This is a genomic window from Rahnella sp. PAMC25617 (assembly GCF_050606005.1).
In the GTDB taxonomy this organism is placed as follows: domain Bacteria; phylum Pseudomonadota; class Gammaproteobacteria; order Enterobacterales; family Enterobacteriaceae; genus Rahnella; species Rahnella variigena.
On record NZ_JBOCUM010000017.1, the window covers coordinates 1 to 115,343 of the forward strand.

General features: G+C 51.0%; 92 protein-coding genes, 3 tRNA genes and 1 other annotated feature (1 of these 96 running past the window's edge). Of the genes, 60 read left to right on the forward strand and 35 right to left on the reverse strand.

The window, feature by feature from the left end:
• Positions 1-35 precede the first annotated feature (35 nt).
• Complete coding sequence (locus ACM615_RS19230; protein WP_113876277.1) at positions 36-371, reverse strand: hypothetical protein; 336 nt, start codon at positions 369-371, stop codon at positions 36-38.
• A gap of 629 nt (positions 372-1,000) precedes the next feature.
• Between ACM615_RS19230 and ACM615_RS19235 the strand changes: the two genes are divergently transcribed.
• Positions 1,001-2,137: a porin gene (locus tag ACM615_RS19235; RefSeq protein ID WP_159281382.1), complete on the forward strand. Its 1,137-nt coding sequence runs from the start codon at positions 1,001-1,003 to the stop codon at positions 2,135-2,137.
• 66 nt (positions 2,138-2,203) lie between these two features.
• Here the strand turns inward: ACM615_RS19235 and ACM615_RS19240 are convergent, their stop codons facing one another.
• On the reverse strand, positions 2,204-2,425 hold the full coding sequence (locus ACM615_RS19240) for a hypothetical protein (RefSeq protein ID WP_120161995.1): 222 nt from the start codon (positions 2,423-2,425) through the stop codon (positions 2,204-2,206).
• Between the two features lie 522 nt (positions 2,426-2,947).
• Here ACM615_RS19240 and ACM615_RS19245 point away from each other — a divergent pair.
• The gene (locus ACM615_RS19245; RefSeq protein WP_207914769.1) at positions 2,948-3,781 is read left to right on the forward strand and encodes an HNH endonuclease; all 834 of its coding nucleotides are present in this window, start codon (positions 2,948-2,950) and stop codon (positions 3,779-3,781) included.
• Between the two features lie 32 nt (positions 3,782-3,813).
• Here the strand turns inward: ACM615_RS19245 and alsS are convergent, their stop codons facing one another.
• Both alsS and budA read right to left on the reverse strand, forming a co-directional pair.
• Positions 3,814-5,490 carry an acetolactate synthase AlsS gene (alsS, locus tag ACM615_RS19250; protein WP_431012359.1) on the reverse strand — a complete coding sequence of 559 codons (1,677 nt, stop codon included), beginning with the start codon at positions 5,488-5,490 and terminating at the stop codon, positions 3,814-3,816.
• Between the two features lie 27 nt (positions 5,491-5,517).
• On the reverse strand, positions 5,518-6,300 hold the full coding sequence (budA, locus tag ACM615_RS19255; protein WP_129639670.1) for an acetolactate decarboxylase: 783 nt from the start codon (positions 6,298-6,300) through the stop codon (positions 5,518-5,520).
• A 103-nt stretch (positions 6,301-6,403) separates the two neighbouring features.
• On the opposite strand from budA, the gene ACM615_RS19260 reads away from it, so the two are divergent.
• On the forward strand, positions 6,404-7,291 hold the full coding sequence (locus tag ACM615_RS19260) for a LysR family transcriptional regulator (protein ID WP_112289474.1): 888 nt from the start codon (positions 6,404-6,406) through the stop codon (positions 7,289-7,291).
• Here the strand turns inward: ACM615_RS19260 and ACM615_RS19265 are convergent.
• The 3 genes from ACM615_RS19265 to ACM615_RS19275 are packed head-to-tail and all read right to left on the reverse strand — an operon-like array spanning position 7,278 to position 9,661.
• The gene (locus ACM615_RS19265) at positions 7,278-7,775 is read right to left on the reverse strand and encodes an OmpA family protein (RefSeq protein ID WP_431012360.1); all 498 of its coding nucleotides are present in this window, start codon (positions 7,773-7,775) and stop codon (positions 7,278-7,280) included. The genes ACM615_RS19260 and ACM615_RS19265 overlap by 14 nt on opposite strands.
• A gap of 15 nt (positions 7,776-7,790) precedes the next feature.
• Positions 7,791-9,071, reverse strand: coding sequence for a diguanylate cyclase domain-containing protein (locus ACM615_RS19270; RefSeq protein ID WP_112289476.1), 1,281 nt, complete (start codon positions 9,069-9,071; stop codon positions 7,791-7,793).
• A gap of 2 nt (positions 9,072-9,073) precedes the next feature.
• A complete protein-coding gene (locus ACM615_RS19275; RefSeq protein WP_113876405.1) occupies positions 9,074-9,661 on the reverse strand; it encodes a YfiR family protein in 588 nt (195 codons plus the stop codon).
• A gap of 597 nt (positions 9,662-10,258) precedes the next feature.
• Between ACM615_RS19275 and ACM615_RS19280 the strand changes: the two genes are divergently transcribed.
• The 3 genes from ACM615_RS19280 to ACM615_RS19290 all read left to right on the forward strand — a co-directional run bounded on the left by ACM615_RS19280 (position 10,259) and on the right by ACM615_RS19290 (position 14,828).
• Positions 10,259-11,542, forward strand: coding sequence for an HAAAP family serine/threonine permease (locus ACM615_RS19280; RefSeq protein ID WP_113876283.1), 1,284 nt, complete (start codon positions 10,259-10,261; stop codon positions 11,540-11,542).
• Between the two features lie 106 nt (positions 11,543-11,648).
• Positions 11,649-13,016, forward strand: coding sequence for an L-serine ammonia-lyase (locus ACM615_RS19285; RefSeq protein WP_431012361.1), 1,368 nt, complete (start codon positions 11,649-11,651; stop codon positions 13,014-13,016).
• Between the two features lie 159 nt (positions 13,017-13,175).
• Positions 13,176-14,828 (forward strand): dihydroxyacetone kinase subunit DhaK, encoded by a 1,653-nt coding sequence (locus tag ACM615_RS19290; protein ID WP_112289479.1) that lies wholly within the window; start codon positions 13,176-13,178, stop codon positions 14,826-14,828.
• An 83-nt stretch (positions 14,829-14,911) separates the two neighbouring features.
• Here the strand turns inward: ACM615_RS19290 and ACM615_RS19295 are convergent, their stop codons facing one another.
• Positions 14,912-15,643, reverse strand: coding sequence for a hypothetical protein (locus ACM615_RS19295; RefSeq protein WP_112289480.1), 732 nt, complete (start codon positions 15,641-15,643; stop codon positions 14,912-14,914).
• Between the two features lie 249 nt (positions 15,644-15,892).
• Here ACM615_RS19295 and ACM615_RS19300 point away from each other — a divergent pair, with 249 nt between their 5' ends.
• Positions 15,893-18,067 (forward strand): YgiQ family radical SAM protein, encoded by a 2,175-nt coding sequence (locus ACM615_RS19300; RefSeq protein WP_132966418.1) that lies wholly within the window; start codon positions 15,893-15,895, stop codon positions 18,065-18,067.
• On the opposite strand, the gene rhaM is transcribed toward ACM615_RS19300, so the two are convergent.
• From rhaM to rhaB, 5 genes are all read right to left on the reverse strand, one after another.
• Positions 18,042-18,356, reverse strand: coding sequence for an L-rhamnose mutarotase (gene rhaM / locus ACM615_RS19305; protein WP_112289482.1), 315 nt, complete (start codon positions 18,354-18,356; stop codon positions 18,042-18,044). The genes ACM615_RS19300 and rhaM overlap by 26 nt on opposite strands.
• Before the next feature lie 179 nt (positions 18,357-18,535).
• Positions 18,536-19,684 carry a lactaldehyde reductase gene (fucO, locus tag ACM615_RS19310; protein WP_129639674.1) on the reverse strand — a complete coding sequence of 383 codons (1,149 nt, stop codon included), beginning with the start codon at positions 19,682-19,684 and terminating at the stop codon, positions 18,536-18,538.
• Positions 19,685-19,930: 246 nt separating this feature from the next.
• Positions 19,931-20,755 (reverse strand): rhamnulose-1-phosphate aldolase, encoded by an 825-nt coding sequence (rhaD, locus tag ACM615_RS19315; RefSeq protein ID WP_129639675.1) that lies wholly within the window; start codon positions 20,753-20,755, stop codon positions 19,931-19,933.
• Between the two features lie 71 nt (positions 20,756-20,826).
• Entirely contained in the window at positions 20,827-22,083 is a 1,257-nt protein-coding gene (locus ACM615_RS19320; protein WP_112289046.1) for an L-rhamnose isomerase, read from the reverse strand.
• Positions 22,080-23,564, reverse strand: coding sequence for a rhamnulokinase (gene rhaB, locus ACM615_RS19325; RefSeq protein WP_431012362.1), 1,485 nt, complete (start codon positions 23,562-23,564; stop codon positions 22,080-22,082). The genes ACM615_RS19320 and rhaB overlap by 4 nt, the downstream gene beginning before the upstream one ends.
• 340 nt (positions 23,565-23,904) lie before the next feature.
• On the opposite strand from rhaB, the gene rhaS reads away from it, so the two are divergent.
• A complete protein-coding gene (gene rhaS / locus ACM615_RS19330) occupies positions 23,905-24,732 on the forward strand; it encodes an HTH-type transcriptional activator RhaS (protein ID WP_113876289.1) in 828 nt (275 codons plus the stop codon).
• An 81-nt stretch (positions 24,733-24,813) separates the two neighbouring features.
• Complete coding sequence (rhaR, locus tag ACM615_RS19335) at positions 24,814-25,686, forward strand: HTH-type transcriptional activator RhaR (protein WP_113876290.1); 873 nt, start codon at positions 24,814-24,816, stop codon at positions 25,684-25,686.
• A gap of 46 nt (positions 25,687-25,732) precedes the next feature.
• Here the strand turns inward: rhaR and rhaT are convergent, their stop codons facing one another.
• Both rhaT and ACM615_RS19345 read right to left on the reverse strand, forming a co-directional pair.
• Positions 25,733-26,767: an L-rhamnose/proton symporter RhaT gene (rhaT, locus tag ACM615_RS19340; protein WP_112289043.1), complete on the reverse strand. Its 1,035-nt coding sequence runs from the start codon at positions 26,765-26,767 to the stop codon at positions 25,733-25,735.
• A 599-nt stretch (positions 26,768-27,366) separates the two neighbouring features.
• Positions 27,367-28,458: a GGDEF domain-containing protein gene (locus ACM615_RS19345; RefSeq protein WP_113876291.1), complete on the reverse strand. Its 1,092-nt coding sequence runs from the start codon at positions 28,456-28,458 to the stop codon at positions 27,367-27,369.
• A 302-nt stretch (positions 28,459-28,760) separates the two neighbouring features.
• Between ACM615_RS19345 and ACM615_RS19350 the strand changes: the two genes are divergently transcribed.
• Complete coding sequence (locus ACM615_RS19350) at positions 28,761-29,042, forward strand: DUF1435 domain-containing protein (RefSeq protein WP_112289049.1); 282 nt, start codon at positions 28,761-28,763, stop codon at positions 29,040-29,042.
• A 133-nt stretch (positions 29,043-29,175) separates the two neighbouring features.
• On the opposite strand, the gene ACM615_RS19355 is transcribed toward ACM615_RS19350, so the two are convergent.
• The 4 genes from ACM615_RS19355 to ACM615_RS19370 all read right to left on the reverse strand — a co-directional run bounded on the left by ACM615_RS19355 (position 29,176) and on the right by ACM615_RS19370 (position 30,647).
• Positions 29,176-29,262, reverse strand: a tRNA-Leu gene (locus ACM615_RS19355).
• 45 nt (positions 29,263-29,307) lie between these two features.
• Positions 29,308-29,393: transfer RNA gene (locus ACM615_RS19360), tRNA-Leu, on the reverse strand.
• A gap of 36 nt (positions 29,394-29,429) precedes the next feature.
• A tRNA-Leu gene (locus ACM615_RS19365) sits at positions 29,430-29,515 on the reverse strand.
• Positions 29,516-29,708: 193 nt separating this feature from the next.
• Complete coding sequence (locus tag ACM615_RS19370) at positions 29,709-30,647, reverse strand: LysR family transcriptional regulator (protein WP_129639678.1); 939 nt, start codon at positions 30,645-30,647, stop codon at positions 29,709-29,711.
• Positions 30,648-30,772: 125 nt separating this feature from the next.
• Here ACM615_RS19370 and ACM615_RS19375 point away from each other — a divergent pair, with 125 nt between their 5' ends.
• Positions 30,773-31,765, forward strand: a complete 993-nt coding sequence (locus tag ACM615_RS19375) for an aldo/keto reductase (RefSeq protein ID WP_113876292.1) — start codon at positions 30,773-30,775, stop codon at positions 31,763-31,765.
• A gap of 4 nt (positions 31,766-31,769) precedes the next feature.
• Here the strand turns inward: ACM615_RS19375 and rsmC are convergent, their stop codons facing one another.
• Positions 31,770-32,816 (reverse strand): 16S rRNA (guanine(1207)-N(2))-methyltransferase RsmC, encoded by a 1,047-nt coding sequence (gene rsmC, locus ACM615_RS19380; RefSeq protein ID WP_112289039.1) that lies wholly within the window; start codon positions 32,814-32,816, stop codon positions 31,770-31,772.
• 139 nt (positions 32,817-32,955) lie between these two features.
• Here rsmC and ACM615_RS19385 point away from each other — a divergent pair, with 139 nt between their 5' ends.
• From ACM615_RS19385 to yjjJ, 15 genes are all read left to right on the forward strand, one after another.
• Positions 32,956-33,369, forward strand: a complete 414-nt coding sequence (locus tag ACM615_RS19385) for a DNA polymerase III subunit psi (protein WP_112289038.1) — start codon at positions 32,956-32,958, stop codon at positions 33,367-33,369.
• Positions 33,338-33,781 (forward strand): ribosomal protein S18-alanine N-acetyltransferase, encoded by a 444-nt coding sequence (rimI, locus tag ACM615_RS19390; RefSeq protein WP_129639680.1) that lies wholly within the window; start codon positions 33,338-33,340, stop codon positions 33,779-33,781. Before ACM615_RS19385 ends, rimI begins: the two co-directional genes overlap by 32 nt.
• 103 nt (positions 33,782-33,884) lie before the next feature.
• Entirely contained in the window at positions 33,885-34,190 is a 306-nt protein-coding gene (locus ACM615_RS19395) for a helix-turn-helix domain-containing protein (protein ID WP_120161979.1), read from the forward strand.
• Between the two features lie 2 nt (positions 34,191-34,192).
• Entirely contained in the window at positions 34,193-35,452 is a 1,260-nt protein-coding gene (locus ACM615_RS19400) for a type II toxin-antitoxin system HipA family toxin (RefSeq protein WP_132966633.1), read from the forward strand.
• Between the two features lie 163 nt (positions 35,453-35,615).
• Positions 35,616-37,205, forward strand: coding sequence for a peptide chain release factor 3 (gene prfC, locus ACM615_RS19405; protein ID WP_112289034.1), 1,590 nt, complete (start codon positions 35,616-35,618; stop codon positions 37,203-37,205).
• Between the two features lie 414 nt (positions 37,206-37,619).
• Positions 37,620-40,175 carry a PKD domain-containing protein gene (locus tag ACM615_RS19410; protein WP_431012363.1) on the forward strand — a complete coding sequence of 852 codons (2,556 nt, stop codon included), beginning with the start codon at positions 37,620-37,622 and terminating at the stop codon, positions 40,173-40,175.
• Between the two features lie 435 nt (positions 40,176-40,610).
• Positions 40,611-41,201 (forward strand): molecular chaperone OsmY, encoded by a 591-nt coding sequence (osmY, locus tag ACM615_RS19415; protein ID WP_112289032.1) that lies wholly within the window; start codon positions 40,611-40,613, stop codon positions 41,199-41,201.
• Between the two features lie 346 nt (positions 41,202-41,547).
• Positions 41,548-41,709 carry a DUF1328 domain-containing protein gene (locus ACM615_RS19420; RefSeq protein ID WP_013577105.1) on the forward strand — a complete coding sequence of 54 codons (162 nt, stop codon included), beginning with the start codon at positions 41,548-41,550 and terminating at the stop codon, positions 41,707-41,709.
• A 211-nt stretch (positions 41,710-41,920) separates the two neighbouring features.
• Entirely contained in the window at positions 41,921-43,150 is a 1,230-nt protein-coding gene (locus ACM615_RS19425; protein ID WP_129639683.1) for a patatin-like phospholipase family protein, read from the forward strand.
• The gene (locus tag ACM615_RS19430) at positions 43,147-43,932 is read left to right on the forward strand and encodes a TatD family hydrolase (RefSeq protein WP_431012364.1); all 786 of its coding nucleotides are present in this window, start codon (positions 43,147-43,149) and stop codon (positions 43,930-43,932) included. The genes ACM615_RS19425 and ACM615_RS19430 overlap by 4 nt, the downstream gene beginning before the upstream one ends.
• A 548-nt stretch (positions 43,933-44,480) precedes the next feature.
• Positions 44,481-45,260 carry a deoxyribose-phosphate aldolase gene (gene deoC / locus ACM615_RS19435; protein WP_112289029.1) on the forward strand — a complete coding sequence of 260 codons (780 nt, stop codon included), beginning with the start codon at positions 44,481-44,483 and terminating at the stop codon, positions 45,258-45,260.
• Between the two features lie 90 nt (positions 45,261-45,350).
• The gene (gene deoA, locus ACM615_RS19440; protein ID WP_112289028.1) at positions 45,351-46,679 is read left to right on the forward strand and encodes a thymidine phosphorylase; all 1,329 of its coding nucleotides are present in this window, start codon (positions 45,351-45,353) and stop codon (positions 46,677-46,679) included.
• 88 nt (positions 46,680-46,767) lie between these two features.
• Positions 46,768-47,991: a phosphopentomutase gene (gene deoB, locus ACM615_RS19445; RefSeq protein ID WP_112289027.1), complete on the forward strand. Its 1,224-nt coding sequence runs from the start codon at positions 46,768-46,770 to the stop codon at positions 47,989-47,991.
• Positions 47,992-48,074: 83 nt separating this feature from the next.
• The gene (gene deoD / locus ACM615_RS19450; RefSeq protein WP_013577098.1) at positions 48,075-48,794 is read left to right on the forward strand and encodes a purine-nucleoside phosphorylase; all 720 of its coding nucleotides are present in this window, start codon (positions 48,075-48,077) and stop codon (positions 48,792-48,794) included.
• A gap of 196 nt (positions 48,795-48,990) precedes the next feature.
• The gene (yjjJ, locus tag ACM615_RS19455; protein ID WP_113876298.1) at positions 48,991-50,337 is read left to right on the forward strand and encodes a type II toxin-antitoxin system HipA family toxin YjjJ; all 1,347 of its coding nucleotides are present in this window, start codon (positions 48,991-48,993) and stop codon (positions 50,335-50,337) included.
• A gap of 1 nt (position 50,338) precedes the next feature.
• On the opposite strand, the gene ACM615_RS19460 is transcribed toward yjjJ, so the two are convergent.
• A complete protein-coding gene (locus ACM615_RS19460; RefSeq protein WP_112289025.1) occupies positions 50,339-51,127 on the reverse strand; it encodes a YtjB family periplasmic protein in 789 nt (262 codons plus the stop codon).
• A gap of 246 nt (positions 51,128-51,373) precedes the next feature.
• Here ACM615_RS19460 and serB point away from each other — a divergent pair, with 246 nt between their 5' ends.
• The 5 genes from serB (at position 51,374) to ACM615_RS19485 (ending at position 57,920) form a co-directional block, all read left to right on the forward strand.
• Complete coding sequence (serB, locus tag ACM615_RS19465; protein ID WP_113876299.1) at positions 51,374-52,342, forward strand: phosphoserine phosphatase; 969 nt, start codon at positions 51,374-51,376, stop codon at positions 52,340-52,342.
• 29 nt (positions 52,343-52,371) lie between these two features.
• A complete protein-coding gene (radA, locus tag ACM615_RS19470; RefSeq protein ID WP_113876300.1) occupies positions 52,372-53,754 on the forward strand; it encodes a DNA repair protein RadA in 1,383 nt (460 codons plus the stop codon).
• A 101-nt stretch (positions 53,755-53,855) separates the two neighbouring features.
• On the forward strand, positions 53,856-55,115 hold the full coding sequence (gene nadR, locus ACM615_RS19475) for a multifunctional transcriptional regulator/nicotinamide-nucleotide adenylyltransferase/ribosylnicotinamide kinase NadR (protein ID WP_112289022.1): 1,260 nt from the start codon (positions 53,856-53,858) through the stop codon (positions 55,113-55,115).
• A gap of 346 nt (positions 55,116-55,461) precedes the next feature.
• Entirely contained in the window at positions 55,462-57,045 is a 1,584-nt protein-coding gene (locus tag ACM615_RS19480) for a DUF3300 domain-containing protein (protein ID WP_431012365.1), read from the forward strand.
• 17 nt (positions 57,046-57,062) lie between these two features.
• Positions 57,063-57,920, forward strand: a complete 858-nt coding sequence (locus tag ACM615_RS19485; protein ID WP_129639687.1) for a DUF2950 domain-containing protein — start codon at positions 57,063-57,065, stop codon at positions 57,918-57,920.
• Between the two features lie 67 nt (positions 57,921-57,987).
• Here the strand turns inward: ACM615_RS19485 and ACM615_RS19490 are convergent, their stop codons facing one another.
• Complete coding sequence (locus ACM615_RS19490) at positions 57,988-58,989, reverse strand: zinc-binding alcohol dehydrogenase family protein (RefSeq protein ID WP_431012366.1); 1,002 nt, start codon at positions 58,987-58,989, stop codon at positions 57,988-57,990.
• A gap of 100 nt (positions 58,990-59,089) precedes the next feature.
• On the opposite strand from ACM615_RS19490, the gene ACM615_RS19495 reads away from it, so the two are divergent.
• Complete coding sequence (locus tag ACM615_RS19495) at positions 59,090-59,998, forward strand: LysR family transcriptional regulator (RefSeq protein WP_112288879.1); 909 nt, start codon at positions 59,090-59,092, stop codon at positions 59,996-59,998.
• 64 nt (positions 59,999-60,062) lie between these two features.
• Here the strand turns inward: ACM615_RS19495 and ettA are convergent, their stop codons facing one another.
• The 3 genes from ettA to ACM615_RS19510 all read right to left on the reverse strand — a co-directional run bounded on the left by ettA (position 60,063) and on the right by ACM615_RS19510 (position 65,667).
• Positions 60,063-61,730 carry an energy-dependent translational throttle protein EttA gene (gene ettA / locus ACM615_RS19500; RefSeq protein WP_112288878.1) on the reverse strand — a complete coding sequence of 556 codons (1,668 nt, stop codon included), beginning with the start codon at positions 61,728-61,730 and terminating at the stop codon, positions 60,063-60,065.
• Between the two features lie 199 nt (positions 61,731-61,929).
• Positions 61,930-62,610, reverse strand: coding sequence for a transcriptional regulator RcsA (rcsA, locus tag ACM615_RS19505; RefSeq protein WP_431012367.1), 681 nt, complete (start codon positions 62,608-62,610; stop codon positions 61,930-61,932).
• A 318-nt stretch (positions 62,611-62,928) separates the two neighbouring features.
• The gene (locus tag ACM615_RS19510) at positions 62,929-65,667 is read right to left on the reverse strand and encodes a cation-transporting P-type ATPase (RefSeq protein ID WP_431012368.1); all 2,739 of its coding nucleotides are present in this window, start codon (positions 65,665-65,667) and stop codon (positions 62,929-62,931) included.
• Between the two features lie 594 nt (positions 65,668-66,261).
• Here ACM615_RS19510 and sltY point away from each other — a divergent pair.
• Together sltY and trpR are read left to right on the forward strand one after the other, a co-directional pair.
• Positions 66,262-68,181: a murein transglycosylase gene (gene sltY, locus ACM615_RS19515; protein WP_431012469.1), complete on the forward strand. Its 1,920-nt coding sequence runs from the start codon at positions 66,262-66,264 to the stop codon at positions 68,179-68,181.
• 54 nt (positions 68,182-68,235) lie between these two features.
• Positions 68,236-68,571: a trp operon repressor gene (gene trpR / locus ACM615_RS19520; RefSeq protein ID WP_112288875.1), complete on the forward strand. Its 336-nt coding sequence runs from the start codon at positions 68,236-68,238 to the stop codon at positions 68,569-68,571.
• 23 nt (positions 68,572-68,594) lie between these two features.
• Here trpR and yjjX read toward each other — a convergent pair whose 3' ends face one another.
• On the reverse strand, positions 68,595-69,128 hold the full coding sequence (gene yjjX / locus ACM615_RS19525) for an inosine/xanthosine triphosphatase (protein WP_112288874.1): 534 nt from the start codon (positions 69,126-69,128) through the stop codon (positions 68,595-68,597).
• Positions 69,129-69,179: 51 nt separating this feature from the next.
• Here yjjX and gpmB point away from each other — a divergent pair, with 51 nt between their 5' ends.
• Entirely contained in the window at positions 69,180-69,827 is a 648-nt protein-coding gene (gpmB, locus tag ACM615_RS19530) for a 2,3-diphosphoglycerate-dependent phosphoglycerate mutase GpmB (RefSeq protein WP_113876304.1), read from the forward strand.
• Between the two features lie 12 nt (positions 69,828-69,839).
• Here gpmB and robA read toward each other — a convergent pair whose 3' ends face one another.
• Positions 69,840-70,703: an MDR efflux pump AcrAB transcriptional activator RobA gene (gene robA / locus ACM615_RS19535; RefSeq protein WP_095924588.1), complete on the reverse strand. Its 864-nt coding sequence runs from the start codon at positions 70,701-70,703 to the stop codon at positions 69,840-69,842.
• A 208-nt stretch (positions 70,704-70,911) separates the two neighbouring features.
• Here robA and creA point away from each other — a divergent pair, with 208 nt between their 5' ends.
• Complete coding sequence (gene creA / locus ACM615_RS19540) at positions 70,912-71,394, forward strand: protein CreA (RefSeq protein WP_113876305.1); 483 nt, start codon at positions 70,912-70,914, stop codon at positions 71,392-71,394.
• 103 nt (positions 71,395-71,497) lie between these two features.
• Here the strand turns inward: creA and arcA are convergent, their stop codons facing one another.
• Complete coding sequence (arcA, locus tag ACM615_RS19545; RefSeq protein WP_112168192.1) at positions 71,498-72,214, reverse strand: two-component system response regulator ArcA; 717 nt, start codon at positions 72,212-72,214, stop codon at positions 71,498-71,500.
• 663 nt (positions 72,215-72,877) lie between these two features.
• Here arcA and ACM615_RS19550 point away from each other — a divergent pair.
• The 5 genes from ACM615_RS19550 to thrC all read left to right on the forward strand — a co-directional run bounded on the left by ACM615_RS19550 (position 72,878) and on the right by thrC (position 78,643).
• Positions 72,878-73,564 (forward strand): tRNA/rRNA methyltransferase, encoded by a 687-nt coding sequence (locus tag ACM615_RS19550; protein ID WP_113876306.1) that lies wholly within the window; start codon positions 72,878-72,880, stop codon positions 73,562-73,564.
• A 216-nt stretch (positions 73,565-73,780) separates the two neighbouring features.
• Positions 73,781-73,849, forward strand: a complete 69-nt coding sequence (gene thrL / locus ACM615_RS19555; protein WP_071823645.1) for a thr operon leader peptide — start codon at positions 73,781-73,783, stop codon at positions 73,847-73,849.
• Positions 73,788-73,904: a sequence feature (Thr leader region), on the forward strand. Its footprint overlaps the gene before it by 62 nt.
• A 34-nt stretch (positions 73,905-73,938) precedes the next feature.
• Positions 73,939-76,398, forward strand: coding sequence for a bifunctional aspartate kinase/homoserine dehydrogenase I (gene thrA, locus ACM615_RS19560; RefSeq protein ID WP_431012369.1), 2,460 nt, complete (start codon positions 73,939-73,941; stop codon positions 76,396-76,398).
• Between the two features lies 1 nt (position 76,399).
• Positions 76,400-77,329 (forward strand): homoserine kinase, encoded by a 930-nt coding sequence (gene thrB, locus ACM615_RS19565; RefSeq protein WP_112288869.1) that lies wholly within the window; start codon positions 76,400-76,402, stop codon positions 77,327-77,329.
• Positions 77,330-77,353: 24 nt separating this feature from the next.
• Entirely contained in the window at positions 77,354-78,643 is a 1,290-nt protein-coding gene (gene thrC / locus ACM615_RS19570) for a threonine synthase (protein ID WP_113876307.1), read from the forward strand.
• Positions 78,644-78,710: 67 nt separating this feature from the next.
• Here the strand turns inward: thrC and yaaA are convergent, their stop codons facing one another.
• Positions 78,711-79,484 carry a peroxide stress protein YaaA gene (gene yaaA, locus ACM615_RS19575; protein WP_431012370.1) on the reverse strand — a complete coding sequence of 258 codons (774 nt, stop codon included), beginning with the start codon at positions 79,482-79,484 and terminating at the stop codon, positions 78,711-78,713.
• 112 nt (positions 79,485-79,596) lie between these two features.
• The gene (locus tag ACM615_RS19580; RefSeq protein ID WP_129639691.1) at positions 79,597-81,024 is read right to left on the reverse strand and encodes an alanine/glycine:cation symporter family protein; all 1,428 of its coding nucleotides are present in this window, start codon (positions 81,022-81,024) and stop codon (positions 79,597-79,599) included.
• A 275-nt stretch (positions 81,025-81,299) separates the two neighbouring features.
• Here ACM615_RS19580 and tal point away from each other — a divergent pair, with 275 nt between their 5' ends.
• The 3 genes from tal to ACM615_RS19595 all read left to right on the forward strand — a co-directional run bounded on the left by tal (position 81,300) and on the right by ACM615_RS19595 (position 84,430).
• Positions 81,300-82,253 (forward strand): transaldolase, encoded by a 954-nt coding sequence (gene tal / locus ACM615_RS19585; protein ID WP_112291902.1) that lies wholly within the window; start codon positions 81,300-81,302, stop codon positions 82,251-82,253.
• Positions 82,254-82,377: 124 nt separating this feature from the next.
• Complete coding sequence (gene mog, locus ACM615_RS19590; protein ID WP_112291897.1) at positions 82,378-82,965, forward strand: molybdopterin adenylyltransferase; 588 nt, start codon at positions 82,378-82,380, stop codon at positions 82,963-82,965.
• A gap of 142 nt (positions 82,966-83,107) precedes the next feature.
• On the forward strand, positions 83,108-84,430 hold the full coding sequence (locus tag ACM615_RS19595; RefSeq protein WP_431012371.1) for an MFS transporter: 1,323 nt from the start codon (positions 83,108-83,110) through the stop codon (positions 84,428-84,430).
• Between the two features lie 60 nt (positions 84,431-84,490).
• Here the strand turns inward: ACM615_RS19595 and satP are convergent, their stop codons facing one another.
• Positions 84,491-85,090, reverse strand: a complete 600-nt coding sequence (satP, locus tag ACM615_RS19600; protein WP_431012372.1) for an acetate uptake transporter — start codon at positions 85,088-85,090, stop codon at positions 84,491-84,493.
• Positions 85,091-85,407: 317 nt separating this feature from the next.
• Here satP and dnaK point away from each other — a divergent pair, with 317 nt between their 5' ends.
• The 4 genes from dnaK to nhaR all read left to right on the forward strand — a co-directional run bounded on the left by dnaK (position 85,408) and on the right by nhaR (position 90,901).
• Positions 85,408-87,309, forward strand: a complete 1,902-nt coding sequence (gene dnaK / locus ACM615_RS19605) for a molecular chaperone DnaK (protein WP_112287001.1) — start codon at positions 85,408-85,410, stop codon at positions 87,307-87,309.
• Positions 87,310-87,408: 99 nt separating this feature from the next.
• Entirely contained in the window at positions 87,409-88,542 is a 1,134-nt protein-coding gene (dnaJ, locus tag ACM615_RS19610; RefSeq protein ID WP_112287000.1) for a molecular chaperone DnaJ, read from the forward strand.
• Between the two features lie 230 nt (positions 88,543-88,772).
• Entirely contained in the window at positions 88,773-89,948 is a 1,176-nt protein-coding gene (nhaA, locus tag ACM615_RS19615; RefSeq protein WP_129639695.1) for a Na+/H+ antiporter NhaA, read from the forward strand.
• 65 nt (positions 89,949-90,013) lie between these two features.
• Complete coding sequence (nhaR, locus tag ACM615_RS19620) at positions 90,014-90,901, forward strand: transcriptional activator NhaR (RefSeq protein WP_129639696.1); 888 nt, start codon at positions 90,014-90,016, stop codon at positions 90,899-90,901.
• A gap of 82 nt (positions 90,902-90,983) precedes the next feature.
• Here nhaR and rpsT read toward each other — a convergent pair whose 3' ends face one another.
• Positions 90,984-91,247: a 30S ribosomal protein S20 gene (gene rpsT / locus ACM615_RS19625; protein WP_013577064.1), complete on the reverse strand. Its 264-nt coding sequence runs from the start codon at positions 91,245-91,247 to the stop codon at positions 90,984-90,986.
• A gap of 439 nt (positions 91,248-91,686) precedes the next feature.
• Between rpsT and ribF the strand changes: the two genes are divergently transcribed.
• The 5 genes from ribF to ispH all read left to right on the forward strand — a co-directional run bounded on the left by ribF (position 91,687) and on the right by ispH (position 97,419).
• Entirely contained in the window at positions 91,687-92,625 is a 939-nt protein-coding gene (gene ribF / locus ACM615_RS19630) for a bifunctional riboflavin kinase/FAD synthetase (RefSeq protein WP_013577063.1), read from the forward strand.
• Between the two features lie 61 nt (positions 92,626-92,686).
• Positions 92,687-95,503 carry an isoleucine--tRNA ligase gene (gene ileS, locus ACM615_RS19635; RefSeq protein WP_431012373.1) on the forward strand — a complete coding sequence of 939 codons (2,817 nt, stop codon included), beginning with the start codon at positions 92,687-92,689 and terminating at the stop codon, positions 95,501-95,503.
• Positions 95,503-96,009 (forward strand): signal peptidase II, encoded by a 507-nt coding sequence (lspA, locus tag ACM615_RS19640; RefSeq protein ID WP_112286995.1) that lies wholly within the window; start codon positions 95,503-95,505, stop codon positions 96,007-96,009. Before ileS ends, lspA begins: the two co-directional genes overlap by 1 nt.
• A 5-nt stretch (positions 96,010-96,014) precedes the next feature.
• Positions 96,015-96,485, forward strand: coding sequence for an FKBP-type peptidyl-prolyl cis-trans isomerase (fkpB, locus tag ACM615_RS19645; protein ID WP_112286994.1), 471 nt, complete (start codon positions 96,015-96,017; stop codon positions 96,483-96,485).
• Positions 96,466-97,419 carry a 4-hydroxy-3-methylbut-2-enyl diphosphate reductase gene (ispH, locus tag ACM615_RS19650; protein ID WP_112286993.1) on the forward strand — a complete coding sequence of 318 codons (954 nt, stop codon included), beginning with the start codon at positions 96,466-96,468 and terminating at the stop codon, positions 97,417-97,419. The genes fkpB and ispH overlap by 20 nt, the downstream gene beginning before the upstream one ends.
• Positions 97,420-97,487: 68 nt before the next feature.
• On the opposite strand, the gene ACM615_RS19655 is transcribed toward ispH, so the two are convergent.
• From ACM615_RS19655 to ACM615_RS19665, 3 genes are all read right to left on the reverse strand, one after another.
• Positions 97,488-98,363: an SMP-30/gluconolactonase/LRE family protein gene (locus ACM615_RS19655; protein ID WP_159281356.1), complete on the reverse strand. Its 876-nt coding sequence runs from the start codon at positions 98,361-98,363 to the stop codon at positions 97,488-97,490.
• 160 nt (positions 98,364-98,523) lie between these two features.
• The gene (locus tag ACM615_RS19660; protein WP_120161952.1) at positions 98,524-99,669 is read right to left on the reverse strand and encodes a porin; all 1,146 of its coding nucleotides are present in this window, start codon (positions 99,667-99,669) and stop codon (positions 98,524-98,526) included.
• Positions 99,670-100,064: 395 nt separating this feature from the next.
• The gene (locus ACM615_RS19665; protein WP_431012374.1) at positions 100,065-103,628 is read right to left on the reverse strand and encodes a calcium-binding protein; all 3,564 of its coding nucleotides are present in this window, start codon (positions 103,626-103,628) and stop codon (positions 100,065-100,067) included.
• A 269-nt stretch (positions 103,629-103,897) separates the two neighbouring features.
• On the opposite strand from ACM615_RS19665, the gene ACM615_RS19670 reads away from it, so the two are divergent.
• The 7 genes from ACM615_RS19670 to ACM615_RS19700 form a co-directional block, all read left to right on the forward strand.
• Entirely contained in the window at positions 103,898-106,051 is a 2,154-nt protein-coding gene (locus tag ACM615_RS19670) for a type I secretion system permease/ATPase (RefSeq protein WP_165353200.1), read from the forward strand.
• Entirely contained in the window at positions 106,011-107,522 is a 1,512-nt protein-coding gene (locus tag ACM615_RS19675; protein WP_240783386.1) for an HlyD family type I secretion periplasmic adaptor subunit, read from the forward strand. The genes ACM615_RS19670 and ACM615_RS19675 overlap by 41 nt, the downstream gene beginning before the upstream one ends.
• Positions 107,523-107,793: 271 nt before the next feature.
• The gene (gene dapB, locus ACM615_RS19680; protein WP_132966656.1) at positions 107,794-108,615 is read left to right on the forward strand and encodes a 4-hydroxy-tetrahydrodipicolinate reductase; all 822 of its coding nucleotides are present in this window, start codon (positions 107,794-107,796) and stop codon (positions 108,613-108,615) included.
• Positions 108,616-109,092: 477 nt separating this feature from the next.
• On the forward strand, positions 109,093-110,265 hold the full coding sequence (carA, locus tag ACM615_RS19685) for a glutamine-hydrolyzing carbamoyl-phosphate synthase small subunit (RefSeq protein WP_113876320.1): 1,173 nt from the start codon (positions 109,093-109,095) through the stop codon (positions 110,263-110,265).
• A 17-nt stretch (positions 110,266-110,282) separates the two neighbouring features.
• Positions 110,283-113,507 (forward strand): carbamoyl-phosphate synthase large subunit, encoded by a 3,225-nt coding sequence (gene carB, locus ACM615_RS19690; protein ID WP_159281353.1) that lies wholly within the window; start codon positions 110,283-110,285, stop codon positions 113,505-113,507.
• Between the two features lie 360 nt (positions 113,508-113,867).
• On the forward strand, positions 113,868-114,920 hold the full coding sequence (locus ACM615_RS19695; protein ID WP_129639704.1) for a peptidase inhibitor family I36 protein: 1,053 nt from the start codon (positions 113,868-113,870) through the stop codon (positions 114,918-114,920).
• A 414-nt stretch (positions 114,921-115,334) separates the two neighbouring features.
• Positions 115,335-115,343: the 5' portion of a glycosyl hydrolase family 18 protein gene (locus tag ACM615_RS19700; RefSeq protein WP_431012375.1), read on the forward strand. The gene runs 2,583 nt beyond the window's last position; the window shows 9 of its 2,592 coding nt (coding positions 1-9); the start codon lies at positions 115,335-115,337; its stop codon lies off the right edge, out of view.

Sequence of the window (115,343 nt, forward strand, 5' to 3'; positions counted from 1 at the left end):
AGCGCGAAATGTCATGCGGGATATTGCCGCGCACGTCAGTTCATCGGATAAGCCGTAATTTTTTTCATACGCATCAGGCTGCTGTTGGCCTGTTCGCATAATTCAAAGAGCACAGGGATCAGATGCGCTGATGCTTTCAGGTAGCCGCTGACCTGTGCAATCCCCTCCGGTGGAATTACCTCGCAGTTCTCCAGTCCTTCGCTCAAACACAACAACCCCTGGCATAGTCCGCCGGCGGACTCCGATGCCAGCGCGCTGAGATCATAAAGCTGCGCTTCCCCGAAGTGGCTGAGATCCAACCCTTCAATCAGTGAACGAAAAACGGTGACAGAGTTTGCGGTGAAGGCCGTGCTGTTTTCAGTATTAGTCATGAAGATCATTCCATTGTCAGTGAGTCGAGGCCCCCTTTACTGGCGGGGTGATTGCCGCTGCCAGAGAACTGTATGCCTGTTCATGCTGCAAAGAAATAACCTGTTTATATTTACAGTGGTTTGTTGTCAGAACTGGAAGATGTCTCGCAAAATTCGCACAGAGAATCGGGGATATTCACCACCAGAATGATATCCATGAGATAAAAATTGAAATTGGTTAATTAATAACAGTCTTTTCCGGATATTATTCTGGCGATTTTGAATTAACTCAAATTCAATGTAATAATATTAAGTGGTTGTCACGTAATGTCATTATCACGCTGGCATGATTTACTTATTGATGCTATTTTTAGGATGTAATTGTTATTAAATATTTCAATTTTGAGTTGCCGTAAGTTTACAATTGCTCGTATTTTTATCATGTTGTTCTGTATTTAATCACTAAAACATAAAAATTTTCTTATAGTTACATATCACAATATTATTGTTTACTAATTACTCCCTATATATAATTTCCTTATAAGGAACTTTCTGAATTTTCACTTTGTCCCCCGTCATACCTATGTTAATTATTTATACGCGGCGCAAGACCGCACACACATCACATAAATAATAAAGACAGGGTAATAATGAGCAATTTAAAAGCGTCAATCTTAATTGGCGGCGTCGTGCTGTCGGCATTATCTGCCAGCGCCCGGGCCGAAATTACTGTTTTAGATAAAAATCCTCAGAGTAATGCTTTGCTGGCGCCATTAAGCTTGCAGGTCGGCGGCAGCATCCGTCCTGAGTGGATTTTCAATAACGGTCCGGAGCCTGGCTATTATAAAAATGGTCACGATGGGGGCACCCGTTTCCGCTTCCGTGGTGATTATAAACTGACACAAGATACCTCAGTCATCGCCTACTACGAGCTGGGTGTGGACATGGCGAACCTGCTGGGCATGAATGGTCACTATCCGGAAGGTGGTCAGCGTGATACTCAGCGTCAGTTATATGCAGGCTTTAAAGATGATCGCTACGGGACATTAACCTACGGCCACCAGTACGGTATTTATTATTCTGTCGTCGGGATTAAAAGTGACGTATGGGATAACGATGGTCATGCGGGCGGTACCGGTATTGGCATTAACGGCAGCTACGATGGTGCGAATAAGCCCAAAAACAGCATTAAATATACCAACGACTTTGGTCCAGTGACGTTATATGCCAACTACTTATTGCCGGAAGATGAAATTCAGGCGGGCGAGGATCAGCACTATCGCCGTAATAATGGTGGTGGTTTAGGCTTCGATTATAAACTCACCAAAGATTTGGTCTGGAGTGCGGCGTATAGCCTGACTGACGCCACGGTGAAAGATAATCAATATAACGAAAAAGATTATCATCAGCAGTTGTCTGGTACCGCATTAACCTGGCAGCCAAACAACTGGTACATCGTCGGCACCGGCAGCTATTACAAAGATTTTGTGCCGAGCACCCGTGAAAATCCTGTCGAACATTATTTTGCTGGCAGCGGTTACGGTGTGGAAGGATTCGTTGGTTATACCTTTAATATCGACAAACCGTTCCTGAAATCTATCCAGCCATACGTTGCAGCCGATTCCCTGCAACTGAAAGGCGGCGAAGAATATCACGCGAACCACGTCTATCTGGGCGCGGGTACCACCATAGGTTACGGCTTGTCTGTTTACGTGGAACGCACATTAGCGCACACCACCGACGACGAAGCAGACGCCACCTGGGTTACCGTCTTCTACGATTTCTAATTCCCACGCCTCGTGGATCATCAGGCCAGCGCAGTTGCGCTGGCTTTTTTACGTTTGTAAATCCGCTTAGTGCGTCAGTGTTTCCGTCATTTCTATAGCCACCACGTCGTCATCGCTAAATGGCATTTCCAGCGTCTGATACAGCACTTCCAGCCGTTCACACAGAATATATCCCAGCAGGTCTTTTGCCTGCGGATTATCCAGCGACACAATGGCATAAGACAACGCACGACAGTGATCGACGATCTCTTCCAGTTCCAGCGGGGTATTGTCGTAAAGGTTAGGCATTGTAGGCCTCCGGTGCGGAGGTGTTTGAAAAAGCAGTGTTAGAAAATTCCATTTTAGTACTCCAGCTGATAGTTGATTAACTACCTCCAGAGACGCTAATCCCGATGGTGGTAGCTCAAACAGCGTTAGCGTTCCGGCCAGTCTGGAATCCGGTGCTTCGTGAGAAGCCACTGTCTGAGCCACCATAATTTGGGTGAGTGCAGACCGTACCATATTCACCCTATTTTCATAGAGTTGATGGCACCAAACTGGGACAGAACGCTAATTCTGACTGCGGATTTTGCCGCAGTGGGGAGAGTCTAATACGTGGGAATTTATACAGTGAGAGGAATTTTTAGGCAGTTTTCAGTTTTGCGAGATGTCTTGGAAAAGAGGATGAAACTGAACGTGTAAATACGTTATTTACTGAGTCTTTCGAGAGGAAGAGTGGCCAAACTATTCAAAAATTAAATGCATAAGTTGTAAGCAATTAAGAACCCATTATACTTCCAACCTATTGATTCACTTAACAGGTATCAGTAGATGATGGACGAAGAGATGTGTGTCGTTCTTGCGGAGAGTGATGACTCCAAATGGGATGACAAAACTGGCGAGCGATATCATTTTCCTAAGCAGTATCAAAAGTCACTCACCCCTGGAATGCGTTTTGTGTATTACAAAGGGAGGCTAAAGCCAGGGAACAAAGAGTATTCGTCAAAGCGCTTGTCAGATGCACCGCACTATTTTGGGATCGGGCGAATAAGCGAGATCAGACCGGATGAAGCCGGTCATCTATATGCAGTACTGACAGAGTTTCAACCGTTTGAACAGGCCGTTCTGGCTAAAAATGACGGTGTTTATTATGAAGAAATTCCCGAGCAGCAAAAATCTAATTACTGGCGTTTTAGCGTTCGCCCCATTTCAGGGGAAGTCTTTGCTGATATTGCTGTTGCGTCTGCGCTAACTGAATCACGCTTTATTATGGACGACATCGAGAGTGAAGAAATCCTTCAAGAAGATGCAACCGATGAGGAATCTCTGGTTTCATATGAGGAAGGGAAGAAAACTTCGAAGTTCGTTACAAAGTATGAAAGAAACCCAAAGTTGAAGAAGCTGGCAAAAAGTATACATGGCACTACCTGCTTCGCTTGTGGCTTCAACTTCGGTGATTTTTACGGAGAATATGCAAAGGACTTTATTCATATTCATCACGTTGTACCTGTTTCAGAATTTGGGATGTCTAAGATTGTAAACCCCAAAACAGATCTCGTTCCCGTCTGCGCTAACTGCCATGGGATCATACATCGCAAAAAAGATCGTACGCTCTCGATTGATGAGCTGAAAGATATGATTGCCGCGAGTAAGAAAACGCCCTAACAAGGGCGTTTTAACCTTTCCTGAAATCCCCCCTAAAAAATCCTTCCCATCTCCAGTTGCCCCATCAGTAACGCGTTATCACTGTAATCCACCGGGACGGCGACGACAGCGGGGCCTTGTACGTCCATGGCGGCGCGGAGGGTGCTTTCCAGCGTTTCGGCGGAGGTGACGGCAAAACCTTTGGCGCCGAAGGCGTCGGCGTAGGCTTTGAAATCAATCGGGCCGAACTGGATGCCGGAGGTGCGCTGGTATTTTTTCTCTTCCTGGATTGCCACCATGTTGTAGGCCTCATCGACCCAGATGATGTGCAGCAGGTTGACGCCCAGACGGACGGCGGTTTCCAGTTCCATGCTTGATTGCATAAAGCCGCCGTCGCCGGATACGGAAACCACTTTGCGGCCGGGATCGACCAGCGCGGCGCCGATTGCCCACGGTAGTGCGACGCCCATGGTTTGCTGACCGTTGGAAATCAGCACCTGACGGGCGCGGAAGCTGTAAAGGTAACGGGCGATCCAGATGTGGAAACTGCCCATATCGACGCACAGGGTGACGTCGCTGTTGACGATGTCCTGCATCGCGCGCACCAGACGCAGCGGGTGGATCGCAAACTGGTTCAGGCTGCGGCCTTTCTGGGCCAGCAGTTCACGTTGCTGGCGGCGATCTTCGAGGATCTCGACAGCAGAGGCGCTCAGATCGATACGCTGCGTGATCTGTCCGGTCAGAAGATCCAGCGTGTCGGCGATGTCGCCCACCAGCTCGACGTCCGGCAGATAGTCGCTGTCGGTCTCGGCGGGCATCACGTCGATGTGCACCAGTTCGGCGGTGCCGTTACTCCATTGCGCCGGTTCATACTCGACCGGGCTGTAACCGATGGTGATCACCAGATCTGCATTGCGAAGCAGGCGGTCACCGGCCTGATTGTTGAACAGACCGACGCGTCCGGCGAAGCGGTGGAAGGAAGCCTGATCGATAACGCCCGCCGCCTGATAGGTGCTGGTGACCGGCAGATCGCTTTTGTGCAGCAGACGTCGGATCGCTTCGGCGTTACGTGGCTGGCTGGCCATCAGGCCGAGCAGCAGCACCGGATTTTTTGCCTGTTTCAGTAACTTTGCGACCTGCAATATCGCGTCGTGCGGCGCGCTGCCCAGTACCGGCGGTTGCGAGGTGAGTAATTTACCGCTGGCTGGTTCGTTGACGATATCCATCGGCAGGCTGATAAATGCCGCACCCGGACGCCCGAACTCGGCGGCGCGAAAACCGTTCGCCAGCACTTCGGCCAGCGCAGAAGGCGAGGTGACTTCAGCGGAATACTTGGTGACCGGGCGGAACATGGCCACGGTGTCCATGGTCTGGTGCACCTGTTTGACGTGGTCGGCGCGTTTAACGGCACCGCCGAGTGCGACCAGCGGATCGCCTTCGGATGTCGCGGTGGCGACGCCGGTGATCAGGTTCGAGCAGCCGGGGCCGGAGGTGACCAGCGCGACGCCCGCTTTGCCGGTGAGACGGCCCACGGCACCGGCCATAAAGGCGGCGTTGGCTTCGTGGCGTACCGGAATAGTTTTGATAGGGGAGTCGACCAGCGAATCAAATACGCGGTCGATTTTTGCGCCGGGAATGCCGAACACATGTTTGACACCCTGTGCTTCAAGCTGCGCGACGACCAGATCCGCACCACATTTCCAGTCGGTTTTACTGTCTGAGTTTTTCATGGTTTTCATCCTTCTTTCTGCGGTCTGTTAACTTTCAACCGACTGAATCGCATCATTTAAATCATCAGGGCATAAGTTGGCGTGCAGGAAATCGCTGTCCTGCGGAAAGTCGATCAACAGCTTTTCGACCGTGCCGAAGGTCAGCACGCCGCGCTCAACCTGATAATCCAGCACATGGCCGCCGCTGCTGCGTTCCTGATTGATAAAATGCTCGTGGTAGCCCGCCACGTTAATGCCCTGCATATAGGCTGGTGTCAGAAATCCAATCAGCACGCCCTGGCTGTGTTCGATATGAAACGTCGGCTGGGCTTCGATGGCTTCCAGCATCGGTTTATACGGGCGGTGCTGTTCCGGCACGGTACGGGTCTCGACGCGGCTGAACTCGCCATCAATGCGCAGGGCGCAGAAGGTGTTCTGGCTGGCGACGACGTCATCGATCACCTTGTGGATTTGCTCGCGGCTGTGCGGGCGATCAATCACGTATTCATCAGTCGGGTTAAAGAATGTCATGACGGCGAACGGTGTTTTTTGTTCAGGAAGGGCGCGCCGGGCGCTGCCGTCGCCGCGTAACTGGAAGATGTTGCTGTTGAACGCGATCAGTTCGCCGTCGAGATGGTTGAAGGTACCGAGACCAAAATCGCCGTGTTCCAGCAGGTCTGCCATTGTGGTGTTGCCTTCATACACACCGCTCAGCAGGGCGCTCATCAGCGACGACTGATATAAAACGCGGTCAGGATGCTGATGTTTAAACGCTGTTGCGGTGCGGGCAATGTCCGCCATGCAGGAGCAGGATTCGGAATGGTTTTTCATGCAGGGGTCTCCGTCGAATAATTAACTTTGCTAACTAAAAGGTTGACCCCATTCAGCCCTGAGTTCCAATATGAGGAGGTGTTCACTTTGAGACGTTTTTGATATGGAACTTCGTCACCTGCGCTATTTTGTCGCGGTAGCAGAGACGGGACACTTCACCCGTGCTGCCGAACAGCTTGGGATCTCCCAGCCTCCGCTGAGCCAGCAAATCCAGCGGCTCGAACATGAAATCGGTACTCCTTTACTCAAACGCCTGACCCGTGGCGTCGAGCTGACCGAAGCCGGAAAAGTGCTGTACGACGACGCACAAACCATCATCAAACTGACCGATGCCGCCCTTGAGCGCACCCGCGCCGTTGCGCGTGGTATGAACGGTACGCTGCGACTCGGCTTTGCCACGTCGACGGCGTTTAACCCGCAGGTTTTTGCGTTGCTGCATCGCTTTCGGGATAAATATCCGGGCATGGTTCTCGAACCGCTGGAAAAGGACATGGCGGGGCTGATGACGGCAATGAGCGAGGGCGCGCTGGATGCGGCGTTTATCCGTCTGCCGTGCGAGCGCAGCAAAGAGTTCAGTTTTAAGGTGCTGGATATCGAGGAAATGATGGTGGCGCTGCCCAAAACCCATCCGCTCAGTCAGGGAAAGGAAGTCCGGCTGTCGGCGCTGCGCCACGATACGCTGATCACCTTCCCGCGAGATTTATCGCCGGGGCTTTATGATGCCGTCACGCATGCGTGTGAAGAGGCTGGATTTTCGCCGCGCTACGGGCAGCAGTGTCCGCAGATTACCTCGGCGCTGAGTATGGTGGCGACAGGATTTGGTTACGCGCTGATACCGGCGTCGCTGAGTAAGATTGATGAAGCCAATGTGAGGTGTCTGCCCCTGGCAGGGCAGACATTAACGACGCAGATCGCGCTCGCCTGGCGCAGAACGGATAACTGCAAGGCGGCGCTGCATCTGGTGGGATTGTTGTCGGTTAAACCACAATAATCACAGACACGCGGCGGTTCTGAGCGCGTCCGGCCTGGGTTTTATTGCTGGCGACAGGTTTGCTCTGGCCCAGTCCACGGGTATGGATATTGGCGCGCGGCATTCCGGCATCGGCAAAGGCGGCGGCGACGGTGTCAGCGCGGCGCAGCGACAGATCGTTGTTGTAAGCCGGATCACCGTAGTTATCGGTATGGCCGTCGAGATTGACCTTGCTCAGGCCGACGTGCAGAAGTTCGCCCGCCAGTTTTTCCACTGACTGCTTACTTTCGGCGGAAAGCTTATCCTGATTATTGCCAAACAGAACTTTGGCATCCAGTCCCAGTTCCCAGCCCGCATCGGTTTGCGAGAAACCGTTCTTTTGCAGCACGGCGATTTGTTCCGGTGTTAATCCCGCAGGTTTACTCTGACAGGCGGCCAGCAGCACAATGCACAGCCCCATTGCGGCGAACTGATACCAGGATTTGAACGTATTGCAGGTCTTCATAGTCATTAATTCCTTTTAGTGTTTCATCGCGACAGGAAGCGGCATGCCTGAAGACACATGCCAGCAACTGCCGGATATTCTTTTAGAGCGATACATGGCCTCATCGGCCTTTTCGAGAATTTCTTTCGCACTGTTTGCCTGTGAAGGCGAAAGCGCAATGCCGATGCTGAGTGACACATCCAGCGTTTTGTTGTTGAGCAAAATGACCGGCGTTTTCATGATCTCGACAATCCGCTCGGCGAACGCCACTGCTTCGGCGGTAGAGATCATCGGCTCAAGCAGAATGGCAAATTCATCGCCGCCCAGACGGGCCAGCACATCCCCCTTACGCAGGGTTTTTGCCAGTCTTTCGCCAATCACCATCAGCACCCGGTCGCCGGCGGCGTGCCCGAGTGAATCATTGATTTCCTTAAAATTATCAACATCGATGAACAGCAACGCCAGCGATAGCGGTGCTCTTACCGGATTGAAACACTGATTAAGGGTATCAATGAAAAACGCGCGATTATGCAGACCGGTCAGGCCGTCGTGCAACGCTTTTTTTGTCAGCGAAACGTTCTCGTTCCGCATATGGTTTTCCCAGGCTTCCAGCTCGGTCAGCAGGCTGTTGAAGTCCTGGCTCAGTGTATGCAGCTCGACTATTGGCGCGGAAGGAACGCGCAGACTAAATGACCGGTTAGCACTGACTTCATGGGTGACATGGGTAATGTGACCGAGAGCATCGACAATGCCTTTTTGCATCCGGCGGGAAAAATACAGCGCGACCAGCGCGGTCAGCACCAGACAACCGAGCAGGCTCAGGATAGTTTCCGCCAGGAAGCCAATCAGACTGCTGCCGTTACCCTCAAGCCAGATGGTGCCGATGACCGAGCCGGAATGCACCACCGGTACGGTTACGGGCTCGGGAAACGCCATATGGCCGACGAACTGACCCAGTTTGTCCCAGTTGCTGTGGATCGGACGCTGCCACTCGGTGAATGTCGCACCCGCCGGCGTCAGAATTTTTGCCTGCGTGAAATCGCCGCGTCTGGCGATAAATTCCAGCGAGTCATGCGCCGCCGAAGGGTCATTAAAGACCAGTGCGGCTTCCGTGGTGTAACCGATGGCGCGCGCGGTCAGTTGCAGATTGCTTTCCGCGTGAGAACGCAGGGCGATTAACGCCAGCAACGTCAGCAGGAAACCGGCGAGACCGATCGCCGTTAAAATCACAATCACATGAATTCGGTTCAGTGCAGCGCTCAGCGTCGGACGCTGGCCTGACTGTTCAACCTCAGGAACAGGAATTTTGTTTTTCATGGTCACTCCTTTTCCCTGGCAAGTTGTAATACGGCGGGATTTACCCGCACGCCGCTGCGGGACAGCGTGTCCAGATTCAATTTGAATCCGGTATGAAGTGGCGTCATCACCAGACAAAACGCATTCAGTAATGCACAGGCATCATCCTGTTCACCGATAGTGAGAATTGCATGGCCTTCCAGGCGCTGATGTAAATCTGCCTGCTGTTCCGTTGTCATGTTGCCGGAATAAATAGCATCGCACTCCGATGTGAGCAGCGGGCTGTCGAACGGAAGCGTCATGACTTTGAGTGGCCGGCCGGTGAATGCGCTGCCATCCGGGGTAAGTTGCGCGGCGTATTTCACGGGCGGGATGATGCAAAGCGTTAAGACGGACGTGGGGGTTGCGCCCGGCCAGCGCGAATAGCTCAGGATGCCGTTGACGGTCTGCGCGACAGCCGCATCCGCCTGCGGATCGCTGTCTTGTGCAACACCCGATGTCAGCGGAGCGACCATCAGCATCAGCAGCAGGACAATGCCATACGCAGCCTTAATAAAACGGCGTAGTGATGTCCCTGCTGGCGGGCAAAAAGGTGATCGGGCTTTTCCCATTGAGTCGCTCTGTGTTTCTTCCGGTTGAAATGATTTCCCCAGCGTAAGAATAACTTTATCGGCAATAGTTCCGAAAGCGTAAGTGTAAAAATTTTCCTTCTGTAACTGCGGTCGCGTTGTGGCGTATTTTTTACACAAGTCAGAAAACAGAGGAAATTCAGAAGGAATGTTAACGTATTCCGTTTTTTTAAGAGGTGAATGGAGTGGTCAATTTATGAACAATTTAGTTCAGAGGGTCAGACTATAAATAATACATGTTGCTGGTATTTCAATCGTTATTTAAATAATAGTCACGGGCATAACAAAATATCACAAAAAATAGATGTTACCGTAATCACTATTTGATGAATTTAAATTAGAGAAAATGTTAATGGTTTGGAATTTAAAGGAATATCAGTCCGCGTTTTAAAGATATTCGTGACCATGATCTCAAAGCTATGCGGTTATCCAGATTTTTATGCTGCTGATAGGTATCATGCCCGCATTAATGGTATGTTTTATCCGTCAGGGTGGTTTTTTTGATGACGGGTGCAGTAAAAAAACATCAACCATTCCTGGGGAAACGGAATTATTTTTATAATTAGGTGCTGAGGAATCATGGATAATACAACAATCGGGACGCTGTCTAAAAAATCGGTAAGTTCCTGGCGTAAAACTGACACTATGTGGATGTTAGGTTTATATGGAACAGCAATTGGTGCAGGTGTTCTCTTTCTTCCTATTAATGCCGGTATCGGCGGTCTCATTCCATTAATCATTATGGCGATCCTCGCCTTCCCAATGACATTCTTCGCTCACCGCGGATTAACCCGGTTTGTATTATCCGGAAAGAATGCCGGTGAAGATATTACGGAAGTCGTGGAAGAGCATTTCGGTATTTCAGCCGGTAAATTAATTACCCTGCTTTATTTCTTCGCCATTTATCCTATTCTGCTGGTTTACAGCGTGGCGATCACTAATACGGTTGAGAGTTTTATTACTCACCAGATGCATATGAATGCGCCACCGCGTGCGTTACTGTCTCTGATCCTGATTTTGGGCTTAATGACGCTGGTACATTTCGGTCAGGATATGATCGTGAAAGCGATGAGTATTCTGGTCTTCCCGTTTGTTGCGGTGCTGATGGCGCTGGCGCTGTACCTTATTCCTAACTGGAATACGTCAGTGTTTGAAAACGTCTCCATGTCCGGCAATGGCGTGGGTCACGGTATGCTGATGACATTGTGGCTGGTCATTCCGGTGATGGTGTTCTCCTTTAACCACTCGCCGATTATCTCCTCTTTCGCTGTCGCAAAACGCAAAGAGTATGGCGAAGACGCTGAGAAAAAATGTTCACGTATTCTGGCATTTAGCCACATCATGATGGTTATCACCGTGATGTTCTTCGTCTTCAGCTGCGTACTGAGCCTGTCTCCGGCAGACCTGATGGAAGCTAAATCGCAGAACGTGTCTATTCTGTCTTATTTAGCCAACCACTTCTCTAACCCGGTCATTGAATATATCGCGCCATTTATTGCTTTTATCGCGATTACCAAATCTTTCCTCGGCCATTATCTGGGTGCGCGTGAAGGTTTCAACGGCATGGTAATTAAGTCATTGCGTGGTAAAGGGAAAACTATTGCCCTGCCAACGCTGAACCGTTATACCGGCATCTTCATGTTATTAACCACCTGGTTAGTCGCTACCCTGAATCCAAGTATTCTGGGTATGATCGAAACGCTGGGTGGTCCGATTATTGCGATGCTGTTATTCCTGATGCCTATGTATGCGATTCGTAAAGTTCCTGCGATGAGAAAATACAGCGGCCATATCAGCAATGTGTTCGTAGTGATTATGGGTCTGATTGCCATGTCAGCCATCGTATTTAGCCTGATTGGTTAATGAGTAAAGTATTTAAAGTTAATTGAAATAAAGTGGGCGGGAATATTCCTGCTCACTTTCCTCCCGTATTTTTTGCCCGTCATCTTATTCACATGGAGTGCCCACCGTGATCAGCGTCTTCGATATTTTCAAAATTGGTATTGGTCCTTCCAGTTCGCATACTGTTGGCCCGATGAAAGCCGGGAAAATATTCACTGATGAACTTATCTCTTCTGGCCATATTACTCATACCACCCGTGTGGTCGTCGATGTCTATGGTTCTTTATCGTTAACCGGTAAAGGCCACCACACCGATCTGGCGATCATCATGGGGCTGGCCGGCAATATGCCGGACGATGTGGATATTGATGCGATCCCGGCGTTTATCCGTCAGGTGGAAACTTCCGGGCGACTGATGCTCGGCAAGGGCGCGAAGGAAGTGGATTTCCCGGCCGGTTCCGGGATGAATTTCCATTTTAATAATCTGCCTTTACACGAAAACGGCATGACAATCAGCGCGTTCAACGGTGATGAGCTGCTGTATACGCAAACCTATTATTCTATTGGCGGCGGCTTTATTGTCGAAGCCAGCAAGTTCGGCCTGCAGGATGAAAACCCTGTGGTGCGACCGTACCCGTTCCGTTCGGCCAGTGATTTGCAAAAGCATTGCACCGACACCGGCCTGTCCCTGTCGGCGCTGATGCTGAAAAACGAGCTGGCCAGCCATACACGTGCAGAAATCAGCGAACACTTTGCGGCTATCTGGAATGTGATGAGCGAAGGCATTACGCGCGGTATTCATACCGAAGGGCTGTTGCCAGGCCCGATGAAAATCAACCGCCGCGCCGCGGCGCTGCGTCGTATTCTGGTGACGCAGGATAAAAACAATGTTGATCCGATGGGCGTGGTGGACTGGATCAATATGTACGCGATGGCGGTGAACGAAGAAAACGCGGCAGGCGGACGGGTTGTTACGGCACCGACCAACGGCGCGTGTGGCATCATTCCGGCGGTGCTGACGTATTACGATCAGTTCATCCGTCCGATCAGCCCGGATTCTTACAGCCGTTTCTTCCTCGCATCCGGCGCGGTCGGCATTTTGTTCAAAATGAACGCCTCGATTTCCGGTGCAGAAGTGGGCTGTCAGGGCGAAGTCGGCGTGGCCTGTTCCATGGCGGCAGCCGGTCTGACTGAGCTGCTGGGCGGCAGCACGGCGCAGGTGTTTATGGCGGCAGAAATCGCCATGGAACATCACCTCGGGCTGACGTGTGACCCGCTCGCCGGACAGGTTCAGGTGCCGTGCATCGAACGAAATGCCATTTCGGCGGTTAAAGCGGTCAATGCTTCACGTATGGCACTGCGCCGTACCAGCGAGCCGCGCGTGTGTCTCGATAAAGTCATCGAAACCATGTACGAAACCGGCAAAGACATGAACTCAAAATATCGTGAAACCTCGACGGGAGGGTTAGCGATTAAAGTGTTAGCGTGTAATTGATTTCTTTCTACATCATTTCCTAAAAAGGCGGGAAACCGCCTTTCTCGTCTCCTTCCTGATTTTTGTCCTGTGCTATGTTTTCAGATACCTGCATTACGCAGAGGTATGTTTTTTTCTGCCTCACAACACCTGGAAAACAGTTAAAAGGAAAGATCCGGCATGTCTAAATTCTTTATGAATGACCGTAAGTCTCTGATTAACGATGTTATCGAAGGGGTGATCCTGACCTCTCCCTACAAAAATCTGGCAAAACTGGACGTTGATCCGGCTATCCGCGTGGTCGTTCGCCGCGACTGGGATAAGAAAAAAGTCGCCCTGATTTCCGGCGGTGGCTCCGGTCACGAACCGGCACACGTCGGTTTTGTCGGTAAGGGGATGCTCACCGCAGCGGTGTGCGGCGAAGTGTTTGCGTCACCGAGCGTGGACGCCGTGCTGAATGCGATTGTGGCGGTCACCGGTAAAGCGGGCTGCCTGCTGATTGTGAAAAACTACACCGGCGACCGTCTGAACTTTGGTCTGGCGGCAGAGAAAGCCAAAGGCATGGGCTACGACGTCGAGCTGGTGATGGTATCCGACGACATTTCTCTGCCGGACAACAAGCAGCCTCGCGGTATCGCGGGGACGGTGCTGGTGCATAAAATTGCCGGTTATGCCGCAGAGCAGGGGAAATCTCTCAAAGACGTCACCAAAATTGCGCAGCAGGCCATTGATGCCACGGCGAGTATTGGTGTGGCGGCCGCAGGTTGCAGTCTGCCGGGCGGCGGCGAAGATGAAGAAGAACAGCGTATCGAATCGGGCCACGTTGAGCTGGGATTAGGTATTCACGGTGAGCCTGGTGTCTCGACGATGAAAACTCAGAACAGTAAAAAAGTGGTGGATACGCTGGTTGAAAAGCTCCAGCAGCATGTGAAAAAAAGCGACAAGCTGGCGGTATTGATCAATAACCTCGGCGGTGTTTCTCCGCTTGAAATGAGTCAGATCACCAAAGAAGTGGTGCATTCAGCGCTGGGCAGTTCGGTGCGTTATCTCATCGGACCCGCTTCACTCGTCAGTGCGCTGGATATGAAAGGTTTTTCGCTTTCCGTGATCGCGCTGAAAGGCGGAATTGAAGAAGCGTTGCTGGCAGAGGTGGAGGCCGCGGGCTGGCATCCGCTGGTTAAGCTGGAAAAACTGGCGACTAAAAAAGGTAAAGCCATCAGCGATAAAAAATCCGTTAAAGCGTCATCAAATGCCGAAGTCGGCAAGATAGTCGAAACCATCACACAGACACTTTCCGGTCTGGAAGATGAACTGAATAAGCTCGATGCCAAAGTGGGTGACGGCGATACCGGTTCGACATTTGCCACCGGCGCGCGCGATATCCAGAAGCAGAACAAAGGCAAAAAATTGCCGCTGAATAATGTTGCCGATCTTCTTGGCGTAGTCGGCGATCGTCTGGCAACAGTGATGGGCGGATCGAGCGGCGTGCTGATGTCGATCTTCTTCACGGCCGCGGGTAAGAAAGTCGCGGAGGGCGAGAAATTACCGAAAGCGCTGCTGTTCGGTCTTGAGCGCATGAAGCATTATGGCGGTGCTGATCTCGGCGATCGCACGATGATCGACGCACTTCAGCCCGCGCTGGAAGCCCTTGGCAAGAAAGATGCGCTGAAAGGTGCTGCGAAAGCCGCCGCTAAAGGCGCCAAAGACACGGCCAGCATGAAAAAAGCTAACGCCGGGCGTTCATCCTATCTGAGCAGCGACAGCCTGAAAGGCGTCAAAGATCCGGGTGCAGTCGCAGTCGAAAAAGTGTTTGAAGCACTGGCGAAGAAATAAAATTCTTTCGCTTAAAAGAAAGGCCTGCGGGAATTGGCAGGCCTTTAAGAGAATGTCATTACCCGCCCTTTAACTACGTTACGTTATGAAAATTCGTTTTTGTTTATCAGCGAGTAGGTCTTTGTATCCTTTATTCTCTGGGTTTTACCGGAATACGTTTGCTCTGAAATAAGCAGTCGTCCAACGCGCACACTTTCTCTGGAACATTGGTCGTAAAAAGGATCGTAAGTTCCACGGCCACATTTACCCTTCAGGCCACGGTTCGACCATTTATTCATTTTCATTTTCCATTCGAGAGAATAATGCGCCAGAGGACAGACAATTTTTCCCCACGGGTCGCAAATTAACGTATTTTCCATAATTTTTCCGCTGCCGCGCGGGGGTTCAGTTCCTACTAATACCAGGCTGTGATCGACAGGGTGCTTGAGAAAAATAGTGAGTATTTTTATTGGCGTTTTGACTAGTTTTTCAAGTTCACGAATATGTTCAGTGAGATACCAGAACGCGATCATGGCATTTTCACCACAGTTACCGGCATTGCGTATCCCGTTGCGGTGATCCTGTTCGTATTTCCGGTAGACCTGTTGTGGTGCCAGTTTGAGCTTTCTGTTAGCGGCCAGATTCAGAGAACGATTCCTGTCTCCGCCCAGAGAATGCATCCGGTACTTGTCGGGATTGGTCATCATCAGCCCATCGATCATTCTTTTATCAGGATAGAATTTATTGGCTGATTTCATGGGGATTCTTGAGCGTGTATACAGCATTGCTTCCCTGAGTTTTGGCAACAATAACTTTTGAAATTGTTTACTGTCCATGGCCACGATGATCCTTCAATGTGAAAGTAATTAACGGATCATTTGAGCACTCTTTAATCCGCAGATACAGGAAATGACATATTCAGAAATCTCAATTACTGAGGAGGTCAAATCGCCCGGTCAGGATCCGGAATGCTAAAAAGTAGAAGTTGATCTAAAACAAATTTAGGCGATTTGCTCCCCCGCAGTGGTTTTTGTCCCCGTATAATTTGCGGCCAATTATTTGCCGCCGAACGAAGAAACTACATTATGTCAGTCAGCCTGATCCAACCCGATCGCACCCTATTTTCTTACCCACGTTACTGGGCGGAATGCTATGGCACCGCGCCGTTTTTCCCAATGAGCCGGGCGGAAATGGATGAACTGGGCTGGGACAGTTGTGATGTGATCGTGGTGACCGGAGATGCGTACGTCGATCATCCGAGTTTTGGCATGGCGATCATTGGCAGGATGCTGGAAGCGCAGGGGTTTCGCGTCGGGATCATCGCTCAGCCGGACTGGACCAACAAAGAGGATTTCATGCGGCTTGGCAAACCGAATCTGTTTTATGGCGTGACTGCCGGCAATATGGATTCGATGATCAACCGTTATACCGCCGACCGGAAGCTGCGCCATGACGATGCCTATACGCCGGGCAACGTGGGCGGTAAACGCCCGGATCGCGCGACGCTGGTTTACACCCAGCGCTGCAAAGAAGCTTTCAGCGATGTGCCGGTGTTGCTCGGCGGCATTGAAGCCAGTCTGCGGCGTATCGCGCATTACGATTACTGGTCCGATACCGTGCGGCGCTCTGTGCTGGTGGATTCCAAAGCTGACATGCTGATTTATGGCAACGGCGAAAGGCCACTGGTGGAAGTGGCACACCGTCTGGCGGCGGGCGAATCCATTACGGATATTCACGACGTACGCAATACGGCGGTGATGCGTAAAACGGCGCTGATCGGCTGGAGCGGTGTGGATTCCACGCGCCTCGATAAGCCGGGGCGCATTGAGCCGATCATGAATCCGTACGGCGAAGACTTACCCTGTTCAGAAGGTGAACTGCCTGCGCCAGATGCCCCGCAGCCGGTGACGGTGCGTGCGCCTAAGCCGAAACCGTGGGAGAAAACCTACGTTCTGCTGCCGTCATTTGAAAAAGTGAAGGGCGACAAGGTGCTGTATGCCCATACCTCGCGCATTTTGCATCATGAAACCAACCCGGGTTGTGCCCGCGCGCTAATGCAAAAACACGGTGACCGCTATGTGTGGATCAATCCACCGGCAATCCCGCTTTCTACTGAAGAAATGGATGAAGTCTTTGGATTGCCTTTCCAGCGCGTGCCGCATCCGTCTTACGGTAAAGCGACTATTCCGGCGTATGACATGATCCGTTTCTCGATCAATATCATGCGTGGTTGTTACGGTGGTTGCGCATTTTGTTCGATCACCGAGCATGAAGGGCGGATCATTCAGAGCCGCTCGGAAGAGTCGATCGTGCGTGAAATCGAAGAGATCCGCGACAGCGTACCAGGATTCACCGGTGTGATTTCCGATCTCGGTGGTCCGACGGCCAACATGTATATGCTGCGCTGTCAGTCGCCAAAAGCGGAGCAAAGCTGCCGCCGTGCTTCCTGCGTATACCCTGAAATCTGTACACACATGGACACCAACCATGAGCCGACGATCAACCTTTATCGCCGTACGCGCAGCCTGAAAGGTATCAAGAAAATCCTGATCGCTTCGGGCGTACGTTATGATCTGGCGGTAGAGGATCCGCGTTATATTAAAGAGCTGGCGGAGCATCACGTCGGCGGTTATCTGAAGATCGCGCCGGAGCACACCGAAACCGGGCCGCTTTCTAAAATGATGAAACCGGGCATGGGCAGCTATTACCGGTTCAAAGAACTGTTCGACAGCTATTCGAAACAGGCCGGGAAAGAGCAGTATCTGATCCCGTATTTTATCTCCGCGCATCCGGGCACGCGCACTGAAGATATGATCAATCTGGCGCTGTGGCTGAAGAAAAATCGCTTCCGTCTGGATCAGGTGCAGAACTTCTATCCGTCACCGCTCGCCAGTGCGACCACCATGTATTACAGCGGCAAGAATCCGCTCAGCAAAGTGGATTATAAAAGTGAAGATGTGGTGGTGCCGAAAGGGGATCGTCAGCGGCGGTTGCATAAAGCGTTGCTGCGCTATCACGATCCGGCGAACTGGCCGGTGATCCGCGAGGCACTGACCGCAATGGGGATGCGCCGCCTGATTGGGATCCGACCTGATTGCCTGGTACCACCGGACGGATTTGATCCGAAGTTTGCACCGTCACGTTCGGGGAAAGCGAAACCGGCGACTACGCGATTTACTGCCTCAAAAGCGCAAAATCCGGGTGCCGTAAAAGGAAAACCCGCCGGTCAGCGGGTTAATCGAGGTAAAAGACCGGTTTAAGATCGCTACTGATCGGGCTGTTATCGGCATTGGCAGGCATTACGTCTGCCATATGCTTCCACCACTTCTGGCAAATATCCGTTTTTGCCACGGCATTCCATCTTTCTTCAGATTCAATTTCCACATAGCCAAACAGCAGATTACGTTTTTCATCGAGAAAAATGCTGTAGTGATGTGCGCCGTGGGCTTTCAGGGTTTCCGCCAGTTCCGGCCAGATTGGTGAATGACGACGCTGATATTCATCGTGTGCATTCGCGTTGACCTGCATAACGAAGGATTTACGGATCATGTTTTTCTCCGGTTAGATTTACTCCCTCCCCTGCGAAGGGGAGGGCTGGGGTGGGGTATTAATGGCAGCGTTGAATCTGAAGTTGCCTGCTAAACCCCCTCCCAACCTCCCCCTTCGCAGGGGGAGGAGTAAGGAAATTACACCTTTTTCTTCCCCTTCACAGAGGCAGAAGCTAAAAATTACATCGCTTTCAGATAAAGCTCGCGAACTTCTTCACGTGTTGGCGTACGCGGATTACATGGCGCACACGGATCAGCCAGGGCTTTATCCAGCCAGCCTTCAATGTCGGATTCCTTAATCCCCAGCTCTTTGAAACCGGACGGGATCCCCACGCGGGCGGATAATTTACGGATCGCGTCAATAGCCGCCATGCTGGCTTGCGTTTCGCTGATACCTTGCGTGTGCACACCCATTGCGCGGGCGATATCGGCAAAACGGTGCGGGGCAGAGGAACGGTTAAACTCTTCAATGACTGGCAGTAAAATCGCATTACACACGCCGTGCGGCAGATTATGCGTCGCCCCTGGCTGATGCGCCATCGCATGGACCAGTCCAAGCCCGGCGCTGTTAAATGCCATGCCAGCCAGATATTGTCCCTGCGCCATTTTCTCGCGAGCTTCAATATCGTCGCCGTGATCGACGGCTTTCGGCAGCCATTGCGTGATGGTAGAAATAGCGGCGAGCGCCGTCGGATCAGTCAGCGGATGCGCGCCAACAGATACATAGGCTTCAATCGCGTGCGTCAGCGCGTCCATTCCGGTTGCCGCGGTAATGCCTGCCGGGATCTTGAGCATAATCGACGGATCGTCAACGGCGATATCGGGGATCAGATTTGCATCAATGATCACTTCTTTCACCTGACGCTGACTGTCGATGATCACCGCATTGCTGGTGAGTTCAGCGGCAGTACCCGCGGTAGTGTTGATCGCGACCAGGAATACACCCGGTTTAGTAACTTTGCCGACGCCGGAATACATCGTGGCTGGTCCCGGATTGGCCGTCAGAATCTTGATGCCTTTAGCGGTATCAATCGGGCTGCCGCCGCCGAAAGCGATCAGATAATCGCACTGGTTTTCCTGATACAGACGGAAACCTTCGTCAACATGAGCCGAGGTCGGATTGGGCACCACGCCGCCGTAAATGGCGTAAGGCATTCCTGCCTGTTTAAGTGCGGAGAATAAACTGTCGAGCAGACCCAGTTCGATTAACTGGCCGTCGGTGACGATAAGCGCTTTGCCGTGTTGTTTAGTCGCCAGCATCGCAACCATATCTTCGATTGCGCCCTGACCGTGAAGGCTGATTTTAGGAAGTGCCAACATGAAACTCATAAAAATTCCCTCTATTTTTCCCGTCGTACTCCAGACTGCAGATGCGTTGGCTGCGTTTAAGAACCCGAATCACTGACTCATGTCAGCTCATCGGGATCCTTGCACTTGCCGCCTTTCTGCAATCAGGATTACTTAGGGAAAGGTTAAATGATCCATACCTTGCGATGCTCTGTTTTTGGTCTTTGCCGATCTTAAGCGAGGAGCATCCGTTGCTCCCCGTTGAAGAATTATTAACAGATTTTTACATCAGGCTTTCAGTGCAGCCTCGAAAGGCGTGACGTCAAAACGTTTGCCGAGGGCAATCAGTTCGTCAGTCTGGATGGTTTGTTTCATGCCACCCATCGAAATCACTTTCACCAGGATTTCCGCCGATTTTTCAGCGGTGTCGATCAGGCCGAATGCGTCATCCAGCGTCGGGCCGCAGCCGAAGATGCCGTGGAATGCCCACAGCACCAGGCTGTGATGTTGCATCCGGTCGGACGTGGCGGCGCCGATGCCGTCGGTGCCCGGCACCATCCACGGCACGATACCCACGCCGTCAGGGAAGACCACCAGACATTCAGTGCTGCATTCCCACAATTTGCGGGTAATTTTGGCGCTGTCGAGCTCAAGCACGTACGTCAGTGCGATCAGGTTGGTCGCATGGCAATGCATGATCACGCGATCCTGGCCGTTAGTGACACGTTTACGCACGGCGTGAGATTGCAGATGCGATGCCAGTTCTGACGTCGGCAGACCACCCGCGGTCAGGCCCCAGAGGATTTTATAGCTGGCGCCTTTATCATCGAGCTGAATAACGGTCAGCGCTTCTGAAGGTGCGAGTTGCACGTTACGGAAGAATTTACCGGAACCGGTCACGATGAAGTATTCGTTTGCCAAATCCGGCGCGTGCTGTGTCAGTTCAACCGTACGCGGCTGGGCGTAAAAATCGTTCTTATAAGGTGCAATATCTTCTGGCAGCAGTCGCATACTGACGTTGCCGCCGTTGCGCTCATCCCAGCCTTTCAACCACATATCGGTGGTCGCTTTAACCATGCCCTGCACAAACCACGAGGTAAATAATGTTTTCATCAGTTCTTTCCTGCAAATAAGGTGAATGCTTTTCTTCGGTGCTGTCAGCAATACTTTGGGTTTATCAAACCTTAGCGTTTAGCCAGCACGCTGGTTTCGTAATGGCGAACGGTATCCAACCACTGGCCGCCGACTGGTACGTCGTGGCGCTGGCAATACATATCCCACACGGCCTGCCATGGCAGGGATTTCTGTTCTTCCAGCAGTGCCAGACGCGCGGTGTAATCGCCTTCAACTTCCAGTTTTTTCAGTAAATCTGTCGGTTCCAGCAGCGCTTTAAGCAGGGCTTTTTTCATGTTACGGGTGCCGATAACCCAGGCAGCGATGCGGTTGATCGAGGCATCAAAGAAATCCAGCCCGATATGAACGCGGTTAAACAGGTTGTGGCGGACAATTTCGCTGGCGATGGCCTGCGTTTCGTCGTCAAGCAACACCACATGGTCGCTGTCCCAGCGTACCGGACGGCTGACGTGCAGCAGCAGGCGTGGTACATACAGCATGGCGGCGGAAATTTTGTCGGAAATCACTTCAGTCGGATGGAAGTGACCGGCATCAAGGCACAGCGCGGTACCACGGCTTGCGGCGTAACCGAGATAGAATTCGTTTGAGCCCACGGTGTAGCTTTCTGAGCCGATACCGAACAGTTTGCTTTCGACAGCGTCAATGTGTTCGCTCAGGGCAAACTTCTCAGAAATCACTTCATCCAGTGCAGTCATCAGACGCTCACGTGGTGCAAGACGATCCACCGTGAGGTCTTTCATACCGTCCGGTACCCAGATATTCATCACGGAAGGCGTGCCCAGTGCGCGACCAAATGAGGCAGAGACGCGGCGGCTGGCCTGGCAGTGTTCAATCCAGAACTGACGGACTTCCGGGTTCGCGCTGGAGAGCGTAAAGCCGTCGGCACTCATCGGGTGTGAGAAGCAGGAAGGATTGAAATCCAGCCCAAGTTTGTTTTTCTTCGCCCAGTCCACCCAGTTAGCAAAATGCTTTGGCTCGATTTCATTACGTGCAACGGGCTGATCGGATTCCAGATAAATCGCATGCAGGTTCAGCCGGTTAGGGCCAGGAATCATCGAGATGGCCAGCTCTAAATCAGCCCGAAGTTGCTGAGCATTACGCGCTTTACCGGGATAATTACCGGTCGCCTGGATACCACCGGTCAGATTGCCTTCCGGGTTTTCGAAGCCAGCGACATCATCCCCCTGCCAGCAATGGATAGAAACGGGCAGGGTATCGAGTTGTTTGATTGCAGCTTCGGCATCAATACCCAGCTGTGCAAAGCGTTCTTTGGCAAGTGTCCATGCTTGATCGATAGATGAAGTCATACTGCGAGTTCCTCATTGACGTGACAGAGCGCCTGGAAACGGCGCCAGTGAATAGCGAAATCCGCGTGTATACGTGGAATGTAGTGGTGTTGCTCAAAATTCGTGGCGACGATGCGACGAAATTCAGCGTTATCTTTGACGGCGTTCAGCGCCATAAGCTGGCAACCGATATTGCCCAGAGTTGACGCTTCAACCGGACCTGCGCTGACGCTGACCTGGCAGATATCAGCACAAAGCTGGTTCAGAAACTGGTTCTGGCTGCCACCGCCGACGATGTGAATATCTTCCAGCGGCGAGCCTTGTAAATCAGCAAGTTGCAATGCGATTTTGCGGTACAACATGGCAAGGCTGTCGAAAATACAGCGCGCCAGCTCTGCAGGTGACTCCGGCACCGGATCACCGGCCTGACGGCAGGCATCGCGAATGGCATCCACCATGGAGGGCGGATTAATAAAACAATCTTCGTTCGGGTTAATCAGATAAGTGAACGGTGTGACGTGTTTAGCCAGTGTGATTAAGGACGGCAAATCCTGAATGTTCAGTTCGCGGCAAACACGCTGGAACAACCATAAGCCCATGATATTTTTCAACACCCGATAGCTGCCGTTGATGCCGCCTTCGTTGGTGATGTTGTCGTGGAGAGCCTGCGCATGGTTGAACGCTTTCGGGCTTTCGATGCCCATCAGCGACCAGGTGCCGGAGCTGAGATAGGCGCTGCGTGAACTGGTGAGCGGAGCGGCAACCACCGCACTGGCGGTGTCGTGTGTTGCCACGCTGAACACCGGTACACTGCGTCCGTGAGGGCTTTTCCACACCCCCGGAGAGTTGCCCGGCTGTGTCGGTTTTTGCAACCAGCGGCGTGGCACACCGGCCAGTTTCAGCAAATCTTCGTCCCAGTCGCCGGTGGCGAGATTGAGCATTTGTGTGGTGCTGGCGTTGGTGTATTCCCAGTTCATGTTGCCGGTGAGGCGGTAAAGAAAATAATCCGGGATCATCAGCATGTGTGCCGCTTTACGGACGATTTCAGGCTGTTGTTCGCTCAGCGCACGCAACTGGTAAAGCGTGTTAAACGGCATGAACTGAATACCGGTTTTTTGGTACAAATTCTCGCGGCCAAACTGCTGCTCCATTCGCGCCATCACGCCTTCGGTACGGTTGTCACGATAAGCCACTGGCAAACCGACCCGCTGCCCCTGTTCATCAAGCAGCACGTAATCCACACCCCAGGTATCAATGCCGATACCGTCAAGCTGAACGCCGGATGCGTCGAGGCGATTCAGCCCCTCAAGAATGTGTTTTTCCAGCGCATCCAGATCCCAGGTTTCGTGGCCATCAACGCGGATCAAGTTATTAGGAAAACGGTGGATCTCTTTCAGTGTCAGCGTCGCTGCCGGCTGCGGATCCTGACGGGTAAACGTCGCCAGCATCACCCGGCCGCTGGAAGCGCCGAGGTCAATAGCGGCAAGATGGTGAGTTCTCATAGCGGCCATTCCTTATTGAATATGTGGCCAGTGTAGGGGAGGCGTTGTGGGGGCACCTTCCGGTGATTGCCACGGGTTTTGGCGGGATGGCAGCATTAAAAAGGTAGATGCGAGGCAGATCACATAACGGTTCAAAGCTGGCTGAAACTGTGAATTACCGCGTCTGAGTAATGCGGGGCAGGCGATTGTGATCGTTGCCGCAGATCTGCATCAAGGCTGGGGGAATCTTTAAAATATGACCGTTTATGACGTTTTTAACGCTGCGGTTTGAAGGTAAGAAAGCGGGGCACAAGGTAGGGTTGTTTCCCGAAACACAATGATTTTGAACCGGAGGCGATAAATGACGTTACTGAGAGGTGATGATTATTTTGCGGCACCTGAACTGACCGTGACGGTTGAGCGGCGGCTTCCGCAAGACGTATTCCCGGAGCACTACCATGATTTTCACGAGATTATGCTGGTGGAAAGCGGATCGGGTGTGCACATTTTTAATGACAATCCCTACACTCTGACCGCCGGTACGGTCTGTTTTGTCCGTGCCAGCGATCACCATCTTTTTGAAAATGTTGATAATCTTCGTCTGACCAATGTGTTGTTCCGTTCACCGAAAGCGTTCCGTTTTATTCAGGACGTCGGTCATTTTTTGCCGCAGGAACATCATTATCAGTCGCAGATCCACTGGCAGCTCAGCCCTTGCGTGTTCCAGCAGGTATTGAACTGCATTACTCAGCTGGAAGCATTACCGGACAGCGTTGAGATGGAACACATCGCTACGCGCGAAAGTCTGTTTTTACAACTGCTGATTTTGCTTTATCAGGATTGTTTCCAGCCACAATTGCGAGATACCTCGGAAAACCGGGTCAATCAGCTTTTGCAATGGCTCCAGTCACATTACAGTGAGGACGTTAACTGGACTGAAGCCGCAGAACGTTTTTCGCTGGCACTGCGAACCCTGCACCGGCAGATGAAGCATTACACGGGCATGACACCGCAGCGTTATCTCAACCGGCTGCGTTTACTCGAAGCGCGCCGTCGTTTACATCATAGCGATCAAAGTATTACCGATATCGCCTATGCCTGCGGGTTCAGTGACAGTAACCACTTCTCGACACAATTCCGTCGGGAGTTTTCGGTGTCGCCAAAACTCATGCGTGATCAGATGCGTTAAACGGCACCTCTCGCAGTTTCGGGAATATTTATCTGAACTGCCTCGTTTATATTGTCGTCAAACGGGTTTGAGATTGTCGCTATGTCGCTAAGACTTTTTAAAAATGACTTCTTTCTGACGGGAATAAATTCGGTTGTGGTGGCGGAACGTCATCCGCAGGCGGATTTCCCCAGTCACGATCATGATTTTGACGAGCTGGTGATTGTCTGGCGCGGCAACGGCCTGCATATCTGGAACGATATCCCTTATCCCATCACTTGCGGTGACCTGTTTTATATTAGTTCGCGGGATCGCCACAGTTACGAATCGGTCAACGAGCTGGCGCTGGATAACGTGCTCTTTTGCCGTGAGCGCTTCGGACTGGCGGCAGACTGGTCGCAATTATTGCCCGATGAGAATGTCAGTCAGGAGCAACGCTACTGGCGGCTGAGCACGCTTGGAATGTCGGTTTTACGCGATAAAGTGGATGAATTGGCAAAAGAATGTATGAAGTCGGAGCCGCTTTCCGTGCAACTGAGTGAAGCGTTACTGATGCAACTGGCACTCTTATTACTGCGTTTTCGCCAGCGTCCTGACAGCGGGGCATTACCCGATGCACATCAGCTGGATTTATTGCTGATGGCGCTGCGAGCAAACATCGCTGAATCATTCCATCTGGAGACATTCTGCCAGCAGCATGCGCTGAATCCCCGTGCTTTACGCTCGTTGTTCAAGCAGCACACCGGTATGAATGTGAGTCATTATTTGCGTCAGCTGAGGATTTGCCGGGCAATGAGTCTGTTGCGCTATGGCAGCATGACGATCAGTGATGTGGCGGCAGAATGCGGCTTCGATGACAGTAATTACTTCTCGGTGGTCTTCAGCCGCGCCTGTGGAGTATCCCCCCGTGATTACCGGCAGCGTTTTATCGGGCAGGGTGGGAAGATATCTTTGTCACTGATGACGGCAGAATAATTTCTGCCGTCTTTTAATGAGTGGTCTTTTGAAGTGTGTAGTGGATTTACAATGCCATTCCCAGACCGACGATATTAGCAGCCAGAATAATCACCAGCGCGCCGATACACAGAACGCGCACCGGTTTTTTCCCGACACCAAGCCATTCTTTCAGCACCAGACCCACGATGCCGCCGCACAGTACGTAGAAGCTCATGTGCAACATCCAGCTCATATAATCATATTCTGCCGGAATGCTCGCATGACCCCAGGCGTAGAAGAAGAACTGCAGATACCACATCACGCCGCCGATAATGGAGAAAATGGCATTGGTGAGCAGCAGGGATTTCGCCACAGACATATCAGCCCGGAACGAAATGGTTTTGCGGGTTGCCAGGCGGACGAAGCAGAAGCCCAGGTTCACGATGGCGCCGCCTCCCATGATAACGACGTAACTTGGCAGTGCGACATACAGCGGGTCAATGCCCAATGCGCGTGCGGCCTCGTGCATCGGGACAGCGGCACTCATGGCAAAAGACATACCGGCGGAGAAAATCCCGCACATCACCGCCAGAATCAGCCCCTTACGCAGATTGAACTCTTCAGCTTTAATGCCCAGTGCTTTTTCTTTCAGGAAGCCTGCATAGCTGACTATAGCTACGCCGATGACCGCAACAAATACACCGAGCAGCGTAAGCTGGCCGCCGGTTGTGCCGAACAGCATGCCGATTTTGCCCTGAAGAATAGGGGTCATCAGCGTACCGATAATCAAGGTGATACCGATGGCGATGCCGATCCCCATTGACATGCCAAGATAGCGCATGGTCAGGCCATAGTTGATATTGCCGATGCCCCACATCGCGCCAAAAAGGAAAATGGGCAGCAGGGTTGCGAAGGTGAATGATCCGTAATAGGCCCAAAAATCAGGCAGCAGGACGTAGCTGACTGCCCACGGCAGGATGATCCATGAAAAGAAGCCGCCCAGCGACCACATGGTTTCCCATGACCAATGTTTTACTTGTTTGAATGGCGCATAGAAGCAAGCTGCGCTGGCTGCTCCTATCAGATGCCAGATAATCCCTAAAGCTATCGAACTGTTCATACACCGGACCTTTTTATGTAGAGAAACGTACTGGTGAAGAGATAAGTAATAAATGCCACGCCTAACTGTTCCTTCAGAAATCAGGGCTGCGGCTGGCCGTTAGTGTAAGAAGTGTCCGGCAGAGCAACCTTCCGGTCAGTGCCACGGGCAAATGAGCGCTGGCACTCGCCGGAAGGTCAGGGTGAGTCAGTTCACAGATTAAGAAATGGAGAGAATAATGGTGTTAAAACAACAGAGTAGCGTGTTTTTTTTGACGCAGGGAATGAGAAGGATGAATGCAGCTGGCAGGTCGGTCAGTACATTGAAACGAGGGTGTTTAGGATTATCTTTATCGGGGTTATTAAGGCAGGGCTGAAAGATGACAATGGATTATTTAAGCAGATTGATGAAATCGAAAAGTAACATTGTTCAGTAACATTCGACATGATAAATAAGCTGTTTCGCTTTTAGCCAGAATCGTGAATCTGGCTAAAAGCTGAATGATTATGCAACAGAAATGAATGTCCGGCCTTTAATAAAGACTATCTGTCCACTTTAAATATGTCACAGGAAAATAAAAACAATAAACACGCTGTTATCATTGTTACTTTCAAACACTATCAGGCCATTCTTTCTTCAATGGATGCCTCAACGGTTTCCTCTTCCCACGCATAAAATATCTTATTGCGGCCGCTATTTTTTGCGTTATAGAGAGAGGTATCTGCTTTACCTAAAGCCTGAATAAAGTCGCCTTCATCCAGTGCAGCCAGTCCGGCACTTACTGTGACGTGGGTCGATACCTGCGCATTAAACAAATGCGGGATATTCAACCCGAGGACTTTATTCTGGATACGTTCGGCCATGCGAACTGCGTGTTCCTGTTTCACATTGGACATCAGCACCAGAAATTCTTCTCCCCCGTAGCGCACAACTACGTCGCGCGAGCGCACGGCATCACGGATGGCAGCAGACACGCGCACCAGCGCCTGGTCGCCCATCGTATGGCCATAATTGTCGTTGTAGGCTTTGAAGTGATCGATATCCAGCAGCATGACGTAGTGACCGGAGGCCTGATTAAACAGGGTTTCCAGTTTGTTTTGCAGTCCGCGCCGGTTGTACAGGCCAGTGAGCGGATCCAGCATACTCAGGTCGCTGAATTTCTCCCGCTCGCTGTAAAGGTTGGATAGCATTCTGCGTGTAAATTCATCGCTGCGTTTTAACATCAGGTGATGCAACCACAGGCCTATCAGTGGCAGGGAAACGGTAAATAAGATACGCCCGATATGTTGAAAATCGTCGAGAAAGATGACGCAAATAGTCGAAGGTACTGCGTGGAGGCAAAAAGCCAGAAAATTATCTGATAAAGCGATAGCACTGATAAAGAATATACTGAGCAAACTGACCAGCAGATAATTTTTATCTGTCTGACTAATTTCAGCAAAACGAAATGCAATTTGCCATCCCCATAACAGCCCGACGATGACAGAACACATATTCAGATGCGCAGAATAATTTTTCTTACTGAAAAATGAAAATATTAATCCTGCTCCGCAAAGACCAAAAATCAGTACCAGCGGAAAAGGCATTGACGATGCGCCTTCTGGCGGATAAACCATGGAAAATAGCGCAGTGGCACTATTTAAAAAAAAGAATAGCAACATCGCCAGCCGATGTTTGCTTTTCAGCAGCTCATCATAGGAATGAGATATCATCAAATTTACTCTATTTAGCGTGTGTTGGTCTGAATAGATAAAGTGTTTTATCGCCTTATACCGCGGGTGTATTCCGTGTAAACAGGCTAATAGTTCAAATGGGTAATTATTAGAATTCAATAAATATCGTTATTAGTGTCACTATTTTGTAGGGCTGCATGGCTAATTTGTTTTACGGCTTCAAAATTAGCACTTTTGTCGACAGGTGTCACCCTAAGGGAGGGTACCGCTGCAAATAGGTGGTAAATGAGAAAAAATCCTATATGATATTGGTTCTCATTATCAACGTTTGGAGCAAGGTTATGATACCGGCGATTGTCATAGCATGTGGGATCTGGGCGGTTGTCTGGATACTGGGTAAGCGTCTCACCAGTGGCTGGGGTGTGTTGCTGCCCTGTGCGCTGATGCCTTTGCTGGCGCTGACGCATATGACGCTCGACCAGCTACGGATGCTCGTGGTAGTCGCAATGCTGGCGACGCTGGTCATGTTGTTTCATCGCACGTTACGTCACTATATGCTGTTGCCGTCATTTATGGCGCTGGCAGGTGGACTGGCTGCGGTCACGTTGAATTTTAGTCTATAGTGATAAGTGATTGTTACAAAAAAGGAATCAAAAGAGATGAAAAACAGGAAGCACAGTAAAGCCGCAGGGATTTTTTATTTTCTGAAAGCGAGAGAGTTGATACAGGAAGGAAAAGCCGGAGAACAGAATCATGTGGTGCGAAGAGAGGGACTTGAACCCTCACGTCCGTAAGAACACTAACACCTGAAGCTAGCGCGTCTACCAATTCCGCCACCTTCGCACAGATGATTTCTGCTTACTGCTGATTTGATTTATATCACCGGAGTGGTGCGAAGGGAGGGACTCGAACCCTCACATCCGAAGGACACTAACACCTGAAGCTAGCGCGTCTACCAATTCCGCCACCATCGCGTACCGTGCCGTGCAATATAAATCTTGTGGTTGTTTTGGTGCGAAGGGAGGGACTCGAACCCTCACATCCAAAGGACACTAACACCTGAAGCTAGCGCGTCTACCAATTCCGCCACCATCGCTTCCAATTGATTACTGTGTTGATGCATTCATCGGAATGTCATCAGCAAGTAACACAACCACGGGGGCGAATTCTAGAGATTTTCCCACAGGCGTCAATAGTTATTTCCCCCATTTCGGACGTTTGATGTAAAAAACAGCATATTCACCGTGAATGGTTCAGTGTGCCAGAGAGTCCTCAGGGTAATCGATGGTTTAATCAACGATTTTTCCCGGAATGGCTTTCTGATTGTCCGGTTGAACGGGGCTGGAAAACAGGGTGATCAGCCAGTCAAGCAGCACACGGATCCTTGGCGCAAGAAAACGGCCTGGCGGGTACATGATGTATAACGGCATCGGCGGTGGAAGATGCTGATGCAATACTTCTACCAGTTCGCCCTTTTCCAGTTCCTGCGCCATCGCCAGTTCTGAAGCCTGTATCAGTCCGAAACCGGCTTTTGCGGCAGCGACATAAGCGTCAGCGCCGCTGACGGTCAGTTTGCTGGGTAATTGTCGCTTTTCAACCTTTCCGTCAGTCATGAAATCCAGATGCGAATCAGCCCGCTGATGGGCAAAAAAGTAGCCGACAGCCTGATGTCCGGCGAGATCTTCCGGCGTTTCGGGTATACCGAATTTCGCTAAATACTCAGGCGAGGCACAGGTGATTTGTTTCAAATCCACCAGATGGCGCGACTGCAAATTGTCATCTTCTGAAGGCCAGGCGCGCACCACGCAATCCACACCCTGATCGAGCAGATTGATGGCGTTGTCATTGGCGCTGACGCTCAGGGTAATTTGCGGGTAGCGCTGGTAAAACGCCGGTAACGCGGGGATTACCATCACGCGTGCCAGAGAATGCGGCATATCGATGCGCACAATGCCTGTGGGCTGATTTTTGTGATGTGCAAACAGGGCGTCGGATTCTTCCAGCGCCGAGATCAGTTGCAGACAGCGCTGGTAGTAAATTTTGCCTTCGTCGGTGATTTTCACCTGCCGCGTGGTGCGTAAAAACAGGCGAACCCCGAGCTTCTGTTCCAGCCGTTTAAGAGTCGTGCTGACTGTCGCTCGTGGCAGATTCAGGTCTTCCGCTGCACGGCTAAAACTTTCCAGTTCGGCAATACGGATAAAAATTTTCATCGCCAGAATTTGGTCCATCACTTCCCCGCTGATTGTTTGCGATTTATGAACAGTGTTGCACGTTTTCACTGATTTATCTTTCCTGACATAACAACCACACTTCACTTCGTTACTTCCCTCTTAGAGTCAAAAAGGAAAATCCGATGAAACAACGTCAGTTGGGTAAAAACGGTCCGATGGTGTCTGCACTGGGACTGGGTTGCATGGGCATGAGCGATTTCTATACCACCGGTCAGGATCATAAAGAATCGATGGCAACGCTGGAGCGGGCGCTCGAAATAGGCGTCACGATGTTTGATACCGCCGATGTTTACGGGCCGTATACCAATGAAGAACTGCTCGGGCGCTTTCTGAAAGGGCGTCGCAATCAGGTCTTTTTAGCCACCAAATTCGGTATTGTGCGCGACCCGGCTAACCCGCAGGCGCGCGGGACCAATGGTCACCCTGATTATGTCCGCAAGTCGGTAGAGGGTAGCCTGAAGCGTCTGGGCACCGAGGTTATCGACCTTTATTATCAACACCGTCCGGATCCCACCGTGCCGGTTGAAGACACCATGGGCGCGCTGTCCGATCTGGTGCGTGAAGGGAAGATCCGTTATATCGGGCTGAGCGAAGTGCCGGTGAGTATTCTGGAAAGGGCGCATAAAGTTCATCCGGTCACCGCGTTGCAGACGGAATATTCACTCTGGTCGCGGGATGTGGAAGCCGATATTTTACCGGCGTGTGAACGGCTTGGGATCGGTTTCGTGCCTTACAGCCCGCTGGGTCGAGGCTTTCTGACCGGACAAATCCGTTCAGTGGATGATCTGGATGCAGACGATTACCGTCGTGAAAGTCCGCGTTTTCAGGGCGAAAACTTCGCGAAGAATCTGCAACTGGCGGAAAAAATCGGGGAACTGGCGCAGGAGAAAGGCGTGAAACCGTCGCAGCTGGCGCTGGCATGGGTACTTTCACGTGGCGACAACATGGTGCCGATCCCTGGCACCAAGCGTCGTCATTATCTTGAGGAAAACATCGCCGCGCTTGATGTCTCCCTGAGTGAAGCCGAAATCGCGGCGATCGAAGCAGTGTTTCCTTTCCGCGTGGCAGCGGGTGACCGCTACAACGCAGAAATGATGCGTATTCTCAGCGTCTGACTGATTAACGTTTTTTCTTTTTCAAATCGCGCGGTGGACGGCCACGGACGGCTCTGTAAACCTTAAAGCGGCCGTTCTGTGCCAGCACTTCATGGCTGCCAAAAGCATCATCGAGCAGGGCGGCATACGGCAGGAAGGCGTTAGCCACAATGCGCAGTTCACCGCCAATGTTCAGATGGCCCACTGCGCCACGGATCAGCTGCTCAGCCGCTGTCAGGCTGGTTTGCAGACCTTCGTGGAATGGCGGGTTGGAGATGATCATGTCAAAACGACCGGCAATGTCGGAATAGACGTTGCTGGCGATCACTTCGCCCGGCAGGTCGTTCGCCGCCAGTGTGGCGCGGCTGGCTTCTATAGCGGCAGCGCTCACATCACTGAGCGTGACTTTCATCTTCGGCGAGTACATGGCCAGTACCGAAGCCAGCACGCCGGAACCGCAAGCCACATCCAGCACTTTGCCTTTCACCGGTTCTTCAAACGTGTTGATCAGCAGCAGGCTTCCGCTGTCCAGACCTTCACGGCTGAACACGCCCGGCAGGGTTTTGATGGTCACTTCTTCGACCATGTACTGATCCCACCAGCCGTCGGCATCAAATTCAGGCTGTTTTTCCAGACGACCATGATACAAACCGCAACGACGCGCGCTGTCGATTTTGCTCAGTTCACACAGACCTTCCAGCGTGGTTTCAGCGCTGCGTACGCCACTGCGGTTTTCACCGATGACAAACACGTCAATGCCGACCGGCAACTGTGAAAGTAAGTTGAACAGCTGGAATTTCGCTTCCAGTTTGCTTTTCGGCCAGTAATACACCAGCACATCGCAAGGCGCGATAAGCTCAGCGTCAGCCAGTAAACCGAACTGAACGTTTTCGCCCAGACTTTTGCTGAGCATCTGCCAGTGATGATACATATTGGTGTGAACGCGGACTTCTTCGGCGTCAATTTCAGCTGGCAGATTGTCTTGTAAGTCGCCGGCGAACAATACGCGGCGGCCTTCGAATTCTTCGCTATGGCGCAGTATGACTTCGCTGGCCGGAGTTAATGCAGACATCGGGGTGAGGCTCCTCAGGAATGAACGCGGGATTATATACTCTTCGCCTCTGATTGAGTAATCGAGCTTTATTGGCGCATATTCGCTGTGTTTGCTAGCATAGCCGGGCTTTTCGCACTTCAACCGGCAGGAAACAGGCATGGCATCCAGACGAGACACACTGTTACAGCAACTGGGGATCACCCAGTGGACGCTGCGCCGGCCCGCGGTTTTACAGGGCGAAGTGGCGGTCAGCCTGCCTGCGGACACTAAACTGCTGATTGTGGCAGATGTTCCTCCTGCGGAAGATGACCCGCTGGTCACCGATGTTTTACGCAGTCTGGCACTGGGTGCTCATCAGGTTTATCGCCTGACGCCGGAACAGGTCGCCATGTTGCCTGAAGATACCCGCTGCAATGTCTGGCGACTGGGGTTAAGCGAACCGCTAACTCTCGCCGGTCCGCAGTTATCCAGTCCGGCTCTGGCCGAACTCTATCAAGACGCCGGCGCAAAACGCGCGCTCTGGCAGCAGATCTGTGAAAATGAACAACATTTCTATCCTGACCATCGCTGATCTTCCCCGCGCATTTGAAATTGAGCAGGCCAGCCATGCCTTTCCGTGGACGGAAAAAACGCTGGCCAGCAATCAGGGCGAGCGCTATCTGAATCTCAAGATCATGCAGGGCGACGTGATGGCCGGTTTTGCTATCACCCAAATCGTTCTCGACGAAGCGACGCTTTTCAATATTGCCATCGATCCCGCTTTTCAGCGTCAGGGCTTAGGCCGCACATTGCTGGAAGAAGTGATACAACAGCTTGAGCAGAAAGATGTTTTCACGTTATGGCTCGAAGTCCGCGCCTCTAACGCTAAGGCTATCGCGCTCTATGAAAGCCTCGGTTTTAACGAACTCTCCGTTCGCCGCAATTACTATCCCGCCGCACAAGGCCGCGAAGATGCCATTATGATGGCGCTCCCGCTGGGGTAAAAACAGCTAACTTGTTGTAATCTACACATCAATACATCTAATAAGTTGTATTGATGTGCTATGACAACTAATCTGTTGTTAAGCCATGCGAACGGACAGCCTCATGAAAACCCTCAAGCAACTCCCGGAACTTCTGAAACAAAGAAGAATACAACTGGATCTGAATCAGAAGGATATGCTGATGCGAATCGGTATGTCTCAGCAACAGTACCAGCGTATTGAAGCCGGGGCCGATCCGCGACTTTCGACTCTTCTACGCATTCTGGAGGGTATGGATCTGGAAATGATGCTGGTGCCGCGTCAGCGGGTGCAGGAAATTGAGGCATTACTGGAGGGGACGTCGAGACTGACGGTGAATGAAAGCCAACCAGACAGCTGGAATGACCTTCTGCATGATCTGGACGATTAGCCATGACAAAACAAACAGAGTCTGTCGAAGCACTGGCTTTATATTTACATGATCAGCGGATTGGCGTACTGGCTCATTATTCCGGCAGCCGAAATATCCTGACTTTCGACCCTGCTTATGCGGCTTTATCTTGGGAGGATAAGCCGGTTTTTACATTGTCACAAAAGTCACACTCTGATTACTTGCATCGCCCGCTGGTTTCTTCTCTCCGTTTACCCCCTGTACTTTCTAATTTGTTACCGGAAGGGGCTTTGCGGGCATGGATGACGCAGTCACTAAAAATCCATCACGATTCAGAATTCCCTTTACTGGCGTATGCGGGAAAAAATCTTCCGGGTGCATTGCGGGTCAGACCCGTCCTCAGAGATGAAATGCCAGCCTGGGCTAAAGTGTCTCGTGGCGACCGGCTTGAGCCTGTTCAGATAGATGTTAGTCAGCAGGCCGATAAGTTTTCGCTGGCTGGCGTTCAGCTGAAGTTTTCTGTACAGCAGGAACAAGGACGCTTCAACGTCAGCGCTGAAATCGGCGAAGATAGCTGGATAATCAAAACGCCTTCGGTAGTGCATCCTTCGCTCGCGGAGAATGAATTCACTGCCATGACACTTGCGGCAAGTGCGGGGGTTGAAATCCCTGAGATCAAGCTGATCCGTCTTTCTGAAATCGATAACTTGCCCGACATTCGCCTTCCTGATGAGCCTTTTGCTTTTAGCATTAAGCGTTTTGACCGCAGTCCTGCCGGGCGTATACACACGGAAGATTTTGCTCAAATTTTTGAGGTGTATGCCCATCGGAAATACGGGCGCCATAACTATGAACAAATCGCAGCGGTGCTTGATCGTGTTGGTTCTGCCGGGTTGGCTGATGTGCAGCAAATGGCACGCCGGTTACTGGTCAATATCCTGCTGGGAAATGGCGATGCGCATTTGAAAAACTGGTCGGTTATCTATCCTGACGGAATAAATGCCCGACTCTCTCCGGCTTATGACATCGTGAGCACGCGAATTTATATGCAGGATGAACAAGGAGTGGCACTGAATATGGCCCGGGAAAAACGCTGGGCTGTGATCGATTTCGCTACTTTTGAAAAATGGACATACCGAATCGGGGTGTCATGGCCTGCGATAAAAGTGCATTTGAATGATGTGCTGAGTATTGCTCGCAAAGAATGGCAAGACAGGCTTGATTCGCTCCCTATGGCCGATGCGCATAAAGTGATTTTGCGACGCCATTGGGCTTCATTGCCTTCTGACTTCAAACTCTGAGTTTTTCTCGCACACACCATACAAAAAAACCATTGATTGCCCATCCCGGCTAAATCAGTGAAAATAGCCGGCTATAACTTTTATTACCGCTTTGCCTGACGTCATCTTCTGACGTGATGTTAAATCCTATGCAGGGCGGACCAACCGCAGAAACGTGAAAAACATGTCTCCAAGTGAATACGCCCTTGAAGTGGCCAAGCGCCGCACATTTGCCATCATCTCTCACCCCGATGCCGGTAAAACTACAATTACTGAAAAAGTGCTGTTATTCGGACAGGCCATTCAGACCGCCGGTACAGTAAAAGGCCGCGGCTCCAGCCATCATGCCAAATCCGACTGGATGGAAATGGAAAAACAACGTGGTATCTCCATCACTACGTCCGTGATGCAGTTCCCGTACAAACAGTGTCTGGTTAACCTGCTCGACACCCCGGGGCATGAAGACTTCTCCGAAGATACCTACCGTACCCTGACCGCGGTTGACTGCTGTCTGATGGTGATCGACGCTGCGAAAGGTGTTGAAGACAGGACCCGTAAACTGATGGAAGTTACCCGTCTGCGTGATACGCCGATCCTGACTTTCATGAACAAACTCGACCGTGACATCCGTGACCCGATGGAAGTGATGGACGAAGTGGAGCGCGAGCTGAAAATTGCCTGTTCTCCGATTACCTGGCCGATCGGCTGCGGTAAATTGTTCAAAGGGGTTTACCACCTCTATAAAGATGAAGTGTATCTGTACCAGACCGGTAAAGGTCACACCATTCAGGAAGTTCGCGTCGTTAAAGGCCTGGATAACCCTGAGCTGGATGCTGCTGTCGGCGAAGATCTGGCTGTGCAACTGCGTGAAGAGCTGGAACTGGTTCAGGGTGCATCCCATGAATTCGATCACGAAGCTTTCCTGCAGGGCGAACTGACGCCGGTATTCTTCGGTACTGCACTCGGTAACTTTGGTGTTGATCACATGCTCGACGGTCTGGTGGACTGGGCGCCTGCGCCGATGCCACGTAAAACTGACCTGCGCGAAGTGAAAGCCGATGACGAGAAATTCACCGGTTTTGTGTTTAAAATTCAGGCCAATATGGATCCGAAACACCGTGACCGCGTGGCATTCATGCGTGTGGTGTCCGGTAAGTATGAAAAAGGCATGAAACTGCGTCAGGTGCGTACGGGTAAAGATGTGGTGATTTCTGACGCGCTGACCTTTATGGCCGGTGACCGTTCACACGTTGAAGAAGCCTATCCGGGCGATATCATCGGCCTGCACAACCACGGCACGATTCAGATTGGCGACACCTTTACTCAGGGTGAGAACATGAAGTTCACCGGCATTCCTAACTTTGCCCCTGAACTGTTCCGTCGTATCCGCCTGCGCGACCCGCTGAAGCAGAAACAGTTGCTGAAAGGGCTGGTACAGCTTTCAGAAGAAGGTGCGGTACAGGTGTTCCGTCCGATCTCTAATAACGACTTAATCGTTGGTGCGGTCGGTGTGCTGCAGTTTGAAGTGGTCGTGGCGCGTCTGAAAAGCGAATACAACGTTGAAGCGATTTACGAATCCGTGAACGTTTCTACCGCCCGTTGGGTTGAATGCAACGACGTGAAGAAGTTCGAAGAATTCAAACGCAAGAACGAAACCAATCTGGCGCTCGATGGCGGCGATAATCTGGCCTACATCGCCCCAACCATGGTGAACCTGAATCTGGCTTCAGAGCGTTATCCTGAAGTGAAATTCCGTAAAACCCGCGAACATTAATCTGTTCTGTTTCTGGAAAGGCGACATTTATGTCGCCTTTTTTATTACTTCTGAATTTAACATTAATTAAATATATATTAATTCACTTGCTTAATTGCGCTCTATTATTACATTCCTGTATGTTTAAATGCAGAGAATATGTCTGGCTTATTAAATAATCTTAATTGTAATTATTAGTGCGATCTATTAGTTTTTGATTAGTTTGTTTCCTAATAGATATGTCATTATACGCATGCCACAAATTACTTCATATTTATTTGATATGTATCGCAATCAACACATGCTTTGCATTTATGGATTAATAAATAAATTCTCAATTCACCATAGTTTCAAATACGTTTTCTCGTAAAACATATATGTATTCTATGAATACCCCGCCGTGGCAATGATATATATATATAAGGAATGTAAGTTATGAAAATGAATAAAATCACACAGATGTTGTGTGTTGCCGGTCTGACGATGGCCTCTGCCAGCGCCTTTGCGCTTGAAGCGTGGAATGGACAGGAAGGCGGCGACACCTATGAAGTTATCTTCGACGGCGGCGTTTACTCTAACGCCTGGTGGGTCGGTGCCACCAATTGCCCGGGCACGGCTGAACAAGATCAGGGTGCCAACCCGTGGCGTAAAGTACGCGACGCATCCGCGACTGAAATGAGCCAGTATGGCAACCCGACAGTTTGTGAGATCGCCGGTGACGGTACCCAGAATAATTATGTCAATTATGACAGCAGCCGTGATTATTTAGCCGGTGATATTGTCCTGGCAAATGGCATGACGTACAAAACGTCTAAAGCAACGCCTGCACACAGTTTCGCACCAGCAGAAAATAACCCGTGGGTAGCTTATGCACCGACGCCGGTCTGGAGCAGCAGCACAACCTATAATCAGGGTGATAAAGTTCAGAAAGACGGTGTGATGTATGAAGCTCTGTTCTACACCGTTAATAATGATCCGTCTCTGGCAGCCAATCAAAACCCTGAGGGAAATAACGGCCATCCGTGGAAACCGTTAGGTGCAGTACAATCTTATTCTCAGGATCAAATTGATAACGCGCCAACGTTGAATATCAATACATTATATCCTGCTAATTCATTGGTGAAATATAACGGCAAGAATTATCAGTCTGCTGTCATCGTTCAGAAAGTGAAACCAGACGATGTAACACCATGGGCTGTTTATATGGACTGGAGCGGCACCAAAGAGCGAGTGGGTACGCCGAAGAATCCATGGCCTGCCCAGTTCTATGCGCCATATGTCGATTTTACCTTAAACATGCAACCTGACCTGGTAGGTCTGGCGAAAAACCAGAACGTTAACCACTTCACCATGGCCTTTATGGTCGCTAAAGATGCTAATACCTGTGTACCGACGTGGGGCACTGCTTACAGCGTCACCAACTATGCACAATACAGCAAAATCAAAGCATTGCGCGAAGCGGGCGGCGATATCATGGTATCGATCGGCGGCGCGAACAATGCACCACTGGCTGCTGCCTGTAATAACGTGAATGATCTGGCCCAGCATTATTACGATATCGTTGAGAACCTTAATCTTCAGGTGCTTGATTTCGATATCGAAGGCAACTGGCTGGCGGATAAAGAATCTATCCAGCGTCGCAATGCTGCCGTCAAATTGGTGCAGGATCGTTGGGCTGCCGAAGGCCGTCACATCGGTATCTGGTATACCTTGCCTGTTCTGCCAACCGGTCTGACCCATGAAGGGATGGAAGTGTTGCAGGATGCCAAAGATCAGGGCGTGGTGCTTACCGGTGTAAACGTGATGGCGATGGACTACGGCAACATTCAATGCCAGTCAGCCAACACTGAAGGCCAGAATATCCATGGCAAATGTGCGACGTCGGCTATCGACAATCTGTTTGCTCAGGTGAAAGGTTTATACCCTGAGAAGAGCGCGGCGCAGGTTTACGCCATGCTGGGTACGACCCCGATGATTGGCTATAACGACGTGCAGGGTGAAGTGTTCTATCTTTCTGATGCCCGTCTCGTTTACCAGCAGGCGAAAGATTATGGCCTGGGTATGATTGGTGCATGGTCTATGGCTCGCGATCAGCCGGGTGTTTCTGGGCAAGTTTCCGCAGAACACAGTGGTATGACACCGGAACAGGCTCCGCTCTATGCTTACAGCCAAATCTTTGCGCCAATCACTAGCGGTTCAGTCGCACCGGTAGCAACCAATACACCACCGGTCGCGAATGCGGGTATGGCTCAGCAGGTTAACGGCATCGGCGTGATTACACTGGATGGTTCCGCCAGTACCGATAAAGACGGCGACAGCCTGACTTATCAGTGGAAACAAGTTTCCGGCCCGGCAGTGACGCTGCAAAACAGCAATTCAGCTAAAGCGACATTCAGCGTGGCGCAACCGGTGACCAATGCGGTGTACACCTTCTCTCTGACCGTGAGTGACAGCGAAGGCAGCACCACGGCGCAAACCAGCGTGAATGTGATTGATGCCTCTAAACCTGTCGCACCGTCCGTTACCCTTGAATCTACGTATACCGTGACTTCAGGTGAATCGCTGACACTGACAGCAAAAGTGACCGATCCGGATACGCAGGCTGCTGATTTGCATTATCAGTGGACTAATCCGGCTGGATTGCCAGTCGTACCGGCTCAGGGTGCAGCATCCAATACTGAAGTCATTAATGCACCACAAGTGACCGTTGATACACGCTTCACTGTTGACGTGACCGTGACCGATAACACCGGTTTAACGGATACCGCAACCACCACGGTTCTGGTAAAAGCTAAAGCGGCGGCGGCAGGTTACGACTATGTTTACCCGGAAAGCAGCGAGAAATACGTGGCGGGTACTAAGGTATTAGGCAGTGATGGCAGCATCTATCAGTGCAAACCTTTCCCATACTCTGGCTGGTGTGGTCAGGCGGCCTGGGCTTATGCACCAGCTACCGGTACTAACTGGCAGGATGCATGGGACAAGCAGTAATCTAAAACCAAAGTCTGATTTTTAAAGCAAATTTTTAACCCAATAATGCCAAATGGCTCCTTTTACAGGAGCCATTTTTTTATCTGAAGCGTGTCCGCCTCCAGATATTTCCTATCACTATGCCGATATTTTGTGCAAATTTAGGGGGAAACCTTCGGACTTGTCTGCATTAGGGTCCCTATTCGACGATCTTCCTACACATTTGATCATTCTTGACTATATTAAATGTGTGTTCAGGAAATGGTGGCTTAAAGCACTACATTAAAGTCACTCAACAGAGAGTTATATCGCGAGGCGATTAAAAGCCAGAATAAAACGATGTACTCTGCTACAAGGACAGTAAAAACAGCAGCAATACAATTTGTTAGAAGGCGTCACCAAGAATGTGACGTACAGAGCCGAAATCAAGGCTTATAAACCGAAAGGAAGAAATCGATGAAAAACTCTAAATTTGCCTATTCCATGATGGCCGTAGTACTGGGTACCGCACTGATGAGCGGCAGCGCTCTGGCTGCGACGACTACAGATAGCGCAGGTGCAAAAATCGATAGCTCCATGAAGAAAGTTGATAACTACATGGGCGACAGCGCCATCACAGCGAAAGTAAAAAGTGCACTGGTGGATGATAAAGCCATCAAAAGCAGCGACATTTCCGTGACTACCAATGCAGGCGTTGTTACGCTGAGCGGTTTCGTTGGTTCACAGGCTGAAGCTGAGCAGGCGGTTGCTGCCGCAACTAAAGTTGAAGGTGTGAAATCTGTCAGTGACAAACTGCACACCAAAGACAGCAAAGACCAGAGCGTGAAAGGCTATGCGGGCGACAGCGCAACAACAGCGTCTGTGAAAGCAAAACTGCTGGCCGATGACATTGTCCCTTCACGTAATGTAAAAGTTGAAACCACCGACGGCGTAGTACAGCTTTCCGGTGCAGTGAAAGACCAGGCACAGTCTGACCGTGCTGAAAGCGTTGCGAAAACCGTTGATGGCGTGAAAAGCGTCAAAAATGACCTGAAAGTCGCACCGTAACGATATTCTGCTCTACCTGTAGTACAAGACCTGAAGTACAAGACCTGAAGTACAAGGCGCCTTCTCACGGGCGGGCGCCTCATCTTTTGAATAACGCATAACAATATTTGTGTTGCCCGCTGAATATTCGGGACGGATAAGATTTGCCTGATTTCGGAAAAATATCGTGTCAGAAGCTCTAACACTTTAATTTTTCGACTACCTTTATTAAGTAAGAAGTTTTGTTCCCGGCATACGGTCGGGAGATAAAGTGTCAAAAGGCAGATGTTTAACAGTGAGTCCGGCCCGAAGCGGGGCACCACCTTTTAAACTGGCAAAGTGAAAATAGGGTATAAAGGAGAAGCTTATGTTTCGTTGGGGCATTATTTTTCTAATCATCGCGTTAATCGCGGCGGCTCTCGGTTTCGGTGGTTTGGCGGGTACAGCTGCCTGGGCTGCAAAAATCGTCTTCGTAGTCGGTATCATTCTGTTCCTGGTCAGCCTGTTTACCGGTCGTAAACGACTCTGACCGCATCAATGATTTGATGCCAAAAAGTGTTAATGAATGACATCGCCCCCTTCAATGAAGGGGGCGATTCTTTTTATGTGCGATCTGGCTGTTAACAGGACGTAACGATTTTATCGCTGAAATTTGGCAAGAATTTCACGTAAATCAGTCAGACAAGGTATGCTCAGAAATGAAGGCCGCTGAGTGAGGCCGATTTTGTGAGGATAGCCCGTTGGGATACAGAATACCTGTCACGCTGGGGAACATAGAACCACTGGCGTATAAACCTTATACACCCGGCAAAATAGCACTGGTGTGCGAAGGCGGCGGACAGCGGGGCATTTTTACAGCTGGTGTGCTGGATGAGTTTCAACGCGCGCGCTTTAATCCCTTTGATTTATATCTGGGCACGTCTGCCGGCGCACAAAATCTCTCTGCTTTTGTCTGCGGACAACCTGGTTATGCCAGAAGAGTCATTACCCGCTATACCACCAGCCCCGACTTTTTCAATCCTCTGCGTTTTGTGCGCGGCGGGCACCTTATCGATCTCGACTGGCTGGTGGAACAAACGGCCAAAAACATGCCGCTGGCGATGGAAACCGCTGAAAAGCTGTTGATCGACGGGCGTGAGTTTCTGATGTGCGCCTGCCGCAGTGATGATTATTCAGCGAATTACTTTGCTCCGACGCGCGATAACTGGCTGCCGGTGATCAAAGCCTCCAGCGCCATTCCGGGCTTTTACCGTATGGGCGTCGATCTTGATGGCGTGAGTTATCAGGACGGTGGTATCAGCGATGCGATCCCGGTTGAGGAAGCTTATCGCCGTGGCGCCGATACGATCGTGGTGATCCGCACTGTTCCCTCGGCGATGTTCTATACGCCGCAATGGATGAAACGCATGGAGCAATGGCTGAGCGAAAGCAGCCTGCAACAGCTGGTGCGCATGATGCAGCATCACGAAGAAAGCTATCACCGCATCCAGCAGTTCATCGAGAATCCGCCGGACGATGTGCGTATTTTTGAAATCTTCCCGCCAAAACCTTTAGCCAGCCACGCGCTGGGCAGTCGCCTGCCCGCGCTGAATCAGGATTACCATCTTGGGCGCCGCTGCGGGCGTTATTTCCTGTCAGCTGCGGCGCACTGGCTGTTGCCGCGTGAAAATGAACGGCCTTATCCGCATATCGAACCCCGCGTGACACGTCGCCCTCAGCGGGTTGTCATACCGCAGGACGAACCGGAAAACGTGATCCCGCTGGCTGCTTCAGCCAGCACGGTGGAGCAGATCATTTTGGATCCCGCCGTGCTGACGGATATGGTCGCCGACGGCGGCGTTGTGCGTCCGGCCGCCTTTAAAGACAACGTGGTTCATGATCCGCAGCCGAAACGCGTGGCATCTGATATGCCACCGGTAGAAAACGGTGCATCAGAAACCTATCCCGCCAGTGAGGGTGATAAGTTGTGAGTCATACCTTCGTCGATACGCACTGCCATTTCGATTTTCCGCCGTTTACCGGCGCGGAAGCCGAAAGTTTGCGTCTCGCCGGAGAAGCGGGCGTCCGGCATATCATCGTTCCGTCGGTTACGTCAGATCGATTCCGCGGCATTCTCTCACTGGCAAAAAAATTCCCGCAGCTGCACGCGGCGCTGGGTTTACATCCCCTTTATATCAGCGAGCACAAAGACAGTTGCCTGGAATTACTGGATTCATTGCTGACTCACCGGGATCCGCACCTGGTGGCGGTCGGTGAAATCGGGCTGGATTTATACATGGAAACGCCGCGATTTGAGCAACAACAGCGGGTGCTCAAAGCGCAATTCGCCATGGCAAAGCGTGAAATGCTGCCGGTGATTCTGCATTCGCGGCGCAGTCACGATCAGCTGGCGGCAATGTTACGGCAGGCTAAATTGCCTGCTGCCGGCGTGGTACATGGCTTTGCGGGCAGTCTTTCGCAGGCGCAGGCGTTTATCAAACTGGGTTTTGCGATAGGCGTGGGCGGCACTATCAGTTATGAACGCGCGCAGAAAACCCGTCATGTGATGGCGCAATTACCGCTTTCTTCTTTGCTTCTGGAAACCGATGCGCCAGATATGCCGTTGCAGGGTTTTCAGGGCCAGCCCAATCGTCCGGAGCGTGCTGCTAACGTGTTCGACATACTGTGCAGCCTGCGCAGTGAAACCCCAGAACAGATTGCCGCCGCATTGCTCGACAACACCCGTCGTATCTTCAATTTATCCGCTTTGTAATCCGTCCCCTCCTGGTTTTGTGATTTAAATAACATTCCTATTTACCTTTCATGCTTTTCTTTAAAAGGGTTTCTTCAGGCTATGTAATTTATGTTCTCTTTAAAATGTTATTATTATAACATTGCTCGTAAGATCGCCGGTCGGTGATCGCTGTATATCCGTGCGCACTCCGTTTGTCATGAATCGGGTATACACTCTTATCTGGACCAAATACTGAGCATAACGCCAGTGAAATGTGATTTAGATCTCATTTCACTAAGCAACGTTGCAAACGGTTTTCATTTTGTGTGAAATACTGCACACAGGAACCTGATGTGACGTGTTCAAATAGTCACAACGACTTGGCGTCAGCCAATCAAAGCGCGGTGAGAAGGATCTCAGTTGCCGCGTAAGCCACGACACGCTGCTTACGCACGCTATCTTCAAGGAACCAAGTCCGCTCGCCAACCGTGCAGAATTCATTTCCCGTCGATAACCGCCGGAACGAATTCATGACTGTATGCTCAGTTCTGGCCGGTCGCTGGAATTGAAAATTGTTGGAGAGTTATATGACCGATTTAACCGCCGCAGCGCAACGTGCGCTGAACCTGATGGATTTAACCACCCTGAACGAAGACGACACTGATGCAAAAGTGATCGCGCTTTGTCACCAGGCGAAAAGCCCGGCAGGTAACACCGCTGCTGTCTGTATTTATCCTCGTTTTATTCCTGTTGCCCGCAAAACTCTGCGTGAGCAAGGTACGCCTGATATCCGCATTGCGACTGTCACTAACTTCCCGCACGGTAACGATGATCTTGATATTGCGCTGGCAGAAACCCGCGCGGCGATCGCTTACGGTGCCGATGAAGTTGACGTGGTATTCCCGTACCGCGCACTGATCGCCGGTAACGAGCAGATCGGTTTTGAGATGGTCAAACAGTGCAAAGAAGCCTGTGCTGCGGCCAACGTTCTGCTGAAAGTGATCATCGAAACCGGTGAACTGAAGCAAGATGCGCTGATCCGCAAAGCCTCCGAGATCGCGATTAAAGCGGGCGCTGACTTCATCAAAACCTCTACCGGTAAAGTGCCTGAAAACGCCACTTTGCACAGCGCTGAACTGATGATGAGCGTGATTGCTGAAATGGGCGTCGGCAAAGCCGTTGGTTTCAAACCGGCCGGTGGCGTGAAAACCGCTGAAGATGCTGCGCAATATCTGGCACTGGCTGACCGCCTGCTGGGCCGTGAATGGGCTGACGCACGTCACTTCCGTTTCGGTGCTTCCAGCCTGCTGGCAAGCCTGCTGACCACATTGGGTCACGCTGGCCAGAAAGCCACCAGCAGCTATTAATCACTGTTGTTATGCCTGTGCCGTGGCGCTGTTTTACAGCGTCCGGTACTGGCGTTCACATTTAGCGTTCAGCTCAGGCAGGGGGATACCTTGTTTCTCGCACAAGAAATTATTCGTAAAAAACGTGACGGTCAGCCTTTAAGCGACGAAGAAATTCGTTTCTTTATTAATGGTATTCGTGACAGTCAGGTTTCTGAAGGACAAATTGCCGCACTGGCAATGACTATCTATTTCAACGACATGACCATGAAAGAACGTGTTTCGCTGACCATGGCGATGCGTGATTCAGGGACCGTGCTCGACTGGAAAAGCCTCAATCTGAACGGTCCGATTGTCGACAAACATTCGACCGGCGGTGTAGGTGATGTGACCTCCCTGATGCTAGGCCCGATGGTGGCGGCATGTGGCGGCTATGTCCCGATGATTTCAGGTCGTGGCCTCGGTCATACCGGCGGTACGCTCGATAAACTCGAAGCTATTCCTGGGTTTGATATTTTCCCGGATGACAGCCGTTTCCGCAGCATCATTCAGGACGTCGGCGTGGCTATTATCGGCCAGACCAGCTCGCTGGCACCGGCGGATAAACGCTTCTACGCGACACGCGATATCACCGCAACCGTTGACTCTATTCCGCTGATCACTGCTTCGATCCTCGCCAAAAAACTGGCCGAAGGTCTGGATGCGTTGGTGATGGATGTTAAAGTCGGTTCCGGTGCATTTATGCCAACTTATCAGCTGTCCGAAGATCTGGCGCAGGCGATCGTGGATGTGGCGAATGGCGCGGGTTGTAAAACCACGGCGCTGCTGACTGACATGAATCAGGTGCTGGCATCCAGTGCCGGTAATGCGGTGGAAGTGCGTGAAGCCGTGCGTTTCCTGACCGGCGAATACCGTAATCCGCGTCTGCTGGAAGTCACGATGGCGCTGTGCGTTGAAATGCTGCTGTCTGGCGGACTGGCGAAAGATGACGCCGACGCCCGCAGTCAGTTGCAGGCAGTGCTGGATAACGGCAAAGCAGCGGAAGTCTTTGGCCGCATGATTGCCGCGCAAAAAGGCCCGACCGATTTCATCGAAAATTACGACAATTATCTGCAACAGGCCACGCTGAGCAAACCGGTTTACGCTGAAACCAACGGCATTGTCAGCGCAATGGATACCCGCGCGCTGGGGATGGCGGTGGTTTCACTGGGTGGCGGTCGTCGCCGTGCCAGCGATGCTATCGACTACAGCGTTGGTCTGACCCACATGGCGCAACTCGGCCAGCAAGTGGATACCCGTCAGCCACTGGCGATGATCCACGCGAACAGTGAAGCGGCCTGGCAACAGGCGGCGCAGGAAGTGCGGGCGGCGATTGTACTGAGTGACAAAGCGCCGGAAAGCACGCCGGTGGTTTATCGCCGGATCAGCGGCAAAGCTTGATTTCAGGCTAAATCGCCCCCATTTAAGATTGATCAGGTGCGCGGCAGTTCCGCGTGACCCAATGCGTAACCATTCGCAGGAGAGCAAAATGAAACGTACATTTATCATGGTGTTAGACTCATTCGGTATCGGTGCCAGTGAAGATGCCGAGCGCTTTGGCGATGCCGGTTCTGATACATTGGGCCATATCGCGGCTGCCTGTGCGCGTGGCGATGCAGACAAAGGCCGTAAAGGTCCTCTGAATCTGCCGAACCTGACCCGTCTGGGGCTGGCGAAAGCCGCTGAAGAATCCACCGGTAAAATTCCTGACGGCATGGACGGTAATTCTGAAATTACCGGTGCATATGCTTACGCCAGCGAATTGTCTTCCGGCAAAGACACCCCGTCAGGCCACTGGGAAATCGCCGGTGTGCCTGTTCTTTTCGACTGGGGTTATTTCAGCGACACCACCAACAGCTTCCCGCAGGAACTGCTGGATAAACTGGTGGAACGCGCCAATCTGCCGGGCTATCTCGGCAACTGCCACTCTTCCGGTACCGTGGTACTGGACGATTTGGGCGAAGAACACATGAAAACCGGCAAGCCGATTTTCTACACTTCCGCTGACTCCGTCTTCCAGATTGCCTGTCACGAAGAAACCTTCGGACTGGATCGCCTGTATGAACTGTGCGAAATCGCCCGTGAAGAACTGACTGAAGGCGGATACAACATTGGCCGTGTGATTGCCCGTCCGTTCATCGGCGACAAAGCCGGTAACTTCGAGCGTACCGGTAACCGTCACGATTTAGCGGTTGAGCCACCGGCACCGACCATTCTGAAAAAACTGGTTGATGAAAAAGACGGCCACGTGGTGTCTGTCGGTAAAATCGCCGATATTTACGCGCAGGTCGGTATCACTAAAAAAGTGAAAGCCACCGGTCTGGATGCGTTGTTTGACGCGACAATCAAAGAGATGAAAGAAGCGGGTGACAAGACCATCGTCTTCACCAACTTTGTAGATTTCGACTCCTCTTACGGCCACCGCCGTGATGTGCCGGGCTACGCTGCGGCGCTGGAACTGTTCGACCGCCGTATGCCGGAACTGCTGGAGCTGGTGAAAGAAGACGACATCATTATCTTCACCGCTGACCACGGTTGTGACCCGACCTGGCGCGGCACGGATCATACCCGCGAGCACATTCCGGTTCTGATCTATGGCCCGAAAGTGAAACCGGGCTCATTGGGCCACCGCGATACCTTCGCGGACATCGGTCAGACTGTTGCTAAATACTTCGATCTGACACCGATGGATTACGGCAAATCAATGCTCTGATACTTTTCTTACGCGGCCAGTCTCTTATACTGGCCGCGTTTTTTATCATGAATATGACACCTCGCTGACTAAGGAATAAGAAGATGGCAACTCCACACATTAATGCTGAAATGGGCGACTTCGCTGACGTAGTGCTGATGCCGGGCGATCCGCTGCGCGCCAAGCACATCGCGGAAACTTTCCTTCAGGATGTTAAGCAGGTGAACGACGTGCGTGGCATGTTGGGCTTCACCGGCACTTATAAAGGCCGCAAAATCTCTGTTATGGGTCACGGCATGGGCATTCCTTCCTGCTCAATTTATGCCAAAGAATTGATCACTGAATTCGGCGTGAAAAAAATCATCCGCGTGGGTTCTTGTGGTGCTGTGCGTGCTGATATCAAACTGCGCGATATCGTGATCGGTATGGGTGCCTGCACCGATTCCAAAGTGAACCGCATGCGATTCAAAGACCACGATTACGCGGCTATCGCCGATTACGACATGGTGCGTAACGCGGCTGATGCAGCGAAAGCCAAAGGCATCAATGCCCGCGTGGGTAACATCTTCTCCGCTGACCTGTTCTACACACCAGACCCGCAGATGTTCGACGTGATGGAAAAATACGGCATTCTGGGTGTCGAAATGGAAGCCGCTGGTATTTACGGCGTGGCAGCAGAATTCGGTGCAAAAGCGCTGACCATCTGTACCGTTTCCGACCATATCCGTACTCACGAACAAACTACTGCCGCTGAACGTCAGACGACCTTCAACGACATGATTGAAATCGCGCTGGAATCCGTTCTGCTGGGCGACAAAGAATAAATTCTGCAGATATTGCAGTAACTGAAACGGGCGCCGGATGGCGCCCGTTTTGCTATGCGTTTTAAGGGGGTAATTTCTCTATTTTTAACTTCGCAATATCTTCATCTCTTTGATATCAAGATATCTTGATATCAACATTCTTGCTATTCAGCTATGCTATTAGCTATGCATTTTTCTATTCATCACTGAGCTGATCATGTCTGAACTTGTTGATTTACTGCGTCAGGGCAGTCTGACGGCGAAAGAGATCACTGAACGTCTGCGAATCACCCAGCCAACGCTTTCCAGACGGCTGGCTAGAGTCCCTGAAATTATCAAAATCGGAAAAAGTCGCTCGACCCGTTATATTTTGCCGCGTCCTCTGGATAACCAGTGGAGCTTTCCTCTGTACCAGATTAATGAGGCCGGAAATGCCGAAAAAGCCGGAACCTTGTATTCCATCTGGCCGGGTGAGAGTTGTGCGGTAGAAACAGCCAGCGGCCAGTCGCTGATTTATGACGGTCTGCCCTGGTTTATCACCGATATGCGGCCCCAGGGTTTTTTAGGCCGTGCGTGGGGACGTGATATTAACGCCGCACTGCATTTTTCTGATGACATAAAAATATGGACCGAATCCCAGACGTTGGTGGCTTTAGCCAGAGCGGGTGATGAAACGGTGGGTAATTTTGTTATTGGGGAAATCGCCTATCACCAATGGTTTCATAAGCCGGAAGATATTCCCGTTCCCCGTGAGGATAAAGTTCAGGTCTACGAAAGGCTGGCGCAGAGAAGTCTGGCAGGAGAAGAAATCGGATCATCTGCGGGCGGTGAACAGCCTAAATTCAGCTGCTATACAGAACATGAAGACCGGGACGCCTCGCAGGTTCTGGTAAAATTTTCTCCTCCGGCGATTAATGAAAACGCCTGTCGCTGGGGGGATTTATTGCGCTCTGAAGCCCATGCGTTACAGGTTTTGCAAGCGGCAGGCATTCCGGCTGCGATGGCCGATATCTTTACCGGAAGAAAGGGCGAGGTTTTCCTCGAGGTTGAACGGTTTGACCGGGTCGGTGAGCGCGGGCGGCGCGGGTTGGTGTCACTGGAAGCCGTCTCTGCTGAGTTTGGCGGGGGCAACAGCAACTGGTTTTTGACCGCGCAGCAGTTACGCCGCAGCCGGGTGATCACCTCAGCTACGCTGGAAAGAATTGAGCAGATTTATGCCTTCGGAAAACTGATCGCCAACAGCGATATGCATCAGGGAAATCTGTCGTTTATCGACCCTGCCACTGATCCCTTAAAGCAGGCTCTTTCGATATCACCAGTGTATGACATGCTGCCGATGGCCTTTGCCCCGACCAACGCCGGGACGATGCGCCGTGAAACTGTGCCTTTGACGCTTGATCCTTTGGTGTCAAAAGAAAAGTGGTTGAATGCGCAAAAATGGGCGAGCGAATTCTGGCGGAATGTAGAAAGCGACATGGCCATCAGTGTTGAATTCCGCCACCTTGCCAGCGGAATGCTGGCGCAGGTGGAAGAGTTAACATCGCCGATTCAGCGGCTGGCCTGACTCACTTCGGCCGGCTTCTTTTGAGGCTGCGGTAAGCGGCCTGTGCGGCTTCTTTGGTTTGCGCTTCGGTCGCCGGTTTTGCCGGTGCGACCTCAGATTCCGGCTCAGGAATGTTCAATACCGGCGGCGGGCCGAACTCGTCCGGCTCATCTTCCTGTTCGTCATCTTCTTTGAGCGGTTTGCTGGCGGTCAGCAGGAACGGCGATTGCTGCCAGCGCGAACGACGCCCTTGCAGCAGCGTGCGGGCCAGAATAATACCGACACCCAGCGCAGCGAGCATCATCAGACGTAACAGATTGGTGGTGTTATCTACCTGCTTGGATTCAGTCGCCAGTACGTGCGTATCCAGCGTGATACGTAAAAATCCGCTCGGACCGTTTTTATCCTCAATAGGCACCACAATCTGATGATTGAAGTAGCTGCCTGCGCGTTTACCATCGAGCGATAATCTGTCGCGTACCGGCACCTGTTCGCCTGCATGGGCGACCAGAGAGCCATCTGACTCATAAACGCTGGCATCAAGAATGCGGCTTCCGTCGGTAAGCTGGCTCAAAATAGTGGAAATTTGTGCGATATCGGCGCCATCATTAGTGCTGTCCATCAGCGGCGCGAGCGAAAACGCCACCTGTTTGGCGAGCGTCTGGGCAAGCTGTTCCACCTGCGTTGAGCGTGCCAGTTGGTGTCCCAGACTGAAATAGGATGCGCCTTGCATCAGAATGACTAATAACGCCAGGCTAATCAATACGATAGCAGCGCGGTGCAGGCGAAATTTGAGTTTGGCCTTGGCCATTCTGTTTCCTTGCGTTTTTCGAAGACTTTATGTTGCCAGAAGACGTCACGATAAGGTAGCTTGATGCCTCATTTTACCCTGCATCCTTCAAGCTGCCTCTGCGTTGGCTGCCTTCATTCACTCCGGTCACTGACCTGTGTCAGCTCCCGGAGATTCATTCAGTTGCTGCCTTGATGCAACTCGAATGATTTTGGGTAAATAGTGATATTTGTTTTCCTAATGCCATAACGCCCTACAGGAGCCATCATGCCAAACAGTCTGACCTATTGCGATCTTCCTGCGGAGATCCACCAATGGCCGGGACTTCCCCTTTCATTGAGCGGTGACGAGGTCATGCCGCTGGATTACCGGGCCGGACATACCGGATGGCTGCTCTATGGTAGAAAACTCGATAAAACGAGCATTACGCAGTTTCAGCGCCAGTTAGGTCGTGCTCTGGTGATTGTCAGCGCCTGGGCGGTGGAAGGTTATCAGGTTGTACGCCTTGCCGGTTCGCTCACGACTGATGCGCAACAGCTGGCGGAATCTTTCGAATTTGATGTCACCCAGCTTGGCAAAGTGCCTTATCTGCGCACGCCAGGTCTGCTGGTGATGGACATGGATTCTACCGCGATTGAGATTGAATGCATCGACGAAATTGCCAAACTGGCAGGCGTCGGTGAACAGGTGGCGGAAGTCACTGAGCGTGCGATGCGTGGCGAACTGGATTTCTCCGCCAGCCTGCGCCAGCGCGTGGCGACCCTGAAAGATGCAGACGCGGGTATTCTTGAGCAGGTGCGCGAAACCCTGCCGCTGATGCCGGGACTGACCGTGATGGTTCAGCGTTTACAGGAAGCAGGGTGGCACGTTGCAATTGCTTCCGGCGGCTTTACCTATTACGCCGAATACCTGCGCGATAAGCTGAATCTGATTGATGTCGCGGCGAACGAGCTGGAAATTCGCGACGGCAAACTGACCGGGCGTGTGATTGGCCCTGTCGTCGATGCGCAATATAAAGCAGATACCTTGCTGAAGCTGGCGGAAAAACTGGGGATTCCTCAGGAACAAACCATTGCGATTGGCGACGGCGCCAATGACCTGAAAATGATGGCGGTGGCCGGTTTGGGCATTGCGTATCACGCAAAGCCGAAAGTGTATGAACAGGCTTCAGTTTGTATCCGGCATGCGGATCTGCTTGGGGTGTTGTGTATTTTTAGCGGCAGTCAGGCATTATAAATTTCTTATAAATATCATCGAGGTAAGTTGTGGCAAAAGCAGCAAAACGTGCATTTGTGTGTAATGAATGTGGCGCAGATTATCCGCGCTGGCAAGGGCAGTGTAGTGCCTGTCAGGCCTGGAACAGCATTACTGAAATCCGTTTGGCGGCTTCCCCGACAGTGGCGCGTAACGAGCGTCTGACCGGTTACGCCGGTGATGCAGGCGTCAGTCGTGTGCAGAAACTTTCCGATATCAGCCTTGATGAACTTCCGCGTTTCAGCACCGGTTTCAAAGAATTCGATCGCGTGCTGGGCGGCGGCGTGGTGCCCGGTAGTGCGATCCTGATTGGGGGTAATCCAGGCGCGGGGAAAAGTACGCTGCTGCTGCAAATTCTGTGTCATCTCAGCGAAAACATGAAAACCCTGTACGTCACCGGCGAAGAATCTTTGCAGCAGGTGGCGATGCGTGCGCACCGTCTGGGTTTACCGACAGCCAATATGAATATGTTGTCGGAAACCAGCATCGAACAGATTTGCGAAATTGCAGATATTGAACAGCCTAAACTGATGGTGATCGACTCCATTCAGGTGATGCACATGGCGGATATCCAGTCGTCACCGGGCACGGTTGCGCAGGTCCGTGAAACGGCGGCGTATCTGACCCGTTTCGCAAAAACGCGTGGCGTGGCGATCGTGATGGTGGGCCATGTGACCAAAGACGGTTCACTGGCCGGTCCGAAAGTGCTCGAGCACTGTATCGACTGTTCCGTGCTGCTCGATGGCGACGCTGATTCGCGTTTCCGTACGCTGCGCAGCCATAAAAACCGCTTTGGTGCCGTGAACGAACTGGGCGTGTTCGCCATGACCGAGCAGGGGCTGCGCGAAGTCAGCAACCCTTCAGCAATTTTCCTCAGCCGTGGCGATGAAATTACTTCCGGCAGTTCCGTGATGGTGCTGTGGGAGGGAACGCGTCCGTTGCTGGTTGAGGTGCAGGCGCTGGTTGATCAGTCGATGATGGGCAATCCGCGTCGCGTGGCGGTTGGCCTTGAACAAAACCGTCTAGCCATTTTACTGGCGGTCTTGCATCGTCACGGCGGTTTGCAGATGGCGGATCAGGATGTGTTCGTCAACGTAGTTGGCGGTGTGAAAGTCACCGAAACCAGCGCGGATCTGGCGCTGCTGCTCTCTCTTGTCTCCAGTCTGCGTGATCGTCCTCTGCCGCAGGATTTAGTGGTCTTCGGTGAAGTCGGGCTGGCAGGTGAAATTCGTCCGGTACCGAGCGGTCAGGAACGTATTACCGAAGCGGCTAAGCACGGCTTTAAGCGTGCGATTGTGCCACATGCCAACGTGCCGAAGAAAGTTCCGGCTGGTATGCAGGTATTTGGCGTCAAAAAGCTGGCTGATGCGCTGGCGATCCTCGACGATTTGTAACTGTTCTATGCTGTAGCTTTTCTCCGCTGTAATTCGGGGCTGCCTTTGTGCTATTTTTTGTTTAGCTATTTTGTTTAGTACAGCAAACCTGGGGACAAGGCATGTCACAGTTCGACTATCTAAAAACCGCGATAAAACAACAGGGACGCACGCTGCAACAGGTGGCCGAAGCCAGCGGGATGACCAAGGGTTATCTTAGCCAGTTGTTGAATGCAAAGATAAAAAGTCCCAGTGCTCAGAAGCTGGAGGCTTTGCACCGCTTCCTTGATCTTGAGTTTCCCCGTCGTGAAAAGAATATCGGCGTGGTGTTCGGCAAGTTTTATCCGCTGCACACCGGCCATATCTATCTGATCCAGCGCGCCTGTAGCCAGGTCGATGAACTGCATATCATCATGGGCTATGACGAGCCGCGCGATCGCGAGCTGTTTGAAAACAGTTCCATGTCCCAGCAGCCGACGGTCAGCGACCGCCTGCGCTGGTTACTGCAGACGTTCAAATACCAGAAAAACATCCGTATTCATGCCTTTAACGAAGAGGGGATGGAACCCTATCCGCATGGCTGGGACGTCTGGGGACGTGGCATTAAAGAGTTCATGAGCCAGAAAGGCATTGAACCCAATACCATTTATTCCAGCGAAGAGGCTGATGCGCCGCAATACCGCGAACATCTCGGGATTGAGACTGTGCTGATCGACCCGAAACGTTCGTTTATGAATATCAGCGGTCGTCAGATCCGTCATGATCCGTTCCGTTACTGGGATTATATTCCGACAGAAGTGAAGCCATTCTTCGTGCGGACCGTGGCGATCCTCGGCGGAGAATCCAGCGGGAAATCGACGCTGGTGAATAAGCTGGCTAACATTTTTAATACCACCAGCGCCTGGGAATATGGCCGCGATTATGTGTTCTCGCACCTGGGCGGCGATGAAATGGCGCTGCAGTATTCTGACTATGACAAGATCGCGTTGGGTCAGGCGCAGTACATCGATTTCGCGGTGAAATATGCCAATAAAGTGGCCTTTATTGATACCGATTTTCTGACCACTCAGGCTTTTTGTAAAAAATACGAGGGGCGTGAACATCCGTTCGTGCAGGCGCTGATGGACGAATACAAATTCGATCTGGTGATCCTGCTGGAAAATAACACGCCGTGGGTGGCCGACGGCCTGCGCAGTTTAGGCAGTACCACCGACCGGATGTCTTTCCAGAATTTGCTCATCGAGATGCTGAAAGAAAACAACGTGGATTACGTACATGTTGAATCTTCAGATTACGATCAGCGTTTTCTCGAATGTGTGGAACTGGTGCAGAACATGCTGGCAGCCGATACCAGCCGGTTAAACGAGCCGCCTGTTATCTGACCGGGCACAAATAAAGAGCGTGTATTCTCCGGGATACGCGCTTTTTTATTATCATTCATGTGGTGAATGATAAATTACAAATGCATTTTATATAATTATTAATGAATTCATCTGATTATCTTTCTGTGTGATTTTATTAATTCATTTTGTAACGCTGTAAAATAAAATTCTCCTTTTATTCATAGGATTGAGTGAGACCCCTTTTTTTAGGGATTTTATTACGCATTTTATGTGTAAATATCTGACCTGAAATAAAAATACAGTGGCGGCCGTTGAGATTTATTTCTCCGATTATACTCATTCATTATGCCTCTCATTCCCGCTGAGGCTTTCTAAGGTGATCCGAATGAATTTATCATTCAAGCCCTGGGGTATCGCAGTCTTGTGCGGCGTGGGGGCATTTGCTCTGGCGAGTGTGATGTTTATGCAAGGCTGGCTTCCGGTCAGCAGTCAGGCCGAAACCACGACGCAGACTGCGCCTGTGCCTGCACCCGCCGCCGCACCGCCGCCACCAGCAACCCCTGTTGCTGCATCCGTTGCCCCTGCGGCATTTACACAAGCTCAGCTCGATCAATGGGTCGCGCCAGTCGCGCTTTATCCTGACAGCCTGCTTTCGCAGGTGCTGATGGCGTCGACTTATCCGACTAACGTGATTCAGGCTGTGCAATGGTCGCGTGACCATCCGCAAAGTCAGGGGGATGCCGCCGTCACTCAGGTCGCGAACGAACCCTGGGATCCGAGTGTAAAATCGCTGGTCGCGTTCCCGCAACTGCTGGCGCTGCTGGGTGAAGATCCGGCATGGGTACAGAATCTGGGAAACGCGTTTCTGGCGCAACCGGATGACGTGATGAACACTGTGCAGAAATTTCGCGAAGTGGCGCAAAAGAGCGGGGCGCTGAAAAGCACGCCGCAGCAGACGGTGACCGTTAAACCGAAACCGGCTTCAACAACGGTGGTGAAAAGTGCGCCGGCGCAGCAAACCATTGTGATTGAATCCGCCGATCCGCAGGTGGTGTATGTGCCGAGTTACAACCCGAATGTGGTTTACGGCGCCTGGCCGACACCGGCCTATCCGCCGGTATATCTGCCACCGCCTCCGGGACAACAGTTTGTGAACGGCATGGCATCGGGGATCGGATTTGGTGTCGGCGTGGCAGCGACGTATGCGATCTTTGGCAGCATCGACTGGGATGACGATCATCATCACGACGATCACCACGATGACGGGCATCACGGCGGTTCGCAGAATAATTACGTCAATGTGAACGTTAATAATTACAACCGTATCTCCGGCAACAACAACAACGGGTTAAATCATCCGGGCACATCGAATACCGCAGGCTGGCAGCATAATCCGGCCTACAACGCCGGTTTGCCGAACCGCACTGCGAACCTCAACGGGGCGACGCAAAACCGCGCACTGAATAACGCGGCGCAGCGTAATAACTATCGTGGTTTCGACAACGACACGCGTGGTATCAGCAACAATAATGCCGTCGGACGCAACGGCGGCGGTGTGCAGAATCAGAATCTGGATCAGCGCCGTCAGCAGGCCGCGTCGGTGATGAACCAGCATCAGAACACCCCGCAGAAGCAGGCGCATACACAGCAGCGAAATCTGCCGCGTTCGGCCCCCGCAGCCAGTGCCGCAGAACGTGCCGGTACACAAAATGTCACGGGGCATCAGTTGCCTCAGCATCAGCAGTCGTTGTCTCAACACAATACGAACCGCCAGCCGTCGCAGCAATTGAATCAGCATCAGCGACAGAATCTGAATGCATCACACAGCACAGCATTCAGTGGCAATTCCAGTCGTAGTCCGTCGTGGCAACAGCAGCAATCGCGGGGGAATCAGAGCCGCGAACATATGCAGAACTTCCAGCGGTCACGCCCTGCGAATGCAGAGCCAGCTCATTTACACCGTCGCTAGACTGACGAGGAAAGGTAATGAAGAGATTGCGTAATATTTTGATTTCCGCAGGCCTGCTGTTACTGCCCTTAACGGGTTTCGCGCAGCAGACATTTACCAGCCCTGAGCTGGCCGCGCAGGCGCTGGTCAAAGCCATTGAGGCACACGATGATGCGTCACTTGAACAACTTCTCGGTAATGACTGGCAGGTCTATCTGCCGCCAAAAGGTGTGGATCCGGATGAGGTTGCTCGCTTTCTGCGGGACTGGAATATCAGTCACAAGATTGCCAAACAGGGTGAGATTGCTCACCTGAATGTCGGGCCGGAGAACTGGCAGTTGCCGATCCCGATGAAACATACGGCGCAGGGCTGGTCATTTGATATGGCCGCCGGTGCTGCTGAAATTGAAACCCGTACGATTGGTCGCAATGAGCTTTCTGCCATTCAGGTCGTGTCAGCGTATGCGGATGCCCAGCACGAGTATCAGCAGATTACCGGGCAATATGCCCAGCGCTTTGTCAGCACTGAAGGACAACACGATGGCCTTTACTGGCCGGTGAAAGAGGGCGAAGCGCCAAGTCCGCTGGGGCCAGCCTTTGGTGATGCGAAGGCGGGGTCTGATTATCACGGCTATTACTATCGCATTCTGACGTCGCAGGGGGCGAATGCCAGCGGCGGTGCCTTGAGTTATATCGAAAATGGCAAGATGACCAAAGGTTTTGCGCTGATCGCCTGGCCGGCGGCGTACGGTCATACCGGTGTCACCAGTTTTATGATCAATCAGCAGGGCGAGGTGTATCAGCAGGATTTAGGCGAGAATACTGATGCCGCGGCAAAAGCGATCACGACATTTGACCCCGATGCTAAATGGCAGAAAGTGGACGACGGCGAATAGTGGAAATATGTGAATGAAAAAGCCCCGGCATGAAAGTGACGGGGCTTTTTTTTAGGCGACAGCGTATTTAGAAAGCGACGACGACTTTGCCCTGCATATGGCCGTCGAGCACTTTAGCGTGGGCCGCTTCGATGCTTTCCACGGTCAGGCCGTGAAGGGTTTCGCTCAGTGTGGTTTGTACTTTACCTTCATCCACCAGCGCGGCGACTTGTTTGAGGATCTCGCCCTGTTCGGCAATATCCGGTGTGGTGAACATGCTGCGGGTATACATCAGTTCCCAGTGCAGTGCGGCGCTTTTCAGCTTCAGCTTGTTCATGTCCAGCGGATGTTCGTTTTCAACGATGGTACAAATGTGGCCCATCGGTGCGATCAGGTCAGAAATGGCTTCCCAGTGGCCGTCGGTGTCGTTCAGACACAGAATAAAATCCACCTGTTTGATATCGTGCTTCGCCAGTTCACCTTTCAGATCTTTGTAATTCACAGTCAGATCCGCACCGCGATCCAGACACCATTGTGCCGATTCCGGACGGGAGGCCGTTGCGATCACTTTTACTTTGCTGCGCAGTGACGCTAACGGGATCGCCAGTGATCCGACGCCACCGGCACCGCCGATGATCAGCAGGGTTTTATCCGCAGAGGCATCCTGAATTTTCAGATGCTCGAACAGTGCTTCCCATGCGGTCAGCGTGGTCAGTGGCATGGCAGCGGCCTGTGCCCAGTCCAGGCTTTTCGGTTTGACGGACACAATACGTGAGTCGATCAGCTGTTCCGTTGCATTGCTGCCGGAACGGGTGATATCCCCGGCGTACCAGACTTCATCACCCGCTTTGAAATTTTTCACTGCGCTGCCGACGGATTTGACGATACCGCTGGCATCCCAGCCCAGTACTTTTGGTGCATCCAGACCGCTTTTCTGCACGCCTTTGTGCACTTTGGTATCGACCGGATTGATCGACACCGCTTTCACTTCCACCAGCAGGTCGTAATCTTTCGCGACAGGCTGTGGTAATTCAACAGCGATAAAGTGAGCCGGGTCTTTTGGATTTACTGCGATTGCTTTAATGGTCATGTTTTCTGCCTCCGTTAGGTATACAGACAGTCTAGTCGTCATGACGTAAGCTGATAAGATGGACAATAACTAACAAAGTGTTCGGCTGAGGTGAACAATCATGTTTAAACAGTTGCAGGATATGGCGCTCTTTGCGCTGGTGGCGGAATGCGGCAGCTTCACGCAGGCTGCCAGCCGGGCCGGATTACCCAAATCCAGCGTCAGTCAGCGTATCAGCCAGCTGGAGAAATCCATCGGCCTGCGGTTGCTGAACCGCACGACGCGGCAGCTGAACCTGACCTTTGCCGGAGAACGCTATCTGATCCACTGTCAGGAAATGATGCAGGCCAGCGAACGGGCTGAACTGGCCATCCGCCGTTTGCGCGATAACCCGAGCGGACGTTTGCGGATCACCAGTCCCGCCGGTCTGGGGGCAACGTTGCTGGCACGGGTGAATGTTGAATTTCAGAAACGCTATCCCGATGTGTCGCTGGAAGTGTCAGTTTCCGATGCGATGGTGGATCTGGTGCAGGAAGGTTTTGATATCGCGCTGCGTACCGGTAAACCGCAGGATTCCTCGCTGATTGGTCGTGAACTGGGGCACAGTCCGCGTTATCTGCTGGCGTCACCGGCGTATCTGGCGCAACATCCGGCGATTGAAACGCCGCAACAGCTTGCATCGCATCACTGCATTGCGCACCGGGCCTGGTCGGAATGGGTGTTGCATCATGGCGAAACCTATCACCGCTGGCTGTTGCCTTCCGCGCATACTACCGACAATCTGCTGTATGCGCGGGAATGCGCGCTGGCGGGCGCAGGCATCACGCTGTTACCGGCCTTTTTATGTCACGGCGAAGTGGCAAATGGCACGCTGGTGCGCGTGTTGCCAGAATGGGAAGCCGAGGGCAATGATCTGTATCTGGTCTATCCGGGGCGGAAACTGAATTCGCCGGCGCTGGCCTGTTTCATTGCGTTTATGCTGGAAGAGTATGGTTTTGCGAAGAGCTACAGCGAGGCGCTGGCGGGATAAATTTCAGGGAATGGCAGCCATAAAAAAGGCCCGTTTCCGGGCCTTAGCGATTTTATAAAGACGATTACTTGATCATCTTTTTGTACTTGATGCGCTTCGGCTCTAACGCTTCGGCACCTAAAGTACGTTTTTTGTATTCTTCGTATTCGGTGAAGTTACCTTCGAAGAATTCGACTTTACCTTCATCCTGATAATCGAGGATGTGGGTCGCGATACGGTCGAGGAACCAGCGGTCATGGGAAATGACCATTGCGCAGCCCGGGAACTCCAGTAAGGCGTTTTCCAGTGCGCGCAGGGTTTCGATGTCGAGGTCGTTGGTCGGTTCATCGAGCAGCAACATGTTACCGCCGACCTGCAGCAGTTTTGCCAGATGCAGACGGCCACGCTCACCACCGGACAACTCGCCTACGCGTTTGCCCTGATCGACACCTTTGAAGTTGAAGCGGCCGACGTAAGCACGGCTTGGCATTTCAGTGGTGCCGATGCGCATGATGTCCTGACCACCGGATACTTCTTCCCACACGGTTTTGCTGTTGTCCATCGAATCACGGAACTGATCCACAGACGCCAGTTTCACGGTGTCGCCCAGCTCGATAGTGCCGCCGTTGGCTTCTTCCTGACCCGACATCATGCGGAACAGGGTTGATTTACCGGCGCCGTTCGGGCCGATAATGCCAACGATAGCGCCTTTCGGCACGGAGAAGGACAGGTCGTCGATCAGAACGCGATCACCATAAGACTTGCTCAGGTTTTTCACTTCGACAACTTTGTCGCCCAGGCGTGGACCTGGTGGAATGAACAGTTCGTTGGTTTCGTTACGTTTCTGGTATTCGGTGTTGTTCAGCTCTTCAAAGCGCGCCAGACGTGCCTTGCCTTTAGACTGACGGCCTTTTGCACCCTGACGAACCCACTCAAGCTCTTTCTCAATAGACTTACGACGGGCCGCTTCAGAAGAAGCTTCCTGCGCCAGACGTTCATCTTTTTGTTCCAGCCAGGTGGAGTAGTTACCTTCCCACGGAATACCTTCACCGCGGTCAAGCTCAAGGATCCAACCGGCAACGTTATCGAGGAAGTAACGGTCATGGGTAATCGCCACAACGGTACCTTCGAAGTCGTGCAGGAAGCGTTCCAGCCATGCCACGGATTCTGCATCCAGGTGGTTGGTCGGTTCGTCGAGCAGCAGCATGTCTGGTTTTTCCAGCAGCAGGCGGCACAGTGCCACACGGCGGCGTTCACCACCGGACAGCGTGGCGACTTTTGCATCCCAGTCTGGCAGACGCAGTGCATCAGCAGCACGTTCAAGCTGGCTGTTCAGGTTATGGCCATCATGCGCCTGAATGATCTCTTCCAGTCTGCCCTGTTCAGCGGCCAGTTTGTCGAAATCAGCTTCCGGCTCTGCGTACAGCGCATAGACTTCATCAAGACGTTTTAACGCGCCGACGACTTCAGAAACGGCTTCTTCCACGGACTCACGCACGGTGTGTTCCATGTTCAGCTGAGGTTCCTGCGGCAGATAACCGATTTTCAGATCAGGCTGCGGACGTGCTTCACCTTCGATGTCGGTATCGATACCGGCCATGATGCGCAGCAGGGTGGATTTACCTGAACCGTTCAGACCCAGAACACCGATTTTGGCACCAGGGAAGAAACTCAGGGAGATGTTCTTAAGAATATGACGCTTCGGCGGAACAACTTTGCCGAGGCGATGCATGGAATATACGTATTGAGCCACGTTGTTTTGAGCCTCTTTCTGCGGGCCGCGCGCTTTCTGCGAAGGGCAGGCGCTGCGGCATAGTAAGCAGCCCCGCCTGACTGCGGCATGACTGATAAGGGTTCCGACTGCGAAGTTTAGCGTGTTTCAGTCGTGTACCCAACCATCAGGTTCACAGTAAGGCAAGAATGTTGCCGGCTGCGGACAGGAGAGGAGGCTTTCAGCCGAAAGGGATAGTGAACTCATCCGGTTCACTCGCCGGACGTAATGGCTGGACGCGCCCCACAAACATGCCGGAAGTCAGGATGTCGGTGAGCTTAACAACATGATATATCGCCTGTTTATTTTGTGTCTTCACCTTACGTTTGATATTACCTTTGTGTGAAGCCACGGTTTTCTGTTTGATATTGAGATGTTCGGAAATGATTTGCGTATTCAGTCCTGACATCCACATTTTCAGAATGCTCGATTCCGTCCGGCTCAGGCTGACCGGCGTAAGATCCAGTGATTGTTCCGTTTCACCCGCACGCGAGAGCTGCAGGTTGTGGGAGATCAGCTGATAAATCGTGGTCGTCCTGACAGATTTCGACAAAATGATGATGTTTTTGCGGATCGGCACATAGTTCTGATAATTGAGATTCTCTCTGGAGATAAAGACAAAGAAAAGCGTGCCGGGATGCGCATCGATCACTGCCCTGAGGGCGTGACCGGAAGGCGCATCAGACGTAAAACAATCTTCATTCACAAAGATGATTTCAGGCGTCAGGGAATTGCATGTGGCTTGCAGTTCGTTGATGTCCTTGAGCGAAAGAATATCTTTCTGGTGTTGTCCGTTAAGTTGCAAGAGCGAATGCAATGCCAGCTGTGTGTAAAAACACTTATCTACAATGAGCGATGACATTGGGTTTACCTGTTTTTGGCCTCTGTATGACTGCAGTGCAGAGAAGCTCGTTTTTATAAAAGTGACCGTACAGCGATAGGGCATTCCCGTGAAAGTTGCCGGTCGCCGGCAAAACTAACATTGCTGTGTAAAGGGATACCCCTGGCGAGAGTAATAAAGCGGTAAGAGATTGATGTAAATCAGCAGAATGGGTTTTGGAACGTTTTGTGAGATCTTTGAGACGAATTGAGAGCGGAAAAGAGTAAAGTTTCAGAATTGTGACGTTTTTTATCGTAAAACGCCGGGCTACAGAAGGTAACCCGGCATAAGGATAAATCGTCAGACTTTCTTGCGGATGAAGCGGTTAACCAGCCATTTCTCGATTTCGACAATCACGAAGATCATCGCACCGACCACCAGCGTGATGCCCCAGAATTTCAGCGGCATCGGCACGGTGCCGAACAACTGGTTCATGACTGGCAGATAAATCAGCGCCAGTTGCAGTACCAGTAATACGCCGGAAACAATCCACAATCCTTTGTTAACGAACACTTCGCGGGTCAGCGGGAAGCGGTCCATCACGCGGCAGTTAAACATATATACCCACTGCGCGGTAACCAGCGTCTGTAACAGCACGGTGCGGATTAAATCGCTGCTGTAGCCGCGCGGCTGCATCCAGGCTTCAAGAACGAAGGCGCTGCAGGCAATCAAAATACCGACGAAAGCGATACGCCAGACGGCATGCAGGTCCAGTACGTGCTGGCCTGGTGCGCGAGGACGGCGACGCATCATGCCTTTCTCACCCGGCTCGAAGGCCAGACCGAACGACAGCGTGGTGGAGGTCGCCATGTTCATCCATAAGATCTGCACCGGCGTCAGCGGGATCACCGCACCGGCCAGAATCGCCAGGATAATCAGCAGCCCCTGCGCGAGGTTAGTCGGCAGAATAAACAGAATCGTTTTCTTCAGGTTGTCGTAAACGCGACGTCCTTCTTTTACTGCACTGGCGATGGTCGCGAAGTTGTCATCGGTCAGAACCATGTCTGCGGCTTCTTTGGTGACTTCGGTGCCTTTGATACCCATTGCGATACCGACGTCGGCCTGTTTCAGCGCTGGCGCGTCATTCACGCCATCGCCGGTCATCCCGACTACTTCGCCGTTTTCCTGCAAGGCTTTGACCAGACGCAATTTATGCTCAGGGCTGGTACGGGCAAAAATATCGTACTGGCTGGCAGCGACGGCCAGTTCAGCGTCATCCATATGCTCAAGCTGGTAACCGGTGATGGAGTCACCGCTGTTGCCGATGCCTAACATTTTGCCGATAGCCATCGCGGTTTCCTGATGGTCACCGGTGATCATCTTCACGCGGATCCCAGCCTGCTGACACTGTGCAATTGCATCAATGGCTTCAGGGCGTGGCGGATCCATCATGGCAGCAATCCCGGTGAACACCAGTCCTTCCTGCAGGTGGTCATGGTTCAGATCGCCTGCAATTTCCGGCTCATCTTTGATAGCCGCAGCCACCATGCGCAGACCCTGACGGGCATAGCGCGCCATCTCTTCTTCCCAGTACTCGCGGCGGAAAGGCTGAACGCCGTTTTCGGTCAGCTCAAGCTTGGCTAAGGAGAACAAAACATCCGGTGCGCCGGTCACAAACAACTGGGTTTTGCCGCCGATGCGCTGCAAGGTCGCCATGTATTTATGTTTGGAATCAAACGGGATTTTATCCAGAGATTCAACCTGACCGGTATGCAGACTGGCTTTCGCTGCCAGCACTTTCAGTGCGCCGGACGTCGGCCCGCCGGTAATTCCCCAGTGGCCTCTTTCGTCCTGCATCAGCTGGCTGTCGTTACAGATATCCACGGCAGTGATGAAGGTGTTGAGCACCGGCATACTGATGACATCCACCTGGCGCTGCGTGTGGGCATCCACGATGCGGCCTTTCGGCTGGTAGCTTTCCCCTTCCACATCGTAAGCACGGTCTGCCAGAATCACCGCTTTCACAGTCATTTCATTCATGGTCAGCGTGCCGGTTTTATCCGAGCAAATGACGGTCATTGAGCCCAGCGTTTCGACGGTCGGCAGTTTGCGGATAATGGCATGATTACGCGCCATCGACTGCACGCCCAGCGACAGAATAATCGAGATAATTGCCGGTAAACCTTCCGGAACCGATGCGACAGCCAGACTGATCAGCGACAGCAGCAGTTCGCCCAGCGGCATATCACGCAGGATAAAAGCGAACACAAACAGGAAAGCCATCATCAGCAGGATCAGCGCGAAGATGCCTTTACCCAGTTTGTCGATTTGCTGCAACAGCGGAGTACGCTGCGCTTTAATCGCTGACATCATCTGGCTGATGTGGCCCAGCTCTGTGTCCTGACCGGTGGCATAAACCACACCGGTGGCGGTGCCGCCGCTGATCATGGTGCCGGAGAACAGCAAGTTGTGGCGATCGCCGATCATGACTTCATCGTCGATGACCTGAGCGTTTTTGATGACGACGGTGGATTCGCCGGTGAGGATAGCTTCTTCGACCTGCAGGTTATGCGCGCTGACGATACGGATGTCTGCCGGGATTTTGTCACCGGGACGCAGTTGCACGATATCGCCGGGCACCAGCTGGTCGGCATTAATGGTTTGAACTTGTCCGTCACGCATCACTACGGCCTGACTGGACAGCATGTTTTGAATACTTTTCAGTGATTTTTCGGCGCTATTTTCCTGCAGAAAACCAATCAGCGCATTGATCACCGCTACGCCCAGGATGACAAAGGTATCGACCCAGTGTCCCATAGCACCGGTCACGACGGCGGCGGCGAGCAGGATGTAAATCAGGACATCATTGAAGTGCGCCAGAAAACGCATCAGGGCACTTTTGGATTGTTTTTCCGGTAATGAGTTCGGGCCATATTTATTCAGGCGCTCGCTGGCTTCCTGCCGCGTCAGGCCATTTTCGCCGGTTTCAAGGCGCTGCATAGCGTCGTTACTACTAATCTGATACCAGTTTTTGTTTTCTGCTGCGGCAGAGGAAGAAGGGCTAGCATTCGTTTTTACCGATGAAGTTGAATGAGTCATATACTTTTCCATAAGCGAAGAACTGGGCTGTTATTAATATTTCAATCCTGACGGCGAAATAGCGAATATCAATTAATCAATTTTACAATAGGGAGTAATCATAATTAATTGAGCGTAAATAAATTTGATCTGAGCCAATAAATACTTTTTGTAGCTAATTAAATAATTAAAACCATTAAAAAACATTGGCTTGTGTGGATTAGGAATTTGCGTATTATTCCCATTTTATTTAACGTTTGTTTAGGAAGTGGTTGTCTGGGTAAATTGATGTAAATAAAGCTGAGTTTTGTCAGTGTGGCTATTTAATTTCGAATTGTAAGGCTGCTATCTATTTGTAATTAACAGGTGAATACCCGTTAATTATCTGCGGGTATAATGTCCGCTCAAATTATTCCTGCCGCGATGTTCTGTGACAGAAAATAGATCTGCCGCCGTCTGGTAAGTGCCGGACGCTTGCACCACACTGTGTAAAGTTTGTGATGCTGTCTCCGCATCGCTTCAATTTTAAAAATGAATCGATTAGCGTAGTAGCTGTCTACACAATGCAGAACAGTTTCGGCACAACCCGCGAGGATAAAGGTAAGTATGGTCAAGGTGGACAAATGGCATTCTCTGGCACTGAGCGTGCTGCTGGTAACAGCATCGGGCGTGGCGAAAGCGGACTCGCTGGACGCACAGCGCCAGCACTATATGCAGATTAAACAGGCATGGGATAACAATCAGATGGACGTTGTCAGCCAGCTGATGCCGACGCTGGAAGACTATCCTCTTTATCCTTATCTGGAATACCGGCAGCTGACGCAGGAACTGGGGGACGCGACACCGGCGCAGGTGAACGCATTTGTGAAAGCGAACCCGACATTGCCGCCTGCGCGTTCTTTGCCAGCCCGCTTTGTCAATGAACTGGCGCGCCGTCAGGACTGGAACAGTTTGCTTTCATTCAGCCCGCAACCACCGAAACCGGTGGCGGCGCGCTGTAACTACTATTACGCCAAATGGGCGACCGGCGATCAGAAAACCGCGTTTGATGGTGCGAAAGACATCTGGCTGACCGGCACATCACTGCCGAATACCTGCGATAAATTGTTCTCAGTCTGGCAGGGCGCAGGCAATCAGACCGCGCTGACGACGCTGCAGCGTATTGGTCTGGCGATGAAAGCGGGTAACACCAGTCTGGTCAGTTATCTGGCAAAGCAGTTGCCGCCGGATTATCAGACCATGCGCGATGCGCTTGTCGATCTGCAAAATAATCCCAATACACTCGAAAGCTTTGCGCGCAATGTCGGTCCGACTGATTTTACCCGTAACGCGACCAGCATTACCTTCGCGCGCATTGCCCGTGATGATTCCGAGAATGCCCGTTCGATGATCCCGGTGCTTGTGCGCTTGCAGAAGATGAGTGACAGCGACCGGCTCGAACTGGAAGAAGCCGTTGCCTGGCGTTATATGGGCAGCGACGCTACACCGGAACAGGCCGCCTGGCGCGATAACGTCATTTTGCGCAGCCATTCCACCACGCTTGTTGAGCGGCGTATCCGTATGGCACTGGCTGCGGGTGACCGTCAGGGGCTGAACCAGTGGCTGCAACGCTTGCCGTCGGATGCCCTGCAGGAAGATGAATGGCAGTACTGGCGTGCGTCAGTGATGATTGACAACGGTCAGCGCTCGCAGGGTGAAGCGATGCTGCGCACGTTAATGAAAGGCCGCGGATTCTATCCGATGGCAGCGGCGCAAAAGCTGAACGTGACTTATCCGATGCAGATTTCTGTCGCGGCTAAGCCAGATGCAAGTATTGCAAAATTGCCGGAAGTGGCGCGTGTGCGTGAGCTGATGTACTGGCAGATGGACAATCTGGCGCGTACCGAATGGAGTTATCTGGTCAGCAGCCGCACGGAATCGCAGCAGTCGGCGCTGGCGCGTTATGCGTTCGAGCAAAAATGGCCGGATCTCAGCGTGCAGGCCACCATTACCGGCAAGCTGTGGGATTATCTCGAAGAGCGTTTCCCGCTGGCGTGGCCGGATGAATTCCGTCGTGCGACCAACGATAAAGGCATCACGCAAAGTTACGCGATGGCGATTGCCCGTCAGGAAAGTGCGTGGAATCCGAAAGCCCGTTCGCCGGTGGGCGCTGCCGGTCTGATGCAGGTGATGCCTGCGACTGCGCAACATACCGTCGATATGTTTGGGTTGCAGGGCTACAGCAATCCGGGGCAATTACTGGATCCGCAGATGAACATAACGATCGGCACCAGTTATCTGGAATATGTCTATCAGATGTTTGGGCGCAACCGTATTTTGTCCAGCGCGGCATATAACGCCGGGCCTTCACGCGTAAATACCTGGTTAGGTAACAGCGCGGGCAGGGTGGATTCGGTGGCGTTTATCGAGAGTATCCCTTTCTCTGAAACTCGTCGATATGTTAAAAATGTGTTGGCATATGATGCGTTTTATCGCTATTTTTTACATCAACCCGCCAAGATTTTGACGGATGCCGAATGGCAGAGGCGTTACTGATCCATCGTCGTTTATGGTAAGCTGCTGTACTAGTTTAATAGTATGGCAGCCATCATGACTCAACGACCAATCAATGACCCTGCTCTTTCCCAACAAGGCAATGAGGACTGGCAATGCTTTCTGGCATTGCTGCAGCATTCTTTTGCTGAAAATCTGCATCAGGATTTGTTGCAACTGCTGCTTACGCCCGACGAACGTGCGGCGCTGGGTACGCGGGTGCGGATTATTCAGGAACTGATGCGCGGAGAGTTGAGTCAGCGTGAGCTGAAAAGCCAGCTGGGAGCGGGTATCGCCACGATAACACGTGGTTCGAATGGCCTGAAAACGGCACCGGCGGAGCTTAAGGAATGGCTGAGTGAGCACCTGCTGACAGACAAAACGGACGACTGAAGCGTCCGTTATCGTCTGATATTTTAGTGTGTTTGGGTTCTGACCTGATACACCGAATTATGAAAAGGCGCTAAAGCCAGTACCAGCGCCTGATGATAAACGCTGGTGCGGGTCAATTTTCCTGCTGTAAAGACTCCGATCGCGCCGCCTTTACGTTTTACTTCTGTGATACCCGTCAGTTTTTCCATCTCATCTCCCAGTTCGCTGCCCTGGTTAATTCCTTGTAAAATAATTTCAGGTAACATCAGGCTCGCTGAACGGGATTCACCACGCTGGTGCATATTCTCAATCACCATCCAGGCGAAGGTCATATTGTCTTCGATACCCGCTTCCACGCCGACCCAGAAGTCTGCCTCGGGGCGAACCTGGCGGGCGCCGATAACGCGATGGCGCGCACCGGTACGGGTTTCATTACTGCCGATAGGTTGACTGGGAACACCACTGTCGACGTCAACGCCTTCAATGCGGAATGCCTCAGCGCCGAAAATGTCTTCAAAAGCCATGGCGATAGCTTTGATCTTTGCCGGGTTAGTGGTTGCAGCGACAACATGGTACATAGAGTTTTAGCATCCTTTAGCAAATTTCACGCAGTATAACGGAAAACACTCATGTTACAGGTATATCTCGTCCGTCACGGCGAAACAGAATGGAACGCCGCACGCCGTATTCAGGGGCAATCAGACAGCCCGCTGACGGCCAAAGGTCTTTATCAGGCGCGTCAGGTTGCTGAGCGTGTGCGTAATGAAGGGATCACCCACGTCATCACCAGTGACTTAGGACGTACCCGCCATACGGCGCAGATTATCGCTGATGCCTGCGGGTGTGAAGTGATCAATGAGCCGCGTTTGCGCGAATTACATATGGGCGTGCTGGAAGAACGTATTCTGGACGGCCTGACAGAGCAGGAAGAAGTATGGCGTAAGCAGATGGTCGATGGTTCACCGAAAGGGCGTATTCCTGAAGGTGAAACGATGACGGAACTGGCTGAGCGTATGCGTGCAGCACTCGACAGCTGTCTGGATTTGCCGGAAGGCAGTAAGCCTTTGCTGGTCAGTCACGGTATTGCACTGGGTTGCCTGATCAGTACCATCCTCGGGCTGCCTGCTTATGCGGAACGTCGTCTGCGTCTGCGTAACTGTTCTTTATCGCGTGTCGATCACCAGCAAAGTGCATGGCTGGCTAATGGCTGGATTGTGGAAACAGCGGGCGATGTATCACATCTGGAACTGCCCGCGTTAGACGAGTTGCAACGCTAACGCCAGAAGGCGTTAGCGGCGGATTGGGATCAGGTAATCACACTGTAGTTCGGTTGGCGTAGTGCCCGGGGCACGGCCATTCGTGTAAAAGCGTTCGATATCCTGTCCCTTTCTGCGGGTCAGTTTCAATGTCGGCAGACAGGTGCTGTACAGCGTCAGAATAAACTCCTGCAAATGCTCCGGCGTGCCATTGTAGTGGAACATGGCATATTCGCCGTGCTGCAACACAATCGGCTGACCTTCAACGTTTTCCGGCAGGTGCTGAGCTTCCAGCGCGGTCGTGTACAATACTTCCTGCTCGTCATCTTTTTCCTGGCTTGGACGCGAATGGTGCAGGCCATAAAGTATTGGTGGCAGCGTTTTTGCTTCACCAATATATTGACGCCAGAAATGACGACGCATCTCGTTTCGATACGTGGTGATTTGCTCCAGCGTACAGGCGTAACTCTGCGTCATCCCGACCAGATGCTGTTCCGGCAGTGAGATATATTCCGGCTGCGGCAGAATAAAAGCGCCCAGACGGATTGGCGGACAAATCCCAAACGAATGCCAGTCTTCAGCACGACGATACAGTGCCGGTGTTTGCGCAAATTGTTTTTTGAATGCCCGGGTAAATGTTTGTTGAGAATCAAAACGATACTGAAGGGCGATATCTAAAATCGGGCGACTGGTGAGGCGCAAGGCAACGGCCGCTTTCGACAAACGGCGGGCACGAATATAAGCGCCAATGGCATTATTAGTGACATCTTTAAACATGCGCTGCAGGTGCCACTTGGAATAGCCGGCCTTGGCTGCGACATTGTCGAGTGACAAGGGCTGGTCTAAATGGGTTTCTAACCAGCTAAGAAGGTCACGAATGATTCCTGCTTGATCCATAGATCGTCCTCGTTGAACTAAGATAAATGCACAGAATGATGGGCGGCATAATAGCAACTTTTTACCGATAAGACTTCCTAAGATTTTTTTGGCTATCTGTGCTATTTGCCTGTGTTACAGAGTATTTCATTCCGAAAGTGTGAATACACGCTTTCCCCGCAGGGTTTCTTTGCAAAACAACGTCATGCTGATGACGTGGAGTAACTTAATGAATAGATGTTGGATTTTTGTTTTTTCGATGTTTGCTTTTTGTTCTTCAGCGGTACATGCAGAGCAGGTGGGTTCGGTCGATACCGTCTTCAAACTCTTCGGTCCCGACCATAAAATTGTCGTCGAGGCCTTTGATGATCCTGATATTAAAAATGTAACTTGTTATATCAGTCGTGCGAAAACCGGTGGCATCAAGGGCGGTTTAGGGCTGGCAGAAGATACCGCTGATGCCGCGATTTCCTGTCAGCAGGTGGGCCCGATTGAGTTGAGCGACAAGATTAAGCAAGGCAAAGACAAAGGAACGGTTGTTTTTCAGAAACGCACATCGCTGGTGTTTAAAAAGCTGCAGGTGGTCCGTTTTTATGACGCGAATCGCAACGCACTTATTTATCTGAGCTACTCCGATAAAGTGGTGGATGGTTCACCGAAAAATGCACTGAGCGCGGTACCGATTATTCCGTGGGCGCACACCGCTCCGTGAGTTCTCAGCACTGCGCAAAAAACAAAAGGCCAGCTTTCGCTGGCCTTTGACGTTTGTTTGGGTACCGTCTCACCGGATGCAGTGCGGTTGGCAACCTTCTGTATCAGTCTTCCAGATCACCGCAGAAACGATAGCCTTCACCATGAATGGTGGCGATGATTTCCGGGGTATCAGGCGTCGCTTCGAAATGTTTACGGATGCGACGGATAGTGACGTCAACGGTACGGTCATGAGGCTTCAGCTCACGGCCGGTCATTTTCTTCAGCAAATCGCCACGGGTTTGGATCTTGCCCGGGTTTTCGCAGAAGTGCAGCATGGCGCGGAATTCGCTGCGCGGTAACTTGTACTGCTCACCTTGCGGGCTCACCAGCGAACGGCTGTTGATATCGAGTTCCCAGCCATTGAATTTGTAGCTTTCAACCAGACGGCGTTCTTCGCCGGTGGTGCCCAGATTCATGGTGCGGGACAGCAGGTTGCGTGCGCGGATAGTCAGTTCGCGTGGGTTGAAAGGCTTAGTGATGTAATCATCAGCGCCGATTTCCAGACCCAGAATTTTATCAACTTCGTTATCGCGGCCAGTCAGGAACATCAAAGCAACGCTGGCTTGTTCGCGTAATTCGCGTGCCAGCAGCAGGCCGTTTTTGCCTGGCAGGTTGATGTCCATGATAACCAGATTGATGTCATTTTCGGACAGAATATGGTGCATTTCTGCGCCATCATTAGCTTCATGTACCATGTAGCCTTCTGCTTCAAAAATGCTCTTTAACGTATTACGTGTCACTAACTCGTCTTCGACGATCAGAATGTGAGGGGTCTGCATGATTGCTACCTAAGATTGCCAACAAATAGAAAATAGGAGTACAGAAGTCCTTGTTATCCCAGAGAATTTTGATGCTTTATTGGGCATCTCACTCGTTACATGACTAAAGTACGTAAACGCGTTCTCGATGCAATTTCCATCAACGACAACAACATCGCAAGCTCGGTCAGGGATTCCACTTTCTGCAGTTCCACGGGGTCCTAAAGCGGCGCATATCCTAACCCTATTAACAGCAATATAACAGCGAGTGCCGAAATTACCACTCAACAAAATTACGGTTTGTTGACATATATCAAGTTCAATTGTAGCACGGTAACAGAACAGTGAAAAACACTTACAAGAATGCACGCTTGAGTCACATTTCAGCATTTATTGTACACGATTCAGCAAATGATTAAGAATCGGGAGATAAATGCAAAATGGTGATGATTCCTTATTATATATCCATATGAAAATTAATGATAAATTTTTCTTTCCTGTTTGCTTAATCGGGCCAGCACCTTTTTTACCTGCAAGGTAAGGTTTTCCGATAAAATAAAGGAATATATTCAGCCGACTGTTAAGTTCTTGTGAAGAATATAAGCCATGAATAGATTTGGAGCAGGGTAAAATTTCATCGCTTAAATACTGACGTCAATTCTTTCCCTTTTGCAAAGGCCCGATATGCAACTTCATATTATTTTAGTTTCGCCGGCTCGCCCGGAAAATGTCGGTGCGGCAGCTCGTGCAATGAAAACCATGGGTTTCGCATCGTTACGTATTGTCGACAGTGAGGCGCATCTCAGGCCGGAAGCTGGCTGGGTTGCGCATGGTTCGCAGGAGATCCTGCAAAATGCTCTCCATTTTAATACGCTTGAGCATGCGCTGGCTGATATCGATTTTACGGTAGCCACAACTGCCCGCAGCCGGGCTAAATTTCACTATTACTGCACGCCGCAGGAATTGCAGGTGCAGCTCGAAGAAAAGAGCCAGTGGGTCAATCATGCCGCGCTGGTCTTTGGTCGTGAAGATTCCGGTCTGACGAATGAAGAGCTGGAACTGGCGGATGTGCTGACCGGCGTACCGATGGTGGCCGATTATCCGTCACTCAATCTGGGGCAGGCGGTGATGGTGTTCTGTTATCAGCTCTCTTCGCTGAATCAGGTGACCTCGGCAAAACCTGAAATTGCCGAAGCAGGACAGCTTTCTGCGTTGCGTGCCAGAGTCGGGCGTTTGCTTGAAAATGTCGGGGCAGAAGATGACCAGAAATTGTCCGACTGGTTGCATCAGCGCCTGGGTCTTTTACAGCAGCGCGACGCCGCAATGCTGCATACTTTGCTGCATGACATCGAAAAAAAGCTGACCTCATGATGTGAGGGGATTTTCGGCCTGAACAGTTCGATATCCGGCGTGATGGGAACACAGGTGGCGATCACACTGGAAAGGGTTTTAAAGGCAGACGATTATACAGTTGATTTTGTCCGTGACTCAGCGGTCAAAAACAGAAAAAAATTGACTTGTCGTGCCTTATGCTTTAGCTAATAGAGGCAGACAGAGTACAAACCCTAAGACAGACAGAAAATAAAAATGCGAATCATCAGCCTGAATACAACAATTATTACCACCACCGATACCACAGGTAACGGGGCGGGCTGACGCGTACAGGAAAAAGAAAAAAAGCCCGCACCTAACCAGTGCGGGCTTTTTTTTTACATTTAAACGAGAGCTTCAGGAGAGTACCAGAAATGCGAGTGTTGAAATTTGGCGGGACCTCGGTAGCAAACGCAGAACGCTTCTTGCGGGTTGCGGACATTATGGAAAGCAATGCGCGTCAGGGACAGGTCGCAACGGTTTTATCCGCGCCTGCCAAAATTACCAACTATCTGGTGGCCATGATTGAGCGAACTGTCGCAGGACAGGACATTCAAAGCATCATGAGCGATGCAGAAAACATTTTTGGTCAGCTGATTACCGGTCTGGCAGCGGCGCAGCCGGGTTTTGATTTGCCAAAGGTGAAAGCATTTGTCGATCACGAATTCGCTCAGCTCAAACAACTGATGCATGGCATTACCCTGCTGGGCCAATGTCCGGACAGTGTGAATGCGTCCATTATCTGTCGTGGTGAAAAACTTTCCATTGCCATCATGGAAGCGGTATTTCTGGCGAAAGGCTTCGGCGTCACCGTCATCAATCCGGTTGAAAAGTTGCTCGCACAGGGGCATTACCTTGAATCCACCGTGGATATCAACGAATCCACCCGCCGTATCGCCGCCAGCGCCATCCCTGCCGATCACATTGTGCTGATGGCCGGTTTCACTGCCGGTAATGAAAAGGGCGAACTGGTGGTGCTGGGCCGTAACGGCTCCGACTATTCAGCCGCCGTACTGGCTGCCTGTTTACGCGCTGACTGTTGCGAGATCTGGACTGATGTCGATGGCGTTTATACCTGTGACCCGCGCACTGTACCCGATGCCCGCTTGCTGAAATCGATGTCGTATCAGGAAGCGATGGAGCTTTCGTATTTTGGCGCGAAAGTCCTTCACCCGCGTACCATCCTGCCGATTGCCCAGTTCCAGATCCCTTGCCTGATTAAAAACACCACAAACCCGCAGGCGCCGGGTACCCTGATTGGCAGCGAAAGCCTTGATGACAGCACGCCGGTAAAAGGCATCACTAATCTGAATAACATGGCGATGATCAACGTTTCCGGTCCGGGAATGAAAGGGATGATCGGCATGGCAGCGCGTGTGTTTGCCGTGATGTCCCGTTCCGGCATTTCCGTGGTGCTGATCACGCAGTCTTCTTCCGAATACAGCATCAGTTTCTGTGTGCCGCAAAGCGAGCTGCAACGCGCCCGTAAAGCGCTGGAAGACGAGTTCTATCTTGAGCTGAAAGACGGCCTGCTCGAGCCGCTGGACGTCATGGAAAAGCTGGCGGTGATTTCCGTGGTCGGCGACGGTATGCGCACGCTGCGCGGCATTTCAGCGAAATTTTTCTCGGCTCTGGCCCGCGCCAATATCAACATTGTGGCGATCGCTCAGGGCTCTTCCGAACGTTCTATCTCCGTGGTCGTCAATAATGACGATGCGACCACCGGCGTGCGCGTCAGCCATCAGATGCTGTTCAATACCGATCAGGTGATCGAAGTATTCCTGATCGGCGTCGGCGGTGTGGGCGGGGCATTGATCGAACAGATCCGCCGTCAGCAGGCGTGGCTGAAAACCAAACACATCGATCTGCGCGTGTGTGGCATCGCTAACTCCCGCGCGTTACTGACCAACGTTCACGGTATTGCACTGGAAACCTGGCGTGATGAACTCGCTGCTGCGAAAGAACCGCTAAATCTGGGGCGTCTGATCCGTCTGGTGAAAGAATATCACCTGCTGAATCCGGTGATCGTCGACTGTACGTCCAGTCAGGAAGTGGCCGATCAGTATGCCGATTTCCTCGCCGACGGTTTCCACGTGGTCACGCCAAACAAAAAGGCCAACACGTCTTCAATGAATTACTACCATCAGCTGCGCAAAGCGGCTGATGGCTCACGCCGTAAGTTTCTTTATGACACCAACGTCGGCGCGGGTTTACCGGTTATTGAAAACCTGCAAAACCTGCTGAATGCCGGTGATGAACTGCTCCGTTTCTCCGGTATTCTGTCCGGTTCTCTGTCCTTCATCTTTGGTAAGCTGGACGAAGGCATGTCGCTGTCCGCCGCGACCTTGCAGGCGAAGGAAATGGGCTATACCGAACCGGATCCCCGTGATGATTTGTCCGGTATGGACGTGGCGCGTAAGTTGCTGATCCTGGCGCGTGAAGCCGGTTACAAACTCGAACTGTCGGATATCGATGTGGAATCTGTTTTACCGGCGTCCTTTAACAGCGAAGGAAGCGTGAGTGATTTTGTTGCACGCTTGCCGGAACTGGATGCAGAGTTCGCCCAACGCGTGGCCGATGCTACCGCTGCAGGCAAAGTATTGCGTTATGTCGGGGCTATCGAAGACGGTCAGTGTAAGGTAAAAATCGATGCCGTCGATGGTAATGACCCGCTTTATAAAGTAAAAAATGGTGAGAATGCGCTGGCGTTTTACAGCCGCTATTATCAACCGTTGCCGTTGGTTCTGCGTGGCTACGGCGCCGGGAATGATGTGACGGCGGCAGGTGTGTTTGCCGATCTTTTGAGAACGCTGTCATGGAAGTTAGGAGTTTAATATGGTTAAGGTGTATGCCCCGGCTTCAATTGGGAACGTCAGCGTAGGCTTCGACGTGCTGGGCGCGGCCGTGTCTCCGGTCGATGGCACGCTGCTGGGCGACTGCGTTTCTGTTGAAGCGGCCACAGAGTTCAGTCTGAAAAACGAAGGCAAGTTTGTGTCTAAACTGCCTGACCGCATGGAAGACAACATCGTTTATCAGTGCTGGCAGCGTTTCTGTCAGGAAATCGGCAAAGAAGTGCCGGTGGCGATGACGCTGGAAAAAAACATGCCGATCGGTTCCGGCCTGGGTTCCAGCGCCTGTTCGGTGGTCGCCGGTCTGATGGCGATGAATGAATTTTGCGGTAAGCCGCTCAGTGAAAACCAGATGCTGTTGCTGATGGGCGAGCTGGAAGGGCGTATTTCCGGCAGCGTGCATTTCGATAATGTCGCACCGTGCTATCTGGGCGGCATTCAGCTGATGCTGGAAGAACTCGATATTATCAGCCAGAACGTGCCAAGCTTTGACGACTGGTTGTGGGTGATGGCGTATCCGGGCATCAAAGTGTCGACGGCAGAAGCGCGTGCTATTTTACCCGCGCAGTATCGCCGTCAGGATTGCATCAGCCATGGTCGTTATCTGGCGGGCTTTATTCATGCCTGTCACACGCAGCAACCTAGGCTGGCTGCGAAACTGATGAAAGATGTGATTGCTGAACCTTATCGTACCCGTCTGCTGCCGGGCTTTGCAGAAGCACGCAGCGCCGCAGAAGAAATCGGTGCACTGGCTTGCGGGATTTCGGGTTCCGGTCCGACGCTGTTTGCGGTTTGTAATGACAGCGCGACAGCGAAACGTATGGCTGACTGGCTGCAGACGCACTATCTGCAAAATGACGAAGGCTTTGTTCATATTTGTCGTCTTGATACCGCGGGCGCGCGGGTATTGGGATAACTCGATAATTTATTGGGATAACTAATGAAACTGTACAACCTGAAGGATCACAACGAGCAGGTCAGCTTTGCTCAGGCCGTCAAACAAGGTCTTGGAAAACAGCAGGGGTTATTCTTCCCGCTGGATCTGCCGGAATTTGAACTGACTGAAATCGACCGCTTGCTGGAACTGGATTTCGTCACCCGCAGCAGCCGCATTCTTTCTGCTTTCATCGGCGATGAAATTCCTGAAGAGGAATTACATCAGCGTGTGAAAAACGCCTTTGCTTTCCCGGCACCGGTAGTGAAAGTGGAAGAAGACATTGCCTGTCTGGAACTGTTCCACGGTCCGACCCTGGCATTCAAAGATTTCGGTGGCCGTTTCATGGCGCAGATCCTGACGCAGGTTTCAGGCGACCAGCCGGTGACCATTCTGACGGCAACGTCGGGCGATACCGGCGCAGCAGTGGCGCACGCTTTCCACGGTCTGAAAAATGTCCGTGTAGTGATCCTGTATCCGCGCGGCAAAATCAGTCCGTTGCAGGAAAAACTGTTCTGTACGCTGGGCGGTAACATTCACACTGTCGCCATCGACGGTGATTTTGATGCCTGTCAGGCGCTGGTCAAACAGGCGTTTGATGATGAAGAACTGAAACACGCGCTGAAGCTGAACTCAGCCAACTCCATCAATATCAGCCGTCTGCTGGCGCAGATTTGCTACTACTTTGAAGCAGTGGCTCAGTTGCCGCAGGAAGCGCGCAATCAGCTGGTCGTTTCCGTGCCAAGCGGTAACTTCGGGGATCTGACCGCCGGTCTGCTGGCGAAATCTCTCGGCCTGCCGGTGAAACGCTTCATCGCAGCGACTAACGCCAATGATACCGTGCCACGTTTCCTGTCTGATGGTGAATGGGATCCGAAGAAAACCGTAGCGACATTGTCGAACGCCATGGACGTCAGCCAGCCAAATAACTGGCCACGTGTGGAAGAACTGTATCGTCGTAAAACCTGGCAGCTGAAAGATCTGGGCTTTGGCGCAGTCAGCGATGACACTACCGAAGATGCGATGCGCGAGCTGGCGAATATCGGTTATATCTCTGAACCTCACGCGGCTATTGCTTACCGTGTACTGCGTGATCAGCTGCAACCGGGCGAATTTGGTCTGTTCATCGGTACTGCGCATCCGGCGAAATTCAAAGAAAGCGTGGAAGCGATTTTGGATCAGGACATCGGTTTGCCGAAAGAACTGGCGGATCGCGCAGATCTGCCGTTGCTGTCGCATAACCTTCCGGCTGATTTCAGTGAAATGCGCGCATTCCTGATGGCGCTGCCTGAATAAAGACCGTGCTTCAGAAATGCAAAAGCCCTCTTCGCGAGGGCTTTTTTACGCATACTGCTCAGGTAGATCAGCGTTCCGGGCGGGTAAATACCAGCTCATTGCCCTGTGAGCGTGATTCATCAAATTCGTAACCTTCCAGATTGAAATCCTGAAGTTGTTTCGGCTTATCCAGACGCTCTTTGATAATGAACCGGCTCATCAGGCCACGCGCTTTTTTGGCGTAGAAGCTGATGACTTTGTACTTACCGTTCTTCTCATCAAGGAAGACAGGTTTGATGATTTCGCCATCCAACAGTTTAGGTTTCACCGCTTTGAAGTATTCATCAGACGCCAGATTCACCAGCACTTTGCTTTTCTGTTCGCTGAGTAACAGATTCAGTTTTTCAGTCAGTAAATCGCCCCAGAACGCATACAGATTCGCACCTTGCGGGTTTTCCAGACGGATACCCATTTCCAGACGATAAGGCATCATTAAATCCAGTGGACGCAACAGACCGTATAAACCGGACAACATGCGCAGATGTTTTTGGGCAAAATCGAAATCTTTCTCGCTGAAATCTTCCGCCTGCAGACCGGTATACACGTCACCTTTAAAGGCCAGAAGCGCCTGTCGGGCATTTTTCGGGGTGAAATCCGGCTGCCAGTCATTGAAGCGTTCAGCGTTCAGATGGGCCAGTTTATCGCTGATCCCCATCAGTGAAGCGATCTGCGCCGGGGACATTTTACGCGCCACGGTGATCAGTTCACTGGATTTATCCAGCAACTCTGGTTGGGTATAGCGCGTTGTCGCAAGCGGGCTTTCGTAATCGAGCGTTTTGGCAGGTGAAATAATGGTCAGCATAGTCTTGTCCGTTGGTCAGTGACGGTTCAAATTCAGAATTTTTCGTTGCCATACTGTAGCAAAAAAGTCACTGCGATGGGGGCATGACAGCAATAGGTAAAAGCGGTGAAAATCAGCGCGGAGATGACGTTTTATCCCACACACCCGGCTCAAGCTGACCGCGTAATTCAGGGAAATGGTCAGGATTGAAGACCGGTATTTTTCCCATCCGCCGCTGCCGCTCGTGATCCTTAACCACTTTTACCGCGATGCCGGAAAGCAGCAGCAGGGCGGTGAGATTAAGTATGGCCATCAGCGCCATGAAGATATCAGCCAGCTTCCAAAGCATCTGGAGTTCCATCAGGCAGCCGCCGAAAACCATCGCAATGACCAGCAACCGGAAAATCAGCAACTTAACCGGGGCAGCGCTGTGAACAAAACTGAGATTGTTTTCAGCATAGACATAGTTGCCGGCGATTGAAGTGAACGCAAAGGCGCACACCAGCATCGCCAGAATAACCGAGCTCCATTCTGGCAATGTGGGGTCGATGGCCAGGCGGAGCAGGCGAATTCCCGTGGGCGCTCCGGGAATATCCAACGCGCCGGACGTTAAAATAATCAACGCCGTAGCGGTACAAATTACCACCGTATCAATAAACACCGCCAGCATCTGGTTAAAACCCGAAGCAGCCGGATGGCTGACTGCTGCCATCGCCGCGACATTTGGCGATGAACCGACACCGGCTTCACTGGCAAAAGCCCCGCGCTGCATCCCCTGAGTTATCGCCTGAGTCACGCCATAAGCCAGCGCGCCGGATGCCGCTTCCTGCAGGCCGAAGGCGCTTTTGAATATCAGTGCGAAGACTTGTGGAAGTTTTTCGACATGATGACCAATGACCCAAACGGCCAGCAGCAGCCAGGCAATGGCCATCAGCGGGATCATCCATTTGGACAGCCAGGTAACGGCGCGGATCCCGCCGAAAATCAGCAGAGCAACCAGTGCCGCTAAAATACAGGCGGTTGTCAGCGGCGGAACATGCAGGAGATGGAATGATGCCTGAGCAATCGAATTAGCTTGTAACGCACTGAAAATAAAGCCGCAGGAAATGACCATCAGGAAGGAAAACAGGATCCCCATCCAGCGCATTCCCAGCCCTTTCTCCATGTAGTCTGCCGGGCCACCACGAAATTTGTTACGCGCACTGGTGCCTTTGTAAATCTGCGCCAGCGTGTTTTCTATCAGCGCGGTCGCCATGCTGAAGAGAGTAATAATCCACATCCAGAAAATGGCTCCCGGCCCGCCGAGCGCAATCGCAATAGTCACGCCTGTCAGGTTACCGGTACCCATTCGTGAAGCCATACTCAGACAAAGTACGCGCCAGGGGGATGTTCCGCGGGGATCGGCGTTGCGTTTAAAAAGTGACGGAGAGAAGAGGTGGCCAAAACGACGAAACTGAATGAACCCAAGACGGAAAGTGAGATAAATACCGCTGCCAAACAGCAGGTAAATCAGGATTGTGCTCCAGAGAATTGTGTCGAAAAATTCCAGCAAGTCATTCATGAATTGTCCTTGGTTGATTTACCCTTCATCGTTTTTATTAATTGGCTGAAGGGCAATGACCACTTTGGATGGCTAACATACCTTTTTTATCAAACCGGTGACATATGCATTTTGGCTGAAATTGTGTGTTTTGGAAGGTGATAAATCCATAGATGTTCGTAGCCGAGCATGCCGCGAGATGCGCCTTGCGCGTGGCTTTTTGCATGTTATCATCAGCCAAAGGCAAGGCATGAAAATGCCTATACGAAAACGTCCAAACGATGAGATATGCCAAAATGACCGATAAACTGACTTCCCTACGCCAAATGACTCAGGTTGTTGCTGACACCGGAGATATCGCGGCAATGAAGTTGTACCAGCCGCAGGATGCGACCACCAACCCGTCACTGATCCTCAGCGCTGCGCAAATTCCTGAATACCGTAAACTGATCGACGAAGCAATCGCCTGGGCACGTGACCAGAGCAGCGATCACGATCAGCAGATTACTGATGCCGCTGACAAACTGGCAGTAAACATCGGTCTGGAAATTCTGAAACTGGTTCCGGGCCGCATTTCAACAGAAGTTGATGCCCGTCTGTCTTACGACACTGACGCGAGCGTGGCCAAAGCCAAACGTCTGATCAAACTGTATAACGATGCGGGCATCACCAACGACCGTATCCTGATCAAACTCGCTTCTACCTGGCAGGGTATCCGCGCTGCGGAAAAACTGGAAAAAGAAGGCATCAACTGTAACCTGACCCTTCTGTTCTCCTTCGCTCAGGCTCGTGCTTGTGCAGAAGCGGGTGTGTTCCTGATTTCTCCATTCGTTGGCCGTATCCTCGACTGGTACAAAGCCAATGGCGACAAGAAAGAGTTCGCGCCGAATGAAGATCCGGGCGTGGTGTCTGTGACCGAAATCTACGAATACTACAAACAACACGGCTACGAAACTGTCGTGATGGGCGCAAGCTTCCGTAACATCGGCGAAATCATCGAACTGGCTGGTTGTGACCGTCTGACTATCGCTCCTGCGCTGCTCAAAGAGCTGGCAGAAAGCGAAGGTCCGCTGGAGCGCAAATTGTCCTTCTCCGGTGAAACCAAACCACGTCCTGCGCCACTGACTGAATCTCAGTTCTACTGGGAACACAACCAGGATCCGATGGCTATCGACAAACTGGCTGACGGTATCCGTAAGTTTGCCGTTGACCAGGGTAAACTGGAAAAAATGATTTCTGACCTGCTGTAATCAGCGCTCAGTTTTCGACAAAAAGCGGCTAATCAGCCGCTTTTTTTGTGCCTGCGATAAAACCACAGGCCGCTTACCGATATACTGAGACAAATTACGAAGAAAAATGCTGTGGAGAAATAGCATGAATACATTCCGAATTGGTCTGGTATCGGTGTCGGACCGCGCCTCAAACGGTGTTTATCAGGATAAAGGCATTCCGGCGCTGGAAGCGTGGCTGGAGAAAGCGCTTATTACCCCATACAAACTGGAAACAAGACTGATCCCAGATGAGCAGCCGCTGATTGAACAGGCGATCAGCGAACTGGTCGACGAGAGTGGCTGTCATCTGGTGCTGACCACTGGCGGAACCGGCCCTGCACGCCGTGACGTCACGCCGGATGCCACGCTGGCGGTGGCCGATCGTGAAATGCCGGGCTTCGGTGAGCAGATGCGCCAGATAAGCCTGCACTTTGTGCCGACGGCGATCTTATCGCGTCAGGTTGGGGTTATCCGCAAACAGGCGCTGATCCTCAATTTACCCGGTCAGCCGAAATCAATTCAGGAAACGCTGGAAGGCCTGAAAGATGCTGACGGTAAGGTGATTGTTTCCGGTATTTTCGCCAGCGTGCCGTACTGCATCCAGCTTCTCGATGGACCTTACGTCGAAACGCATGATGAAGTGGTAGCAGCTTTTCGTCCAAAAAGTGCCCGCCGCGATACAAAAAACTGAATAGCCCCCGATTTCCAAATTAACAGAAGTTACGCGTCAGGCACTCTGGTGTGAAAAATATTTGCCGTTATAGTAATGATTACTTTACATGAGGTGGCAAAACCTTTTTCCATTTTACACTCTGGTGTCTGACGGTATCCCTATGCAACACGCACAATCGCGCCGGTTGAACCGGCAGGACTACAAAACGCTGTCCCTGGCTGCATTAGGTGGCGCACTCGAATTTTACGATTTCATCATTTTCGTCTTCTTCGCGGCGGTCATTGGCGATCTCTTCTTCCCGGCTAATATGCCCGACTGGCTGCGCCAGGTGCAGACCTTCGGCATTTTCGCCGCCGGTTATCTGGCACGTCCGCTGGGCGGCATCATCATGGCGCATTTCGGGGACGTAGTGGGTCGTAAGCGTATGTTCAGTCTGAGTATTTTGCTGATGGCCTTGCCGACACTGGCGATGGGGTTATTGCCGACTTACGCGTCGATTGGCATTGCAGCACCGCTGTTATTACTGCTGATGCGCGTGTTGCAGGGCGCGGCTATTGGCGGTGAAGTCCCGGGTGCATGGGTGTTTGTGGCCGAGCACGTGCCGCGCAGCCGCATTGGTTTTGCCTGTGGAACGCTGACGGCCGGTTTAACATTGGGGATCCTGCTGGGTTCTCTGGTGGCAACTTTACTGAACACCAGCATGACGCCGGCAACAATCAGTCAATACGGCTGGCGTATTCCGTTCTTTATTGGCGGCATTTTTGGTTTGATCGCCATGTATCTGCGCCGCTGGTTACAGGAAACGCCGGTCTTTATTGAGATGAAAGCGCACAAAGCGCTGGCGGAAGAGCTGCCTCTGAAAGCCGTCGTCGCCAATCATAAAAAAGAAATTGTGGTCTCGATGCTGATGACCTGGCTGTTATCGGCCGGGATCGTGGTGGTGATACTGATGACGCCAACCTGGCTGCAGAAACAGTTCGGTATTCCGGCTGCAGAGGCATTGCAGGCAAACTGTCTGGCCACCGTGGCGCTGATGGTTGGCTGCATCATCTCAGGCAGCGTTGTGGATCGGCTTGGTGCCAGCAAAACATTCATCTTCGGCAGCCTGTTTCTGGGGATTTGCACATGGTCGTTCTATCACATGGTTGCGGCGGATGCGTCGGTACTGATGGGCATGTACGCGCTCGCCGGACTGAGCGTGGGCGTGGTCGGTGCCGTGCCCTATGTGATGGTACGGGCATTCCCGGCTGAAGTGCGTTTTACCGGTATTTCTTTTTCATACAATGTGGCATATGCGATTTTCGGCGGCCTGACGCCGATCTTCGTCACGCTCATTATGCGTCTGACCCCGATGGCTCCTGCGTACTACGTGCTGGCGCTCTCCGCAATTGGTCTGCTGACCGGTATTTATCTGAGCCGTGACCTGAACAGTGACGCGGCGAAAGAAGCGAAATTTGCCGAGCGTGTCGCATCCGGCCAGTAAGTTTGTTTCAGATATTAAAAAGCCCTGCAATGCAGGGCTTTATCATCTCAGGCATAACTGTTATGCAACGACAGCATCAACGTGCGGAGCCTGTTTTTTCGGCTCGCCGACAGGCAGAACCGTACGGCCATACTGTTCATTCAGTACTTCAGCCATCGCCAGATAAATCGCGCTGGCACCGCAGAAGATACCTTCAAAGCCCGCAAAATGCAGAACAGCGGTGTTGCCGGTCATATTTCCGTAGCATAACAAGGCGAACAAAATTGTCAGGCTGCCGAAAACAACCTGAATGCCACGGTTCCCTTTCAGGGTGCCAAAGAACATGAATAAAGTGAAAATACCCCACACACCGAGATATGCGCCCAGGAAACTTTCGCTGCTGGCGTCGGCCAGGCCCATGCGTGGCAGCATCAGGATGCCAACCAGGCTCAGCCAGAATGCGCCATATGAAGTGAACGCGGTTGTGCCGAACGTGTTCCCTTTTTTAAATTCCATCATCCCGGCGAGGATCTGAATCAGCCCGCCATAAAAAATGCCCATGCTCACAATCACTGCGGTGAGCGGGAAAAAGCCTGCATTGTGTAAATTCAATAAGATAGTGGTCATACCAAATCCCATCAGCCCGAGCGGGCCTGGATTTGCTAAGGGTTTACTGTGCATAGATCCTCTGTATCGGAATTATTATTAATTGATAATCGGGGGAAGAACGCTTGGAAATGGGTAAAAAAGCCACATATCTTTGGAAGCGCGCGGCATCATAAGGAGGGTTGCGTCAGCAAACATTGATCTGGCGTAACAGCAATTGAAGATTTTTTTTCACTTTGCCCCTTGATGCTGAGCAGCATGGCCCCATCTTATTCCCAACCGCAGTTGTTACCGTCGGGAAATCCGTTAAATGGGGCTGTTGAAATCGTAAAGATCGGCCACATATACAGTAGCAACCTGAACGAATATGAATTTAAGTGGAGACGTTTTAGATGGGTAAAATTATTGGGATCGACCTGGGCACCACCAACTCTTGTGTAGCTATCATGGATGGCACGACTGCTCGTGTACTGGAGAATGCTGAAGGCGACCGCACCACTCCTTCCATCATCGCTTATGCGGCAGATGGCGAGACTCTGGTAGGTTCTCCGGCTAAACGTCAGGCTGTGACAAACCCGCAGAACACCTTGTTTGCGATCAAGCGCCTGATTGGCCGTCGCTTCCAGGACGAAGAAGTTCAACGCGACAAAGGCATTATGCCTTACCAGATCGTAGGCGCTGACAATGGCGACGCCTGGATCGACGTTAAAGGTCAGAAAATTGCACCTCCGCAGATCTCTGCCGAAGTGTTGAAGAAAATGAAGAAAACTGCTGAAGATTACCTGGGCGAGCCAGTGACTGAAGCGGTTATCACCGTACCTGCTTACTTCAACGATGCTCAGCGTCAGGCAACTAAAGACGCCGGCCGTATCGCAGGTCTGGAAGTTAAACGTATCATCAACGAACCAACCGCAGCGGCACTGGCTTATGGCCTGGATCGTGAAATCGGTAACCGCACTATCGCGGTATACGACCTCGGTGGTGGTACTTTCGATATCTCTATTATCGAAATCGACGAAGTTGACGGCGAAAAAACTTTCGAAGTTCTGGCAACCAACGGTGATACTCACCTCGGTGGTGAAGACTTCGACAGCCGCATGATCAACTACCTCGTTGAAGAATTTAAGAAAGAGCAAGGCATGGATCTGCGTAACGATCCACTGGCGATGCAACGTCTGAAAGAAGCTGCTGAAAAAGCGAAGATCGAACTGTCTTCAGCTCAGCAAACTGACGTGAACCTGCCGTACATCACTGCTGATGCGTCAGGTCCAAAACACATGAACATCAAAGTGACCCGTGCAAAACTGGAATCTTTGGTAGAAGACCTGGTTAACCGTTCTATCGAACCACTGAAAGTGGCTCTGAAAGACGCAGGTCTGTCAGTTTCTGACATTCAGGACGTTATCCTGGTGGGTGGTCAGACCCGTATGCCAATGGTTCAGAAGAAAGTTGCTGAATTCTTTGGTAAAGAACCACGTAAAGACGTGAACCCGGACGAAGCTGTGGCAATCGGTGCAGCAGTTCAGGGCGGTGTGTTGGCAGGTGACGTGAAAGACGTTCTGCTGCTGGACGTGACTCCGTTGTCTCTGGGTATCGAAACCATGGGCAGCGTGATGACTCCGCTGATCACTAAAAACACCACCATCCCGACTAAACACAGCCAGGTGTTCTCTACTGCGGAAGACAACCAGTCTGCAGTAACCATCCATGTGTTGCAGGGTGAACGTAAGCGTGCAAGTGATAACAAATCTCTGGGTCAATTCAACCTGGATGGTATTCAGGCAGCGCCTCGCGGTCAGGCACAGATCGAAGTGACCTTCGACCTTGACGCCGATGGTATTCTGCATGTGTCTGCGAAAGACAAGATTACCAACCGTGAGCAGAAGATCACCATTAAGGCATCTTCTGGTCTGAGCGAAGAAGAAATCCAGAAAATGGTCAACGATGCTGAAGCCAATGCTGAATCTGACCGTAAGTTTGAAGAACTGGTTCAGACCCGCAACCAGGCGGATCACCTGATCCACGGTACCCGTAAGCAACTGGAAGACGCCGGCGACAAACTGCCAGCTGAAGACAAAACCGCAGTAGAAGAAGCCCTGAAAGCACTGGAAGTTTCGGCTAAAGGTGAAGACAAGGCTGATATCGAAGCGAAAATCCAGGCGCTGGTACAGGTTTCCGGCAAACTGATGGAAATGGCTCAGCAGCAAGGCCAGGCTGAAGGCGGCGATAACAGCGCGCAGAAAGATGACGACGTTGTTGACGCTGAATTCGAAGAAGTTAAAGACAAAAAATAATCGCCCTTAAGCGGGCACAGTAAGAAGTTTTACTGATAACCAGCACGGGCGTCGAGGAAACTCTACGCCCGTGCACGCATGTTGAGGGTAGGTTAAAGCATGGCGAAGCAAGATTATTACGAGATTTTAGGCGTATCCAAAACAGCGGATGAGCGTGAAATCAAAAAGGCTTATAAGCGCCTGGCAATGAAACATCACCCTGACCGCAATCAGGGCGATAAAGAGTCTGAAAGTAAGTTTAAAGAAATTAAAGAAGCTTATGAAATCCTGACCGATGCGCAAAAACGTGCGGCCTACGACCAGTACGGTCATGCAGCCTTTGAACAAGGTGGCATGGGCGGTGGCGGCGGTTACGGCGGCGGCGGCGCAGATTTCAGCGACATCTTTGGTGACGTCTTTGGCGACATCTTTGGCGGCGGTCGCCGTCAGCGTGCCAGCCGGGGTTCTGATCTGCGTTACAACATGGATCTGACTCTGGAAGAGGCCGTTCGTGGTGTCACCAAAGAAATCCGCATCCCGACACTGGATGAATGTGACGTCTGCCACGGCAGCGGCGCGAAAGCGGGCAGCTCTCCGGCCACCTGTCCGACCTGTCATGGTGCTGGCCAGGTTCAGATGCGTCAGGGCTTCTTCACAGTCCAGCAGGCGTGTCCGACCTGTCAGGGCCGCGGTAAAGTGATTAAAGATCCGTGCAACAAATGTCACGGTCATGGCCGCGTAGAACGTTCTAAAACTCTGTCAGTGAAAATTCCTGCGGGGGTCGATACCGGCGACCGTATTCGTCTGGAAGGTGAAGGCGAAGCGGGCGAGCACGGTGCTCCGTCAGGCGATCTGTACGTTCAGGTTCAGGTTAAAGCGCACAAAATCTTTGAGCGTGAAGGCAATAACCTGTACTGCGAAGTGCCAATCAACTTTGCCATGGCTGCACTGGGTGGCGAAATTGAAGTGCCAACGCTGGATGGCCGCGTGAGTCTGAAGATCCCTGCCGAAACGCAAACGGGCAAAATGTTCCGTATGCGCGGACGCGGTGTGAAATCTGTCCGTGGTGGTGCTCAGGGCGACCTGATGTGCCGCGTGGTCGTTGAAACGCCGGTCAGCCTGAGCGAGAAGCAGAAGCAATTGCTGCGTGATCTGGAAGAAAGCTTTGGTGGCGTATCGGGTGAAAAAAACAGCCCGCGTTCTAAAAGCTTCCTGGATGGCGTGAAAAAGTTCTTTGATGATCTGACCCGCTAATCTCTCGCTGACTTCAGCGGCAGAAAGCCAGATAAAATCCCCGGCAGCGTTCATGCTCCGGGGATTTTTTTATGGGTTTTATAAAGAAAATGGAAAGCCACACCGTTCGTAAAAACCGAGCTATACTCCAGAAATAATCGACTTTTTACGAAGTGATTCAGTGCGTACAATTCGCGCATTCCATTGTGGCAATCCTTTTATCGCCACGCCTTTTTTACAGGAGAGTCAGAATGTCGAATATCATTCGTCAGTTTTTACGCTTAGAGGCAGCAGGCGGCATCGTACTGATCCTTGCCGCTATCGTGGCGCTTATTATGGCGAATACCCCATTGCAGGGGGCGTATCAGGCGTTTCTGGATATTCCGGTTACGCTGCGTTTTTCTGAATTGCTGATCGACAAACCGCTTTTGCTGTGGATTAACGACGGGCTGATGGCAGTATTTTTCCTGATGATTGGCCTGGAAGTGAAGCGTGAACTGTGTGAAGGCGCGCTGGCAAATCGCGAACAGGCTCTGTTCCCGGCGATTGCCGCACTGGGTGGCATGATCGTTCCGGCTCTGATCTACTTACTGTTTAACGGCGGTGACGACATTGCTCGTCAGGGGTGGGCTATTCCGGCAGCCACGGACATTGCCTTTGCGCTGGGTGTGATGGCACTGCTGGGGTCCCGCGTGCCAACTGGCCTGAAAGTGTTCCTGCTGGCACTGGCCATTATCGATGATTTGGGTGCGATCGTTATCATTGCGTTGTTCTACAGCCATGATGTCTCAATGATTGCGCTTGGGTTATCTGCGGCGTGTATCGCGGTTCTGGCCTGGCTGAACTGGCGTGGTATCACCAAGCTAACGCCGTATCTTCTCATTGGCGCCGTGTTCTGGGTGTGCGTACTAAAATCAGGTATTCACGCGACGCTGGCGGGTGTGATCCTCGGATTCCTTATCCCGCTCAGAACCAAAGAGAATAAAACCTCACCGGCTCGCCGCCTGGAGCATGGAATTCATCCTTACGTTGCCTGGTTTATTCTGCCTGTTTTTGCTTTCGCCAATGCCGGTATCTCGTTGCATGGCGTGACGGCTGCCGGTGCGTTTTCAATGTTGCCGATGGGTATCATGGCGGGGCTGTTGCTGGGTAAACCGTTAGGCATCATTCTTTTCGGCGGTCTGGCTCTGAAACTGGGCATCACCCGTTTGCCATCCGGTATTACGTTTAGCCAGATTGCAGCGGTGTCAGTGCTGTGCGGAATTGGCTTCACCATGTCCATTTTTATCGGCTCACTGGCATTTGCTTCACTTGATCCGGCGCTGCTGACTTACGCAAAAATGGGCATTCTGATGGGATCAGTGGCTTCAGCAGTTATAGGTTTCCTGATGCTGAGCCGCGCTTTGCCGAAAAAAGCGCATCATTAAACTCTGTGCTGTGCGGGAAACCGCGCAGCATGATGCTGACTTCATACTTCAGAAAGGATGAAACCATGCCTCATATTAACTACAACCATTTGTATTATTTCTGGCACGTGTGTAAATCAGGTTCTGTCGTGGGAGCCGCAGAGGCGCTGTATCTGACACCGCAGACCATCACCGGCCAGATAAAATCGCTGGAAGAAAGACTGGATGGCAAGTTGTTCAAACGTCAGGGGCGCGGTCTGGTACCTTCTGAGCTGGGGCAACTGGTATATCGCTATGCGGACAAAATGTTCACGCTTAGTCAGGAAATGCTGGATATCGTGAATTACCGCAAAGAGTCGAGCCTGCTGTTTGATGTGGGCGTGGCGGATGCGCTATCCAAACGCCTGGTCAGCCGGGTGCTGGAAGCGGCCGTACCGGACAATGCGAAAATTCATCTGCGTTGCTTTGAATCAACACACGAAATGCTGCTTGAGCAGCTGAGTCTGCACAAGCTGGATATGATTTTGTCAGATTGCCCCGTGGACTCCACGCAGCAGGAAGGATTGTTCTCCGTTAAGCTGGGTGAAAGCCCGATCAGCTTCTTTTGCTGCCAGCCGATGTCGGAAATGAGTTTTCCAGCCTGTCTCGAGCAGCGGCCTTTGCTGATCCCCGGTCGGCGATCCATGCTGGGGCGCAAGCTGCTTAACTGGTTTAACACGAAGGGACTTAACGTCAATATTCTGGGTGAGTTTGATGATGCGGCGCTGATGAAAGCTTTCGGAATGAACAATAATGCGATTTTTGTCGCACCGGCTATCTATTCGTCGACAGAATTTCAGGATGAAAAAATTGAAGAGGTCGGGCGGCTGGAGGGGATTATGGAGGAGTACTACGTGATTTTTGCGGAGCGTATGATCCAGCATCCTTCGGTACAGCGGATTTGTCACACCGATTTCACTACGCTGTTTGAGTAGCTTCTCGCTTGAGACTCAAATTTCAGATATAAAAAAACCGGCGTGAGCCGGTTTTTTTATCAAGCATTTCAGCGTAATGCGATTATTGCATTGCGTTGATTTGCGCAGTCAGATTTGACTTATGACGCGCTGCTTTGTTTTTGTGGATCAGGCCTTTGCAAGACTGACGGTCCACGATTGGTTGCATTTCGTTAAATGCGTTTTGTGCAGCAGCTTTGTCGCCTGCTGCAATAGCCGCGTATACCTTCTTGATAAAGGTACGCATCATAGAACGACGGCTCGCGTTGTGCTTACGGCGTTTTTCTGACTGTACGGCGCGTTTCTTAGCTGATTTGATATTAGCCAAGGCCAACTCCCAAATATTTTTCTATTGATGAACAATTCAAAGGCCGAGGAATATGCCTTTTCGGTCTTCTTTTGTCAACGGATTTGTGCAAATAAGCGGCGTTTTAAAGAGTAAACTTCGATCGTCGCTTGTTACGTTGTGATGGCGCAGGATTTTAACAGCTTCCGGCATCGGAATACAGTCTTTCGCGAGAAAAATCGACAGGAGAGTGTACAAACTGCCCACTACGGCCATTAACGCTTTGTTTATGCGAAAAGTCACGCATTCCCTGTATGCAACGAAAGATTTTCATCGCCACGCCGCCATTTGAACCGCAATATCTGCCGTATGCAAGAGAGAATGGTGAGATCCTGCTAATCGCTGGTTAACCTTGGAGGCTGTACAAGGTATAATCCGCCGATTTCCATCTTTATGAGTCAGCATTGGATTTGAGCCAGCTATGGAGCTAATTCGCGGAATACACAATATTCGAGCACGTCATCATGGATGTGTGCTGACTATTGGCAATTTTGATGGTGTACACCGTGGCCACCAGGCCCTGATTGAACAGCTGAAGCTGGAAGGTCAACGTCTGGGGTTACCGGTGATGGTAATGATTTTTGAGCCGCAGCCTCTGGAGCTGTTTGCCGGTGATAAAGCACCTGCACGACTGACCAGTTTGCGCGACAAAGCCAAGTATCTGGCAGAGTGCGGCGTTGATTATCTTTTATGTGTGCGTTTCGAACCCCGGTTCGCTGCCCACATGGCGCAGGCCTTTATCTCGCAACTGCTGGTCGAAAAGCTGGGCGTTAAATTCCTGACTGTCGGGGATGATTTCCGTTTTGGTGCCAGTCGTCTGGGAGATTTTGAGCTATTGCAGAAAGCCGGGGAAGAATACGGCTTTGAAGTGATCAGCACGCAAACTTTCCGTGAAGGGGAGAACCGCATCAGCAGTACGGCTATCCGTAATGCGCTGCGGGATGACGATTTAGCCCTGGCCGAAAACTTACTTGGCCATCCGTTCAGTATTTCAGGGCGTGTTGTTCACGGCGATAAGCTGGGACGTACCATTGGTTTCCCGACCGCCAACGTCCCGCTCAAGCGAGTCGTTTCACCAGTACGCGGCGTGTATGCCGTTGAAGTCTTAGGCCTCGGGCCTGAACCTTTGCCGGGCGTGGCGAACATCGGAATACGTCCGACAGTCGGTGGTGTGCGCAAGCAGTTGGAAGTGCACCTTCTCGACACCACATTAGATTTATACGGGCGCCACATTGACGTGGTGCTCCGCGCGAAATTGCGCAACGAACAGCGTTTCTCCTCGCTTGATGCTTTAAAGCAACAGATTGCGAACGATGAAGTGACGGCCCGGGAATTCTTTGGGTTAAAGACACTGCGCTAAACATGTACTGACAGGCGTGTAACAAAGCCTGGAATCCAGCCGAAAACGGAACCGAGAATCTATGAGTGACTACAAGAACACCCTGAATTTGCCGGAAACAGGGTTCCCGATGCGTGGCGATCTGGCCAAGCGTGAACCTGACATGCTGAAAAATTGGTATGACCAGGATCTGTACGGGATTATTCGTGCTGCCAAGAAAGGCAAGAAAACCTTTATTTTGCATGACGGCCCTCCGTATGCGAACGGCAGCATTCATATTGGTCACTCAGTAAACAAAATTCTTAAAGACATGATCGTTAAGTCCAAAGGACTGGCGGGCTTTGATGCGCCGTATGTTCCGGGCTGGGACTGTCATGGTCTGCCAATCGAGCTTAAAGTCGAGCAGCTGATCGGCAAACCGGGCGAGAAAGTCACTGCGGCAGAATTCCGTGAAGCGTGCCGTAAATACGCAGCAGAGCAGGTTGAAGGCCAGAAGAAAGACTTCATCCGTCTGGGCGTATTGGGCGACTGGGATCACCCGTACCTGACCATGGATTTCAAAACTGAAGCCAACATTATTCGTGCGCTGGGTAAAATCATCGGTAACGGCCACCTGCACAAAGGGGCTAAGCCGGTTCACTGGTGTACAGATTGCGGTTCATCCCTGGCAGAAGCAGAAGTTGAGTATTACGACAAAGCGTCTCCTTCTATTGATGTGGCGTTCAACGCGACTGACGCTGCCGCCGTGGCTGCGAAGTTTGGCGTATCTGCTTTTAACGGCCCGATCTCACTGGTTATCTGGACCACCACGCCGTGGACCATGCCTGCTAACCGTGCGATTTCACTGAATCCTGAGTTTTCTTATCAGCTGGTTCAGGTTGAAGGCCAGTGCCTGATCCTGGCAACCGATCTGGTTGAAAGCGTCATGAAACGTGCCGGTATCGCAGAATGGACCATCCTGGGCGAGTGTAAAGGTGCGGATCTCGAGCTGCTGCGCTTCAAACACCCGTTCCTTGGTTTCGACGTTCCGGCGATCATGGGCGACCACGTAACGCTCGATGCCGGTACCGGTGCCGTGCATACCGCACCAGGCCACGGTCCGGATGACTTTGTCATCGGCCAGAAATACGGTCTGGAAGTGGCCAACCCGGTAGGGCCGAACGGCTGCTACCTGCCAGGCACTTACCCGACGCTGGACGGTAAATTCGTCTTTAAAGCCAACGACCTGATCGTTGAACTGCTGCGCGAAAAAGGCGCATTGCTGCACGTTGAGAAAATCACGCACAGCTACCCGTGCTGCTGGCGTCACAAAACGCCGATCATCTTCCGTGCTACGCCGCAATGGTTCATCAGTATGGATCAGAAAGGTCTGCGTCAGCAGTCTCTGGAAGAGATCAAAGGCGTGCAGTGGATCCCGGACTGGGGTCAGGCGCGTATCGAAAACATGGTCGCTAACCGTCCTGACTGGTGTATCTCCCGTCAGCGTACGTGGGGCGTGCCGATGTCTCTGTTCGTTCACAAAGACACCGAGCAACTGCATCCGCGCAGCCTTGAGCTGATGGAAGAAGTTGCTAAGCGTGTTGAAGTGGATGGCATTCAGGCATGGTGGGATCTGAATCCGGAAGAGATTCTGGGTGCCGACGCTGCCGATTACGTCAAAGTGCCTGATACGCTGGACGTGTGGTTTGACTCCGGTTCAACACATTCTTCCGTTGTGGATGTGCGCCCTGAATTTAACGGTCATTCGCCGGATCTGTATCTGGAAGGTTCTGACCAGCATCGTGGCTGGTTCATGTCTTCCCTGATGATTTCGACTGCCATGAAAGGCAAAGCGCCTTACAAACAAGTTCTGACGCACGGTTTCACCGTGGATGGTCAGGGCCGCAAAATGTCTAAATCCATCGGCAACACCATCGCGCCGCAAGACGTGATGAACAAGCTGGGTGGCGACATCCTGCGTCTGTGGGTGGCATCAACGGATTACACCGGCGAAATCGCTGTGTCCGACGAAATCCTCAAACGTGCTGCGGACTCTTACCGCCGTATCCGTAACACCGCGCGCTTCCTGCTGGCGAACCTTAACGGTTTCGATCCTGCGCTGCACAGCGTGGCTCCGGAAGACATGGTTGTTCTGGATCGCTGGGCTGTTGGCCGTGCGAAAGCCGCTCAGGAAGAAATCATTGCCGCGTATGAAGCCTATGATTTCCACGGTGTGGTTCAGCGCCTGATGCAGTTCTGCTCGATCGAAATGGGTTCCTTCTATCTGGATATCATTAAAGATCGCCAGTACACCGCGAAAAGCGACAGCGTTGCACGTCGCAGCTGCCAGACCGCGCTTTACTATATCAGCGAAGCACTGGTCCGCTGGATGGCGCCAATCATGTCGTTCACCGCAGATGAAATCTGGGCTGAGCTGCCGGGCAGCCGTGAGAAATTCGTCTTTACCGAAGAATGGTATGACGGTTTGTTCGGTCTCGCGGGCAACGAATCCATGAACGATGCGTTCTGGGATGAGCTGCTGAAAGTCCGTGGCGAAGTGAATAAAGTGATTGAACAGGCGCGTGCTGATAAACGTCTGGGCGGTTCTCTGGAAGCGGCGGTCACGCTGTTTGCTGATGATGCGCTGGCAGCCGACCTGCGTTCTCTGGGCAACGAACTGCGCTTCGTGCTGCTGACTTCAGGTGCGAAAGTTGCCGCGCTGTCTGAAGCAGACGATGCCGCTGTGCCAAGTGAATTGCTCAAAGGCCTGAAAATCGGTCTGGCGAAAGCGGAAGGCGACAAATGTCCGCGCTGCTGGCATTACACTACTGACGTCGGCCAGAACGCGGAACATAGCGATATCTGCGGCCGTTGTGTCACTAACATCGCTGGCGACGGCGAAGAGCGTAAGTTTGCATAATGAGTAAATCGATTTGTTCCACCGGACTCCGCTGGCTCTGGCTGGCGGTCGTGGTCATTATCGTGGATCTGGGCAGTAAGTTTCTCATTATGGGAAACTTCCAGCTCGGCGAATCCATGCCTTTGATCCCGTATTTAAATCTGTTCTACGCCCAGAACCATGGTGCAGCATTCAGTTTCCTGGCAGATAAAGGCGGCTGGCAGCGTTGGTTCTTCGCGTTAATCGCACTGGTTATCGTCGTGGCGCTGGTCGTGCTGATGTATCGCGGCAGCGCGAAGCAGAAGCTGAATAACATTGCCTTCGCTATGATTATCGGTGGCGCACTCGGTAACTTGTTTGACCGCCTGTACCACGGTTTCGTGGTCGACTTTATCGATTTTTATGTCGGTAGCTGGCATTTCGCGACCTTCAATCTGGCCGACAGTTTTATCTGCGTCGGTGCAGCAATGGTGGTGCTGGAAGGTTTTCTGGCTAAACCGAATGAAGCCACGAAGAGCAAAGGATAAGAATTATGTCTCAACAGGTGAAACACGACAGCGCCGTGCTGGTGCATTTTACGTTGAAGCTGGAAGACGGCTCGACGGCAGAATCGACCCGCGCTAATGGGAAACCTGCGCTGTTTCGCCTTGGCGACAGCAGCTTGTCTGACGCGCTGGAAAATCAGCTGCTAGGGCTGAACGTGGGGGATAAACGTGCATTCACGTTAGCCCCTGAATCGGCATTCGGGACTAAAAGCCCGGATCTGGTTCAGTTCTTCTCCCGTCGTGATTTTCAGGAAACAGGGGTGCCGGATGTCGGCACAATCATGTTGTTCAGCGGCCGCGATGGCAGTGAAATGCCGGGCGTTGTCCGTGAAGTGACCGAAGATTCCATCACTGTAGATTTCAACCATCCGCTGGCAGGGCAACATATCGATTTCGATATTGAAGTTCTGGAAATTGACCCGGAGCTTGAGGGGAAACATGCAGATATTGCTGGCTAACCCGAGAGGGTTTTGCGCGGGTGTTGACCGCGCAATCAGTATCGTTGAACGTGCGCTGGAAATTTACGGCGCGCCTATTTATGTGCGTCATGAAGTGGTTCACAACCGCTATGTGGTCGACAGCCTGCGTCAGCGCGGAGCGGTTTTCATTGAGCAAATCAGCGAAGTGCCGGATGGCTCAATTCTGATCTTCTCCGCCCACGGCGTTTCTCAGGCTGTGCGCGCAGAAGCGAAAGCCCGTGACCTGACGATGCTGTTTGATGCGACCTGTCCGCTGGTAACCAAAGTACATATGGAAGTGGCGCGCGCCAGTCGTAAAGGCACCGAAGCCATTTTGATTGGTCATGCCGGTCACCCGGAAGTGGAAGGCACGATGGGCCAGTACAGCAACCCGAACGGGGGCATGTATCTGGTTGAAGCGCCGGAGGATGTGTATAAATTGCAGGTGAAAGATGAAAACAACCTGTGCTTTATGACGCAAACCACGCTATCGGTTGACGATACTTCAGCGATCATTGATGCGTTGCGAGATCGTTTCCCGAACATTGTCGGGCCGCGCAAAGATGATATCTGTTACGCCACCACTAACCGTCAGGAAGCCGTGCGTACGCTGGCGGATGGCGCAGATGTTGTGCTGGTGGTTGGCTCGAAAAACTCATCAAACTCCAACCGTCTGGCGGAACTCGCCCAGCGTGTCGGTGTGCCTTCTTATCTCATCGACTCAGCGGCTGATATTCAGGAAAGCTGGCTGAAAGATGCAAAAAGCATTGGCGTAACGGCAGGCGCATCTGCACCGGATATTCTGGTGCAGGACGTGATCAGCAAGCTGAAAACCTTTGGTGGCCTCGATGTGATTAACATCGAAGGACGCGAAGAAAATATCGTGTTCGAAGTGCCGAAAGAGCTGCGCGTAGATGTAAAACAGATCGACTGACATCAGGCTTTAAAATGAAAAACCGGCTCACTGTGGCCGGTTTTTTTATCGCTGAAATCCGAAGGGAATTAAGGCTTTTCGAGTTTAAACAAATTCTGTGGCGCACCCACCGCGGTGGTTTCTACATGCAGTAAAGCACCTTCCAGTGCATGTGGAGCATCGAGGTTTTTACGGGCTGAGGTGATAAACAGCTCAGTCATATCCGGACCACCAAACGTGCAGCAACTCGGTTGTGTCACCGGCACCGGTTGCGTATCCAGTGTCAGTAATTCACCCTGATTAATCTGCTGACGCAGCAGGCATTTCGATCCCCAACATGCGGTGATCAGCCAGCCATTTTGTGTCAGTGCTGAGCCATCCGGGATTTTATCGCCAGAAGAGAAGCAGGATATTTTCAGCGGATTGATCCGGCGGGCGTTGGCGGAAAAGAAGCGTTTTTTCTTGCTGTCCGCGAACCAGACTTTACCTTCATGCCAGACCAGCGTGTTGGTACAACCGACACCATCGAGCATCATTTCAGGTTTTTCTGCCCCTGCTTCATAGCGGAACCATTCGCCGTTGTCCTTCTCTTCCTTAATATCGAGCGTACCGAACCACAGCGAACCGTCGGGGGCGACAGCGGCTTCGTTCGGCCGCGTGCCTTCGGCACCGGGATAATCGCAAAGCTTCTGGCGGGATTTTTGCTCGTAATCGTAGAAGTGGATCCCGTCGACGGAAACCAGCAAAAATTGATTTCTCTTTTCGGTCAGCAACACGGCGCTGGTGACGGCGGGAAGCTCATGGATTTCAGTTTGCCCGGTATCGGGCCAGTAGCGCAGAACGCGCTGAGCCAGAATATCGACCCAAAGCAAAGATTGTGTGCGCTGGCACCAGACGGGAGTTTCACCCAATTCGGCTCGATAGTCGCCAATGGCAGTTATGTCGGACCGGAATAATGCTGACATCGCAAAGCTCTCCTGCAGGTTACAAAGTGGATATAGCGACAACTGTCTCTATGAGTCTAGTCTGGCTTTGCCTCTGCGGGATAGATGAAATGATGTAAAAAGAAAGGGCCAGCCCGTCAATAAGACGTAAAGCCGGCCCTTAAGGTTCAATCGTTAAGGCTTAGAAGTCGTAACGCAGACGGATCAGGTTCATATCACCGAGGTTATCGGTAGAGGACGTGAACACGTGCTCGTAATCAACACGGAAGCCGTAATCAAGCTGGAAGGACACACCCAGCCCGTTATCAATACGCTGGTAATTACGGCCAGTCACATAGGTCAGACGGTCACCCATGAAGTATGGCTGAATGGTTTTAACTGCCAGCTGATTGATTGGGAAAGCATAACCCAGGAAGTATTCCAGACCGTAAGCGTCGCCCGCGAAGAAGTTGTCTTCAGTTTTCACGCCAGTGGTCAGGAAGTCATGGTAGTAACCGCCGCCGAAGGACGCTGTCCAGTTGCCTGGTTTCCAGCTCAGTGCGGTACCGACAATGCTCTGGTTGTAGTCTTTAGAGGTGTTATCGCCAGGGTTTCTCATTTCTGCGTCGGTGTAGTTGTACGCCGTACCCCAGGTCAGATCTTTGGTGATGTGGTAATCCACACCGACGGAACCGCCGCCGTTACGTTTGTAACGCAGGCCATTTTTGCCGGTCAGCAACTCGTTGTCTTCGAACAGGTAAGAGGCATACACATCGGCGTCGCCGAAAGTGTTCTTGTATTTCAGCATCTTACGGGAACGATAAGAACCGTCGTAGTCGCCGTTCACACCATTACCCGGCGCCTGGGCGAGCATGTCGTAATCCCAGATATCGGTTTTCGCACCGACCACATCGTAGTAAACGCTGTTTTGCTGACCAAAAGTCAGCTGGCCGTAGGTTTTGCTTTTCAGACCGGTATAAAGCATACGGCGGCTGGTGTTATGCGCGCCATCTGCGTGGTGATTGTCCCAGCCCGTCAGGGCAGGGATATTGACACCCAGTTCGTAGTAGTTAATCCAGCTGATATCATCAAACAGATAATAATCAGTGGAGAAACGGAAACGTGTACCGCCATCAAAACCGTTAGTTTTGTAGTTTTTCACGCCATTCTGGAACTGGAATTGCGGACGAATACTCCCGCCAACCTGGAATTGCAGGCGGCTCAGCGGATCGTTCGGCTGCGGGTCTTGTTTAATCAGGGTGATTTCTGCGTGTGAAGCGAAAGAGGCTAAGCCAAAGAGCAGGCCAGCAGTAGTCGCCTGCGCGACTTTGTTTAGTTTGAATTTCATCATGAGTTCCTGTGCCAACATGCTGATTAGAAAAATCAGCAACAATATTGGCCCTGTATTTTTATTTTTCCCCTCACTGATGACTGTCTGGTGAGGGTGAAGACGCGCCTTATGATGCCAGGCTACTCATTTTGACTGCGGTTAAATCAAATTTCCGCAGTTAAAATTAGGTTGCTATTTATTACCACAATCATTGGTTTTATCAATATTATTTGTGTAGATATAATAAAAATTTAATGTTTCAGATCTAAGAAATTGACTGTCTGAAGAATTGATAACCGTTTCGTAGGAGAATAAGGGGATAAGTGAAAATTCAGGAGTGGCTGCCTGCATGATGATTATGTGGGCAGATTGACTGAAAGCGCGACGGGCAACCCGCCGCACTTAGGGAATGATTAAAGCGAAGAAGTAGTTATCTGATAATAATCCCTCATTTGATCAGTAATTAAAGGTGGCGTAGTTTGCGGGGCCCCAAAGACGGCCATGGCATTGATCAGCTGCGTAACCTGCGTGGTTGCGGCAGCAAGACTTTCAGCCGCAACAAAATGCGATGTGTTTTGTGAGATTGCGGCAGATAAAGAGGTTGAATGATTCGATACTGTGTTGTCAAAAGATGGCAGGGCTGCACTCTGACGTGCCGGGATCAATGTGTCGGTCTGTGTCACAGTCATAAGATCTTCGTTTGTCAGCGTAGTATCACTGAATTCCAGCTCGTAACGCTTGTAATTAATGGATCCAATGAAATAATTCTTGAGTATCACACTATCGCTGTTCCCGTAAGCATAAATAACGAGATCCTGCCCAACTCTCTCAGTTTCCATACCTGTTGAACGTGCACCGCTAAACACTAATCTGTCTGTCTGATCAATATTTGAACTGTAATCGGTTAATACATCATGGCCGTGACCTTCGTGGAACATATAGAGATCAGCACCGCTGCTTCCCCCATCCAATGTATCATCCCCAGTGCCACCGGTGAGGCGATCCTGGCCTTCGCCCCCAGTCAGGGTGTCGTTGCCTGCGCCGCCGTCGAGTTGGTCATTGCCGCTGTTGCCATACAACCTGTCATCATCGGCACCGCCGTCCAACACGTCATTACCGCCGTTGCCGGACAGGGAGTCATTGCCATCCCCGCCCAGCACGAGGTCGCCGTAGTCCCAGCCGAAGAGAGAATCATTCTCCGGCGTACCCGCGACAGTAATCTCACGCAACGTCAGGCTGGCTTGTGTCAGGAGGGTGTCTTCAAACGCCAGCGAAAAATACTGATAGGTTGCAGACATGAAATAATTTTTGACGGTGACGCTGTCGTTATTGCCGTAGGCATAAATCACCAGGTCATTGCCCTGCTTCGCTATGCGCGCATCAGATGACAGTGCGCCGCTGAAGACGAGGGTATCGGTGTCCTCTGCCTTTGAGGCATAGTCATTAATGACATCATGACCGTGCCCGGCGGAAAACAGGTAATGGTCAGCCCCATTACCGCCTTCGAGCGTGTCGTTGCCTGCGCCACCGTCCAACCGATCATCACCGATGCCGCCGATAAGCGTGTCGTTGTCCGCACCGCCGTCGAGCCGGTCATCGCCGTTGCCGCCGATAAGCATGTCGTTGCCGGCTGCGCCGTACATGATGTCCTGACCATTCCAGCCACTCTGGGTGTTATTGGCCTGCGTACCGATAAAGGTCACGGGCAGGGCGGCGATACCGGCCTCGTTCAGGGTGATATCATCAAAGGCAAAACTGACGTGACGGTTCCCTGCGTTGCTGAGAAAGCCACTCAGGGTGACGCTGTCGTCGCTGCCGTAGGCGCGGATGATAAGGTCGTTGCCGAGGGAGAAGAGCTGAACATCGGCGGCGTGTGCGCCGGTAAAGCGCAGGGTGATAATGTCGGTATCGGAAGAAACAAGGTTAGTGAGTGTATCCTGCCCGTGATTTTTCCTAAATAAATAAGTATTTATTGTTTGTGTATTATCAGTGAAATTTTCATTAAGATTTGTGCTTGCTATTGAATGATTGGCCATATCAACAATTTCTTCATTTTCCTTACTAAAGTAAGGGCTGTAAATCAATAAATCCCTAGTTATTTTCGCTAATTCAAAATATGAAAAAATATCTGTTTTTTCTAATAATAATAGATTTTCTTTAAACTTCATAAAATCTAGAGTGAATCCATCAAGAGAATCATTAAGTGTTATTTTTATATCATCGAAGTAGTCTTTGTAAACAGTTTGAACAAGCAGTAGTGCGGAAATGTTTTTAGCGAAAACATCATATTCCAAACTGATTAAATGACTTGCCTGGGGGCCTAGTTGCCCTGTGTAAATCTCGCCGGTTGCTTTTTCAATTACAGCTAATTTTCGTGGATCCAAATAGTCATTCTTACTATTGGGATTAAGATCATTTACACTAGCCCAGGTAAAGATGATTTCGTTAATATCTTGCTTCAGAGCTTCTTCTGAAGGCTTACTCACAAAATTTTCTATGAGCCTTCTGAGTTGTGCATTTTCAGTCATTGCAATGTGGAAGTTAACGAGTTTTCCGAATTCCCGAATGTACGGCAGTGCAACGATGTCATCACTGACTTTTATATCACCAATGTAGCGTGTGTATCCTTTATTAACATCAAACCAAACATCAGTACTGGCACCCTTGTGACCATCACTGAACGTTACGTCACCTATCTGACGATGAGCATTATTGTTCACATCAATCGTGCTGGATTTAGTATAATTTACTGAAATTTCTGATATTTCGTAGCGTTCTAGTCTGTTCAACTCACCTTCATCTACCCGCCCATTTATATTTTTGTCTTGCCAGATACTTAATTCATTCCAAACCTTGTCAAGGTTATTTATGACACCATTTTTATCATCATCCAACTCCTGAAGTGCCTGGTAACCATTGCTGGCTAATACATTATTAATCAATGATGTATTATTTCCAAAAAGTTCTTTTCCTGATTCAATTTTTCCATTTTTGTTGATATCTAATACTAATAATCCGTCATCAGATGAAACCCATCCGCATCTTTCTGCTAAATAATCCCCATCGTAGTCAAAGAAAACTCCATTATTTTTACTAAGTGTTTCAATACCATCCCCGTCAAGATCAATAATAATAGGAGAGGCTGCTTTTTTGGCATCATCAAAAGAGGGGCCTGTTTTATCTGGAGTTTTTTTTGTACCGTCCGGTCCGGCAATTAACCCAGCATCTTCTAAAGCCTTTAAATAGGCGAGAGGAGGATAAATCCCTCCACTGAAAGTAGAGCCGCTAGCCATACCAAAGTCTGCACTCATCCCTTTGCTTTTGGCATAATCTGCCGCAAGCTCACTAGCAACGTAGGAGGCTAAACCTGCAAGTGCGGTTATAAGCAACGCGGGGGCTGCTGCCGGAATCAACGCTGTGAAAATGAGTCCTGCTGCTGCCCCCCCAAGATAGGCAATACCTGCATAAAATACTTCCCCGCGGTCATCTGATGCAAAAGCCTCAGCGAAGTCTAATGTGGTCAGTGAACCATTGATATATTTAATTATGCTATGGCCGGCCTTTGCAAAATCAGATGGGTTAGTATTAATTTTTTGTTTGGCAATCTCCTCCGAAATAGGAAGAATTATTGCAGCATAATCGTTAATTATTGGATCGTCATCCTTCATAAGAAAATGATGGCTACCACTTTCAGTATTATTTGTTTGTACCGATGCATTTGCTTGAGCATGAAGCCTCTCAATTTTAAGAATGTTAAGGTTATACGCCTCAATGTTCGATATTGTCTCAACAATTCCGTGTATGTTTTTTAACATTTGGCTACCGCTACCATAAAAATCGGTAAATTTCTTCTCAAGAAAAACCGCAATATCTTCGGCGTGTATGGGGTTGTTATCCATATATTTTCCAGCAAGGAAATTCCCAATATCATCTACTAATCTAATGGATGGTTTTATTTCATTAATATTATTTGGCATGTTAACCTCTGGTTTGGTGGTGTTTATTTTTAGTGGTGTAGTGAAGTCTTATATTAGCTTGCTAATTAATTTAGCGTAATGGATTTTATATCTCACGTAACTCAATAATGAGTTTGAACTTTCTATCATGATTCAATATTCTTGGTGAAGAATATTTAGCTGTTGAATTTTATTTGTTCAAAACATAAGCCATGCATATATTTATTATATCTTTCGCATTTTTATACTCATTGGAGTGATGAAGTTACATGAAAGACAAAGAACTAGATATGATTTCTGCTTCGCCATCCTCATTAGAGGGACGAGTAAATGCCAAAGTAAGTGCAGATATTGCAATTAATGCGTTAATAATTCTGGCCCAATACCACGGTATTGCTGTAAATCCACAGGACATCTTGCATCGCTTTAACTGCGGTGAAGAGAGATTCAATAAAACAAACTGGCTTCTCGCTGCTAAAAGTATAGGTTTAAAAGCTAAGTCGGTAAGTACTCCTGTGAAACGACTTTGTAAAATTACCCTTCCGGCTCTCATGTGGGATGATGCAGGGAATCATTTAATTTTGGCAAAAATAGATGGTTCTCAATATCTCATTCAGGATCTAAATATAAAGAAACCTGTCATTCTGGAAGAGAAAGAGTTCCTAACGCGCTATACGGGTGAGCTTATCCTGATAACATCCCGGGCTTCGGTGTTAGGTTCCTTGGCTAAATTTGATTTCACGTGGTTTATTCCCGCGGTTATTAAGTATCGAAAAATATTGTTAGAAGTTTTGGTTGCCTCTGCTGTGATCCAGTTTTTTGCCCTGATTACACCCTTATTTTTTCAGGTCGTTATGGATAAGGTATTAGTCCACCGCAGCTTTAGTACGCTGGATGTGGTGACTGTTGCGCTGCTGCTTGTCGTACTTTTCGAAGTCGTGTTAGGGGGCCTGAGGACTTACATTTTTGCTCATACCACCAGCCGGATTGATGTTGAGCTGGGTGCTCGCCTGTTTCGTCACCTGTTTGCTTTGCCATTGGCCTGGTTTGAGAAACGGCGGGTCGGGGATACCATCGCCAGAGTAAGAGAACTTGAACAGATCCGAAATTTCCTTACAGGCCAGGCTCTGACATCGGTGATGGATCTCAGTTTCTCTTTTATCTTTCTGATCGTCATGAGCTTTTATAGCGGGTGGCTTACGCTGGTCGTGCTTATTTCCTTACCTTGTTATGCATTCTGGTCAGCGGCTATTAGTCCTGTATTACGCGCCCGCCTGAATGAAAAATTTGCCCGCAATGCTGACAGCCAGTCATTTTTGGTGGAATCAGTCACTTCTGTTGGAACCATCAAATCAATGGCCGTTGAACCCCAGATGACTCGAAACTGGGATCAGCTGCTGGCCAGTTATGTCCATGCTGGTTTTCGTGTGACAAGGCTTGCAACTATCGGGCAGCAGGGTGTGCAGCTGATTCAGAAATTGGTCATGGTCGCTACACTATGGCTGGGAGCGCGGCTGGTTATAGGTGGTGATTTAACCGTGGGGCAACTGATTGCATTTAATATGTTAGCCGGGCAGGTTGCTGCGCCGGTTATTCGTCTGGCTCAGTTATGGCAGGATTTTCAGCAGGTTGGAATTTCAGTGGCGCGCCTGGGTGATATTCTTAATACCCCAACCGAAAATAGTAGCAGTCGGCTCGCACTGCCTGAGATCCAGGGGGAAATCCATTTCGAGCAAGTCTGTTTCCGTTACCGTCCTGACGGGCATGAAGTACTGCGTGACCTGAGTCTGAAACTCCATGCTAATGAAGTGATTGGGATCGTTGGGCGCTCTGGCTCTGGCAAAAGTACACTGACGAAACTGGTTCAAAGGCTGTATGCGCCCGAGCGTGGGAGGGTGACCATTGATGGTAATGACCTTGCTTTGGCCGATCCAGCCTGGTTGCGAAGGCAAATTGGCGTTGTTTTACAAGATAATGTTTTGTTAAACCGCAGCGTTCGCGACAATATTGCACTGGCTGAACCGGGTATGACACTTGAACGTATTATTGAAGCGGCAAAGTTGGCAGGTGCCCACGAATTTATTATGGAGTTGCCGGAAGGTTACGACACCCATGTTGGAGAGCAGGGGGCAGGATTATCTGGGGGCCAACGCCAGCGTGTCGCTATTGCCCGCGCTCTGGTCGGCGATCCCCGAATATTAATTTTTGATGAAGCGACCAGTGCACTGGATTACGAGTCAGAGCAAGCCATTATGCAAAATATGCAGGCAATCTGCCGTCATAGAACGGTATTGATTATTGCTCATCGTCTTTCAACCGTTCGCCATGCACAGCGGATTATTGCGATGGATAAAGGACAGATAGTTGAAGAGGGTACTCATCAGGAATTATTATCTCGTGAAAATGGGTATTACCGACACTTACATTCTATCCAATCATTATAGAAAAATTCACTTTATTAAAAATAACAGACGCAAAAATATGAAATTATGGATTCAGGCAATATCGGAGTTATGCCGTAATTATTGTCGCATATGGAAAAGTATCTGGCCTTATCGTAAAGATCTGGAGCCTATAGAACGAAATGAAAATGAAAAAGCTTTCCTCCCGGCCCATCTTGAACTTACAGAAACACCTGTCTCTGTTGCTCCAAAGGCTGTCGCCCGCGCAATAATATTATTTACCGCGATTGCTTTTGTATGGGCGTTGATAGGCCAAATTGATATTCTTGCCATTACCCAAGGTAAAACAATACCGAGTGGACGCAGTAAACAAATTCAGCCGCTTGAAACGTCCGTGGTTAAAAATATTTATGTCAGCGATGGACAGTTTGTTCGCAAGGGGCAGCCTCTCATCGAATTAAGTGGTATTGGTTCCGACAGTGATTATGAGCAGTCGGTAAAAGGATTACAGGCTGTACAGTTGGCTAAATTGCGTGCGGAAGCTTTGATTGTTTCGATCGAGAAACGCCAGCGTCTTTCTTTGAATAGAAAATTGGCAGAAAAGTGGGGTATTCCTTCTGAGGATATTAATGAAACTGAGATTTTGGGTGAAAATCACTATCAGACCTGGGTAACCCAAAATGAAAAGTTACAGGCAATACTTAATCAATATCATGCAGAATTGCGTTCAAATGACGATCAGATCCACAAACTGGAGCGAATAGGAAAAATTGAGAGACAACGCTCGAAAGATTTTCTTGTTTTGCTCAATAAAAACTATCTTTCTCAACATGAGTATTATGAACAGGAAAGTAAAGTCATCCAAAACGAGCATGATTTGAAAAGTTTGCGTAACAAGACTCAGCAGATACAAGAAAGTATCAGTCAGGCAGAACAAGAACAGCGGTTGAATACGACGACTTTACAGCGAGATACCCTTGAAACGTTACGGCAAGCCAATGAGCAAATTCATCAGCTTTCCGGTCAGCTTTTAAAAGCCACTCAGCGACAGCACTGGATGTCATTGTCTTCGCCAGTTGATGGCACAATACAACAATTGGCTGTACATACCGTCGGCGGTGTTGTGACGGAGGCACAACCGATCATGGTTATCGTCCCTCTTGAAGATAAAATTGAGGTAGAAACACTGATCGCCAATAAAGATATCGGTTTTGTAAATGTTGGCCAACCTGTCACTGTGAAAATCGAATCGTTTCCTTATACGCGTTACGGTTACCTGACAGGAAAAGTGATTAGCGTCAGTCTGGATGCGATGGAGCATGAACAACTCGGAATGGTGTTTAGTGCAATTGTCGCTCTGGATCAAAATCATCTTATGATCGAAGGGAAACGTATTAACCTGGTTGCGGGAATGAATGTCACCGCTGAAATAAAAACCAGTAAGCGGCGTGTCATCGACTATTTGTTAAGCCCGTTACAAACTAAAGTAGATGAAAGTTTTAAGGAGCGGTAACGTGAAGCACATTTTATTCATTGTCATGAATTTTTATGCAAATAACGTTTAGCTACTATTTTATTACTCTGGACACGGCCAAGTTCCAGTTTCGTCGGCGGTTTAACACAAAACCCTACGTTTAGTAACCTGAAACCGGATAGCTTTTACTGATATTAACCGGCCTGTATCATAATTTTCTAATTATGAGGCAATTTCGCTGGCTCCCTCATGGCGGGGCCGATAACCTGATTCTGTTTCACGGCAGAACCCCTATAAGAAGAGAGTAATTATGAGTAACGCTGATATTCGCATGGCCATTGTTGGCGCAGGTGGCCGCATGGGCCGGCAGCTGATTCAGGCCGTATCCGATGCCGATGGCGTGGTGTTGGGCGCAGCGCTGGAACGTTCGGGTTCTTCCTTAGTGGGTGCCGATGCGGGTGAACTGGCCGGTGTCGGTACTATGGGCATTAAAGTGCATGACAATCTGGATGCTGTGACGAACGACTTCGATATTTTGATCGACTTCACCCGTCCGGAAGGCACGCTGGCGCATCTGGAATTTTGCCAGAAGCACCATAAAGGCATGATTATCGGGACCACGGGCTTTGATGATGCCGGTAAGGCTGCAATTAAGCAGGCTTCGGAGATCATTCCGGTCGTTTTTGCCGCCAACTTCAGCGTTGGCGTGAATGTTGTCCTCAAGCTGCTGGAAAAGGCGGCCAAAGTCATGGGCGATTACACGGATATTGAAATCGTGGAAGCGCACCACCGTCATAAAGTTGATGCACCATCAGGTACAGCACTGGCAATGGGTGAAGCGATTGCCGGTGCATTAGGCCGTGATCTCAAAGAGTGTGCGGTGTATGCCCGTGAAGGTTATACCGGTGAACGTGATCCAAAGAGTATTGGTTTTGCCACGATTCGTGCAGGCGATATCGTCGGTGAACACACCGCGATGTTTGCAGATATCGGTGAGCGCGTTGAGATAACGCACAAGGCTTCCAGCCGCATGACATTCGCAAATGGCGCTGTTCGTGCGGGTAAGTGGCTTTCTTCACATAAAACCGGTCTTTATGACATGCGAGACGTGCTTGGTTTAGAAGATTTGTAAAAGATGATTTAGATGTGATGTGGTTGTTTTGGTCATAATGTTTTGATAAAAGGGCAGTTCCTTGATTGCCCTTCTCTTTTTATTAGAAAATAAGTGTTTCGCTTATTTTTATCTTTGTATTTTCATTTTTATGGTGTTTTCACTGGTTTTATCTGATGTATTGCATGTTTTTTGAACGCGACCACTCTTCGGTTCTGTAACAATTCCCCTTTTCTCGTCATTTTCCACACATCCTCTCCCGCAAACGGTTACTATGGCGACTTAGTCACTATTTTTATGCCAGTCAGAGAGCCTTTTCTCTGAGTTGTACGAAAAGAAGAGAAATATTGGTGCTTTTGGTAGACAAACCGTACTGCCATCATTAGAATGCGCGCAATTTGCCAAAAATTGCCTTTGGGAGCGATTTTTGCATTGATTTAGATCGGGTTATCTGAATTAATATGCAGATATTGTGATTTATTATTCTTGGAGGATGCTTTGATAAAGTCAGCGCTATTGGTTCTGGAAGACGGAACCCAATTCCACGGTCGGGCCATCGGGGCAGAAGGGTCGGCAGTGGGGGAAGTGGTCTTCAATACGTCGATGACCGGTTATCAAGAAATCCTCACTGATCCTTCCTATTCCCGCCAGATTGTCACTCTCACTTATCCCCATATCGGTAATGTCGGCACTAACGCCGCTGATGCAGAATCCTCCGCAGTACACGCTCAAGGCCTGGTCATTCGCGATTTACCTCTGATTGCCAGCAATTACCGCAGTGAAGAAAACCTCTCTGATTATCTCAAGCGCAACAACATCGTTGCCATCGCCGATATTGATACCCGCAAACTGACCCGCCTGTTACGTGAAAAAGGCGCACAGAACGGCTGCATCATTGCGGGCGATTCACCGGATGCTGAACTGGCGCTGCAAAAAGCCAAAGCATTCCCGGGGCTGAAAGGGATGGATCTGGCGAAAGAAGTGACGACGACAGAATCCTACAGCTGGCAGCAAGGCAGCTGGACGCTGGAAGGCGAACTGCCGGAAGCGAAGAAATCTGAAGAACTGCCATTCCACGTGGTGGCTTACGACTACGGCGCGAAGCGTAATATCTTGCGCATGTTGGTGGATCGCGGTTGCCGCCTGACAGTGGTTCCAGCACAAACGCCGGCAGAAGAAGTGCTGAAGATGAATCCGGACGGTATCTTCCTGTCCAACGGCCCGGGTGACCCGGAGCCATGTGATTACGCGATCGCGGCGATCAAATCCTTCCTGGAAACTGACATTCCGGTATTCGGCATCTGTCTCGGCCACCAGTTACTGGCACTGGCCAGCGGCGCGAAGACCGTAAAAATGAAGCTCGGCCACCACGGCGGTAACCACCCGGTAAAAGATATCGATAAAGATATCGTGATGATCACCGCTCAGAACCACGGTTTTGCGGTTGATGAAACCGGTCTGCCTGCCAACCTGCGCGTGACCCACAAATCACTGTTCGACCACACGGTGCAGGGAATTCATCGCACTGATAAAGCGGCGTTCAGCTTCCAGGGGCACCCTGAAGCCAGTCCGGGTCCGCACGATGCGGCACCGCTGTTCGACCACTTCATCGAACTGATTGAAGCTTTTCGCGCTACCAATAAAAACGACGCCACTCTTACAGGCAAATAAATCAGGAGCAAGAAAAAATGCCAAAACGTACAGATATAAAAAGCATCCTGATCCTGGGCGCCGGCCCGATTGTTATCGGCCAGGCTTGTGAATTTGACTACTCGGGTGCGCAGGCGTGTAAGGCGCTGCGTGAAGAGGGTTACCGCGTCATTCTGGTGAACTCCAACCCTGCGACCATCATGACTGACCCGGAAATGGCCGATGCGACTTACATCGAGCCAATTCACTGGGAAGTGGTGCGCAAGATTATCGAGAAAGAACGTCCGGATGCCGTGCTGCCAACCATGGGCGGCCAGACCGCACTGAACTGTGCGCTGGAACTGGAACGTCAGGGAGTGCTGGAAGAATTCGGCGTGACCATGATTGGAGCGACCGCCGATGCGATTGATAAAGCGGAAGACCGTCGCCGTTTCGACGTGGCGATGAAAAAAATCGGCCTCGACACCGCACGTTCCGGTATCGCACACACCATGGAAGAAGCGCTGGCGGTTGCCGCTGATGTTGGCTTCCCGTGCATCATTCGTCCTTCCTTCACCATGGGCGGCACCGGTGGCGGTATCGCGTACAACCGTGAAGAGTTTGAAGAGATTTGCGAACGCGGTCTGGATCTTTCTCCAACCAAAGAGCTGCTGATTGATGAGTCGCTGATTGGCTGGAAAGAGTACGAGATGGAAGTGGTGCGTGATAAAAACGACAACTGCATCATCGTCTGCTCCATCGAAAACTTCGATGCGATGGGCATCCACACAGGTGATTCCATCACCGTGGCCCCCGCGCAAACCCTGACCGACAAAGAATACCAAATCATGCGTAACGCCTCGATGGCGGTACTGCGTGAAATCGGCGTAGAAACCGGCGGCTCTAACGTCCAGTTCTCGGTAAACCCGAAAAATGGCCGTCTGATCGTTATCGAAATGAACCCGCGCGTATCACGTTCTTCCGCGCTGGCGTCTAAAGCGACCGGTTTCCCGATTGCCAAAGTAGCCGCGAAACTGGCGGTGGGTTACACCCTCGATGAGCTGATGAACGACATCACCGGCGGTAAAACCCCGGCCTCGTTCGAACCTTCTATCGACTACGTTGTGACCAAGATTCCTCGCTTCAACTTCGAGAAATTTGCCGGTGCCAACGACCGTCTGACCACGCAGATGAAATCTGTCGGCGAAGTGATGGCGATTGGCCGCACTCAGCAGGAATCTCTGCAAAAAGCCCTGCGCGGTCTGGAAGTGGGCGCGAGCGGTTTTGACCCGAAAGTGAGTCTGGATGACCCGGAAGCACTGACCAAAATCCGTCGTGAACTGAAAGAAGCCGGTGCCGAGCGTATCTGGTATATCGCTGATGCCTTCCGTGCCGGGATGTCCGTTGACGGAATCTTCAACCTGACCAACGTGGACCGCTGGTTCCTGGTGCAGATTGAAGAACTAGTGAAACTGGAAAATGAAGTGGCCGAAGGTGGCTTCAACATTCTGACCCACGATTACCTGCGCATGCTTAAGCGCAAAGGCTTTGCGGATCTGCGTCTGGCGAAACTGGTCGGCGTTTCAGAAAGCGAAGTGCGCAAACTGCGTCACAAATATAATCTGCATCCGGTCTACAAACGTGTGGATACCTGTGCCGCGGAATTCTCTACCGATACCGCCTACATGTATTCGACGTATGAAGAAGAATGCGAATCTAACCCGACCAACGACAAGCCGAAAATCATGGTGCTGGGCGGTGGTCCAAACCGTATCGGTCAGGGTATCGAGTTCGACTATTGCTGCGTTCACGCCTCACTGGCGCTGCGCGAAGACGGTTACGAAACCATCATGGTTAACTGTAACCCGGAAACGGTGTCTACCGACTACGACACTTCCGACCGTCTGTATTTCGAATCCGTGACACTGGAAGACGTGCTGGAAATCGTGCGTATCGAACAGCCGAAAGGCGTGATTGTTCAGTATGGCGGCCAGACTCCGCTGAAACTTGCGCGTGAACTGGAAGCTGCTGGCGTGCCAATTATTGGTACCAGCCCGGACGCGATTGACCGTGCCGAAGACCGCGAACGTTTCCAGCAGGCGGTTCACCGTCTGGGTCTGAAACAACCGGCGAACGCCACCGTTGCGACTATCGAACAGGCAGTCGAAAAAGCGGCGGGTATCGGTTATCCGCTGGTGGTGCGTCCTTCGTATGTGCTGGGCGGCCGCGCGATGGAAATCGTCTACGACGAAATCGACCTGCGCCGTTACTTCCAGAATGCGGTCAGCGTCTCGAACGATGCTCCGGTTCTGCTGGATCGCTTCCTTGACGACGCCGTAGAAGTTGACGTTGATGCTATCTGCGACGGCGAGCGCGTACTGATTGGCGGCATCATGGAGCACATCGAACAGGCGGGCGTTCACTCCGGTGACTCCGCATGTTCATTGCCTTGCTACACGCTGAGCCAGGAAATTCAGGATGTGATGCGTCAGCAGGTCGAGAAACTGGCTTTCGAGCTGAGTGTTCGCGGTCTGATGAACGTCCAGTTCGCCGTGAAGAACAATGAAGTCTATCTGATTGAAGTTAACCCGCGTGCAGCCCGTACCGTACCGTTCGTCTCCAAAGCGACCGGTGTACCGCTGGCGAAAGTGGCGGCTCGCGTGATGGCGGGTCAGACACTGGCACAGCAGGGCGTGACCGAAGAAGTCATCCCGCCTTACTACTCCGTAAAAGAAGTGGTGCTGCCGTTCAACAAATTCCCTGGCGTTGACCCGATTCTGGGGCCGGAAATGCGTTCTACCGGTGAAGTCATGGGCGTCGGCCGTACCTTCGCAGAAGCCTTTGCCAAAGCGCAGCTGGGCAGTAATTCCGGTATGAAGAAAGCTGGCCGCGCCCTGTTGTCAGTCCGCGAGGGTGACAAAGCTCGCGTGGTGGATTTAGCCGCGAAACTGCTCAAACGTGGTTTCGAGCTGGATGCAACCCACGGTACGGCGGTAGTGCTGGGCGAGGCCGGAATTAATCCGCGTCTGGTCAACAAGGTGCATGAAGGCCGTCCGCATATTCAGGACCGTATCAAGAACGGCGAATATGTCTATATCGTGAACACCACTGCTGGCCGTCAGGCGATTGAAGACTCCAAGCTTATCCGTCGCAGCGCACTGCAATACAAAGTGCATTACGACACCACGCTGAACGGTGGTTTTGCTACCGCGATGGCGCTGTCTTCTGACCCGACCGAGCAGGTGATTTCAGTGCAGGAAATGCACGCGCGGATCAAAAACTAATCTGTTCACATTCTCGTACCAGCCGCAGGTTCGCCTGCGGTTTTTTTTGTCATAAATTTCATCTCCGCACATTCAGATATCATATTGTTTTGTCAGCATTCGTTAGAAGTTACGCCAATGCCCTCACTTCAGTAATATCCCTCAGAACGATAAAAATGAGATAAATAATATCCCTCATTAATTTAAAACATGACGCATTATATAAAATGATGCTTTTGATGTTGTTTTTATTTCACAAATCTCTTTTTATCACTCATTACTGTTTCTGGTAGGCAGGTAAGTTTTCAAAACACATAAACGTTCACTTTAAACATATTTATCTCAAGGTGAACTATATTAAATAAATCGGAGAGCTACATTATGGCAGATCAAGATGTTTATCTTATTAAAAAAAGCTCGGGCGTGAGCAATTGCCCTGACGGTAAATTATGCTTATTTACTAACGTGGACTATAACAAGACGGTAGGCGATATTCTGGTTATTTCTCCAAATATTCAAGTGGATCAGGCACAGCTTGAAAGCTATGGTTTTATCCTTGGCGCAGGGGGCGGCGTTTCGAGCGTAGTCAATAATATGAATCAGGCCGCTACACTAGTTTCGGGGATCTATCTTGACGGGCAGACGCTGTCAGTCTCTGCGGGGCAGGATGTTTCTACGCTTTATGACTATCCTCTGGGAAAAAGTACCTGGAATGATGCTGTGCGATCGGTGGTGAGCGCACCGGTGACTGAAGTGAATCTGGTAATACTGGCTGAAAGTGATTTTAGTGTTGGTATCGATGAAAGGTATTTATTTAAATGTAAAATTGAAAATGATAGTGCAACAACAGTAGAAGATGTCACGATTAATGTGACGATTAGTAATACCGATATTATCTCTGTGTCTGCAGTTCCTGCTGTTACTGTTCCTGCGAACAGTTCCGTTATTCTTCGAATTCCGGTAACAGGAAAAGCGGTAGGTTCAACAGAACTGGTGTGCAGATTACATGCCCCAGTTGGCGTGATCAATACAGGTAATAATGTCGTCACTACATTGGTTCATGTGACTGAACCTAAACCCTTACAAGTGACTCAGCAATTAATGTCTCACTGGAAATTAGTGTGGGACCAACCCGAATATATTTACAGTTATCATCTGATACTTACATCCAGGGATGAACAAGTGAGTTCGTGGGAATTGTCGTTTGTTCTGCCTGAAGGCGCGGAGGTCAGTCCTGATTGGCTGAAAACGAATGTTAACTGGATTATTTTGAACATTGAAAAGTCCGTAGAGGGCCACGTTTATTTGGAAAGCAGAGCGGGACACATTATCGGACCAAATCAGGATGTGCCGCTTGATATACAGATTATCTACCCTGGAGAGTCAACAGATTACAACGTAATCAATAATTTACGGCTTGAGCAACTAAGCTAAAAAACGGCCTCTTCAGTATGAGATAGCGTCTGGCAGGTAATTTCGGTGCAGGAAATGCACGCAAAAATCAGCAAATAAGCCTCCGCTGGTTCCCTACGGACGTTAAGACGCCCGCTCCCGAAAGGTGCGGGCTTTTTTTATATCTGCTCGGCTAAAATGTTAAACATAATCATTAAATATGTTTAACGTTAAAGCTATGTTTTTTATGTATTGGTGTCTTCATATGAAAGCAATTTTTGCTATAACTTATTCTTTTAGATCGATATTTTAAGTTAATGTGATGAGTATCATGCTGTTTTAATGTTTAATTATTGTTATGTGTTTGTGTCTGATTTTATACTCGAAGCCTTGGTTAGTTCACATCGAGAATTAACCCTTCTTGCAGTGCTTCCAGTCAAAAATGAGGAATTTCACATGAACAAA

Bases quoted from the DNA above. Each gene is read 5' to 3' on its own strand.
- ACM615_RS19230 (WP_113876277.1), bottom strand. From the start codon at position 371: ATGACTAATACTGAAAACAGCACGGCCTTCACCGCAAACTCTGTCACC.
- ACM615_RS19235 (WP_159281382.1), top strand. From the start codon at position 1,001: ATGAGCAATTTAAAAGCGTCAATCTTAATTGGCGGCGTCGTGCTGTCG.
- ACM615_RS19240 (WP_120161995.1), bottom strand. From the start codon at position 2,425: ATGCCTAACCTTTACGACAATACCCCGCTGGAACTGGAAGAGATCGTC.
- ACM615_RS19245 (WP_207914769.1), top strand. From the start codon at position 2,948: ATGATGGACGAAGAGATGTGTGTCGTTCTTGCGGAGAGTGATGACTCC.
- alsS (WP_431012359.1), bottom strand. From the start codon at position 5,490: ATGAAAAACTCAGACAGTAAAACCGACTGGAAATGTGGTGCGGATCTG.
- budA (WP_129639670.1), bottom strand. From the start codon at position 6,300: ATGAAAAACCATTCCGAATCCTGCTCCTGCATGGCGGACATTGCCCGC.
- ACM615_RS19260 (WP_112289474.1), top strand. From the start codon at position 6,404: ATGGAACTTCGTCACCTGCGCTATTTTGTCGCGGTAGCAGAGACGGGA.
- ACM615_RS19265 (WP_431012360.1), bottom strand. From the start codon at position 7,775: ATGAAGACCTGCAATACGTTCAAATCCTGGTATCAGTTCGCCGCAATG.
- ACM615_RS19270 (WP_112289476.1), bottom strand. From the start codon at position 9,071: ATGAAAAACAAAATTCCTGTTCCTGAGGTTGAACAGTCAGGCCAGCGT.
- ACM615_RS19275 (WP_113876405.1), bottom strand. From the start codon at position 9,661: ATGGGAAAAGCCCGATCACCTTTTTGCCCGCCAGCAGGGACATCACTA.
- ACM615_RS19280 (WP_113876283.1), top strand. From the start codon at position 10,259: ATGGATAATACAACAATCGGGACGCTGTCTAAAAAATCGGTAAGTTCC.
- ACM615_RS19290 (WP_112289479.1), top strand. From the start codon at position 13,176: ATGTCTAAATTCTTTATGAATGACCGTAAGTCTCTGATTAACGATGTT.
- ACM615_RS19295 (WP_112289480.1), bottom strand. From the start codon at position 15,643: ATGGACAGTAAACAATTTCAAAAGTTATTGTTGCCAAAACTCAGGGAA.
- ACM615_RS19300 (WP_132966418.1), top strand. From the start codon at position 15,893: ATGTCAGTCAGCCTGATCCAACCCGATCGCACCCTATTTTCTTACCCA.
- rhaM (WP_112289482.1), bottom strand. From the start codon at position 18,356: ATGATCCGTAAATCCTTCGTTATGCAGGTCAACGCGAATGCACACGAT.
- fucO (WP_129639674.1), bottom strand. From the start codon at position 19,684: ATGAGTTTCATGTTGGCACTTCCTAAAATCAGCCTTCACGGTCAGGGC.
- rhaD (WP_129639675.1), bottom strand. From the start codon at position 20,755: ATGAAAACATTATTTACCTCGTGGTTTGTGCAGGGCATGGTTAAAGCG.
- ACM615_RS19320 (WP_112289046.1), bottom strand. From the start codon at position 22,083: ATGACTTCATCTATCGATCAAGCATGGACACTTGCCAAAGAACGCTTT.
- rhaB (WP_431012362.1), bottom strand. From the start codon at position 23,564: ATGAGAACTCACCATCTTGCCGCTATTGACCTCGGCGCTTCCAGCGGC.
- rhaS (WP_113876289.1), top strand. From the start codon at position 23,905: ATGACGTTACTGAGAGGTGATGATTATTTTGCGGCACCTGAACTGACC.
- rhaR (WP_113876290.1), top strand. From the start codon at position 24,814: ATGTCGCTAAGACTTTTTAAAAATGACTTCTTTCTGACGGGAATAAAT.
- rhaT (WP_112289043.1), bottom strand. From the start codon at position 26,767: ATGAACAGTTCGATAGCTTTAGGGATTATCTGGCATCTGATAGGAGCA.
- ACM615_RS19345 (WP_113876291.1), bottom strand. From the start codon at position 28,458: ATGATATCTCATTCCTATGATGAGCTGCTGAAAAGCAAACATCGGCTG.
- ACM615_RS19350 (WP_112289049.1), top strand. From the start codon at position 28,761: ATGATACCGGCGATTGTCATAGCATGTGGGATCTGGGCGGTTGTCTGG.
- ACM615_RS19370 (WP_129639678.1), bottom strand. From the start codon at position 30,647: ATGGACCAAATTCTGGCGATGAAAATTTTTATCCGTATTGCCGAACTG.
- ACM615_RS19375 (WP_113876292.1), top strand. From the start codon at position 30,773: ATGAAACAACGTCAGTTGGGTAAAAACGGTCCGATGGTGTCTGCACTG.
- rsmC (WP_112289039.1), bottom strand. From the start codon at position 32,816: ATGTCTGCATTAACTCCGGCCAGCGAAGTCATACTGCGCCATAGCGAA.
- ACM615_RS19385 (WP_112289038.1), top strand. From the start codon at position 32,956: ATGGCATCCAGACGAGACACACTGTTACAGCAACTGGGGATCACCCAG.
- rimI (WP_129639680.1), top strand. From the start codon at position 33,338: ATGAACAACATTTCTATCCTGACCATCGCTGATCTTCCCCGCGCATTT.
- ACM615_RS19395 (WP_120161979.1), top strand. From the start codon at position 33,885: ATGAAAACCCTCAAGCAACTCCCGGAACTTCTGAAACAAAGAAGAATA.
- ACM615_RS19400 (WP_132966633.1), top strand. From the start codon at position 34,193: ATGACAAAACAAACAGAGTCTGTCGAAGCACTGGCTTTATATTTACAT.
- prfC (WP_112289034.1), top strand. From the start codon at position 35,616: ATGTCTCCAAGTGAATACGCCCTTGAAGTGGCCAAGCGCCGCACATTT.
- ACM615_RS19410 (WP_431012363.1), top strand. From the start codon at position 37,620: ATGAAAATGAATAAAATCACACAGATGTTGTGTGTTGCCGGTCTGACG.
- osmY (WP_112289032.1), top strand. From the start codon at position 40,611: ATGAAAAACTCTAAATTTGCCTATTCCATGATGGCCGTAGTACTGGGT.
- ACM615_RS19420 (WP_013577105.1), top strand. From the start codon at position 41,548: ATGTTTCGTTGGGGCATTATTTTTCTAATCATCGCGTTAATCGCGGCG.
- deoC (WP_112289029.1), top strand. From the start codon at position 44,481: ATGACCGATTTAACCGCCGCAGCGCAACGTGCGCTGAACCTGATGGAT.
- deoB (WP_112289027.1), top strand. From the start codon at position 46,768: ATGAAACGTACATTTATCATGGTGTTAGACTCATTCGGTATCGGTGCC.
- deoD (WP_013577098.1), top strand. From the start codon at position 48,075: ATGGCAACTCCACACATTAATGCTGAAATGGGCGACTTCGCTGACGTA.
- yjjJ (WP_113876298.1), top strand. From the start codon at position 48,991: ATGTCTGAACTTGTTGATTTACTGCGTCAGGGCAGTCTGACGGCGAAA.
- ACM615_RS19460 (WP_112289025.1), bottom strand. From the start codon at position 51,127: ATGGCCAAGGCCAAACTCAAATTTCGCCTGCACCGCGCTGCTATCGTA.
- serB (WP_113876299.1), top strand. From the start codon at position 51,374: ATGCCAAACAGTCTGACCTATTGCGATCTTCCTGCGGAGATCCACCAA.
- nadR (WP_112289022.1), top strand. From the start codon at position 53,856: ATGTCACAGTTCGACTATCTAAAAACCGCGATAAAACAACAGGGACGC.
- ACM615_RS19480 (WP_431012365.1), top strand. From the start codon at position 55,462: ATGAATTTATCATTCAAGCCCTGGGGTATCGCAGTCTTGTGCGGCGTG.
- ACM615_RS19485 (WP_129639687.1), top strand. From the start codon at position 57,063: ATGAAGAGATTGCGTAATATTTTGATTTCCGCAGGCCTGCTGTTACTG.
- ACM615_RS19490 (WP_431012366.1), bottom strand. From the start codon at position 58,989: ATGACCATTAAAGCAATCGCAGTAAATCCAAAAGACCCGGCTCACTTT.
- ACM615_RS19495 (WP_112288879.1), top strand. From the start codon at position 59,090: ATGTTTAAACAGTTGCAGGATATGGCGCTCTTTGCGCTGGTGGCGGAA.
- rcsA (WP_431012367.1), bottom strand. From the start codon at position 62,610: ATGTCATCGCTCATTGTAGATAAGTGTTTTTACACACAGCTGGCATTG.
- ACM615_RS19510 (WP_431012368.1), bottom strand. From the start codon at position 65,667: ATGACTCATTCAACTTCATCGGTAAAAACGAATGCTAGCCCTTCTTCC.
- trpR (WP_112288875.1), top strand. From the start codon at position 68,236: ATGACTCAACGACCAATCAATGACCCTGCTCTTTCCCAACAAGGCAAT.
- yjjX (WP_112288874.1), bottom strand. From the start codon at position 69,128: ATGTACCATGTTGTCGCTGCAACCACTAACCCGGCAAAGATCAAAGCT.
- gpmB (WP_113876304.1), top strand. From the start codon at position 69,180: ATGTTACAGGTATATCTCGTCCGTCACGGCGAAACAGAATGGAACGCC.
- robA (WP_095924588.1), bottom strand. From the start codon at position 70,703: ATGGATCAAGCAGGAATCATTCGTGACCTTCTTAGCTGGTTAGAAACC.
- creA (WP_113876305.1), top strand. From the start codon at position 70,912: ATGAATAGATGTTGGATTTTTGTTTTTTCGATGTTTGCTTTTTGTTCT.
- arcA (WP_112168192.1), bottom strand. From the start codon at position 72,214: ATGCAGACCCCTCACATTCTGATCGTCGAAGACGAGTTAGTGACACGT.
- ACM615_RS19550 (WP_113876306.1), top strand. From the start codon at position 72,878: ATGCAACTTCATATTATTTTAGTTTCGCCGGCTCGCCCGGAAAATGTC.
- thrA (WP_431012369.1), top strand. From the start codon at position 73,939: ATGCGAGTGTTGAAATTTGGCGGGACCTCGGTAGCAAACGCAGAACGC.
- thrB (WP_112288869.1), top strand. From the start codon at position 76,400: ATGGTTAAGGTGTATGCCCCGGCTTCAATTGGGAACGTCAGCGTAGGC.
- thrC (WP_113876307.1), top strand. From the start codon at position 77,354: ATGAAACTGTACAACCTGAAGGATCACAACGAGCAGGTCAGCTTTGCT.
- yaaA (WP_431012370.1), bottom strand. From the start codon at position 79,484: ATGCTGACCATTATTTCACCTGCCAAAACGCTCGATTACGAAAGCCCG.
- ACM615_RS19580 (WP_129639691.1), bottom strand. From the start codon at position 81,024: ATGAATGACTTGCTGGAATTTTTCGACACAATTCTCTGGAGCACAATC.
- tal (WP_112291902.1), top strand. From the start codon at position 81,300: ATGACCGATAAACTGACTTCCCTACGCCAAATGACTCAGGTTGTTGCT.
- mog (WP_112291897.1), top strand. From the start codon at position 82,378: ATGAATACATTCCGAATTGGTCTGGTATCGGTGTCGGACCGCGCCTCA.
- ACM615_RS19595 (WP_431012371.1), top strand. From the start codon at position 83,108: ATGCAACACGCACAATCGCGCCGGTTGAACCGGCAGGACTACAAAACG.
- satP (WP_431012372.1), bottom strand. From the start codon at position 85,090: ATGCACAGTAAACCCTTAGCAAATCCAGGCCCGCTCGGGCTGATGGGA.
- dnaK (WP_112287001.1), top strand. From the start codon at position 85,408: ATGGGTAAAATTATTGGGATCGACCTGGGCACCACCAACTCTTGTGTA.
- dnaJ (WP_112287000.1), top strand. From the start codon at position 87,409: ATGGCGAAGCAAGATTATTACGAGATTTTAGGCGTATCCAAAACAGCG.
- nhaA (WP_129639695.1), top strand. From the start codon at position 88,773: ATGTCGAATATCATTCGTCAGTTTTTACGCTTAGAGGCAGCAGGCGGC.
- nhaR (WP_129639696.1), top strand. From the start codon at position 90,014: ATGCCTCATATTAACTACAACCATTTGTATTATTTCTGGCACGTGTGT.
- ribF (WP_013577063.1), top strand. From the start codon at position 91,687: ATGGAGCTAATTCGCGGAATACACAATATTCGAGCACGTCATCATGGA.
- ileS (WP_431012373.1), top strand. From the start codon at position 92,687: ATGAGTGACTACAAGAACACCCTGAATTTGCCGGAAACAGGGTTCCCG.
- lspA (WP_112286995.1), top strand. From the start codon at position 95,503: ATGAGTAAATCGATTTGTTCCACCGGACTCCGCTGGCTCTGGCTGGCG.
- fkpB (WP_112286994.1), top strand. From the start codon at position 96,015: ATGTCTCAACAGGTGAAACACGACAGCGCCGTGCTGGTGCATTTTACG.
- ispH (WP_112286993.1), top strand. From the start codon at position 96,466: ATGCAGATATTGCTGGCTAACCCGAGAGGGTTTTGCGCGGGTGTTGAC.
- ACM615_RS19655 (WP_159281356.1), bottom strand. From the start codon at position 98,363: ATGTCAGCATTATTCCGGTCCGACATAACTGCCATTGGCGACTATCGA.
- ACM615_RS19660 (WP_120161952.1), bottom strand. From the start codon at position 99,669: ATGAAATTCAAACTAAACAAAGTCGCGCAGGCGACTACTGCTGGCCTG.
- ACM615_RS19665 (WP_431012374.1), bottom strand. From the start codon at position 103,628: ATGCCAAATAATATTAATGAAATAAAACCATCCATTAGATTAGTAGAT.
- ACM615_RS19670 (WP_165353200.1), top strand. From the start codon at position 103,898: ATGATTTCTGCTTCGCCATCCTCATTAGAGGGACGAGTAAATGCCAAA.
- ACM615_RS19675 (WP_240783386.1), top strand. From the start codon at position 106,011: ATGGGTATTACCGACACTTACATTCTATCCAATCATTATAGAAAAATT.
- dapB (WP_132966656.1), top strand. From the start codon at position 107,794: ATGAGTAACGCTGATATTCGCATGGCCATTGTTGGCGCAGGTGGCCGC.
- carB (WP_159281353.1), top strand. From the start codon at position 110,283: ATGCCAAAACGTACAGATATAAAAAGCATCCTGATCCTGGGCGCCGGC.
- ACM615_RS19695 (WP_129639704.1), top strand. From the start codon at position 113,868: ATGGCAGATCAAGATGTTTATCTTATTAAAAAAAGCTCGGGCGTGAGC.